Origin of the sequence: Pseudomonas sp. MWU13-2517, assembly GCF_023242545.1 — a bacterium.
Taxonomy (GTDB): Bacteria; Pseudomonadota; Gammaproteobacteria; order Pseudomonadales; family Pseudomonadaceae; genus Aquipseudomonas.
Map to the genome: position 1 here is coordinate 1 of NZ_JALMFA010000006.1, position 115,343 is coordinate 115,343.

Sequence of the window (115,343 nt, forward strand, 5' to 3'; positions counted from 1 at the left end):
CAAGCTTCCCACGCGTGTGACCGCATACGTTTACTAGACCAGCACCTGTCGGGTGCTCGCCATGTAGGCGTGGATCTGCTTCTCCACCCGCGGGTGAATCAGCTCTTCCGGGCGCCGCCCATTCGGGCATGGCAAGGTCTTGGTGGTGCCGAACAACCGGCAGATCAACGGGCGCTCGTCATACACCGTGCAGCCGTTGGGGCCAAGGTGCACGCAGTTCAGTTCGTCCATGGCCGCCGCCTGCTCGGCGGCGGTCTTGCGTGGCAGGCGCGACATTTCTTCGGGTGATGTCGTCACTGGCCCACAGCAGTCGTGGCAACCAGGAACGCATTCGAACGAAGGAATCTGTCGGCGCAGCGCGCTGATTTTCTGACTGTTGCAACTCATCAAGACACATACCGAACGGCGAATAGGCAGGGATTCTGACGCAAAACGCCCTGCGCAGACAGCTTCATCCGACCGCTGTATCCTGCGTCAAATTTTCCAAACAGGGATGCTCCCCATGACTGCCAGCGCCCAGCACACCTCCTCTTACTACGCAGCCAGCAGCGTGCCGCAGCCCGACTACCCTGCGCTGGCCGGTGAAATACACGCGGATGTGTGCGTGATTGGCGGCGGTTATTCCGGGCTGAATACCGCGCTGGAGCTGGCCGAGCGAGGCTTCAGCGTGGTGCTGCTGGAAGCACGCAAGGTCGGCTGGGGCGCCAGCGGGCGTAACGGCGGCCAGTTGATTCGTGGCGTCGGCCACGGCCTGGACCAGTTCGCCAACGTTATCGGCACCGACGGTGTGCGTCAGATGAAAATGATGGGGCTGGAGGCGGTGGAAATCGTGCGCGAACGCATCGAGCGCTATCAGATCCCGTGCGACCTGACGTGGGGTTATTGCGACCTGGCGAACAAACCCCACCATCTGCAGGGTCTGGCTGAAGACGCCGAAGAGCTGCGCAGCCTCGGCTACCGTCATGAAGTACGCCTGCTGCAAGCCAACGAAATGAGTAGCGTGATCGGCTCGGAACGCTATGTGGGCGGCATGATCGACATGGGCTCCGGCCACCTGCACCCGTTGAACCTGGCACTCGGCGAAGCCTCCGTCGCGCAGCGATTGGGGGTGAGGCTGTTTGAACAATCCGCAGTCATACGCATCGACTATGGCTCTGAGGTCAACGTACACACCGCTCAAGGCAACGTACGCGCCAAGACGCTGGTGCTGGCCTGCAATGCTTATCTCAATGGCCTGAACCCGCAGTTGAGCGGCAAAGTGCTGCCCGCCGGCAGCTACATCATCGCCACCGAGCCGTTGAGCGAAGCCCAGGCCGCCAACCTGCTGCCGCAGAACATGGCCGTGTGTGACCAGCGGGTGGCGGTGGACTACTTCCGCCTGTCCGCCGATCGCCGTCTGTTATTCGGCGGCGCCTGCCATTACTCGGGCCGGGATCCCCAGGACATCGCTGCCTATATGCGGCCGAAAATGCTCAAGGTGTTCCCACAACTGGCCAACGCTAAGATCGACTACCAGTGGGGGGGCATGATCGGCATCGGCGCGAACCGCCTGCCGCAGATCGGCCGGTTGGCGGACCACCCCAATGTGTATTACGCCCAAGCCTATGCAGGTCACGGCCTCAATGCCACGCACCTGGCCGGCAAACTGCTGGCCGAAGCCATCAGCGGCCAGCAGCAGGGACGCTTCGACCTGTTCGCCCGGGTACCGCATATCACCTTCCCCGGCGGCAAGCATTTGCGCTCGCCGCTGTTAGCGCTGGGCATGCTCTGGCATCGCTTCAAAGAGCTGATCTGATTCAGCCGCGCCAGAAGGGTTTCAAACCTTCCTGGCGCGCCTGTTCTGCCGTCAGCCCTACATCGCGCAATTGCTCCGGGGTGAGGTCCAGCAGCGCCTTGCGGGTGTGAAGACGGCGCCGGAACAGGCTCCAGCGGCAGAACGTCGACACTGCCCGCTCCTGCCCCGCCTCTAATTCCTGACCGTGTAATGCCAACCGCACATCGCTCATGCCGCTCATTTTGCCGCCCCTCATTTGCCTGTTGCCATGAGTGACTAGGATCAACGAGCAGGCACAACCATTACAGATTCAACACAACTTTATTAAAACCATACAGAGCCTGTCTTAAGGCGCTTGAATCCTGTATTTTCCGTGCATCTGTACTGGTCTCTCAGGAGTGGCCGCATGACCCTTTACGTCAACCTTGCCGAATTGCTGGGCACGCGCATTGAACAAGGCTTCTATCGCCCCGGTGATCGCCTGCCTTCCGTGCGGGCACTGAGCGTGGAACACGGGGTCAGCCTGAGCACCGTACAACAGGCTTATCGCGTGCTGGAAGATAACGGCCTGGCAATGCCCAAACCCAAGTCCGGTTACTTCGTGCCCGTGGGCCGGGAGCTGCCGGCGCTCCCCGAAGTAGGCCGCCCGGCCCAACGGCCGGTAGAGATTTCCCAATGGGACCAGGTACTGGAGCTGATTCGCGCGGTGCCACGCAAAGATGTCATACAGCTGGGTCGCGGCATGCCGGATGTATTGTCGCCCACCCTCAAACCTCTGCTGCGCAGCCTTGCCCGTGTAAGTCGTCGCCAGGACCTGCCTGGGCTGTATTACGACAACATCCTCGGCTGTATGGAGTTGCGTGAACAAATTGCTCGGCTGTCGCTGGATTCCGGCTGCCAACTCACCGCCGAAGATATCGTCGTCACCACCGGTTGCCATGAGGCACTGTCTGCCAGCATCCACGCTATCTGCGAGCCCGGCGACATCGTCGCCGTGGACTCGCCGAGCTTCCACGGCGCCATGCAAACCCTCAAGGGCCTGGGCATGAAGGCCCTGGAAATCCCCACCGACCCCATCACCGGTATCAGCCTGGAAGCTCTGGAGCTGGCGCTGGAACAGTGGCCGATCAAGGTCATCCAACTGACCCCCAACTGCAATAACCCACTGGGCTACATCATGCCCGAGGCACGCAAGCGAGCGTTGCTGACCCTGGCCCAACGCTTTGATGTGGCGATCATCGAAGATGACGTGTATGGCGACTTGGCCTACAGCTACCCACGCCCGCGCACCATCAAATCCTTTGACGAGGATGGTCGTGTATTGCTCTGCAGTTCCTTTTCGAAAACCCTGGCGCCGGGCCTGCGTATTGGCTGGGTGGCTCCGGGCCGGTATCTGGAACGGGTACTGCACATGAAATACATCAGCACTGGCTCTACGGCGACACAGCCGCAGATCGCCATTGCCGAATTTCTCAAGAACGGCCATTTCGAACCGCATTTACGGCGGATGCGCACCCAATACCAGCGCAATCGCGACATGATTCTCGACTGGGTCAGCCGTTACTTCCCCGTCGGTACCCGCGCCAGCCGACCTCAGGGCAGCTTCATGCTGTGGGTAGAACTGCCGGAAGGCTTCGACACCCTCAAGCTCAACCGCGCCCTGATGGAACAAGGCGTACAGGTGGCCGTAGGCAGCATCTTTTCTGCATCGGGCAAATACCGGAACTGCCTGCGCATGAACTACTCCGCCAAGCCAACCCCGCAAATTGAAGAAGCGGTGCGCAAGATCGGCGCAGCCGTGATCAAGATACTCGCCGAGGCTGACGACTGACCTTTCCTCGGAATTAACCGTCATATGCCCACAACCGCCCTGATCCGGATGCAGCGCCTTTGATGACTCGACGGCTTTTACCATTTTTCCTGCTGGGCGCCGCGGCCCTGGGCGGCTGCGCCACGGTGGACGCCCCGCGCATTCCCAGCGACGCGCTGCCCGCCACAAAATCGTCGTTCGGCCGCTCGATCCAGGCCCAGGCCGCGCCCTATCAAGGCCGCTCCGGCTTTCGCCTGCTCCCCAACAGCAGCGAAGCGTTCATGGCGCGCGCCGAGCTGATCCGCAATGCCCAGACCAGCCTCGACCTGCAGTACTACATCGTCCACGACGGCATCAGCACGCGCATGCTGGTGGATGAACTGCTCAAGGCCGCAGATCGTGGCGTACGCATCCGCATTTTGCTGGACGACACCACCAGTGACGGTCTCGACCAGATCATCGCTACCCTTGCCGCCCACCCACAGATCCAGATTCGCCTGTTCAACCCGCTGCACCTTGGACGCAGCACTGGCGTGACGCGAGCCATGGGCCGCTTGTTCAACCTGTCGCTGCAACACCGGCGCATGCACAACAAACTGTGGCTGGCGGATAACAGCGTGGCCATCGTCGGCGGACGCAACCTGGGGGATGAGTACTTCGACGCCGAGCCTAATCTGAACTTCACCGATATCGATATGCTCAGCGTGGGGCCGGTGGCCGAGCAGCTCGGGCACAGCTTTGATCAGTACTGGAACAGTGCCCTGAGCAAACCCATCGACGACTTTGTTTCCAACAGCCCGTCCAAGGGCGACCTGGCCGCGGCTCGCGTACGCCTGCAGGACTCGCTGGCCGAATCACGCCAGCAGAATCACGTGCTGTATAACCGCTTGCGCACCTACCAGACCCAGCCGCGCATGGATATCTGGCGTCGCGAGCTGATCTGGGCCTGGAACCAGGCACTCTGGGACGCGCCGAGCAAGGTGCTGGCCAAAGCCGACCCGGACCCGCACCTGCTGCTCACCACCCAACTGGCGCCGGAACTGAGAGGCGTCAATCATGAGCTGATGATGATCTCGGCGTATTTCGTCCCGGGCCAGCCCGGGCTGGTTTACCTGACTGGCCGCGCCGATGCCGGCGTGTCGGTAAGCCTGCTTACCAATTCTCTCGAGGCCACCGATGTACCGGCGGTCCATGGCGGCTACGCGCCGTATCGCAAGGCGCTGTTGGAACACGGTGTAAAACTCTACGAATTACGCCGCCAGCCGGACGCAGGCGGCAAAGGCAGCGGCAGTGGCCCGCACCTGTTTCGCCGGGGTGCGTTCCACGGTTCAGACTCCAGCCTGCACAGCAAGGCGATGATTTTTGACCGGGAAAAATCGTTTATCGGCTCGTTCAACTTCGACCCACGCTCGGTGCTGTGGAACACCGAAGTCGGCGTATTGGTGGACAGCCCTGAGCTGGCGGAACATGTGCGCAACCTGGCACTGGAAGGCATGTCGCCGGCCCTGAGCTACCAGGCGAAATTGCAGGAGGGCCAGGTGGTATGGGTCACCGAGGACAATGGCCAGTTGCACACCCTGAGCCGCGAGCCGGGCAGTTGGTGGCGGCGATTCAATGCCTGGTTCGCCACGCGTGTAGGGCTGGAGCGCATGCTCTAAGCCGGTTGCGCGACGCCGAATGCGCCCTGGCGCAACAACAGCAGCACCAGGCCCAACGCGCCGGCCGCCATCAGCAACGGCAAGGCATGCCCGCTGATCCACTGGCTGCCGGCGCCGGCCACCAGCGGGCCGATCAGGCAACCGATGCCCCACAGCTGCGCCACGTGGGCATTGGCCCGCACCAGCGCATCATCGCGGTAGCGCTCGCCGATCAGGATCAACGACAGCGTGAACAACCCACCGGCACTTGCGCCGAAGACCACCCACACCGGCCAGATCAGCAGTGTGTGCATCAACAACGGAATCGCCAGGCTTGAAGCCAGCAACAGCACCGCACAGCTCAAGAACAACGTACGCCGCGGCAAATAGTCGGCCAAGGCGCCGATCGGCAATTGCAGCAAGGCATCGCCGACTACCACTGTGCTGACCATCGCCAGGGCGATCTCGGCAGTGAAGCCTTGTTGCAGGCAATACACCGGCAGCAACGTCAGAATCATCGCTTCGAACGCAGCGAATAACGCCACCGCCCACGCTATCGCCGGCAAGCTCCGACAGAAGCGCCACAGGTCGCCGAAAGTCACGCTGAACGATTCGGCAGTGGGCGCGCCGGAACGCCCCAACAGCAGCAGCGGCGCAACCATCAACAGACCCACGCCAACCCAAAAGCCATAATCCTGATCGGTGCCGAGTACACCCAGCAGCAGCGGCCCCGAAAGCTGGCTCAAGGCATAACTGCAGCCATACAGCGCGACCAGACGGCCACGCCATTGCTCCACCACCAATTGGTTGATCCAACTTTCACCGAGGATAAATACGATAGTCAGGATCACCCCGATCATCAGGCGCAGCACCAACCAGACCGGGTAACTCGGCAGGATCGCCAGCAAGCCTATGGAAAACGCCCCGGCCCACAGGCATAGGCGCATCAGATTGGCAGTGCCCAACCAGGAGGCCATGCGGCTGGAAACCTTGGCGCCCAGCAACACACCAAAGGCCGGCATCGCGGCCATCACCCCGATGGCGAAACTGCCGTAGCCCCAGCCCTCAAGGCGCAGCGACACCAGCGGCATGCTGACGCCCAAGGCCAGGCCGACACTCAGAACCGAGGCCAGGACGGCGAAATAAGTCGCCCAACGCATTCCACGCTCCTGTGGATAATGATGAGAACACACAAAACGAAGGTAGAAGGGGGCTTGCTTCCGATAGCAGGGTATCGTCGCCACATTGAGCGACTGATCCACCACATCGGGAGCAAGCCCCCTCCTACGTTTTTTACAGCGGTAAATCCTGAAAGTTACAGCTTGATCCAGGTCGACTTCAGTTCGGTGTACTTGTCGAATGCATGCAGCGACTTGTCGCGACCATTGCCCGACTGCTTGAAGCCACCAAACGGTGCGGTCATGTCGCCACCGTCGTACTGATTGACCCACACGCTACCGGCACGCAAGGCCTTGGCAGTCAGGTGTGCCTTGGAGATATCGGCAGTCCACACGGCTGCGGCCAGCCCATAGACGGTGTCGTTGGCGATCTTGATCGCTTCCTCGGCACTGTCGAAGGTAATCACCGACAGAACCGGGCCAAAGATCTCTTCCTGGGCAATCTTCATGGCATTGGTCACGCCGTCGAAAATCGTCGGCTCGACGTAAGTGCCACCGGTTTCTTCCAACGTACGCTTGCCACCGACTACCAGCTTGGCGCCGTCGTCGTGGCCGGCCTGGATGTACGAGAGCACATTGTTCATCTGCTGGGTGTCTACCAGCGCGCCGACGTTGGTCGCCGGGTCCAGCGGGTTGCCTGGCTTCCAGCCTTTGAGGGCCTCGATCACCAGCGGCAGGAATTTATCCTTGATGGAGCGTTCCACCAGCAGGCGTGAACCGGCGGTGCAGACTTCGCCCTGGTTGAAGGCGATGGCACTGGCAGCGGATTCGGCGGCGGCCTGCAGATCCGGGGCATCGGCGAACACGATGTTCGGGCTCTTGCCACCGGCTTCCAGCCACACGCGCTTCATGTTCGACTCGCCGGAGCGGATCAACAGTTGCTTGGCGATCTTGGTGGAGCCGGTGAACACCAGGGTATCGACATCCATGTGCAGCGCCAGGGCGTTGCCGACGGTGTGGCCATAACCCGGCAGCACGTTGAACACGCCCTTCGGTATACCGGCCTCAACGGCCAGGGCCGCGATGCGGATGGCGGTCAGCGGGGATTTTTCGGAAGGCTTGAGGATCACCGAGTTACCCGTGGACAGTGCCGGGCCGAGCTTCCAGCAGGCCATCATCAATGGGAAGTTCCACGGCACGATGGCAGCTACCACACCCACCGGCTCGCGGGTTACCAGACCCAACTGATCGTGTGGGGTGGCCGCCACCTCGTCATAAATCTTGTCGATAGCTTCACCGCTCCAGCTCAGCGCACTCGCCGCACCGGGTACGTCGATGTTCAGGGAGTCGCTGATCGGCTTGCCCATGTCCAGGGTTTCAAGCAGTGCCAGCTCTTCGGCATTCGCCTTGAGCAACGCGGCGAAACGGATCATGGTGGCTTTGCGTTTGGCCGGCGCCAGGCGCGACCAGACACCGGAATTGAAGGTGGCGCGAGCATTGTCCACGGCACGCTGGGCATCAGCGGCGTCGCAGCTGGCGATGGTGGCCAGCAGGCGACCATCGACCGGGCTGATGCATTCGAAAGTGTCACCGGAAACAGCGGCGGTGTACTCGCCATTGATATAGGCGCGGCCTTCGATTTTCAGATCCTTGGCACGTTGTTCCCAGTCGGCACGGGTCAGGGTGGTCATTCGAGTGTCCTCCTCTTATTGAATACGAGGGCCGGGTGATATCCCACGGCAGCCTCAAAGAATGCTTGCCCGACCAGCCTGCTGTTCGGCTCAAGGCAGCTGCCACCCTAAACCAGCGGCTGGGGATGTTTCAATATATTTGACATAACGCCGGTAAACGCCCTTGCGATGTTCATTTTAATAAACATAGACTTTGGTCTCTCCAACCCCAGGCCAGACGGGACACGCACATGAGCATCCAGGACATCGTCGACTTCAGCCAAGCCAACACCGCCCCCGACCGCTATCGCCCTGCCGCCGAAAAAATCCTCAAGGGCAATCCCGAACAAACGCTCTACAACCACTACAACAGTCCGTGCGGCCAGATGAGTGCAGGCGTGTGGGAAGGTGAGGTCGGGCACTGGAAGGTCAATTACACCGAGCATGAGTACTGCGAGATTGTTCAGGGTGTTTCTGTATTGCGGGATGCCGAAGGCAATGCCAAGACCTTACGTGCCGGTGACCGCTTCGTGATTCCCGCTGGTTTCAGCGGCACCTGGGAAGTGCTGGAGCCGTGCCGCAAAATCTACGTGGTGTTCGAACAGAAAACCTGAGCAGCAAATTTCAGGCAAAAAAAAGCCCGGATCGTGAGATACGGGCTTTTTTTCACAAGAAAGGAAATCAATTACTTGATTTTGCCTTCTTTGTAGATCACGTGCTTGCGAACGCGCGGGTCGAACATTTTCTTTTCGAGCTTGTCCGGGGTAGTACGCTTGTTCTTGTCGGTAGTGTAGAAGTGACCAGTACCGGCGCTAGAGATCATTCGAATCAATTCACGCATGATATAGCTCCTTAGATTGTGCCAGCGCGGCGCAATTCAGCCAGCACGACAGTGATGCCACGCTTGTCGATGATGCGCATGCCTTTAGCAGATACGCGCAGACGGACGAAACGTTTCTCTTCTTCAACCCAGAAGCGGTGATGCTGCAGGTTCGGCAGGAAACGACGACGGGTTTTGTTATTTGCGTGGGAAATGTTATTCCCAGTCACCGGACCCTTACCGGTAACTTGACAGACTCTCGACATGCCTCAGCCCTCTAAAACCACATGCCCAACCCGGCATGGGTTGGCCGCTTAATCTCTCAGTCATTTGGCGCCAGGCGCCGCGTTTCTTTAGGGTCTTACCGGCTACACCTACAAGCGAAGGAACCGGGCCCCTAGAAAAGAGCGCTGCTTTATACCAGAAAGACCCCCATGCAACAACAGCCCGTGCGTTTTTACCGACTTAAATCTTGCCGTCGAACGCCTGAACCGCTGCCAGTAAGGGCCGCTGCCACAGCTGACCGCTCGTCGCACAGAATGATTTGCGACGCCTGCGTGCCGATGAGGCGCGCAGCGAAATGCGCTGAGGCACCATCAAAACAGCATTTGAGGCAAAAGCACAGGCGAAAATGAACTAGTCATTTATCCAGCAGACCACTACGGTAGGCTTTTTCCAGACTGCACTCGCAGATGGGCCTTCGATCTGCACAGGAAACCGAATATGCGCCTCGCTGCCCTACCGCTATTGCTTGCCCCGCTTTTTATCGCACCGCTGGCCGTTGCCGCCACCAGCTTGAGTGTTTGCACCGAAGCCAGCCCCGAGGGGTTCGATGTGGTGCAATACAACTCGCTGACTACCACCAACGCCTCAGCCGACGTACTGATGAATCGCCTGGTGGACTACGACGCAGTCAGCGGCAAGCTGGTACCCAGCCTGGCAGACAGTTGGGACGTGTCCGCGGACGGCCTGACGTATACCTTCAAGCTGCGCCCGAATGTGAAGTTTCATCGCACCGAATATTTCACGCCAAGCCGCACCTTGACGGCTGAAGATGTGCGTTTCAGCTTCGAGCGCATGCTCGATCCGGCCAACCCATGGCACCAGGTCGCCCAAAGCGGCTTCCCCCATGCGCAGTCGCTGCAATTGCCCACGCTGGTCAAAAAAATTGACGCCCTTGACCCGCTGACTGTGCGCTTCACCCTCGATCACGCCGACTCCACTTTCCTCGCGGCGTTGAGCATGGGGTTCGCGTCGATCTATCCGGCGGAATATGCCGACAAACTGCTCAAGGCCGGCACACCGGAGAAACTCAACAGCCAACCGATAGGCACTGGCCCGTTCGTGTTTGTGCGTTTTCAAAAAGATGCCGTGGTTCGCTACAAGGCCAACCCGGACTACTTCGGCGGCAAACCGGCTGTGGATAACTTGATCTTCGCCATCACCCCGGATGCCAACGTACGTTTGCAGAAACTGCATCGCGACGAATGCCAGATCGCCCTGTCGCCCAAGCCACTGGACGTCGGCGAAGCCGAAAAGGACCCGGCGCTCAAGGTGGAGAAAACTGCCGCCTTCATGACCGCCTTCGTGGCCATCAATAGCCAACACCCACCTCTGGACAAGCCCGAAGTGCGCCAGGCGATCAACCTCGCCTTCGACAAGGACAGCTACCTCAAGGCCGTATTTGAAGGGACTGCCGAAGCCGCCAATGGGCCTTATCCGGCCAACACCTGGAGCTACGCCAAGGACTTGCCGGGCTACCCGCAGGACCTCGCCAAGGCCAAGGCGCTTCTGGACCGAGCCGGGCTCAAGGACGGTTTCAAGACCACCATTTGGACACGCCCCACGGGCAGCGTGCTGAACCCCAACCCGAACCTCGGCGCACAGTTGCTGCAGGCGGACCTGGCCAAGGCAGGCATCCAGGCTGAGATCCGTGTAATCGAGTGGGGCGAGTTGATTCGCCGCGCCAAGGCGGGCGAGCATGACCTGTTGTTCATGGGCTGGGCTGGCGACAACGGCGACCCGGATAACTTCCTGACCCCGCAATTCTCGTGTGCGGCGGTGAAATCCGGGACGAACTTCGCCCGCTACTGCGACCCCGCGCTGGACAAGCTGATCAGCGCCGGCAAGACCACCAGCGAGCAAGGGGTACGCAGCAAGTTGTATCAACAGGCCCAGGCGCTTATCCAGCAACAGGCGCTGTGGCTGCCGCTGGCGCATCCGACGGCATTTGCCCTGACGCGCAAGAATATCGAGGGGTATCAGGTGAGTCCGTTTGGACGCCAGGATTTCTCCAAGGTCGATGTTAGGCCTTAAGCGACAAGCGGCAAACCTTAAGCTGCAAGCTCACTTGAAGCTTGCAGCTTCAGACTTACAACTGCCCCCCTCCTACATCCACCCGTATTCAGCCATCGATAACGGGTCACCCTCGCCTACGATGATGTGATCCAGCACGCGCACATCCACCAACTCCAACGCCTTCTGCAATAACTTGGTCAATTTTCGATCAGCTGCGCTCGGCTCAAGACTTCCGGAGGGGTGGTTGTGGCACAAGATCAAGGCTGCTGCGTTGTACGACAGTGCGCGCCTGACCACTTGCCGAGGGTAGACCATCGCCGCATCGATGGTGCCCTGGGATAACACCTCAAACCCCAGCACTTGGTGTTTTGAATCGAGAAACAGGCAGCCGAAGGTTTCGTGGGGCTCCTGGCGCAACAATGCCTTGAGGTAGTCGCGGACCGCTACCGGGCTTTCCAGTACGGAACCTGTACGCAGCCGTTCGGCCAGGTGGCGCCTGGACATTTCCAGCACTGCCTGCAACTGGGCGAACTTTGCCGGCCCCAGCCCCAGATGCTGGCTGAACAGGACCTGGCTGGCCTCCAGAAGCGGGCGCAGCCCACCAAATTGCTCCAAAAGATGGCGTGCCAGGTCGACCGCACTTCTGCCGGACACCCCAGTACGCAGGAAAATTGCCAACAGCTCGGCATCGGACAGGCTTGCCGCGCCCCACTCCAAAAGTTTCTCCCGCGGACGCTCCTCTACGGGCCAATCACGAATACTCATCCCATCTCCCTGCGCATGTGCGTCGCTGTTGCCTGGCGGACGCTGTGTTATCGTAGGCCCTCTTTTTGCGTGCGATTTCACCTGGGGAGGGGGCATCGCAGGCGTCACTGAACTGGCATCACTGAACTGGAAAGGCAAACCAATGCAGCGTCTGTATCGGAAACGCATCGTTCTCGGCGTCGGCGGCGGCATTGCCGCCTACAAGAGCGCAGAGTTGGTTCGCAGGCTCCTGGACCAAGGCGCAGAAGTGCGCGTGGTCATGACCCGCGGCGGCAGTGAGTTCATCACCCCGCTGACCATGCAGGCCCTGTCCGGCCACCCGGTTCACCTGGACTTGCTGGACCCGGCGGCAGAAGCCGCCATGGGCCATATCGAACTGGCCAAGTGGGCAGACCTGGTGCTGATCGCCCCGGCGACCGCCGACCTGATCGCCCGCCTGGCCCAAGGTATTGCCGATGACCTGCTGACTACGCTGGTACTGGCCACCGACGCCACCGTTGCCATCGCACCAGCCATGAACCAGGCCATGTGGCGCGACCCGGCCACCCAGGCCAACACCCAGCTCTTGCAAAGCCGTGGCCTCAAGGTATTCGGCCCGGCATCCGGCAGTCAGGCCTGCGGCGACGTGGGCATGGGCCGCATGCTCGAAGCCACGGATCTGGCACTGTGTGCCGCCGAGTGCTTCCAGCACCTGGCCCTGACCGGCAAGCACGTACTGATCACTGCCGGCCCCACCCAGGAAAACATCGATCCGGTGCGCTACATCACCAACCATAGCTCAGGAAAAATGGGCTTTGCCTTGGCAGAGGCCGCGGTTGAAGCAGGCGCACGCGTCACCCTGATCACCGGCCCGGTCCATTTGCCGACCCCTGATCGTGTCACGCGAATCGACGTAGTGAGCGCCCGCGACATGTTGGCGGCTTGCGAAGCAGCCATTCCATGCGACCTGTTTATAGCCTCAGCAGCGGTTGCGGATTACCGCCCGGAGGTTGTGGCCCCGCAAAAGCTCAAGAAAGACCCTACAAACGGTGACGGCCTGCTCCTGCAAATGGTGCGCAACCCGGACATTCTCGCCAGCATCGCGACGCGTCCGGATCGCCCGTTCAGCGTCGGCTTTGCGGCCGAGACCGAGCACCTGCTGGACTATGCCGCGCGTAAATTGAAAGACAAAAACCTCGACCTGATCGTTGCCAACGATGTCGCCAACCCGAGCATCGGCTTCAACAGCGAGGAAAACGCCTGCAGCGTGATTGACCGCGACCTGCACGCGACCCTTTTCGCCCAGACCAGCAAGGGCAAGATTGCCCGCCAACTGATCTCCTTTATCGCCCAACGGCTGAACCAGGTTTAATTTTCATGCACGCTTTGCAAGCCAAAATCCTCGACCCACGCATCGGCAACGAATTCCCACTGCCGGCCTACGCCACACCGGGCTCCGCCGGGCTGGACCTGCGCGCCATGCTCAAGGAAGACACTGTCCTGGAACCGGGCCAGACCATCCTCATCCCTACGGGCCTGTCGATCTACGTGGGCGACCCAGGCCTGGCGGCACTGATCCTGCCGCGCTCCGGCCTGGGCCACAAACACGGCATTGTGCTGGGTAACCTCGTGGGCTTGATCGACTCCGACTATCAGGGCGAATTGATGGTGTCGTGCTGGAACCGTGGCCAGACGGCCTTCAACATTGCCGTCGGTGAACGCATTGCCCAGTTGGTGCTGGTGCCGGTGGTACAGGCGCACTTCGAACTGGTGCAGGAATTCGACGAAACCCAACGCGGTGCAGGTGGTTTTGGGCATTCCGGCAGCCACTGACTAAGCTGAATCAGGCCGGACGCTCCTGTCCGGCCCGATACCACCGCACGGCTTACTAGGTTGAAGAATGCGCGGACCTAATCAGCGAGTTTTTCTAAACAAAATCAATGTATTACGCGAACGCCATAACGAAGCCAGTATTCCGATGGCATTTTTGCACCACGAACTCTCTGCCGAAAACGTCGTCATACCCTTCAGTTTGAGCCTGCCGGTCAGCCACTTTAAGGCCAGCCTTGCCCCCTTCAGATGGAGTTTCCCCCGCGATGAGTACCGCAGCCCGAGTAGCCCCGACCTTTCCCGACAGCATCTTCCGCGCCTACGACATTCGTGGCGTCGTGCCCAAGACCCTGACCGCCGAAACCGCCTACTGGATCGGCCGCGCCATCGGCTCCCAGAGCCTGGCTCAGGGCGAGCCTAATGTTTCGGTCGGACGTGACGGTCGCCTGTCCGGCCCGACGCTGGTGGAACAACTGATCCAGGGGCTGGCCGACAGTGGTTGCCACGTCAGCGACGTGGGCCTGGTACCGACACCCGCGTTGTACTACGCCGCCAACGTGCTGGCCGGCAAATCCGGGGTGATGCTCACCGGCAGCCATAACCCGTCGGACTACAACGGCTTCAAGATCGTCATTGCCGGCGATACCCTGGCCAATGAGCAGATCCAGGCCCTGCATGACCGCCTGAAAAACAACGACCTGACCAGCGGCCAGGGCACCATCACCAAAGTCGACATCCTGCAACGCTACTCTGATGAAATCACCCGTGACGTCAAACTCGCGCGCCGCCTCAAAGTGGTGGTGGACTGCGGCAACGGCGCGGCCGGCGTGATCGCCCCGCAGCTGCTCGAAGCCCTGAACTGCGAAGTGATCCCCTTGTTCTGCGAGGTCGACGGTAACTTCCCCAACCACCACCCGGATCCAGGCAAGCCGGAAAACCTGGTAGACCTGATCGCCAAGGTCAAGGAAACCGGGGCTGACGTCGGCTTGGCCTTCGACGGCGACGGCGACCGTGTGGGGGTGGTGACGGAAACCGGCGAAATCGTGTTCCCGGATCGCCTGCTGATGCTGTTTGCCCGCGACGTGGTGGCACGCAATGCCAACGCCGAGATCATCTTCGACGTGAAGTGCACCCGTCGCCTGACGCCGCTGATCAAGGAATATGGCGGTCGCCCGCTAATGTGGAAGACCGGTCACTCGTTGATCAAAAAGAAAATGAAGGAAACCGGCGCGCTGCTGGCCGGCGAAATGAGCGGCCACGTGTTCTTCAAGGAGCGCTGGTTCGGCTTTGACGACGGTATTTACAGCGCTGCGCGCCTGCTGGAAATCCTCAGCAAGGAAAAATCCACCGCCGAAGAGCTGTTCCAGACCTTCCCGAACGATATTTCTACGCCTGAGATCAATATCCATGTGACCGAGGAGAGCAAATTCAGCATCATTGACGCACTGCACGATGCGCAATGGGGCGAAGGTGCCAACCTGACCACCATTGATGGTGTGCGAGTCGATTACGCCAAAGGCTGGGGCCTGGTTCGCGCGTCCAACACCACACCGGTGCTGGTGCTGCGTTTCGAGGCGGATACCGAGGCTGAGTTGCAGCGCATCAAGGACGTGTTCCACGCCCAGTTGAAACGTGTTGCCCCTGATCTCCAATTACCGTTCTGATTTTTTACCGGAGCCCTGAATGACCCTCGAACGCGAAGCCGCCGCCAACACTGCCAAGGTACTGTCCGAAGCGTTGCCTTATATCCGACGCTACGTCGGCAAGACGCTGGTGATCAAGTATGGCGGCAATGCCATGGAAAGCGATGAGCTCAAAACCGGCTTTGCCCGCGATATCGTGATGATGAAGGCGGTGGGCATCAACCCGGTGGTGGTGCACGGCGGCGGCCCGCAAATCGGCGACCTGCTCAAGCGCTTGTCGATCGAGAGTCACTTCATCGATGGCATGCGCGTTACTGACGCGCAGACCATGGACGTAGTGGAGATGGTCCTCGGCGGCCAGGTGAACAAAGACATCGTCAACCTGATCAACCGCCATGGCGGCAGCGCCATCGGCCTGACCGGCAAGGACGCAGAACTGATTCGCGCGAAAAAACTGACGGTGACCCGCCAGACGCCGGAAATGACCCAGCCGGAAATCATCGATATCGGCCAGGTGGGCGAAGTAATCGGCATCAACACCGATCTGCTGAACCTGCTGGTCAAAGGCGACTTCATTCCCGTGATCGCGCCGATCGGCGTAGGTGCCAATGGTGAGTCCTATAACATCAATGCCGACCTGGTAGCCGGCAAAGTGGCTGAAGCACTGAAGGCTGAAAAGCTGATGCTGCTGACCAACATCGCCGGCCTGATGGATAAACAGGGCAAGGTGCTCACCGGCCTGACCACCCAGCAAGTAGACGACCTGATCGCCGACGGCACCATCTACGGCGGCATGCTGCCGAAGATCCGTTGCGCGCTGGAGGCGGTGCAAGGCGGCGTGGGCAGCTCGCTGATCCTGGACGGCCGGGTACCGAATGCGATCCTGCTGGAAATCTTCACCGATACCGGTGTGGGTACGCTGATCAGCAACCGCAAGCGTCCTTAAGCACCAGAAAACAAAAGGCCCCGCTCAATCCGATTGAGCGGGGCCTTTTTATGCATGCTGATTCCGCTGGAGAAATGGAGACCCCCTGCGGGAGCGGGCTCTCTCTCACAGAGCAATCGGTGTCAGACGCCGAACTGCTCGCGGTATGCACGCACCGCCGGCAGGTGCTGCTTGAGCTGCGGATCATCTTCCAGGAACTGCAACACCTGGTTCAACGACACGATGCTCACGACCGGAATGCCAAAATCGCGCTCCACTTCCTGGATCGCCGACAACTCACCGTTGCCACGCTCCTGGCGGTTCAGCGCAATCAATACGCCGGCGGCCTTGGCGCCGTCCTGAGAAGCGATGATCTGCATCACCTCACGGATGGCGGTGCCGGCAGTGATGACGTCATCGATGATCAGCACTTCACCCTTGAGTGGCGCACCCACCAGGCTGCCGCCCTCACCATGAGCCTTGGCCTCTTTACGGTTGAAACACCATGGCAGATCCTGCCCGTGATGTTCAGCCAAAGCCACGGCGGTCGCAGCCGCCAGGGGGATGCCCTTGTAGGCCGGGCCGAACAGCACGTCGAATGAAATACCGCTTTCAACGATGGCCGCCGCATAGAAACGACCCAGCTGAGCCAGGGCCGAACCGGAGTTGAACAAGCCCGCATTGAAGAAGTACGGGCTGGTGCGCCCGGACTTGAGGGTGAACTCACCGAAGCGCAAAACGCCGCGATCGATGGCAAAACGAATGAAATCGCGTTGATACGCCTGCATGAAAAAAAGCCTCAGATACCACGGATTTAGCTAATTAGGTAGACGCCGTGTATCATACACGCACGCGATTTTTGGGGCCATTTATGCGGATCATCAGTGTGAACGTTAATGGTATTCAGGCTGCAGTCGAGCGTGGTTTGCTCAGTTGGCTGCAAGCACAGAATGCCGACGTCATCTGCCTGCAGGACACCCGCGCCTCCGCCTTTGAACTGGACGACCCAGCCTTCCAACTGGATGGCTACTTCCTTTATGCCTGCGATGCCGAAGTGCCCACCCAAGGTGGCGTGGCTTTGTACTCGCGGTTGCAACCCAAGGCGGTCATCAGCGGCCTCGGCTTCGAGACAGCCGACCGCTACGGGCGCTACCTGCAAGCCGATTTCGACAAGGTCAGCATCGCGACCTTGCTGCTCCCTTCGGGGCAGAACGGCGATGAAGACTTGAACCAGAAGTTCAAGCTAATGGACGACTTCGCCCGTTACCTGGATAAACAGCGGCGCAAACGTCGCGAGTACATTTATTGTGGCTCGCTGTACGTGGCGCAACAGAAGCTGGATATCAAGAACTGGCGCGACAGCCAGCAATCCCCGGGCTTCCTGGCGCCGGAACGAGCCTGGATGGACGAGATTGTCGGCAACATGGGCTATGTCGATGCCCTGCGCGAAGTCAGCCGCGAAGGCGACCAGTACAGCTGGTGGCCGGATAACGAACAGGCTGAGATGCTCAACCTGGGCTGGCGTTTCGACTACCAGTTGCTGACCCCTGGTCTGCGCCGGTTTGTACGCAGTGCACGCCTGCCACGCCAGCCACGCTTCTCGCAGCACGCGCCGCTGATCGTGGACTACGACTGGACACTGACCATCTGAGGTCTTTTTCCAGGCACAAAAAAACCGACATCGCTGTCGGTTTTTTTGTGCCTGTCTGTCAGTTGAACACCGGTTATCTGATCACACGCCAGGTCAAGGGATAGCGGTAGGCGATTCCCTTGTTGGCCTTGATGCTGCCAATGATGGTCAGCACCACCGTGGCAATCGCCAGGGCGAACATCAGGAAAAAGCCAATCACCGCGAAGGCCAGCACAATGCAAGCGATCCAGGCGATCGCCACGGTGATCTGGAAGTTCAAGGCTTCCTTGCCCTGGTCATCAATGAACGGGTCCATTTCCTTCTTCATCTGCCACAGGATCAGCGGCCCCACGACGCTGCCGAAGGGAAACACGAACCCCAGAAACGCCGCGAGATGGCACAACATTGCTCCCTGGCGCACTTCGTAGGAAGGCGTAGGTACAGGCATTTGGCTGTTGTCATTCATGGCGTTTCTCCTTGAGACGAGCTCAGTCAGCCAGTGCGGCGTTCTGCAGTTCGAAGATCTCGGTCATGCCCTTCTGGGCCAGAGCCAGCATGGCATTCAGCTCGGCCGGCTGGAACGGTGCGCCTTCAGCGGTGCCCTGCACTTCGATGAAGCCACCGGTACTGGTCATCACCACGTTCAGGTCGGTCTCGGCAGCCGAGTCTTCCAGGTAGTCCAGGTCCAGCACAGGCTCGCCCTGGTACATGCCCACCGAGACGGCGGCGATCATCTGCTTGAGCGGGTCACCGCCCTTCAGGCCGCCACGCTTCTTGATCACTTTCAGCGCATCGACCAAGGCCACCATGGCGCCGGTAATGGACGCCGTGCGGGTGCCACCGTCAGCCTGGATCACGTCGCAGTCGACATACAGGGTCACGTCCCCCAACTTGGACATATCCAGCGCGGCGCGCAGGGAACGGCCAATCAGGCGCTGGATTTCCAGGGTACGACCACCTTGCTTGCCACGGCTGGCTTCACGCTGGTTACGCTCGCCGGTGGCGCGCGGCAGCATGCCGTATTCGGCGGTCAACCAGCCCTGGCCCTGGCCTTTGAGGAAACGCGGCACGCCGTTTTCGACGCTGACGGTGCAGATGACCTTGGTATCGCCAAACTCGACCAGTACAGATCCCTCGGCGTGTTTGGTGTAGTTGCGGGTGATGCGGATCGAGCGGAGCTGATCGGCAGCGCGACCACTTGGACGTTTCATAGGGAGACACCTGTACTAAGGACGAAAAACTGCCGAGCATTATAGAGCCGCGAACCGATTCGGGGCACTGCTAAAAAATCCGGTTACCAATGGCAAGCCTGTCGCCCATTGTTTGGGCGCATTCACCCCACTGCGCTACAATCCTGCGCCTTCGCAGCCTGTCGGCTTCAATTTACCCATCAGCCCGTATTTGCGGGACTGCATCGCGAGGTACCTCCATGGTGCACAGCATGACCGCCTTCGCCCGCGTCGAAAAAGCCGGCGCCCAAGGCACCCTGAGCTGGGAACTGCGCTCGGTCAACAGCCGCTACCTGGAGCCGCACCTGCGCCTGCCGGAGTCTTTCCGCGACCTCGAAGGCGCCGTGCGTGAAGCGCTGCGCCAGGGCATCTCCCGCGGCAAGCTGGAATGTACCCTGCGTTTTACCGAAGAAACCACCGGCAAGCCCCTGCAGGTCGACCGCGACCGCGCCGCGCAACTGGTCGCCGCGGCGGAAACCATCGCCAGCCTGATCAAGCAGCCCGCCGCGCTCAACCCACTCGAAGTGCTCGCCTGGCCCGGCGTACTGGTGGCCGACGCCACCGATCCGCAAGCGCTGAACGCCGAGGCCCTGGCCCTGTTCAATCAAGGCTTGAAGGAGCTCAAGGCCGGCCGCGAACGCGAAGGCGCCGAACTGGCCCGCCTGATCAACGAACGCCTGACTTCAATCGAAGAAGACGTGGTCATCCTGCGTGAGCTGGTGCCGCAGATGCTCGCCACACAGCGCCAAAAGGTCCTTGACCGCTTTGCCGACATGAAGGCCGACCTGGACCCGACGCGCCTGGAGCAGGAAATGGTCCTGCTGGCCCAGAAAAGCGACGTTGCTGAGGAACTCGATCGTCTCAGCACCCACATCCTCGAAGTGCGTCGTGTACTCAAGTCCGCCGGTGCCGCCGGTCGGCGCCTGGACTTCCTGATGCAGGAACTAAACCGCGAAGCCAATACACTGGGCTCCAAGGCGTTTGATCCACGCAGCACACAAGCGGCGGTCAACCTCAAAGTGTTGATCGAGCAGATGCGCGAACAAGTACAGAATATTGAGTAAGGCAACTTCCATGACCCACAGTACCGGCACCCTTTACATCATTTCCGCCCCTTCGGGCGCGGGCAAGAGCAGCCTGGTCAAGGCCCTGACCGACGCTGACGAGCAGATCCGCATCTCGATCTCGCACACCACCCGCGCCATGCGCCCGGGCGAGGTAAACGGCGTGCACTACCATTTCGTCGAGCGCACCGAGTTCGTCAAGATGATCGAGCACGGCGACTTCCTGGAACGTGCCGAAGTATTCGGCAACCTCTACGGCACCTCGCAAAGCCACCTGCAGCAGACCCTGGACGAAGGTCACGACCTGATCCTGGAAATCGACTGGCAGGGCGCCGAACAAGTACGCAAGCTGATGCCCCAGGCGCGCTCGATCTTTATCCTGCCGCCGTCCCTGGAAGCCTTGCACCAGCGCCTGACCAACCGCGGCCAGGACAGCGATGAGATCATCGCAGGCCGTATGCGCGAGGCCGTCAGCGAAATGAGCCACTACGTCGACTACGACTACCTGATCATCAATGACGATTTTGCCCACGCACTGGATGATCTGAAGGCAATTTTCCGCACCAATCAGCTCCAGCAGAAGCGCCAACAGCAGCGTTTCGGCAAATTGCTCGCCGAACTGCTCGGTTGATTAGCCCTTCCCAAAACCGCCGCAAGGGCTTTACATTGGCACCTGTAGCGGTTTTGCGAGGGCCTGCGAAAAATCAGCGCTTCCCTAAACGCTGGTGATTTTTTAAACTGTTTAGTCCGCTTGCCCAGCCGGGCAGCGCGCATCTTGCATTCGCTCCGAGGAATACCATGGCCCGCGTAACCGTTGAAGACTGCCTAGAACACGTGGATAACCGCTTTGAGCTGGTCATGCTCTCTACCAAGCGTGCCCGTCAATTGGCCACTGGCGGCAAAGAGCCTCTGGTCCAGTGGGAAAACGACAAGCCTACCGTTGTGGCTCTGCGTGAAATCGCTGAAGGCCTGATGAGCTACGAGTTCATCGCCGAGCAGGAAATCGTTCAGGACGAACCGCTGTTTGCAGCGTTCGAGGACGAGTCCAACGAGGCCGTCTAAGCCTATGCCTGGTCGACGTAGCACGGCGCGGGGTCACAGCCTACGGCAGGAGTTCACACTTTGCCGAGCATAGACGCCCTCGCCGATCGCTTATCGGCCTACCTCGGCCCAGACCAGGTCAACCTGGTCCGCCGAGCGTATTTCTACGCCGAACAAGCCCACGACGGCCAACGCCGCCGCAGTGGCGAGGCGTATGTCACCCATCCTCTTGCGGTGGCAAATATTCTCGCCGACATGCACATGGACCATCAGAGCCTGATGGCCGCGATGCTGCATGACGTGATCGAAGACACCGGCATTGCCAAGGAAGCGCTGAGCGCGCAATTTGGCGAGACCGTGGCCGAATTGGTCGATGGGGTCAGTAAACTGACCCAGATGAACTTCGAGACCAAGGCCGAAGCCCAGGCGGAAAACTTCCAGAAGATGGCCATGGCCATGGCCCGCGATATCCGGGTGATTCTGGTCAAGCTGGCCGACCGGCTGCACAACATGCGCACGCTGGAAGTACTGTCCGGCGAAAAACGCCGACGCATTGCCAAGGAAACCCTGGAAATCTATGCGCCCATCGCCAACCGGCTGGGCATGCATGCCATTCGTATCGAATTCGAAGACCTCGGCTTCAAAGCCATGCACCCCATGCGCTCGGCGCGCATCTACCAGGCGGTCAAGCGCGCCCGGGGCAACCGCAAGGAAATCGTCAACAAGATCGAAGAATCCTTGAGCCATTGCCTGGCGATCGACGAGATCGAAGGCGAAGTCAGTGGCCGGCAGAAACACATCTACGGCATCTACAAAAAGATGCGCGGCAAGCGGCGGGCCTTCAACGAGATCATGGACGTGTACGCGTTCCGGATCATCGTCGACAAAGTCGACACCTGCTACCGCGTGCTGGGCGCCGTACATAATTTGTACAAACCCCTGCCGGGTCGCTTCAAGGACTACATCGCCATTCCCAAGGCCAACGGCTATCAGTCGCTGCATACCACGCTGTTCGGTATGCACGGGGTACCGATCGAGATCCAGATCCGCACTCGGGAAATGGAGGAGATGGCCAACAACGGTATTGCCGCCCACTGGCTCTACAAGTCCAGCGGCGACGAGCAACCCAAAGGCACCCATGCCCGTGCCCGCCAGTGGGTAAAAGGCGTGCTGGAAATGCAGCAACGTGCCGGCAACTCCCTGGAATTCATCGAAAGCGTGAAGATCGACCTGTTCCCGGACGAGGTCTATGTGTTCACGCCCAAAGGCCGCATCATGGAGCTGCCCAAAGGCTCCACGGCGGTCGATTTTGCCTACGCAGTGCACACCGACGTGGGCAACAGCTGCATCGCCTGCCGGATCAATCGTCGTCTCGCGCCGCTGTCCGAGCCCCTGCAAAGCGGCTCCACGGTCGAGATCGTCAGTGCTCCGGGTGCCCGCCCGAACCCGGCGTGGCTCAATTTCGTCGTCACCGGCAAGGCGCGTACGCACATCCGTCACGCACTGAAACTGCAGCGCCGCTCCGAGTCCATCAGCCTGGGCGAACGCCTGCTGAACAAGGTGCTCAACGGTTTCGACAGCGCCCTCGACAAAGTCCCGCAAGAGCGCGTGCAAGCGATACTCAGCGAGTATCGCCAGGAAACCATCGAAGACCTGCTGGAAGATATCGGCCTGGGAAATCGCATGGCCTACGTGGTCGCCCGACGCCTGCTGGGCGAAGGCGAACAGCTGCCAAGCCCCGAAGGCCCGCTGGCGATTCGCGGCACCGAAGGCCTGGTGCTCAGCTACGCCAAGTGCTGCACGCCGATCCCGGGCGATCCGATTGTCGGCCACCTGTCCGCCGGCAAAGGCATGGTGGTGCACCTGGACAACTGCCGCAACATCACCGAAATCCGCCACAACCCGGAAAAATGCATCCAGCTCTCGTGGGCCAAGGATGTCACCGGCGAATTCAACGTCGAGTTGCGGGTAGAGCTGGAGCACCAGCGCGGCTTGATCGCGCTGCTCGCCAGCAGCGTCAATGCGGCCGATGGCAATATCGAAAAAATCAGCATGGATGAGCGCGACGGCCGCATCAGCGTGGTCCAGTTGGTGGTCAGCGTCCACGACCGCGTGCACCTGGCCCGCGTGATCAAGAAGCTGCGCGCCCTGACCGGGGTCATCCGCATCACCCGCATGCGTGCTTAGCACTTCAAATAAGTCATCTTCTCTTACAAGGAGTCACAAATGACCAAGACTGTTATTACCAGCGACAAGGCCCCGGCCGCCATCGGTACTTATTCCCAGGCGATCAAGGCAGGCAACACCGTCTATATGTCCGGCCAGATCCCACTGGATCCAAAGACCATGGAACTGGTTGAAGGCTTCGAGGCACAGACCGTACAAGTCTTCGAAAACCTCAAGTCCGTCGCCGAAGCGGCTGGCGGTTCGTTCAAGGACATCGTCAAACTGAACATCTTCCTCACCGACCTCAGCCACTTCGCCAAGGTCAACGAGATCATGGGCAAGTACTTCGAACAGCCCTACCCTGCCCGCGCCGCCATCGGCGTGGCCGCCCTGCCAAAGGGCGCACAGGTTGAGATGGACGCGATTCTGGTCATCGAGTAAAGCACCCGGCGCAGCCTCCACAGGCCGCGCCGACTTTGTTTTAAAAGGATTTCTTAATGCGCAAAGCGCTTGTAGCCTCTTCGTTGCTCGCCCTGTTGTTGGGCGGCTGCGCCAGCAACCCTGCCGACCTGGACGCGGGTGGCACCTGGATCAACCAGGCCGCCATTGACGCAGCTGCCAAGGGTGGCCCTTTGCGTGAAGCCCTGCAGAGCAACGGACCGAACCTGGAGTGGGAGGTCAACACCAAAGCGTTGCAGGCTCGCTACTACAATGGCTTTGAAGTGGCTGAAGGCAAGTTGCTCGACGAGAAACCCGGCGCCTGGAGCGTCGAGTTCTATGGCAGCTCCGCCACTGAACTCAAGCGCAAAGGCAAACAACTGCTGCAAGTGGCCAACGACAACGAACCTGAACAAGTGTTCGCCCGCGCCAAAGACCCAGCCCCGGAAGGCGCGCCCCTGGGCGCCAACTTCGAACGGGCACTGTATGCAGCCTATATGGGCGGCGACTGGAAGATCACCGACGGCAACGGTGACGGTTCCACGGTGCAGTTCCTGGCCAATGGCAAGGTCGCCGGCCTGCCTGGGGTCGATCAATACTCGCTGTGCCTGGCAGGTGATTGCGCCTCGATGAGCGGCGGTTACGACAGCATCTGGCTGCAACTGAACGGCAAAGGCAATCCGTGGATCTTTTCCCGTAAAGGCAAGCAACTGGAAATCTTCCAGGCGGTGAACACTGCGCAGGCGGATGAAGTGCCTTCGTTTACGCCAGGCCCGCGCCAGTGGTTGCTGGAAAAACAATGATGAAAAAAAGGAGCCCAAGGGCTCCTTTCTTCATTCAGCACTTACCTTCAAGAATCGCCGCATACCCCTCGCGGTAACTTGGATAGGTCGGCACCCAGCCCAACCCTTTCGCTCGGGCATTGCTGCATTGCTTGCTGCCGGCGCGCCGCACACTCGCATCATCCGCCCATTCGGTCACGCCCAGGTATCCACGCAGCCAGTCCACTACCTCGGCCAACGGCGCAGGCGCGTCATCGACGCCGATATAGACCGTCTCCAACGCTCCACCCTGCTCCACATGCCGCAGCAAGAAGGCCAGCAAGCCCGCCGCATCATCCGCGTGAATCCGGTTGCCATATAAAGGTGGATCGATTGCCACACGGTAACCTTGGCGCACCTGGGTCAACAGCCACTCCCGACCTGGGCCGTAAATACCAGTCAACCGCACGATGGTCGCGGGGATACCGCTATTGAGGGCGACCTGCTCCGCTTCCAGCATCACTTGGCCGGAATAGCCTTTGGCCTGAGTGTCGGAAGTTTCATCGACCCATTCGCCATTCTGCTGCCCGTACACGCTGCTGCTGGAGACAAACAGTAGATGTTTCGGCTCTTGCCCGTAGTCCTGCAGCCACTCCAGCACATGCTGCAAGCCTTGCACATAAGCGGCGCGGTAGCCGGCTTCATCGTGGTCCGTTGCGGCAGCGCAATACACCAAGTAATCCACCCCGCCGATTGGCCAGGTGTCGGGGCAGTCCTTCTTGAACAGGTCACCGGCGATGCCTATCACACCGTCGGGCAGGCGCGAAACATCGCGACGCAGACCATGAACCTCCCATTCCGAGGCCAGCAATTGGCTAGCCAGCCGACTACCCACATCGCCGCAACCGGCAATCACAACAGAAGGCGCAGACATCTCAAAACTCCGTTCTTAAAGGCGCAGATTAGCCGCCGAAGATGACCAGCGGCCAGCAAAAGGACAAATAAAGTAACTGTATTACTTTAGTTAACAAGAATTACTTGCAATAATGACCACCCATTTGTCCTCGGCCCAAAGGGTCTGGAAGGACGATCACCCATTTTCTTCTCTCAGGTCCGGCCAGCATGACACGTAATACCAACCCCGCTTCGCCAACCATGCTTCACAGCCCGTCCCGCGCCCGGCGCATGATGGCTGCGATGCTGTTCAGCGTACTGCTGGCACCGACCGCCGCGTTCGCTGACGCCACTGCTCCGGCCGCTCCGGCTGCCGCCGAGCACAGTGCCGCAACCCCGACGGCGCCTGCCGCCGCTCCGGTGGCCACCGATCCGACCCAGGCTGCAACGCCAGCGCCTGCCGACGAGACCGGGGTTGTGCTGGAAGAAGACAACACCCTGGGCATGGCCCATGACCTGTCGCCGTGGGGCATGTACCAGAACGCTGACGTGGTGGTGAAAGCCGTGATGATCGGCCTGGCGATCGCCTCGATCATTACCTGGACCATCTGGATCGCCAAAGGCTTCGAGCTGCTGGGCGCCAAACGCCGCCTGCGCACAGAAATCGTCCACCTGAAAAAAGCCACCACCCTCAAGGAAGCGAGCGACACCGCCACCAAGAAGGGCACCCTGGCCAACCTGCTGGTGCATGATGCGCTGGAAGAAATGCGCCTGTCGGCCAACACGCGCGAAAAAGAAGGCATCAAGGAACGCGTCAGCTTCCGCCTTGAGCGCCTGGTTGCCGCCTGCGGTCGCAACATGAGCAGCGGCACCGGCGTCCTCGCGACCATCGGTTCCACCGCGCCGTTCGTCGGTCTGTTCGGCACCGTATGGGGCATCATGAACAGCTTCATCGGTATCGCCAAAACCCAGACCACCAACCTGGCCGTCGTTGCCCCCGGTATCGCCGAAGCCTTGCTGGCGACCGCCCTGGGCCTGGTTGCCGCGATTCCTGCGGTGGTGATCTACAACGTGTTCGCCCGTTCGATTGCCGGCTACAAGGCCCAGGTATCGGACGCGTCGGCAGAAGTCCTGCTGCTGGTCAGCCGCGACCTCGATCACCTGCCTACCGAGCGCAGCTCGCAACCGCACATGGTGAAAGTGGGGTAATAAGCCATGGGCCTGCATTTGAATCAAGGCGACGACGAGCTCGTCGAGAACCACGAGATCAACGTCACGCCGTTTATCGACGTGATGCTGGTGCTGCTGATCATCTTCATGGTGGCGGCGCCTCTGGCGACCGTAGACATCAAGGTCGACCTGCCCGCATCAAGCGCCAAGCCTGCGCCGCGGCCGGAGAAACCGATTTTCCTCAGTGTGAAGGCAGACCAACGCCTGTTCCTGGGCGAGGAAGAAGTCAAAGCTGAAACCCTGGGCCCTGTGCTCGATGCCAAGACCCAAGGCAAGAAAGACACGACGATCTTCTTCCAGGCCGACAAGGGCGTGGACTATGGCGACCTGATGAGCGTGATGGATGCCCTGCGGGCCGCCGGCTACCTCAAAGTGGGCCTGGTCGGACTTGAGACGGCAGCCAAGAAATGATCACGACGCGCCACAAACTGACGCGTTATGGCACCAGCCTTGCCGTCGTGCTGGGCGTGCATGCCGTCGCGATCATCATCGCGCTCCAATGGTCCGCGCCGCATCCGGTGCAGTTGCCGCCGGCCGCCATGGTCATCGACCTGGCCCCGATGCCCGCGCCACCACCACCGGCACCGCCCAAGGTGATCACGCCACCGCAACCGCCTGCTCCGGTGGAAGAGCCGCCTCTGCCGAAACTGGCCGAGGCGCCCAAGCCAACGATCCAGGTGCCCAAGCCGGTCAAACCAAAGCCCAAGCCTGCGCCGCCCAAGCCGGTGGAGAAAAAGCCCGAGCCGCCGAAGGAAAAACCTTCCGAAGAGCCGCCGAGCGAAACACCACCGACCAATACGCCGGCCGAGAAATCGGCCCAGCCGGCGCCTGGCCCGTCGCCCCAACAGGTCGCAGCCAAAGCGTCCTGGGAAGGCGCCTTGCTGGCGCATTTGCAGAAGTACAAGAAGTATCCGCCCAGCGCTCAACGCAGCGGCAAGGAAGGCCTGAACCGTTTACGCTTCGTGGTCGACGGTGAAGGCAATGTATTGTCCTATGAGTTGGTAGGCCGTTCCGGTAACGCCGACCTGGACCGTGCGACCCTGGACATGATCCGTCGTGCCCAGCCACTGCCCAAGCCACCGGCTGACATGTTGAAAAGCGGCAGCGTCGAAATCGTTGCGCCATTCGTCTACAACATCGAGAAACGTCGTCGGTAACTCCGAACGTGGTGAGGCCCCCCTCACCACGCTCAGCAAAATCCCCGCTCAATCCCCACCAAACTTCTGATAACGTGCGTCTATCGATTGCAGCCGGTATGCTTGGCCTGCAACCTCATGGACGCCCGCTATGACTCTTACAGAATTACGCTACATCGTGACCCTCGCCCAAGAGCAGCACTTCGGCCATGCGGCCGAGCGTTGCCATGTCAGCCAACCGACGCTGTCGGTGGGCGTGAAAAAGCTTGAAGACGAACTCGGTGTGCTGATCTTCGAGCGCAGCAAAAGCGCCGTGCGCCTCACCCCGGTCGGCGAAGGCATTGTTGCCCAGGCCCAGAAGGTCCTGGAGCAAGCCCAAAGCATTCGCGAACTGGCACAGGCCGGCAAAAACCAACTGACGGCACCGCTCAAAGTCGGCGCCATCTACACCGTCGGCCCGTACCTTTTCCCGCACCTGATCCCGCAACTGCACCGCGTCGCGCCGCAGATGCCGCTGTATATCGAAGAAAACTTCACCCACGTGCTGCGCGACAAGCTGCGTAACGGCGAGCTGGACGCGATCATCATCGCCCTGCCGTTCAACGAAGCGGACGTGCTGACCCTGCAGCTCTACGATGAGCCGTTCCAGGTACTGATGCCGGCCTCGCACCCCTGGACCCAGAAAGAAACCATCGATGCCGCCTCGCTCAACGACAAGAGCCTGCTGCTGCTCGGCGAAGGCCACTGCTTCCGCGATCAAGTACTCGAAGCCTGCCCGACCCTCACCAAGGGCAACGATGGCGCCAAGCACACCACTGTAGAGTCCAGCTCCCTGGAGACGATTCGCCACATGGTCGCTTCCGGCCTGGGCATTTCGATCCTGCCGCTGTCGGCGGTGGACAGCCATCACTACGCCCCCGGCGTGATCGAAGTGCGCCCGCTCACACCACCGGTGCCCTTCCGGACCGTGGCCATTGCATGGCGCGCCAGTTTCCCGCGACCGAAAGCCATTGAGATCCTCGCCGACTCGATCCGCCTCTGCTCGGTGGCCAAGCCGCCTGTTGCGAGCTGACCCGTCGTATGACTGAACTGTCCCAGGTGTCGGTGACGGCGCTCAAGGGTGTCGGCGAAGCCATGGCCGAGAAGTTGGCCAAGGTCGGCCTGGAGAACCTCCAGGACGTGCTGTTCCACCTGCCGCTGCGCTACCAGGACCGTACCCGCGTGGTACCCATCGGCCAGTTGCGGCCTGGGCAGGATGCAGTGATCGAAGGCACTGTCAGCGGCGCCGACGTGGTGATGGGCAGGCGCCGCAGCCTGGTGGTACGCCTGCAGGACGGCACCGGCGGGCTGAGCCTGCGTTTCTACCACTTCAGCAATGCGCAGAAAGAGGGCCTCAAGCGGGGCACCCGCGTGCGCTGCTACGGCGAAGCACGACCCGGCGCTTCGGGCCTGGAGATCTACCATCCCGAATACCGCGCCATCACCGGCGACGAGCCACCGCCGGTAGACACCACCCTCACACCGATCTACCCGCTCACCGAAGGTCTGACTCAACAACGCCTGCGCCAGCTGTGCATGCAGACCCTGACGATGCTCGGCCCGAAAAGCCTGCCCGACTGGCTGCCCATGGAGCTTGCCCGCGACTACCAACTGGCCCCGCTGGACGATGCGATCCGCTATCTGCACCACCCGCCCGCCGACGCCGATGTCGACGAACTGGCCCTGGGTCATCACTGGGCCCAGCACCGCCTGGCCTTCGAAGAACTGCTGACCCACCAACTGTCCCAGCAACGCCTGCGCGAAAGTATGCGTTCGCTGCGCGCGCCGGCGATGCCCAAGGCCACGCGTCTGCCCGCACAATACCTGGCCAACCTCGGCTTCACCCCGACCGGGGCACAACAACGCGTCGGTAATGAAATTGCCTACGACCTGAGCCAGCAAGAACCGATGCTGCGCCTGATCCAGGGCGACGTGGGCGCAGGCAAGACCGTGGTCGCCGCCCTCGCCGCCCTGCAGGCACTGGAGGCCGGTTATCAGGTAGCACTGATGGCGCCTACGGAGATTCTCGCCGAACAACATTTCATTACCTTCAAACGCTGGCTCGAACCCTTGGGCCTGCAAGTGGCGTGGCTGGCCGGCAAACTCAAGGGCAAGAACCGCGCAGCGGCCCTGGAACAGATCGCCACAGGCGCACCCATGGTGGTCGGCACCCACGCATTGTTCCAGGACGAAGTGCAATTCAAGAACCTGGCACTGGTGATCATCGACGAGCAACATCGCTTCGGCGTACAGCAGCGCCTGGCCCTGCGCCAGAAAGGTGTGGACGGGCGCATGAACCCGCATCAGTTGATCATGACCGCCACGCCGATCCCGCGCACCCTGGCCATGAGCGCCTACGCCGACCTCGACACCTCGATTCTCGACGAACTGCCCCCCGGTCGTACGCCGGTCAACACCGTGCTGGTCACCGACACCCGCCGCGTGGAAGTGATCGAGCGGGTGCGCGGTGCCTGCGCCGAAGGCCGTCAGGCCTACTGGGTGTGCACGCTGATCGAAGAGTCCGAAGAACTGACCTGCCAGGCCGCCGAAACCACCTATGAAGATCTCAGCAGTGCCTTGGGCGAACTGAAGGTCGGGTTGATCCATGGCCGCATGAAGCCCGCGGAAAAAGCCGCGGTGATGGCCGAATTCAAGGCTGGCAATCTCCAACTGCTGGTGGCCACGACGGTGATCGAGGTGGGTGTGGACGTACCCAACGCCAGCCTGATGATCATCGAAAACCCCGAGCGCCTCGGCCTGGCGCAACTGCACCAGTTGCGCGGCCGCGTCGGCCGGGGCAGCGCGGCCAGCCATTGCGTGCTGCTCTACCACCCGCCGCTTTCACAGATCGGTCGCCAGCGCCTGGGCATCATGCGGGAAACCAACGATGGTTTTGTCATCGCCGAAAAAGACCTCGAACTTCGCGGCCCCGGTGAAATGCTCGGCACACGCCAGACCGGCCTGCTGCAATTCAAGGTCGCCGACCTGATGCGCGACGCCGATCTGTTGCCCGCCGTGCGCGACGCGGCACAAGCGCTGCTGGAACGCTGGCCGGAGCATGTCAGCCCACTACTGAATCGTTGGCTGCGACACGGGCAGCAATACGGCCAAGTGTGACGCTTGACTCACTTATCCGACCAACACCTGTATCAAGCTGGTTATACTTCTTGGACTGTACGAATTTGGATCAGGCCATGTCAGAAGTAGCCCTCGCCACAGCCTCACTGACCGCCCCGCCGGTCATTCGGGCTCTGCTCGCAAAGCTCGCCATCCCCTACACGGAAGTTGCCGAACAACCTGGCCTGAATCCCGCGCGAAAGGTCCAGGCGGTGCTGCTGGAAGATGCCGTTGGCGTCCTCATGGTGCTGTTTCCCCAGAACCAGTTGCTCGACCTCAATCGCTTGGCCGAGCTGACCGGGCGCCGCCTGACGGCCGTGGCGCCAGAGCGTATCGAACGCATGCTGGGCAAGCATGAACTGAGCCTGCTGCCGGGCCTGCCCGCGCTGACCAGTTCGCCCTGCCTGTACGAAGGCAGCCTGCTGAACGAGCCGAGCCTGCTGGTGCATTCCGGTGAAGCCGGGCTGCTGCTGGAAATCGCCAGCGACGTATTCAAAACTATGCTCACCAAGGCCAGCGCCGGACACTTCGGCGAGCCGCTGAGCAATATCCGCCCCAACCTCGATCGCCCCAATGACGACCGCGAGGAAATTACCCAGGCGATGCAGGCGTTCACCGCCCGCCGCATCCAGCAACGCCTGGAAGCGACCATCGAGATTCCGCCGCTGGCCGATACCGCGCAAAAAATCATCAAGCTGCGCGTCGATCCCAACGCCACCATCGATGACATCACCAGCGTGGTGGAAACCGACCCGGCCCTTGCCGCCCAGGTGGTGAGCTGGGCGGCGTCGCCGTACTACGCGTCGCCGGGCAAGATTCGTTCAGTGGAAGACGCCATCGTGCGCGTGCTGGGCTTTGACCTGGTGATCAACCTGGCGCTGGGCCTGGCCCTGGGCAAAACCCTGAGCCTGCCTAAAGATCATCCACACCAGGCTACCCCGTACTGGCACCAATCGATCTACACCGCCGCCGTGATCGAGGGCCTGACCCGCGCCATGCCGCGCGCCCAGCGCCCGGAAGCCGGCCTGACCTACCTGGCCGGCTTGCTGCACAACTTCGGTTACCTGTTGCTGGCGCACGTATTCCCGCCGCACTTCTCGCTGATCTGCCGCCACCTGGAGGTCAACCCGCACCTGTGCCACAGCTATGTCGAGCAACACCTGCTGGGCATCAGTCGCGAGCAGATCGGCGCCTGGCTGATGCGCTACTGGGACATGCCGGACGAACTGTCCACCGCCCTGCGCTTCCAGCACGACCCGACCTACGACGGCCAATACGCCGAGTACCCGAACCTGGTGTGTCTGGCCGTACGTTTGCTGCGCAGCCGTGGCATCGGTTCCGGACCGGACGAGGCGATTCCGGACGCGCTGCTGGCGCGCTTGGGCCTGAGCCGGGAGAAGGCTGAGGATGTGGTGGCCAAGGTGTTGGACGCCGAGGTGTTGTTGCGCGAGTTGGCATCGCAGTTCAGCCAAGGCTGAATCTGTGGCCTGTCCGGCCGCTATCGGGAGCAAGCGCCTTCCCACATTCGACCGCATTCCAGAACTGGAGCTCGATCAAATGCGCGAGGAGGCTTGCTCCCAAGGCATTCAACTGGTTTTCACCGAAAAGTCTCAGCCCTTCTTTTTCTTCGGCTTCAAATATTTGGTCAGACCCTGGAACCAGATTACCAGCGCCGGGTTGCCCTTGATCTGGATCGACTTGTCCTGAATCCCCGTCATGAACGCCAGTTGCTTGTTCTTCGCCTGCATCGTGGCGAAGCCATAGGCAGCGTCTTTGAAGGCAATGGCAAATGCCGGTGACGGGTGAACACCCGAACGGCTGGTGATGCGCTGGTCTTTGACGATGAAGTGACGGGCAATCTTGCCGTCGAGGGTCTGCAACTGGAACGCCAGGTCTTTATCACCCAACTGTTGCTGGAAGGCAGGATTGGTGCGGCTGGCTTTGCCCATCATCAGGCCCAGCACCCACAGCAGAAGACGAAATTTCATGCACACGGCCTCGGTGTATTTATTTAGTGGCCGCAGCAGTGTAACGATTTGCAGGCAGAACGCCACCGATCTCGCGCTTTAGCGGGAGATCGGCAGGCGTTTAACGCTTATAGCAACATCTTACTCAAACGTTAGGGCAAGGCACCGGCGCCCAGTCGGCCAGGTTCGGATCGCGGCAAGTGCCTTCGATCTGCGCCTTACCGGCGCTGGCGACCTGCTTGCTTTCGGCTTGCTTGGCCTGCACGGTCTGGATGCTCTTCTCGGTGGTCACCGCTTCTTTAGGCACGGTCGGCAGCACTGGCTTTTTCGCCGGTTTTACCGCCTTCTTGCCCTTGGTCGGCGTTACCACAGGTGTGGTATCGGCAGTGGCCACGGTGACGACGTCGTTACGTTGCACGCCAACCTGTTGCAGGTCTTTCTCGTAAGCCTGGGTGTAGTTGTTCAGGTCTTCGCTGGCTTTGCCGTTGACCGCGACGATCAGGTCATTGGACTCTTTCAGGCCGGCGACGATTTCCGCCAGGCGCTTGCGGCCTTCGGTGTCGTTGACGGTCTTGGCCTTGCGATCATTCACCAGCTTGGTGAATGCGCTCTGGTAGCACTGCTGGGACGCTTTGGCGTAAGCGGTGCTGCGGTCGATGTCGGACGCGCTTTTGTTGAAGTCGTTGGAGTAGGACGCGATGCGCTGCTTGTCATCGGCGATCTGCTTTTGACGCTCGGTGTAGTAACCCGCCGCACCGCCAGCCAGAGCGCCGCCCGCGGCACCGATGGCCGCGTTGCGACCGCGCTTGTCGGCGTCGCCGGTCAGGGCGCCGAGCAATGCACCACCGGCCGCGCCAATGGCCGCACCGGTCACCACCGACTTGGTCATGTTCGAATCGGTGGCGCGCAGGTGTTGCACCGGCTCGTAGCAGTTCGGGTAGTACTCGACCTTGGTGCTCGACGCGACCTTGGAGGCCGGCGACGTCGCGCAACCAGTCAATACGGTGCTGAAACCAGCTGCGATCAGCAGCAGATGACGCTTGGAAACCGCCTTACGGGAAAAAAGCATAGGTGTGATCTCTGTTTAGTTTGACTTGCCCAGCACGGCCCACCGCCGCCTGAGTCCCTTCCAAGCTCGCCGCACAACCAACGGTCAAGACCGCTGACCGCTCGCTGCGAGCAGTTCCTTCAAGATCGTTGCCGGGTCGGCCCGCTGTTGCTTGCGGTAGTTGCCGACATGGCGAACGAACAGTGTCGCGCGCGTCACCAGGCTCTTGCCGAGCACGGGTTTGCGATCCAACTCTTCCTTGATCCGTTGAAACTGGGCCTGGATCACCGCATCGGTATAGCGGGTGCCGGTGGCCAGGTTGTCGATGTAGATCGCCACCGCGCCATCGAGGGCGCTGCGGCCATTGTCGATGGCAGTGGCGAACAGCGTCGCACTGGCGTCGTCCTTGTTGGCGACAGCCTGATCGCGGCTCTTCTGCAGATTCATCAGCCGGATGTTGTAGTTGCTGATGGTCTCGGCCACCAACGCGGCTGACTGAATCAGGTTGCCCGCCGCCTCTTCGCGTTGCTGGGCGATCAGCGAGACGTTGCGCTTGAGTTCTTCGTTGACCAGCCCCAGTTCGGCTTGCAGCTTGGGATCGACGCTGGCGGCAATGATGGTGTCCAGGCGCTTGGTCGGGTCCTGGGCATCGTCGATGGCGTCGGTCAGCGAGGCCAGGCGCCCTTCTTTCTGCCACTGGGCAAACAACTCTTTGTAGCGCGAACGCGGCGCCGATAACGCGCCAATCGCCACGCGGAAACCGGTGGTCTCGTTACTTTGCTCGGTGCCATCGGCGGCGAACAGCGGGTACTCGCGGCGCATGCCGGTAAACAGCGTGCCCTCACCTTCAAGGTAATTGCCGCCCTTGACCACAAAGCCGCCGTAGGTGCCCTGGCGACGCCCGGCGTGCACCAACTGGAAAGACTCCTGGACCATCTCCGCCGCATTGCCGATCACATCGAACAGGCCTATCGGGTTGGGCAACTTGGTGCCGATGGGCATCAGGCGTGCAGCCTGGCCGGTGCCACCGGCCACCTGGTTGAACACCGCGTAATCGGCCAACGGGCCGTCGCCTTCGCTGCCTTCGACGCGCCGAGGAAACAACCGCCCCTCAAGCTCCTGACGGCTCACCGCCTGGCCGCCGCGTGCCGCGTATTCCCATTCCACTTCAGTGGGCAGGCGCACAAAACCCAGGCCGCCATCTTCGGCCGACGAACCGCGACCGCTGACCGGCAGCAAATCCCGGTGGTATTTCATCAACCAGGCGCTGTACACCGCCGAGAAGCGTTCGGCTTCAAAACGCGACAGCTTGACCTTGGGCAACCGTGCCGCCACACCGGTGGGAATGTCGCAGGCCGGCGCCGGCTCGCCGCTGGCCAGGGACTGCGCCTGGGCCATCACCGCAGCGTATTGGCGGGCGGTCACTTCATACTTGCCGATGAAGTACAGCATGGGCTTGAGCGGGGTCTTGGCGTCGGTCTTCGGCATCAAGGGCGCGATGACTTTATTCCAGTCATTGGGCAGATCCTTGAGGGTGAACTGGCCGTTGATGAAATCGCGACGGTACCCGGAAATAAACGATTGCTGGTAACCCGCCTCGCCTTCGGCGAAGGGGTAGCCGAGGCTGATTTCGCGATCGTCCAGGGTGCCCTGGGCCAGTACGTAGGCGTAGCGGAACACCATGTTGCCTTCGCACGGCAGCGGCAGGCTCACATCGTCCGGCAACGGTTTTGGATTATCGAGCTTGTCGCTCGCCTCATCAGCCCAGGCCATCGAGGCCAGGCTCAGCACCACACAGGCACCCAGTAACTTATACATCTCTGATTCCTTCAGAAGCCTGGATACGCGCCACACGCCAACCACCACAAGCCGCCGCCACGGCACTGACGCCGAGGACTGCAACCAGGGCCAGGCCGTAATGACGCGCCAGCAGGTGGCTGGCGTACTCGCCCGGCACCTGCGCGAATAACTTATTCAAACCCGCCTCGGCCAGCCCATACAAGCCGGCACTGAGCACGGCAGCTGCGCTTGCGCTGTACAGCGCCTGCACCACCACAAACAGTAGCAACCCTGCAGTGGAAAAGCCCAGCAGGCGCAACACCGACAGTTCCCGGCGCTTGCGCGCCACGGCCGCCAAGGCCCCGGCGAAGATCGCCGCAAATGCGCCCGCCAAGGCCAACCCGGCGATGATCCAGAACACGATCGACAGGTTGCGGCTCAACGACTGCACCTGGGCGATGGTGTTCGCCTGGGTCGACACCAACAGGTTCTGCCCGGCGAAATACACACGCAACGGTTCCACATCGGTGAGTTGGCGGGCGTACAGACGAAATGCCGGGTACACCCGCTGCTCCTTCCCATCGACCGCTTCACCTGCCCACCCCAACGCCGGCACCGCACGGCCGTCGCGATAATCTTCCGCCGCTTCCAGCAGGCCCAAGCCGGCAAACAAACCGTCACGGGCGAAAGCGTCCAACGGCAACACTGCCAACACCTGCAAACGCGTGCTCTGTGCCTCGACACGCCCGGCTACTTGCCGCGCAAAACGGGTTTCCAGCCAATCGCCGGGGCGTGCCGCGAGTTTTTCCGCGGCGGTGTGACTCAGAACGATCTGGTCCAGGCCCCTGGGCATCGGCAAACCCGCGAGTAGCGGATCACCGGGCGCGGTTGGCAGCATCTCCAAGGTCAGTGCACCGACTTGCGCCGTCGCCGCAATCTGTCGCGTACGCGGCACGGCAAACGCCACGTCGCGGCGCTGCGCCAGTTGCTCGACAAACGCGCTGCTGAATCGACCACCGCCCAACGGAATAATTTCACGGGCTGCGGGGTCGGTCTCCAAGCGTTCAGTCAAACTGCCAACCAGTCCAAATTTCAGGCCGAATAACACCAGCAACGGCGCGATTACCGCCACCAACGCCAACACCGAACAGGCCGACAACCAGGCATCGTTGCGGTAATCCTGCCAGGCCAGGGACGCTACCAAGCCGATACGCATCAGCATGCCTCCCCGAGGGTGGCTGTGACGCCGCCGTCAGTGTCGCGGCGGCAACTGATGCGCCGCACCTGCAAGCCACTGGCCCGGGCCAAGGGCTCGTCATGGGTGGCGATTACACAGGCAGCACGGTGTTCGCGCGCCTGGGCCAGCAACGCCTGCATCACCCGTTCGGCATTCAGCGGGTCCAGGGACGCGGTCGGTTCATCCGCCAGCACCAGGCGCGGCCCATGGGCCAGGGCGCGGGCACAACTGACACGCTGACGTTGGCCCACCGACAGCGCAGCGGGCTTCTTGGCCAACTGATCACTGATCTCCAGCTGCTCGGCCAGCCGCGTCACGCTGCCGTCATCCGGCAAGCCCAGCAGTTGTCGGGACAAGGCGATATTGCTGCGCACATCGAGAAAACCCAGTAGCCCGCCGGTTTGCAGCACATAGCCCAGATGCCGGCTGCGCAACTCGGCCAACGTGGATTGCCGATCCGCTCGCCACAACCCACCGATGTCCTGCTGATTGAACTCGAACTGCCCGACCTGATCCGGCGCCAGTACCAACGCCAACACATCCAGCAAGGTGCTCTTGCCACAACCGCTGGGCCCAACGATCGCCAGTTGCTCACCCGCGCGCAGGTGCAGCGCCGGGATCACCAGGCTATAACGCTGGCTACCGACACCCCGACTCTTGTGCATCGCGCTCAGGTTCAGCATTACGGCAATGTCGACAACGGCACGCGGTACAAGGCATCGCCCGGCTCGGCATCGCCGAAACGAACCCAGTTGGCCACGTCATTGTGGAAGGTTTCGTAGAGGCGGATTTTCGAATCCAGCTCATCGATAAAGTCTTCCTGCTCGGCCACGCTCAACGACAACCACAAATCCTGGGTCATGTTCAGCGACTTGCTGCGGTACGGCAGGCCTTCCAGGTATTCGCCGAGGAGGCCGCCATCGGCCAGGTTGCCGCCCTTGCGCAACGCTTGCGGGTCGCGGCTCATATAGGCCGAGGCGCTGGCGATTTCCTGGAAGAAGTCCTTGGGCGAGCTTTGGGTTTTGCGCGCCGCGTCGACGATCAATTTCAGCGACTGCTGCAAATCGTTGAGCTGCAATTTGGTCAGCATCACGCACACCTGGAACGCCGGCAACGCCGGGTTGGTCAGGTCGCGGTCGGCGGTCCAGGCGCTGACCAGCTGCGGTGCCTGGCTCGCGGTTTTGCGACCGAGGAAATCCATGTGCATGGCGTAGCCGACGGCTGCGGATTTGTCCGCCAGGCTCGGCGCGCTACTCAGCAACGGCACCGGCTGCGGCGTGTTGCTGCGCACTTGGTGGACGAGGTTGGCGAACACCGTGCCGATCTCATCCACGCGTTCGCCCAGTTTGTGCACGTCGCCGCCCGGCACCGGCGTGTACAGATCGCCGATCTGCGGGTTGGCGTCAGCCGTGAGGATGCGGTACTGGCTCTCGGCGCCAGCGTGGGTTTTCTTGCCGGCATCGGTGCGCAGGTGTAACGCGTAGATCTTGATCTGTTTACCCAACGCGGCCTGGCGCACTTCGGCTTCGTTCATCTGGGTGGTGGCGAACGGGTCGTTCTTGCGCAACGCACCGGCATCGGTGACTAGCAGGATAATGCGCCCGCCGTAGCCGGACCAATCCATACCATCCACCGCCTGCATCACCCCGGCGAAAGCGTCTTCGTTGAACGAGTGGCTGGACACGGTGGATGCCTTGACCTGCCGCGCCATGTCGAGAAAACGCTGCGGGTCGCGGCCTTGATCCAGGGTGATCAGGGTCTTGGCTACGTATTCCAGGCCCGGGGTCTTCTTGATGCTGTTACGAAAGCCCACCAGGCCGAAGCTCACGCTGTCCAGTTCGCCGCGTTCGGCGATGCGGGTTTGCAACTCATGCACCACGTCACGGACCTGGTCGATGTAGGGCTGCATCGACACGGTGGTATCGACCACCAACACCACGGCGGTACGGAACGCATCGGCGTTGACGGCAGGTGCAGCCGACTTGGCGACACTGCTGCCAGGGTCGATGGATGCCACGTTGAGCAACTGCACCGGCTGGCCGTTTTCGTCGAAGCTCTCTTTGGCGTCGAAGATCGGCAACAGGTAGAACTGGTTCTGCGGGACAGCGCTGGCCGTCGGTTCGAGCGCCAGCACCTGCTGATTGTCTTCGCTGTTTTTCTGCGCCTTGGCCAATACGGTTCTGGCTGCCGCTGGGTCAGCCAGCAGCTTTTCCACTTCGCCGGGTTGGCGCAGGAACATCACCGGCGCCCGGCCCGAGCGCTCGGTAAACTTGAGCACCAGGCTCTGCTTCCAGTCGCTGACCTGGGCAGCAGGCAACCAGCCGTCACTGCGGCCATCGGTGGCGGCGCCGACGCGTACCCACGGGCTGCCATCCACATCTTTGCGTTGGTACACATACAGCACGGAGAACGCCGGCAAGGCTTTGCCGGGCGCCGCACCGACATCGCTGGAAAGCTTGGCGCCGGGCTTGCTGAGCACCCGCTGGAACAAGGTCTTTTTGCCCGCCATCAGCAAGGGGCGCTGACCGCCATCCGCGTCGGAAGCAACAGCAGGTTTCAACTCAGGTGGCGGCGTTTTCGGTACGACGGCAGCGGGCCGCTCAACAGGCTTGTCGCCGCCGCTCAACCACCAGTAACCGCCCCCGCCGATGGCCAGCGCAACCGCCACGGCGACCGCGGCCAACGCCAGCACCGGCCCTCGACGTTGTTCGCTGTGCGAGGTCGAGGCAGGCGTCACCACCGGTTGGCGGACGGGCTGAGGCGCTGCTGTCGGGATCTCAATGGACTCCGGGGTGATGCCGCCCAGATCGAAGCTCATCGGGATCGGCAAAGGCCGCACCAGCGTGGCTTCCAGCGAGTCCGCCGGCAGTTGGTCGAGCGCCAGCAGCAAGGCCGCCGCATCAGGGAAACGATCAGCCGGGTCCTTGGCCAACAACTTGCGCAGCACGCCTTGATAACGGCCATGGTGCACCGGCAGTTCCGGCAACGGTTCGGTCAGGTGCGCCAGCGCTGTGGAAAGCGCATCGGTGCCGTTATAAGGCAGTTTGCCGACAAGGATTTCATAGAGCACCACGCCCAGGGCGTACAGGTCGGCGCGGCCATCAATTTCCTGGCCCCGCGCCTGTTCCGGGCTCATGTAGCTGGGTGTGCCCACGGCAAAACCAGCCTGGGTGAACTGGGTACGATCATCCAGGGACTTGGCGATGCCGAAGTCCGACAGCACCGCCGTGCCATCAGCGCGGAACAGAATGTTGGCGGGTTTGACGTCGCGGTGAACCAAGCCTTGGGCATGCGCATAGCCCAGCGCCGAGGCGATCTGGCGGATCAGCGTCACACCTTGCTCCGGCGTCAGGCCAGCGGCAATGCGCTCCTTGAGCGTGCCATTGGGCAGGTATTCCATGGCCATGTAATACAGCTCACCGACGTTGCCGATGTCATGGATGGTCACCGTATGCGGGTGCGACAGCCGCGCCAGGGTCTTGCCCTCGCGCAGGAAACGCTCGCAAAAAGTCGGGTCGGCCGCCAGTGCCGCCGCCATCACCTTCAACGCAACCTTGCGCTCCAGCGAGCGTTGGGTCGCCAGGTACACGCTGGCCATGGCGCCTTCACCGATCTCGCCTTCGATGTCATAGCCCGGGATCAGGATGTTCATGGCGACACCTTAACGACGATGGTGGTGATGTTGTCCGGCGCACCCCGGTTAAGCCCCAGGTGCACCAGGCTGCGCACGATTTCGTCCGGCGCGTCATGCCCCAGCACTTCGCGGATTTCATGGTCTTCGACGGTTTTGTTCAGACCGTCGCTGCACAGCAGGTAACTGTCGCCGGGGGCGATCAACAGATCGACAATGGCCACCTCCAACTGGGCTTCCACGCCCACCGCACGGGTGACGATATTGGCGCGTGGGTGCACACGGGCGTCGGCTTCGCTGAGCAGGCCGCTGTCTTGCAGGTCCTGCACATAGCTGTGGTCGCGGGAGATGCTTTCCAGCACGCCGTCGCGCAGGCGGTACAGGCGACTGTCACCGGCCCACAAACACACGCCGCGCAAGCCGCGCGCGGCCAGCACCACCACGGTGCTGCCCATCATGGTCACGCCACGGTTGGCGGTTTCTTCGCGCACGGCGGTGTTGATGCGAATCAGGTCATTGCGCAATGCCGCCGAGTATTCATCGAGGGAGCGCCCCACCGGCACATGACGCAGGCTGTCGACAATCAGGCTGCTGACGTAGTCACCCGCCGCATGCCCACCCATGCCGTCGGCCACCACCCAGAGGCGATTTTCCGGCAGATCCAGGCATGCATCTTCATTGACCTGGCGCACCATGCCTACATGGCTTTTACTCGCGGATTTGAACGTCGACCCCATCTACACCACACCTTCTTGTCCGAGCAAAAACTGCGCAAAATCGTCGGCGGCAGGCAAGCCCTGACACCGCAATAATCCAGGGGAAATACGTTGCGAACCGCGGCCCCACCAGAGGCTGGAACCGGCGCAGGCGTGTTCGGCGAGCGCGGTCATCCGGTCGTGAGGCTGCGTGGCGTTGATCCGCTGCAAACCGGCGAAACGACTGCCTACCGCTCGCGGCTCGCTGGGCGGGAGGCCCAGGGTGTCGACGCCATCGTTGAAGCTCTCGAACGTGGCCTCGGCATCCAGGGTGCTGAGCAACAGCTCTTCGGCCTGCTCAAACCAGGTATCCGGCCCGCCGACAAGGGACGCAAAGTTAGTGTCGTGATCCAGCAAGGCCACCACCGCCAACGGAAAATAACGCCCGACCCGATCGATACTCGGCATCACCACACCCGCCGCCGCATCCGGCCCGCACACGCCCGGTGCGAGCACAAAGCGCCACAACGGGCTGACCAGGTAGACGTTGAGCCAGTCGCCGCCCAGGCTGTTCTGGCTGGCGAGCAGACCTGCCGCCAGCCAACCGTCCCACGGGCCGATAAAACTCTGGGGCAAGGCGCGGCTGACGAAGTCACCGCGGCTGGCCAACTTGCCGTAGAAACCCAGCGTGGTCATAACCGCTCCGGCAGGCTGAACCCGCTGAGCACGCGGCTCTTGAACGGGTTGAAAGCGCTGTTGGCACGCAACTCGTAGGCAATGCTCGCGCCATCGACCCGCAGGCGCAGGTTGAAGCGGTCCGGCGAGTTGCCGGCCGTCAGGTCCGACTGCTCCAGCAAGCGGAACCAGGCCCACGGCCCATCCAAGGTCACACCGGAACGCCCAGTGGCCGACGGCGGCATGATGGAAATACGCACCACACCGATACTGCCGGGGTTAGGCCATTGCATCGCAACCGGGCGGCTGGGGCCATGGTCGTAGCTCAATTGCTGGCCGTCGAGGTCAAGCAGGAACTGGGTGATGGTCGGGTCCATCGACACCGGCTTGAGTTCGAAACGCACGATAGGCTGGGTGCCCCCCGCGCGGAAGAACGCATCCCGGATCGCCGCCGCGCGTTGGAAGGTTTGCAGTACACCCGGCGCAATCCCCAGCTTTTGTGCCGCGCCCGGCTGCCAGCGCCAGGTCTGGGTAGACGTGTCGACGTACGGCTGCAGGTACTTGCGGAAGTAGTTGTCCATCACCCCGCCCACGCCGAAGAACTGACCGAAGTCATCCAGGGTCGCATCACGCGCACTGCCCGGCGACATCGGGTACCGCCCGGCCAGAGACTGGCGATACACGTTGACCACCTCGCTGACCCAGGCTGCGTTCAGTTGGTTGCGCACCCCGCCCATCATGCTGTTGGTGGTGGAGTTGACCACCGACTTGACCATGCCCTGCACCAACGGCGGCTGGCGTTCGGCATTCAGGCTGACCCGCGTGGCCGCCGCAGCCGCCTGGTTCTTCGCCTCACCGAGCAAGGCGTCGCCACTGGCGCCGACCATGGCGCTGACTTGCACATACAGCGCGTTCATGTCCGCGAGCAGACCGTCGATGGCCGCCGGTTCGCCTTCGTTCTTGCTGACGATGCCGTTGAGTTCGGCAAAGTGGGCAGTCACCGGATCGTCCGCCACTTGCGGCTGGCTGGCCGTCTGTTGCTCCTGGCCGAGCAGGCTGCCCAGGCGCTCCTTGAGCTTGTCGACGCCACCTTCCACCGGCACACCTTTGGCCGCCAGCTGGCGCTCTTCGGCTTGCAGGTCGGTTTCCTTGGCCACCGCCACCAGCAACTTCTTCAATGGCGAGGTCGGCCCGGAAATCACCCGCAGTACATCAGCCGCCTGGGCCACGCTGGTGATCGGTACAAAGTCGATGTCCGCCAACAGCGCGTCCCACTGGCGCTGGTAATCCTGGAAATACAAGCGGCGCACGTCAGCGGCCAGGCTCACCACGTTCTGCTGATCGGCCTGCTCATGGCCCAACACCCATTGCTCTTCGGCGAGTGTGCCGGTCTGGTTCAGGCTGCTCAGCAAAAACGCCTGGCGATAACCCTTGGCGGTGAAGAAACCACTCAGCGGCTCGCCCAGCGGCTTGCCGCTCTTGCGGCTGAATACCAGCGCCGCATCGCGACCGGCGGCTTCATTGATGCGGAAATCCGGGATACCGTCCGGCAGTTTCTGGCGTTTGACCCGGTCGTAGACACGCTGGGCCACCGGCAACTGTTGCAACTGGCGACGCAGGTCGTCGATCAGCCGCGGGTCGAGGCGCGCGCTCGGCGGATGGCGGTCAAACAATGCCTGCAAATGCCCGCTCAGTGCCTGGCGCTGATCGGCCGGCAAGTCACGTGGCAGGTTGCGATCCCAGTCCAGGGCGATCCAGGCCTTGATGAAGTCCGGGTCGTAGTGCTCGCTGTCGGCAAGCATCAGGTAAGCCTTGAGGCCTTCGTACAGGAAGTCGGAGTTACCACCACCGTGCAGTTGCTCTTCGATGCGCGTCACCAGACGCGGTGCGAACACCGCGATCAGCAGTTTGCGGTACACGCTGCTGGATTCGGCTTCGAGCATATCGCCCTGGTACAGGCCCAGGCCTTCGGCCCAACTGGGCGAATCACCGGCAAGGTTTTTCGTCGCGTTGAGCAACGGCAGTACGGCGAGCACTTCGCGCTGGGCCGGGCTCAGGTTTTGTACCGCCTGGCCCAGTGGCGCAACCTTCTGGTCGACCTGGGCGATATAGGCCTGGTTGGCGCGATAACTCACCCACCACAAGCTGCTGACCACCACCACCAGGGCCACGGTGGCCGCCAGTACGCCGCGTGCAACCCACTTGCGCCGGCGCTCGACCTTCGGGTTCACCCCCACCAGCCCACGCTCGGCAAAAGCCACGGCGCTGAAGAGTTTTTCGATGAAGTAACTGCGCCCGGTACCGCTCTGGCGTGCCAACTGCTGTCGGTCCAGGTTCATGCTCTGGGCCATGGCACCGATCAGGCGATCAATCGGGCTGCCTTCCTGAGTACCGCTGGTGAAGTACACACCGCGCAGCAGCACGCGTTCTTCGAAGGCGTTGGGTTTGAACACACCTTCGAGGAAGCTTTGCAGGCAGTCCTTCAGGGCACCGAACTGCTGCGGGAAGCCGTAGATCAAGTCGCGCCGCGCCGGGTCGCGTTCTTGTTGCAGGCGCTCTACCAGGCGTTCGTTGAGGCGTTGTTCCAGACCTGCGAATTCGCTTTGCAGGTGCGCCAGCGGGCTGTCGCTGTTCTTGCCGTCGTCCAGGGCGAAGGTCATGCCCCACACCTGGGCGCGGTCTTCCTTGCTCAGGCTGTCGAAGAACTCCATGAAGCCGGGCACCAAATCGAGCTTGGTCAGCATCAGGTAGACCGGGAAACGCACGCCCAGCTGGGTGTACAGCTCCTGGATACGCAGACGGATCGCCGCCGCATGGGCGGCGCGCTCGGCCTCAGTACCGAGCAGTAAATCCGACAGGCTGATCGCAATGAACGCACCGTCGATTGGACGACGTGAGCGTTGTTTTTTCAGCAGGTCGAGGAAACCCAGCCACGCGGCTTTATCCACCGTGGAGTTGCTGTCCTGAGTGGTGTAGCGGCCAGCGGTATCGAGCAGCACGGCTTGATCGGTAAACCACCAGTCACAGTTACGCGTCCCCCCAACGCCACGCACGGCACCGGCGCCCAACTGGGCCGCCAGCGGGAAATGCAGCCCGGAATTGACCAACGCAGTGGTCTTGCCCGAACCCGGCGGGCCGATGATCACGTACCACGGCAGCTCGTAGAGGTTGCGCCGCTCATCGCCACCCAGCTTGGCTTTTTTCAGCAGTGCCAGGGCCTCGTCCATGCGCTGGCGCAGGGTGCTGAGTTCTTCGGCAGTGGCGACACTGTTGGGGTCGACCGGGGTTTGCGCCGCCAGGCTGCGCATCACTTCGGCGGCCTGCCGCCGCGCCTGGATAATGCGGAACACGCGGTAGGCGATCCACACCGCAAACAGCAGGATGATCAGTGCCCAGCGACGTCCTTCCGGCATCAACACATTGAGCAACGGCCCGACAAACCAGATGATCAGGCTCAGGGCGATCAGGCCCAGCACCGGGATCACCCAGCGAATCATGAAACTGAAAAACGCCTTCACTCGACGCCCTCCGCCAATACGGTGATTTCAACCCGACGATTACGGGCACGGCCTTCGGCGGTGGCGTTGGTAGCCACCGGCTCGGTGTCGCTTCTACCCTCGGCGCTGAAGCGCTCGGCCTGGCCGGTCTTGGCGGCCAGGATCTCCAGCACCGACTTGGCCCGCGCTTCGGACAGCGCCCAGTTGGACGGGAAACGCAGCGTGGCAATCGGGCGGTTGTCACTGTGCCCGGTCACGCGCACCTGGCCTTTGACTTTGCGGATGGCGTCGGCGATGCGCAGCATCAGCGGCTGGTAGTCATCAACGATGCTGGAACTGGCCGATGCGAACAGCTCGTCACCGCGAATGGTCACTACGGAACGGTCGACCGCATCCTCCACCGCGACACGACCGGCCTTGATGTCTTCCACCAGGAAGCCGGCCAGGCGTGGGCGTTCGATGACTTTGGGCTGTGCCACCGGACGGTCGATCGCTTGCACCGGGATCTCTCCCAACGCATGGATATTCTTGAACACCGGCTCGGCATCCGACGCCAGCTTCAGGCGCAAGCCGAACAACAACGCCAGCAGCAGCGCCAGGCCGATGGCCACGGCAATCCACGGCGGCATGAATTGCGCCAGGCGATCCCGCGCCACGGTCACACCGCGCCAATGCGGTGACAGCTCGCGTTCGTGTTCGCCACGGGCGCTGCGAATGGCTGCCGCGGTGCGCTCCCGCAAGGCGTCCAACTGGCTGCGCCCGTCGTTCATCACCCGGTAACGGCCTTCGAAACCCAGGCACATGCACAGGTACAGAAGCTCCAGCAGGTACAGGCGTTCCCGTGGGCTTTGCAGGCAGTGGTCGAGCAGCTGGAAGACTTTTTCGCCGCCCCAGGCTTCGTTATGCACGGTGATCAACAGGCTTTGCTTGCCCCAGTCGCTGGTGCTGCCCCATGGCGTGCTCAGCACCGCTTCATCCAGGGCGGTGCACAGCGCGTAACGCGCCAGCAGCACTTCGTTGCGTGGAATGCCGGCGGCTTCGGCACGCTCTTCGAACTGGCGCAGGTAAGCCAGCAACTGCGCGCGCAGGCTGGCCGGCGCCGGGTGAGCGATGGTGTTGCGCAGGCGCGTCAGCAGCGCCAACAGGGGGCCGGCGGCACTTTCCAGCGGGTTGAGGCCCTGGCTTTTGCCCGTGAGCATCGGCGCAGCCGGCATCGACAACGGTGCAGGTTCGGCACGCACAGGTTCCGGCGCCCGGCCACCCGGGCGCGGCATGAACTGGGTGCGGTCATCATCATTGGGATGCATCGCGGATTATCCTCGGATCGCCCAGAAGGCCAGGTTCAAGCCTGGGAACTGCCCGGCGATATGGAAGGCAAATCCACCGGAGTTGTTCAGTTGCTGCCAGTGCTCGCTGCCCCGGTCCAACTCGTAGTACGTACTGCCTGCGTGATACGGAATCTGCCGTGGCGCCACCGGCAACGGCAGCAGGCCGATGCCCGGCAGCTGCAGGTTGACCATGTCGCGGATGTGCTCCACCGAACCGACCTTGCTCTGCTGGCCGAAGCGCGCACGCAGGGTTTCGCCGGGTACGTCGGCGCGCACCACCAGGATGAAGCTCGCGCTGTCGAGCAGGGTTTTGTCGGCAAGCATGGCCACGTGGATGCCATAGGCTTTTTCCACAATCGGGATCGGCGTGGCCTTGCTGTCGATCAACATCGACAGCGCTTCACGCAACGCCTGCATCACCGGGGCAAAGCTCAGAGCCAGGTCGTCATGCTGGTATTGCGGGTATTCCTGGGGGCGACGGCCCGAGGTCGAAAAGGTCGAGAACTCGCCGGCCAGGCTCACCAGTTCGCTGAAGAAGCGCTCCGGGTGCAACGGGCTCAACTGGCTGAAATGCTGGAGCAGCGGCTGGGCGCGGTTGACCAGTTGCAACAGCATGAAGTCGGCGATCTCCGACGCACCACCCGCACCCGAGGCGACCACGCGGCCGGCCAGGGCCTCGCCACGCTGGTGCAGCAGGCCCAGCAGCTCACTGCGAAAGGCCGTCAGCGGTTTGCTCGCGGCAACGTCGAGTACCGGCGGGATGTAAGTGTCATCCAGCACCAGGGCGCGGTCGGCGCGTTTTTCCTTGATGCGTACAAGGCCCACGGCGGCGTAATCACTGATGCCGTCCTGGGCGGTGAGCAGGCGCAGGGCGCGAGAGCCGACAGCCACTGGCGCACGGTTCTCGAACGGGGCGTTGTCATCCCGCACTTCGCGCACCTGGCTTACATAACGCGCGGCTTCCAGGGCTTCACCTGCCTCCACGGTATCGCGGGCACCGGCGCGCTTGAGCGGCAAGGCCAGGTACACCAGACCGTCGCGCAGGTTGTCGTCGATATTCAACGGGCTCGGCGCGAGGTCGTCCTGGGGGATATTGAATGGTGTGCCATCAGGCAACAGGCCGCGCGCCGAAACGATCGCCAGCTTGCCCTGGGCCAGCAGCCCCTGGTCGATCAGCAACTCGGAAAAGCCCCAGGCACCGGCATTCAACGGGCGGCTGCGGGCGTCGATCAGGTTTTCCAGGTAACGGTCATGCTGCTGGAAGTGCTGCGTTCCGATGAACATGCCTTCCGACCAGACCACGCGATTGTTCCAGGACATGGGGGCTCCGAGGGTTTCTTATTGGGCAGGGCTGGATGGGGGAACCACGACGTCGGCACGTACGGCGCGCACATCGAGGCTGATCTGATATTCGGTGTATTGGCGCGGTGGCACGTTGATCACCGTGCGCCATTGCGCACGGTCCAGCTCGCGATAGCCCACCAGCAAGCCGATCTGGCGCGTGGCAGGGTCGAGGTCGCGCTGGATGCTCAGTTGCTGGCCGGGTTGCACCATCACTTCGTCCTGGTCCAGCAGGTCGAGGCCGAGGGTCGATTGCGCACGATCCGCCAGGGCGAAGTAGTCGGAGCGCCCGAAGGTAGCGGCATTTTTCAGCTCGAAGATGCGCACCCGTACCGGTGCGGCCTGGCCGTTGGCGCCCGGGTTGAGCCCGGCAATGGCATGAAAGTGCAACTCGACGGCGGCGGTGTCCGCCTCCGTTTCGCCCGCTACTTCGGGTTTGACCGCGTCCTTGGCACACGCCGTCAACAGCAACGCGGTAGCGGCTGCGAGTAAAAACCTGGGAATCATCCTGCGTCCTCAATGACGTACTTAGCTATCCGTTAAATCCATGTACTGCGTGATCAGCGACGCTGTCGTGCGCTGTGTTCTTCGTAGGCTCGGCTGAATTCGCGGCCGAACAGGTCCTGGAAATCTTCCTGGGCCTCGCGGGAAATATTGCTGTAGAGCTCAGTGAACTGCTGCCAGTACTGGGCCTGGCGCGAGCCGTTGAACAGGCTCGATAACCCGGCGGGTTTGCCCATGCGCTCCTCCAGTTGCGAGGGTTCGAAGCGGGTCAGCAGGTGCTTGATCGCGGCCTCCACGCCTGCCATCACGGCCAGCTGGTGAGCGCGCAGATCGTCGAAACTGTCGCGCACGGCGGCGTCCGGTGCCATAAACGCCTGGTTGCCGTGGCGAAGCAGCAACAGTAAGGCTTCGTCGGCATTCGGCGCGAATTTCAACGGATTGTTTTCGGCCGGGCGGATCATGGTCTGCTGCATGCGGAACTCGCCTTTGAGGCTGGCGCGAGCACGTAATACGTCGATCAGGCCCTCGACCATCAAGCGGTAGCTGCGGCCGATGTTTTCCATCTGGGCGCAGGCGTCGGCTTTGTCGAGACGCAACTGCTCCAGGCCGGCGCCGCGCAGGAACGCTTGCAGCAGGTCGGGCGATTGCAGGGGTTCGGCCACCGGGGGCGTCGGCTCCAGCACAGGCGGCGGCTGAATCACCGGCGGTGCTGGCGGTGCTGGCGGCGGCGGTGCGACCGGTGCCGGTGTGTCGGCAAACAGGTCCCAATCATCGGGAATCAGCCCGCCGGATACCACGGGTTTTTCCACGGCCACCGGCGTCGGCGGCCGGAAATCGTGCTGCTCGGACGGCACATGATCCGCCACGGTCGGTGGTGGAACGGCCGTGGGGCTGAGGAAGTCGAACAGATCCGGCAGGGTGTCCATTGCCGAGGCGCCCTGGAACTGCGGCGCGATCACAGGCGCAGGCACAGGTGCGGGCGGGCTGGCGACGGCGCCCATCAGGGCTTCGAAGCTGTTGGATGAGTCGCCGGCAAACGGTCGGCTATCCACGGCTTGCACATTGAAATCGATGCGCGCCTGGATCTCGTAGTCGCCGATGCGGATCAACTCACCATCCTGCAACGGCTCGCTGTTACCGCGGCGCAAGCGGATACCGGCGTGAACCAACTCCACCCCGTTCGTACTGTTATCGGTTAAATAATAACGGCCATCTTTGTATTGAATAACGCAATGCTGCGAAGAGACGAGACGCTCCGGATCAGGCAATACCCAGTCATTATCCGAGCTGCGGCCAATAGCCATCACGCCCTGGCCCATGGACTTTTCCGAGCACTGCCCAGGGGTAATCTTGTGATAACTAGTGATAGTCAAACACAGCGACATCTTGCCTCCTTGCTGATACATCGCGCGCGGTCGTTTTCCCTGGGCTACGCTTCCCGAGAGATACCCGCCAGGTCATGCACATGACCCTGAATCTACCAAAGCCCAGCATGATCGCTGATCTTAGCTGGCTTCCATGACAAAAATCCTGCTTGGCGGGCGTCGTTCGACCCGCCAGTCGCGCAGGTTGTTAAACACCGCACATCTGTCACAGAGGACGAATAGCTTACCTTGACAAGGCATAAGTACTACACCAAAAATGCACAACTTCTTGAACATCAGTGATGGCACATTAGTGGCACTCTGAATATATGACCAAGAAAACATGCAAAGTTCCTCACGCAACTAATGCATGCATTGCCCGCCATCTATCGGGCTGATAAGGAGATCAAATTCAGTGGATGTGCCGTTGCTGCTCGCCGCCGTTTCCCCGAATTCGCCGTGTGGCGAAGACATGGAGTATGACGCGCAATTTCTCCAACTGGAGCGTGACGCCAAGGGCCAACCCGAGCGCAGCATGGGCGATTCAATCCTGCCCGCCGAACCGCCGGAATGGCGCAGCATCCAGCAGCAGAGCCTCGACTTGCTGCAACGCAGCAAAGACCTGCGCATCACCCATTTTCTGCTGCAAAGCACCCTTGCCCTGCAAGGCGTGGCCGGGCTGGCTGAAGTCCTTTCGTTGATCAACGCCCTGCTGCGCGACTATTGGGCCGACCTGCATCCACGCCTGGATGCAGACGACGATAACGACCCTACCGTGCGCATCAACGCCCTGTCCGGCTTGACCAGTGACACGACCATTCGCCTGCTGCGCGAAAGCATCCTCACGCGCTCGCGCACCTTCGGCCCCGTTACCCTGCGTGCGGCGCTCAACGCCAGCGGCCTGCAGATTTTTGCCGACGAGCAGCTCGGAGCCCAGCAACTCCACGCCGCGTTCCTAGACAGCGACCCCGAGCACCTGCAAGCCACCCGCGACGCCTTGAGCGCAGCGCGTGCTGCCTGCGAGGCCATCGAACAGCAGGTCAATGACCAGGTCGGTTCAGCCCGGGGCGTGGATTTGAGTGCCTTGAAGCAACCGCTCAAGCAGGCGCTGCAGATACTCAATCAAGCGGTGCCAGGCACCGACAGCAGTGGCGAACCCGAGGCCGTCAGTGACGACAATGCCCCCTCGGTCGATTTCGCCGCTGCGCCCGCAGCACCACGCCCGGCCGGCGACATCGCCAGCCGCGATGACGTGTTGCGCAGCCTCGACAAAATCCTTGCGTACTACACCCGGCACGAGCCTTCGAGCCCGCTGCCGGTGCTGTTGAACCGCGCCAAGAATCTGGTGCACGCCGATTTCGCGGCCATCGTGCGCAATCTGATTCCCGACGGCATGTCCCAATTTGAAAACCTGCGCGGCCCGGACAGCGAGTAAGCCACCGGGCTATGCAGTAACAACACCGTCGCTCAAGCGACCAGGAGCAGCAACGTGGCGAAGCAAAGTTCTCAGAAATTCATTGCGCGCAACCGTGCGCCTCGAGTGCAGATCGAGTACGACGTCGAGCTTTACGGCGCCGAGAAGAAAGTCCAGCTGCCCTTCGTGATGGGCGTGATGGCCGACCTCGCCGGCAAACCTGCCGAGCCGCTCGCCCCCGTGGCCGACCGCAAGTTCCTTGAAGTGGATGTCGACAACTTCGACTCGCGCCTCAAGGCCATGCAGCCGCGCGTGGCCTTCCACGTACCCAACGAGCTGACCGGCGAAGGCAACCTGAGCCTGGACATCACCTTCGAGAGCATGGACGACTTCAGCCCGGCCGCCGTGGCGCGCAAGGTCGACTCGCTGAACCAATTGCTCGAAGCCCGTACCCAGCTGGCCAACCTGCTGACCTACATGGACGGCAAGACCGGCGCTGAAGAAATCATCATGAAGGCGATCAAGGACCCGGCACTGCTTCAGGCACTTGCCAGCGCGCCCAAGCCTGCAGGGGACCAATAATCATGACCGACAATACCGCCCGCGAAGGCAGCCAGATCCTGGGTGCCACCGAAGAAGCCAGCGAGTTTGCGAACCTGCTGCTGCAAGAGTTCAAACCCAAGACCGAGCGTGCCCGCGAAGCCGTGGAAACGGCGGTGCGCACCTTGGCCGAACAGGCCCTGGCGCAAACCGACTTGGTGTCCAACGACGCGATCAAGTCGATCGAGTCGATCATCGCGGCCATCGACGCCAAGCTCACCGCCCAGGTCAACCAGATCATCCACCACCAGGATTTCCAGCAGTTGGAAAGCGCCTGGCGTGGCCTGCACTACCTCGTCAACAACACCGAGAGCGATGAGCAGCTCAAGATCCGCGTGCTCAACATCTCCAAGCCGGACTTGCACAAGACCCTGAAGAAGTTCAAGGGCACCGCGTGGGATCAGAGCCCGATCTTCAAGAAGATGTACGAAGAAGAATACGGCCAGTTCGGCGGTGAACCGTACGGCTGCCTGGTGGGCGACTACTACTTCGACCAGTCACCACCCGACGTGGAACTGCTGGGCGAACTGTCGAAAGTCTGCGCCGCCATGCACGCCCCGTTCATCGCTGCGGCCTCGCCGACCGTGATGGGCATGGGCTCGTGGCAGGAACTGTCGAACCCGCGCGACCTGACCAAGATCTTCACCACCCCGGAATACGCCGGCTGGCGCTCGCTGCGTGAATCGGAAGACTCACGCTACATCGGCCTGACCATGCCGCGCTTCCTGGCGCGCCTGCCGTATGGCGCCAAGACCGACCCGGTGGAAGCCTTCGCCTTCGAAGAAAACACCGACGGCGCCGACAGCTCCAAGTACACCTGGGCCAACGCCGCCTACGCCATGGCCGTGAACATCAACCGCTCGTTCAAACACTACGGCTGGTGCTCGCGCATCCGTGGCGTGGAGTCCGGCGGTGAAGTGGAGAACCTGCCGGCCCACACGTTCCCTACCGATGACGGTGGCGTGGACATGAAGTGCCCGACCGAAATCGCCATCAGCGACCGCCGTGAAGCGGAACTGGCGAAGAACGGCTTCATGCCACTGCTGCACAAGAAAAACACCGACTTCGCCGCCTTCATCGGTGCCCAGTCGTTGCAGAAACCGGCCGAATACGACGACCCGGACGCCACCGCCAACGCCAACCTGGCCGCGCGCTTGCCGTACCTGTTCGCCACCTGCCGTTTCGCTCACTACTTGAAGTGCATCGTGCGCGACAAGATCGGTTCCTTCAAAGAGAAGGACGAAATGCAGCGTTGGTTGCAGGACTGGATCCTGAACTACGTCGACGGCGACCCGGCCCACTCCACCGAAACCACCAAGGCCCAGCACCCATTGGCTGCCGCTGAAGTGATCGTGGAAGAAGTGGAAGGCAACCCTGGTTACTACAACTCCAAGTTCTACCTGCGCCCGCACTACCAGCTCGAAGGGCTGACCGTGTCGTTGCGCCTGGTATCGAAGCTGCCTTCGGCGAAAAGCGCTTAAACATTCGGGACCGGCTCGCTCCTGCAGGAGCGGGCTTGCTCGCGAAAAACTTAAAGGCGCCGCGTTCATTCAGGATGCCAGCGTCAGCGTCAACGACCTTCGCGAGCAAGCTCGCTCCTACAGGGGTCGGGGACGTCAACACATTCTGTGGCTGAGTCCACACAGGGAGAAAACATGGCTGTTGATATTTTCATCAAGATCGGCGACATCAAGGGCGAGTCCATGGACAAGGCCCACAAGGACGAAATCGACGTACTGAACTGGAGCTGGGGCATGTCCCAGTCCGGCAACATGCACGTCGGCGGTGGCGGCGGCGCGGGCAAGGTGAATATCCAGGACCTGTCGCTGACCAAGTACGTCGACAAGGCATCGCCTAACCTGATGATGCACTGCGCCAGCGGCAAGCACATCGACAAGGTCAAGCTGACCGTGCGCAAGGCCGGTGGTGAAAGCCAGGTCGAGTACATGGTGATCAACCTGGAAGAAGTGCTGGTGACCTCCTTGAGCACCGGCGGTTCGGGCAGCGATGATCGCCTGACCGAGAACGTCACCCTGAACTTTGCCCAAGTGATGGTCGACTACCAGCCGCAGAAAGCCGACGGCACCAAAGACGGCGGCGCGATCAAGTTTGGCTGGAACATCCGTTCCAACACCAAGCGCTGATAGCCCTCGGGCCGTGGCCTCACGCCACGGCCCCCGGCACCCTGCCCCTCACGAAGCCCGTCCTTCTCACAACCCGTCCGTGGAGCTGCTTTGGTGGTAACTGAAATCGCTTCCCGCGACCGTCTGCAACCGTCCCTGCTGGACCGGTTGACCGACGACGACCCGACCAATCCCAAGGAAAGCGCCGACAAACGCGTGCTGTCCCTGACCCAATTGAAAGCCTCGGTGCTGCGCGACCTGGCGTGGCTGCTCAACACCACGTCGTTGCTGGACGCCGATGCCACGCTGCATACCCCAGCCGGTACGTCGGTGGTCAATTACGGCCTGCCGGCACTGGCCGGGAACAGCGCTTCCAGCGTCGATATCAAAGCGCTGGAAGCCCTGATCTACCAGGCCATCGCCACCTTCGAGCCGCGAATCCTGCGCCACACCCTGCGTGTCAAAGCCCGTGTCAGCCACGGCGAGATGAACCACAACGCGCTGAGTTTCGAGATCGAAGGCGACCTGTGGGCCCAGCCGGTGCCTTTGCGTCTGTTATTGCAAACCGACCTCGACCTGGAATCCGGCCATGTCCGTGTGATTAACGCCGACCAGCGGAGACGGACATGAACCCGCGCCTGCTGGAGCTGTATAACCAGGAACTGCACCATGTGCGCGAAAGCGCCGCAGAGTTCGCCAAGGAATACCCGAAGATCGCCAGTCGGCTGACCCTGTCCGGTATGGACTGCGCCGACCCGTACGTCGAACGCCTGCTTGAAGGCTTTGCCTACCTGACTGCCCGCGTGCAGCTCAAGCTCGACGCCGAGTACCCGACCTTCACCCACAACCTGCTGGAAATCGCGTACCCGCACTACCTCGCGCCAACGCCGTCGATGACGGTGGTGCAACTGCAGACCGACCCCGATGAAGGCTCCCTGGCCAGCGGTTTTTCACTGCCCCGCGATACGGTATTGCGTGCGGCATTGGGCCGTGAAACCCAGACCTGCTGCGAGTACCGCACCGCTCACCCGGTGACGCTGTGGCCGTTGCAGGTGACCAACGCCGAGTACTTCGGCAACCCCGCCGCCGTGCTCGGCCGCCTGGCCGCCAGTGAGCCGAAGGCCAAGGCTGGTTTGCGCCTGACCCTGCGTACCGGCGCCGAATTGCCGTTCAACAGCCTCGACCTGAACAGCCTGCCGCTGTACCTCAGTGGTGCCGACGAACAACCGTTCCGCCTTTACGAGCAACTGCTGGGTAACGCCTGCGCCGTGTTTGCACGCAAGCCGGGTGGTGACTGGGTCGAGCGCCTGCCGCAAGACGCGCTGCGCTCGCGAGGTTTTGATGACGCCGACGCCGCCATGCCGGTCGTGGCGCGTGCGTTCCAGGGCTATCGCCTGCTGCAGGAATACTTCGCCCTGCCCCACCGCTTCCTGTTCGTCGAGTTCGCCGAGCTGAGCCGTGCGGTCAAACGCTGCGACGGCCAGGAGCTGGAGTTGATCGTATTGTTCGATCGCCATGAGCCCAGCCTGGAAGGCAGCGTCGGCGCCGCACAATTCCTGCCGTTCTGCACCCCGGCCATCAACCTGTTCCCGAAACGCCTGGATCGCATTCACTTGTCCGACCGGGTCCACGAACACCATGTGATCGCCGACCGCACCCGACCGATGGATTTCGAGGTGCACTCGCTGAGCGGCCTCACCGGCCACGGCACGGGGCCAGAGCAGCCGTTCCTGCCGTTCTACGCTGTACGCGATCCGTCGCGCTACGGCCGCGACCAGGCCTATTACACCGTGCGCCGCGAGCCGCGGGTGCTGTCCAGCGACCAGCGCCGCAACGGCCCGCGCTCCACGTATGTGGGCAGCGAAACCTTTGTCAGCCTGGTGGACAGCAAGCAAGCGCCCTACCGCCACGACCTGCGCCAACTCGGCGTGACCGCGCTGTGCACCAACCGTGATTTGCCGTTGTTCATGAGCGTGGGCAACGGCAAGACCGACTTCACCCTGGCCGACAGCGCGCCGGTGCTGGCCGTGCGTTGCGTGGCCGGCCCGAGCCGCCCGCGTGCCAGCCACGCGCATGACGCCAAGGCCTGGCGTCTGATCAGTCAGCTGTCGCTCAACTACCTGTCGCTCAGCGAACAGGGCCAGGGCGCGGGCGCCTTGCGTGAACTGCTGCGCCTGTATGGCGACAGCAACGACGCTGCCCTGCAATTGCAGATCGAGGGCCTGCGCGAAGTCAGCAGCAAAGCCGTGACCCGGCGCCTGCCGATGCCCGGGCCGATCGTGTTTGGCCGTGGCCTGGAGATCACCCTGGAATTCGATGAAAACGCGTTTCGCGGCACCGGTGTGTTCCTGCTCGGTGCGGTGCTGGAGCGCTTCCTGGCACGCTATGTGTCGATCAACAGTTTTACCGAGACGGTGATCCGTACCACCGAACGCGGCGAGATCATGCGATGGAAAGCCAAGCCCGGGCGTCGTCCGACCCTTTGAGCACACTGGATGCGATGCATCAGGAACCCTGGGAATACGATTTCTTCCAGGCGCTGCGGCGTATCGAGTGCGAATCGCCCGACCTGCCGCGCCTGGGCCACTCCCTGCGCCTGGCGGATGATCCGCTGCGCCTGGGCCAACAAGCCGATTGCACTTTCGCCCCGGCCACCTTGGCCTCGGTCGATCCCGGTGGTGACGGCAAGCCGGCGCGCCTGGAGCAGTTTTTCTTCGGCCTCGGTGGCCCCAATGGCCCCCTGCCGCTGCATATCACCGAGTACGTACGCGAGCGCCAGCGCAACAACGCCGACAGCACCAGCAAGCAGTTCCTGGATGTGTTCCACCACCGCTTGCTCAGCCTGTTCTACCGGGCCTGGGCCGAGGCGCGGCCTACCGTCAGCCATGACCGCCCGGACGACGACTACTGGTCCGCCCGTCTCGCCGCCCTGAGTGGCCGTGGCATGCCAAGCCTGCTCAACCAGGGGCTGATTGCCGACGCCGCAAAGCTGCATTACAGCGGTCACTTGTCGGCGCAGACCCGCTACCCGGACGGTTTAAAGGCGATCCTCAGCGAGTATTTCGGCTTGCCGGTAGAGATCGAAGAGTACGTCGGCCAATGGCTGGAGCTGCCCGAACGCAGCCGCGTGGGCGTCAGCGCCAACCAACTGGGCGTGGACTTTTGCCTGGGTAGCCACGTCTGGGACCGCCAGCACAAATTCCGCATTCGCCTGGGCCCGCTCAAGCTCGATGACTACATGGGCATGCTGCCCGGCCACCCGCCATTCAATGAGCTGGTGGCGTGGGTGGCCGAGTACCTTGGCCACGAATTGGACTGGGACTTGAACCTGGTTCTGCAACAACCTGAAGTACCGGCGCTGCAACTCAATGGCCAGTTCCGCCTGGGCTTCAATACTTGGCTCGGCCAACCCGCGCACGACGCCAACGACCTAATCCTGGCCCGGCATTACGCCGATCAGGCCACCACCTCAAGGAATCCAGAGCATGGGTGAAATCAGTCGCGCCGCACTGTTCGGCAAACTCAACAGCGTGGCCTACAAGGCCATCGAAGCTGCCACCGTATTCTGCAAGCTGCGGGGTAACCCGTATGTGGAGCTGGCCCACTGGTTTCACCAACTGCTGCAACTGCAGGACTCGGACCTGCACCGCATCATTCGCCAGTTCAACGTCGAACCGGCGCGCCTGGCCCGCGACCTGACTGAAGCCCTGGACCGCCTGCCCCGTGGCTCGACCTCGATCACCGACCTGTCCTCCCATGTGGAAGAGGCCGTGGAACGCGGTTGGGTCTACGGCAGCCTGATGTTCGGCGAAAGCCAGGTGCGCACCGGTTACCTGGTGTTGGGCATCCTGAAGACTCCGAGCCTGCGCCATGCGCTGCTGGCCCTGTCTGCCGAGTTCGACAAAATCAAGGCCGAGGCCCTGAGCGAACGTTTTGATGAATATGTCGGTGACTCGCCCGAAAACGCATTGAGCGCCAGTGACGGTTTCAACGCCGGTGCCGTGCCCGGCGAGGCCAGCGGTGCCATGGCTCCAAGTGCGATGGGCAAGCAGGAAGCCCTCAAGCGCTTTACCGTCGACCTGACCGAGCAGGCCCGCAACGGCAAGCTCGATCCCATCGTTGGGCGTGACGAAGAGATCCGCCAACTGGTCGACATCCTGATGCGCCGCCGCCAGAACAACCCAATTCTCACCGGTGAAGCCGGAGTGGGCAAAACCGCCGTGGTCGAAGGTTTCGCCCTGCGCATCGTCGCCGGTGACGTGCCGCCTGCGCTCAAGGATGTGGAACTGCGCAGCCTCGATGTGGGCCTGCTGCAAGCCGGCGCCAGCATGAAAGGCGAGTTCGAGCAACGCCTGCGCCAAGTGATCGAAGACGTCCAGGCATCGCCCAAACCGATCATCCTGTTTATCGACGAAGCTCACACACTGGTCGGGGCCGGTGGGGCCGCTGGCACGGGCGACGCCGCCAACCTGCTGAAACCTGCGCTGGCCCGTGGCACCTTGCGTACCGTGGCCGCGACCACTTGGGCCGAATACAAGAAGCACATCGAAAAAGACCCGGCCCTGACCCGCCGCTTCCAGGTGGTGCAAGTGGCCGAGCCGTCGGAAGACAAGGCGCTGCTGATGATGCGCGGCGTGGCTTCGACCATGGAACAGCACCACCAGGTGCAGATCCTCGATGAAGCCCTGGAAGCCTCGGTGAAGCTGTCCCACCGCTACATCCCGGCGCGCCAGTTGCCGGATAAATCCGTGAGCCTGCTGGACACCGCCTGCGCCCGCGTGGCCATCAGCCTGCACGCGGTGCCGGCCGAAGTGGACGACAGCCGCCGTCGTATCGAAGCCCTGGAAACCGAGCTGCAAATCATCGCCCGCGAGCATGCCATCGGCATTGCGATTGGGGCCCGTCAAAGCAACACCGAAGCGCTATTGAGTGCCGAGCGTGAACGTCTTGCGACGTTGGAGAGCCGTTGGGCCGAAGAGAAAGCGCTGGTTGATGAGTTGCTCGCCACCCGTGCAACCCTGCGTGAAAAGGCTGGCGTGGTAGACAGTGGCAACGATGAATTGCGCGCCCGACTGGTCGACCTACAACAGCGCCTCAGCGTATTGCAAGGCGAGACCCCGCTGATCCTGCCTACCGTGGATTACCAGGCCGTGGCCTCGGTGGTCGCCGACTGGACCGGGATTCCGGTGGGCCGCATGGCCCGCAACGAGCTGGAGACCGTGCTCAATCTCGATCAGCACCTGAAGAAGCGCATCATCGGCCAGGACCATGCCCTGCAGATGATCGCCAAACGCATCCAGACGTCCCGCGCCGGTCTCGACAATCCGAGCAAGCCAATTGGTGTGTTCATGCTGGCCGGCACCTCCGGCGTAGGCAAGACCGAAACGGCCCTGGCCCTGGCCGAAGCCATGTACGGCGGCGAGCAGAACGTCATCACCATCAACATGAGCGAGTTCCAGGAAGCTCACACAGTGTCCACGCTCAAGGGCGCGCCACCGGGTTATATCGGCTACGGCGAGGGCGGCGTGCTGACCGAGGCGGTGCGGCGCAAACCCTACAGCGTGGTGCTGTTGGACGAGGTGGAAAAAGCCCACCCCGACGTGCACGAGATCTTCTTCCAGGTGTTCGACAAGGGCGTGATGGAAGACGGCGAAGGCCGGGTGATCGACTTCAAGAACACCCTGATCCTGCTGACCACCAATGCCGGCACCGAGCTGATTTCCCACGTGTGCAAAGACCCGGCGAACATCCCCGAGCCGGAAGACATCGCCAAGGCGCTGCGCCAGCCGCTGCTGGAGATTTTCCCGCCGGCGTTGCTGGGCCGCCTGGTGACCATTCCGTATTACCCGCTCAGCGACGAGATGCTCAAGGCGATCACCCGCCTGCAGCTCAACCGCATCAAGAAGCGCGTGGAAAGTACCCACAAGGTGGCTTTCGACTACGACGACGCGGTGGTCGACCTGATCGTCTCGCGCTGCACCGAGACCGAGAGCGGTGGCCGCATGATCGACACCATCCTCACCAACAGCCTGCTGCCGGACATGAGCCGTGAGTTTCTCACCCGCATGCTCGAAGGCAAGGCGTTGGCCGGTGTGCGGATCAGTAGCCGGGATAACGAATTGCACTACGACTTCAGCGACGCCAGCTGACGGAACGCCATTCAACTGTAGGAGCCGGCTTGCCGGCGATAGCGGCCTGACATTCAACATTGAGGTTGACCGGGCCACCACTATCGCTGGCAAGCCAGCTCATACAGGGGGTTCGGTTCGTCAGGTACAACGACATTTACGGGTTAACCGATGCTATTCAACCAAGCCTCACGCCTGGCCAAGATCACCAGCCCCCTCGGGCCGGATGTACTGCTGCTCAATGAAATGGGCGGCGGCGAAGAGCTGGGCAGGCTGTTCAACTACGAGCTGCAACTGACGTCCCTGGACGCCAACATCGACCTTAACCAACTGCTCGGCAAGCCGATGAGCGTGAGCCTGCAACTGGCGGACGGTGGCGAGCGATACTTCCACGGCATCGTTGCCCGTTGCAGCCAGAACATCGACCAGGGCCAGTTCGCCAGTTACCAGGTGACGCTGCGCCCATGGTTGTGGTTGCTCAGCCGTACTTCGGACTGCCGGATTTTCCAGAACCTGAGCATCCCGCAGATCATCAAGCAGGTGTTTCGCGACCTGGGCTTTTCCGACTTCGAGGACGCCCTGAGCCAGCCGTACCGCGAGTGGGAATACTGCGTGCAGTACCGCGAGACCAGTTTCGATTTCGTCAGCCGCTTGATGGAACAGGAAGGCATCTACTACTTCTTCCGCCACGAACAGGACCGCCATGTGCTGGTGCTGGCCGATGCCTACGGCGCGCACACCACCGTGCCGGGCTACGCGTCGGTCCCGTACTACCCCAAGGACGAGCAGCAGCGCGAACGCGACCACATGCACAACTGGCACCTGGCGCACGAAGTGCAGCCGGGTTCGCTGGAACTCAACGATTACGACTTCCAGCGCCCCAGCGCCCGTATCGACGTGCGCTCGGCCATGCCGCGCCCGCATACCGCCGGCGACTACCCGCTCTACGACTACCCCGGCACCTACGTGCAAAGCGAAGATGGCGAACACTATGCACGCACCCGCATCGAAGCCCTGCAAACCCTGCACGAGCAGATCGAGTTTGCCGGCAATGCGCGGGGCCTGGGTTCGGGCCATCTGTTCAGCCTCACCGGCTTCAGCCGTCAGGACCAGAACCGCGAATACCTGATCGTGGGTTGCCGCTATTACATCGTCCAGGAAAGTCTGGAAAGCGGCGGGGGTTCGGGTTCGGCGCAGTTCGAAAGCAGCCTCACCTGCATCGACGCCCAGCAAAGTTTCCGCCCAATGGCCAACACCCATCGGCCCATCGTCAAAGGCCCGCAGACCGCACTGGTGGTCGGCCCCAAAGGCGAGGAGATCTGGACCGACCAGTACGGCCGCGTGAAGGTGCACTTCTACTGGGACCGTCATGACCAATCCAACGAAAACAGCTCGTGCTGGATCCGTGTATCGCAATCCTGGGCGGGGAAAAACTGGGGCTCGATGCAGATTCCGCGCATCGGCCAGGAAGTGATCGTCAGCTTCCTGGAAGGCGACCCGGACCGGCCGATCATTACCGGCCGCGTCTACAACGCCGAGCAGACCGTGCCCTACGACCTGCCGGAAAACGCGACCCAGAGCGGCATGAAAAGCCGCTCCAGCAAAGGCGGCACGCCGGCCAACTTCAATGAAATCCGCATGGAGGACAAGAAGGGACTGGAGCAGTTGTACATCCATGCCGAAAGGAATCAGGACATCGTAGTGGAGGTGGATGAAAGCCACTCCGTCGGGCATGACCGCAACAAGAGCATCGGCCATAACGAGACGGTGACCATCGGCAACAACCGCCTGCGCATCGTCAAGCAGGAAGACATCCTCTCGGTGGGCCAGAGGAAGACCGACAGCATCAGCCAGAGCTACGTTATCGAAGTGGGCGAAAACCTGCGCCTGGTCTGCGGCGAAAGCATCCTGGAGTTGAACGCCAGCGGGCAAATCAACCTGAGCGGCGTGCAAATCAGCTTCTACGCCAGCGGCGATGCCGAGTTCAACACTGGCGGCGTGCTGCACCTGAACAACGGCGGCGGCCCCGGCGCCACGCCCGATGGCCAAGGCGTGAAAGCCAGCATCGACGCGAATATCAAAGCCGCGTTCCCCGCGCCCAAAGGCTCCTGACGAGATCTGTTTGCCATGACGTACCGAATCAACGAATTCCAGTTCCAACTGCCGGCCGCCGAGCTGCAGGACGCGACGATCAATATCCTCAAGTTCCCTGAATTGGGCACGTCCCTGATTGTCAGCCGCAGCCTGCTCGCCGAGGGTGAGACCCTGCACAGCAACTTCAATGACCAACTCCAGCGCCTGGAAAAACAGGTGCAGGACTTGCGCTATCAACCCGGTGTCGACGTGCGCCTGGGCGCAGCGCAAGAGGTAGAAGGGATCGAGTTGCGCAGCCAGTTCAACAAGGGCAATGACAAGGTGTTCCAGTACCAACTGGCACTGGTAATTCCGGGCACGCGCAAGATGCTCGCCTTGAGTTACGTGAAAGCCGACAAGCTAGGGGATGCCGAAGCGGCGCACTGGGCGTTGATCAAAAACTCGCTGTCGTTCGACGCTATTTCCTGATGAGCAAATTGAATGTCTGACGCGTTATGGGCGGCCCGGATGGGCGATGCGCTGTCCCACACCTCGATGATGGCGGACATCCTTGGCGGTGTGCTGGAGGTGGCGGCCAATATCGCGATCACCGCTGTGGCGACCGCTGCCGTGGTGGCCGCCACCGGCATTACCGTGGTCACCGGCGGGCTCGGCTGCTTCCTGCTTGGCGCGGTGGTGGGCACGATTGTCGGCCTGGCCATGAGCAAGAGTGGGGCCGATAAGGGCCTGACGAAGTTATGCGATGCCTTTAGCAACGCATTGTTTCCGCCCACGGTACAGGCAAACATTCTCACCGGATCCACCAACACCCTCACCAACAATATCCCCGCTGCCCGCGCCGCCGGGGCTATCAGCTCCCATGTCGCGCCGGCTGGCACCGAGCTGGAAGAAACCAAGCCTGAACCCGACCCCAGTTACCTGGATATGGCCGAGAGTTTCTTCTCGCAGATGTGGCGCCCTACGGTCGCGACGCCCGCGCCGGGCGCCGTGCCCAAGCCGCTGGACATGGTCGTGTGCATGAAGCATCCGCCGATGCCGCCACAGTTTCTGGCCGAGGGCTCGGAAAAGGTCACGGTCAACGGTCAACCGGCTGTGCGCAGTGGTGACCGTAGTACCTGCGATGCGACGGTGGTGTCATCGGGGCTGATTTCCTCCAACGTGACCATTGGTGGCGGCTCGGTGGTGGTGCGAGAAATTCGCAGCGGCAAGACCCCGGGCGTCGGGCTGGCGGTGACGGCGCTGCTGATGCTCAAGGGTGGCAAGGGCAAATTCTTCAGCAAGTTGCCGTGCATGTTGATTGGCGGGGCGACCTCGATGGCCGTCAGCAGTGCGATGGGCGCGCTGGCCAACGCGGCGCTGGGCTCGTCGAACCCGGTGCATGCGGCGACAGGCGCGAAGGTGCTGGGCGGTGTCGAGGAGCTGGATTTCGTGCTGCCCGGCATTCTGCCAATCGACTGGCAGCGCTTCTACAACAGCCGCGATGAACGCCCGGGCACACTGCTCGGGAAAGGCTGGAGCGTGGCCTATGAAGTGTGCGTCGAGATCCAGCCCCATCCGGAGGGCGGTGAGACGCTGATTTATACCGATGAGCAAGGCCGGCCCATCGACATGGGCTCCATTCCTTTGGGCGGCGCAGTGTTCAGTGCCGGTGAAGGGCTCGCGGTGCGACGCCACCTCAATGGGCAGTTGTTGATCGAAAGCGATGACGGGCTGTATCGCTTATTTGAACCCTCTGCCAACCCATCATTACTGCGTCTTAGCCAACTCGGCGACCGCAATGACAACCGCATCCATATTGACTACGACGAAGCCGGCCATCTGGTACGGCTGCGCGATACGTTCGATCTGGTGCAGGTTGAGTTGATCCGCGATCAAGGCCACCTGGTACGGATCGAACGCCTGTACCCCGATCAGCGCCGCGAAACGCTCGTCAGCTATGGCTTCGACGCGCAGGGAAACCTCGCCGAAGTGCGTGATGCCACTGGCCAGGTTCAACGGCGTTTCGCTTACGACAGTGGCCGCCGAATGGTGGAACATCAACTGCCCACCGGATTGCGCTGCTTCTATGAGTGGGCTTTGGTTGAAGGTCTGGAATGGCGTGTGGTACGGCATTGGACCGATGAGGGCGACGCTTACCAGTTCGAGTATGACTTGCAGGCCGGTATCACCCGCATCACCGATGGCTTACAACGCGTCAGTACCCGGCACTGGAACAGTCAACACCAGATCATTCTGTACAGCGACAACCTCAACCACACCTGGTTGTTCGAGTGGAATGATGAACGCCAGTTGCTCAGCGCCACTGACCCTCAGGGTGGGCGCTTCGAATACAGCTACGATGAGGCCGGCAACCTGATCGGCGAAACCGACCCATTGGGCCGCAGCGATTCGACCCTGTGGCTGGAACACTGGGCGTTGCCGCTGGTGGAGACCGATGCCGCCGACAACAGTTGGCAGTACCGCTACGATCCGCGCGGTAACTGTATCGCCGAGACCGACCCACTGGGCAACATCACTCGCTACCGGTACGACGCCCACGGCCAGGTCGTGGAAATCATCGATGCCACCGGCAAAAGCAAAAAGCTGCGCTGGAACCCGTTCGGACAACTGGTCGAGCATATTGATTGTTCGGGTTATCCGACGCGGTTCAGCTATGACGAGCGCGGTTATCTGCAGGTCATTATCGATGCGCTCGGTGAGCGCACTCAATTCAGCTACGACGCCCAGGGGCGTTTGCTCACCACTCAATTGCCGGACGGCCGTACCGAGCAGTACCAACGCGATGCAAGTGGGCAACTGGTCGGTTACACCGACCCGGCCGGGCACACCACGCTGTATCAGCACAACCGTCGCGGGCAGGTACGCCAGCGCACCGACGCCCATGGCCGGCAGGTGCAGTTCGGCTATGACAGTTATGGGCGGCTGCAAGCGTTGATCAACGAGAACGGCGAGCGTTATCGCTTCGCGTGGGATGCCGGCGACCGTTTGGTCGAGCAGCAAGACCTCGATGGCAGCGCCAAGCGCTACGACTACGACGTCTTGGATAACATCACAGCAGTGACGGCTTTCCCGGCCCCCTATGGCAGTGGCTTGGCTCTGGTCCCCGAGACGCCGCCCGCGCCTATCGTTCACCGACTGGAACGCGATGCGGTCGGTCGACTGGTGGCCAAAACCACTGACGATGGTCGCACCGATTACAGCTACGACGCGGTGGATCAGCTCACCGCTGTAACCTTCACCGACCTGCAAGGCAATACCCAGGCGCTGGGCTTCGCCTACGACGCCCTTGGCCAGTTGATTGCTGAACACAGCGCTGCAGGTGCCCTGCAACACCACTACGACGAACTGGGCAACCTGATCCAGACTCAGCTGCCGGACGGCCGCTGGCTCAACCGCCTGTACTACGGCAGCGGCCACCTGCACCAGATCAACCTCGACGGCCAGGTCATCAGCGACTTCGAACGCGACCGCCTGCACCGCGAAGTGCTGCGTACCCAAGGCCAGCTCAGTACCCGCAGCGAATACGACCGCAGCGGCCGCCTGCGTTCACGCCAACGCCGCTTGGCAAGTCAGCCATCGTTGATGCCGGCGGCCGCGCAAAAACAGTTCGAATACGACCCCGCCGACAACCTGATCGGCAAACTCGACCAACAACCCGCCTCGCAACATCGCCAACTGCTGCACTACGACGCCACCGGCCGCATCATCGCCAGCCAGGACAGCCTGCACGGCCAACGCGAAACCTTCGCCTACGACGCCGCCGCCAACCTGCTGGACGGCCCGCAGTCCGGCGCCGGGCTGGTGGTGCACAACAAGCTGCTGACTTATCAGGACAAGCGTTATCGCTACGACGCCTTTGGCCGCACGATTGAAAAACGCAGCGCCAAACGGGGCATACAGCGATTTGCCTACGATGCCGAAAGTCGGTTGGTTGAAGTGCGTAACGACGACGGCAGCGTAGTGCGAATGACCTACGATCCACTGGGCCGACGCATCGGAAAAACTGAGCATGGCAGTGATGGATATCCACTGGGCGAGTCTCGGTTCACATGGGACGGCCTGCGATTGTTGCAGGAGCATAAACACAGCCAGACCAGCGTCTATGTTTATGACGATGAAGGCTATGAACCCATTGCCCGCGTCGACGGCATGGGTCCGTTGCAGAAGATTCGCTATTACCACAACGACCTGAACGGATTGCCCGAGCAACTGACCGAGGCCGACGGGCATAACGTCTGGCGCGCCACGTATCAGGTGTGGGGCAATACCGTTGAGGAAGTGCGTGAGCCGTATTACATCGAAGAGCAGAACCTGCGGTTTCAGGGGCAGTATCTGGATCGGGAGACGGGGCTGCATTTCAATACGTTCAGGTTTTATGATCCGGATGTGGGGCGGTTCACGACGCCGGATCCGATTGGGTTGCTGGGCGGATTGAACCTCTATCAATACGCACCAAATCCTCTGACCTGGATTGACCCATGGGGCTGGGCTTGCAAAAGTGCAGTCAGTGGTAATAAAGGCCGAACCAAGGCAATCCATGACCTGAAGAGGAATGGGTTCAAAGTCGTCTCCGAAGAAGTCACCATGAAGGTAAACGGAAAACGTATCCGCGCGGACTTCGTAGCCAAGGACCGCAACGGAAAATTACATGTATTTGAAGTGAAGCACGGTACCGGGAAGCTGACCCCGAACCAAACTGGCTCCGGGGTCTTCGACATGACTAAGCCGGCCAACACCACTCAACACTTAGGCGGAGGCACAATCAAGCCCTCCGCCGGGACGAAAGGATCGTTCAAGGTTGATACCAAAGGAAAACCGGGGGTACCGTTAGGTGGAAAAGGCGCGCAGCACAACGCAACCTTCAATCTTCTGATCTACAAGTGAATAACATGAGCCTAGAAATTCGTAAAAATGTAGAAGTGGAGTTACTGACGGCGCTGAAGCAAATTGCGTCTCCCCACCTCGACATGAAGGTGAGCAAAAATAAACTTAGCCTATTTTCAGCGAAGGAGAAACTTGCAGAAATCTACCTTCAACATTTGACCAAAGCCGATGGTTACTATGCGGGAATGGAAATTTATACATGTGAGGCATTCAGCTTCTGTCTAAACCAATCCCCCCCCTATCAGAGCCGGCTGTTGAACGCGTCATTTTGTTCGAAGAGCTCCTTATCGGAAGAGACAAAACAGTTTGGCGACGAGGTGGGCGGCATCATTAGAACGCCGTCGCCGCAAGAAATAAGCCAGACTGTAAAAAAAATAACTGACCGTTTGAAAATTTTTTATCTGTCAAAGGCGGAGAACTGCATTCTTGGCACAACTGCATTGATTGATGATGTATTGGCTGAGCCTGACAATTATGCATTCCCGTTTCTCACCATCGTCTTTGCTGCCTATAAAAACAATCTTGGCCTGGATTCGGATGTACTCAAAAAAACTCTCGCAACCAAATCTATTTTTGGAAACAAGCAGTTCGACCTGGCATTAGCAAATAAGATTTTGAGCTAACAATACAAATACTCGTATCAGAAAAGGACGGATTTATTTAGTGCTCAATATTTAAATAGATCTGTCTCCTTTTCCATAACCTGCACACTAAAAACTCAAGGAAGTTTTTGATTTTTACCAGAGTAAGAATGCTTTTACCCAGGTAGTTTGAATATCACCGACATAGATCCCGCCTGACGCCGAAGGAAAAGTCCAAGAACGCTGGGCTGCCCCATTCATAACGTATGCGTCACTTTCAGTTGATGGACGTCACAAGATTACCAGGCATTAAAAATGGGCACCCGACCCAGTAGGCGTGCCCATTTTCTTACCAACCCGCCTCCCTTCAGACGGCCCCGCGATTAAGGGTTGACGCTGTCTTTGAGCGACTTGCCCGGCTTGAACGCAACGGTGTTGCTCGCCTTGATTTTCACCGGTTCGCCGGTTTGTGGGTTTTTGCCGGTGCGGGCGCCGCGGTGGCGTTGCAGGAAGGTGCCGAAACCAACCAGGGTGACGCTGTCCTTGCGGTGCAGGGCGCCGGTGATTTCTTCGAGAACGGCGTTGAGGACGCGGTTGGCCTGTTCTTTGGTGAGATCCGCTTTTTCAGCGATGGCGGCTGCGAGTTCTGGTTTACGCATATGTGAAGCCTCTTTGACGGTTTTTTGTTGTTATGTCCGTGCTGCTCTCTTACGGAGCAGCGCCCAAGGCGCCGCAGGCTCTACTCTGCGGCAGACGGGAGTGAGGATGGCATGCCCTCGAACGCCGCGCCAGCCTCGCAGCGACCTTTCTGAGGGTAGGAATGTGCTGATTCCGACAGAACGACCGCCATTTACGCCAACAAAGGCGGAAGTTCTTTGTTGAGGGCCAGTTTTTCCATGACTGCGCTGCCGGTCAGCGCGTAACCCAGCAGGCGACCGTCGGCATCGCGGCACAACGCCTTGATGTCGGCGCCTTCGCCTTCGACGCTCCAGGCACCCTCGCTGCCCCGAGGCGGTGGCGACACCACCAGCGGGCAGATCGGGGTTTTCACGGTAATCGGCATCGGCCCGTAGCTGACGGCGGTGGCGTTGCCGGCCAGGGTCTGAGCCAGGGCGCGGGCGCAGCTCATCAGCGGCATCACGTACAACAGGTTCAGCCCATCGACCTCGGCGCAGTCGCCCAGGGCGTAGATGTTGGCGTGAGAGGTCTTGAGATAGCGATCCACCATGATCCCGCGGTTGGTCTGCAAGCCGGCGGCGGCGGCCAGGTCGACCCGCGGGCGCAGACCGACGGCCGAGACCACCAGGTCGCAGTTGATCACTTCACCATCCGACAGATGGGCTTCCAGGCCATCTGCCGTGCGCTGCAGGCGGGTGAGCACCGGGCCCAGGTGGAAACGCGCGCCGAGACCTTCCAGCCCAGCCTGCACGGCGGCGGCCGCCGCCGGGTGCAGCAGGGTAGGCATGACTTGTTCACACGGCGCCACCAGGTCGATTTCATAGCCGCCAAGGATCAGGTCGTTGGCGAATTCACAGCCGATCAGGCCGGCACCCAACAGCAGCACGCGGCGCTTGCCGGCGGCGGCGGCGCGAAAGCGTGCGTAGTCTTCAAGGTCGTTGATCGGAAAAATCATATCGGCCGCATCGCCTTCGACAGGCACACGCACAGTCTCTGCGCCCCAGGCCAGGATCAAGTCGCGATAAGCCACCGCTTCCTCGCCGATCCACAGGCGCTTGTGGCCGGGGTCGATGCCGCTGATGCGAGTGTGAGTACGCACCTCGGCCTTGAGTTGCTCGGCCATGGCGCCGGGTTCAGCCATGCTCAGGCCATCAGCTTCCTTGTTCTTGCCAAAGCCGGTGGAGAGCATGGGCTTGGAGTAGGAGCGCCCGTCATCCGCGGTGATCAGCAGCAATGGGGTCTCGCTGTCGAGCTTGCGAAACTCTCGGGCCACGTTGTAACCGGCCAATCCTGTGCCGATGATCACGACAGGTGCGTTCATTCCTTTCTCCTAAGTCATACATTGCTTAAAAATTCAGATCAGCCGATTTCGATCATCTCGAAATCCATCTTGCCCACGCCGCAGTCCGGGCACAGCCAATCTTCCGGGACGTCTTCCCAGCGGGTACCCGGCAGGATTCCATCATCCGGCCAACCGTCTTTTTCGTCATAGATCAGGCCGCAGACTACACATTGCCACTTCTTCATTACTTACTTCCTCAGGGTCCAGGCATCTTGGCCGACGGTCGATAGACCAACGTTGCCGTGCGGCTCACGGCGTTTTGTACTGATCGGGGCCGGCAGATGCAAGCATGATCGACGCACAAGGCCGGTTCACCCCGGCAAAAGTTCAGGACGCCATGGTAAGCTCGCCGCCTCTTTTGCTGCCAATACTGACTCACCGTGCCGCACTCAATCGCCCTTCCCGATGCTTGCCAATGGCTGCCCCAGAGCCTTCTGAGCCCGTTGCCCGAGCCCCTGATCCTCAATTGGCTGTTCAATGAAGACTCGCTGACACGCCGGCTGACGCGACTGTCCAACGACGGCTTCAGCGTTACACCGTTGTTCGAGGGCTGGCAGCCGTTGCGCGATGATGAATGCGTGGCGCTGGGCTTGCCTGCAGCCACCGTCGGCTGGGTGCGCGAGGTGTATCTGCGCGGTGATGGCCAGCCGTGGGTGTTTGCCCGCAGCGTGGCGGCCCGCAGTGCCCTGCAAGGCGATGGCCTGCATATGGATGAGCTGGGTAGCCGTTCCCTGGGGGAATTACTGTTCTGCGACCACGCTTTCGTCCGTCAGGCCATCGAAGTGTGCCACTACCCCAGACAGTGGCTGCCTACTACGGATCAGGCCGATGGCCTCTGGGGCCGTCGCTCGCGCTTTGATCGCGGGCCATTGAGCGTGCTGGTCGCGGAAATTTTCCTGCCCAGCTTCTGGCATGCGCTGCATGATCATCCGGAGAACCGCTGATGTATCAACGTTTGCTCAAATCCTTGAACCACCTGAACCCCAGAGCCTGGGACTTCATTCAGTTGACCCGCATGGACAAGCCCATCGGCATTTACCTGTTGCTGTGGCCGACGTTATGGGCGCTGTGGATCGCCGGCAAGGGCTCGCCGTCCTTTATCAATATTGTGATCTTCGTGCTGGGCGTGGTGCTGACTCGCGCCGGCGGCTGCGTGATCAACGACTGGGCCGACCGCAAGGTTGACGGCCATGTGAAACGCACCGAGCAACGCCCGCTGGTGAGCGGAAAGATCAGCTCCAGGGAAGCGTTGGTGTTTTTTGCCGTCCTGATGGGGATCAGCTTTCTGCTGGTACTGCTGACCAATGCCACCACCATCCTGCTGTCCCTCGGTGGCCTGGCACTGGCGGCCAGCTATCCGTTCATGAAGCGCTACACCTATTACCCGCAAGTCGTGCTGGGCGCGGCGTTTTCGTGGGGTATGCCGATGGCGTTCACTGCTGAAACCGGCCACCTGCCTGCCACCGCGTGGTTGCTGTACATCGCCAACCTGCTGTGGACGGTGGGTTACGACACTTATTACGCCATGACCGACCGCGACGATGACCTGAAGATCGGCGTGAAGTCCACGGCCATCCTGTTCGGCGATGCCGACCGCGTGATCATCCTCACGCTGCAGGGCCTGTCGCTGGCCTGCCTGCTGCTGGCGGGTGCCAGGTTCGAACTGGGGGGCTGGTTTCACTTGGGATTGCTGGCCGCGGCGGGCTGTTTTGCATGGGAATTCTGGTATACCCGGGACAAGGATCGGCTGAAGTGCTTCAAGGCGTTCCTGCACAACCACTGGGCAGGGTTGGCGATTTTTGTGGGCATTGTCGCGGACTATGCGTTGCGCTGAGGTTGTTGTGGCGGCTGCCCCGACGCCATCGGGGACAAGCCCGCTCCCACAGTTGCAATGTGTTCCCCTGTGGGAGCGGGCGATTTCAGCGGCACCGCGTCATCAAGGCTTGATCACGTGCCACGCGCCGCCCTTGCCATCCCCGGCCTTGTCACCCGCCTTTTTGTCGTCCTTGTAGGTGTACACCGGCTTGCCTTTGTAGGCCCATTGGCTGCTCTGGTCATCACGGGTGATCACCGTCCAGTCACCCATCGACTTATCGGTGGACTCAGCCTTCAACGGTGGCCAATTGGTCGCGCACTGGTCCTTGCACACTGACTTGCCGTCGGCATCCTTGTCGAAGGTGTAGAGCGTCATGCCCTTGTGGTCGACCAGCATCCCGTCTTTGGTCATCGCCGGTTCCGCCGCGAATGCCAGCGTCGGCAGCGTCAGCGCAGCCGTGACCAGCAGGGCTTTCCAGGAAAACGTACTTTGAGTCATCGGAACCTTCCTTTTGTGGTTGTCAGGATTCGGTCCCAAAGCGTAGCCCAGAGCGACGCAAATTGCCCAAACGACTAAATTACTGTCACACGACTGCAATAATTCCGTTATCTAATGCGGCGCAAGACAGTTAAATGACAAGAGGATTTAGGCATGGTTGGCAGGAGCATTCTGATCGTCGACGACGAAGCGCCCATCCGCGAGATGATCGCCGTTGCGTTGGAAATGGCCGGCTATGACTGCCTGGAGGCGGAAAATTCCCAGCAGGCCCATGCCATTATCGTCGACCGCAAGCCGGACCTGATCCTGCTGGACTGGATGCTGCCCGGCACCTCCGGTATTGAACTGGCCCGCCGTCTCAAGCGTGATGAGCTGACCGGGGATATCCCGATCATCATGCTCACCGCCAAGGGCGAAGAAGACAACAAGATCCAGGGCCTGGAAGTGGGCGCTGATGACTACATCACCAAACCCTTTTCCCCACGGGAACTGGTAGCGCGCCTGAAGGCCGTACTGCGCCGCGCCGGCCCCACCGATGGCGAAGCCCCGATTGAAGTCGGCGGCCTGCTGCTGGACCCGATCAGCCACCGCGTGACCATTGACGGCAAGCCTGCCGAAATGGGCCCGACCGAATACCGCCTGCTGCAGTTTTTCATGACCCACCAGGAGCGCGCCTACACTCGCGGCCAATTGCTGGACCAGGTGTGGGGCGGCAACGTGTATGTGGAAGAGCGCACCGTGGACGTGCATATCCGCCGCCTGCGCAAAGCCTTGGGCGATGCCTACGAGAATCTGGTACAAACCGTGCGCGGCACTGGCTATCGGTTTTCAACCAAAGGTTGAGCTGCAAGCCCTCAGCCAGGAGCGGCAAGATAACAGCCGCACCGCTCTAACTTGAAGCTTGCAGCTTGAAACTTGCTGCTTTGAAGGATTCAAAGTGAACCAAAACTGGCATGGCACCCTGATCCGTCACATGCTTTTGCTGATCACCGGCTGCCTGCTGGTAGGCTTGATCAGCGGTTATTACGGCTGGAGCCTGGCTGTCGGTCTGGGCCTGTATCTGGGCTGGACCCTCAAACAATTGCTGCGTCTGCATGAGTGGCTGCGCCAACACAAACCCGACGAAGCACCACCCGACGGCTATGGCCTGTGGGGCGAGGTGTTCGACAGCATCTACCACCTGCAACGCCGCGACCAACGGGTGCGCGGGCGACTGCAAGCGGTGATCGACCGGGTGCAGGAATCCACCGCGGCGCTCAAAGACGCGGTGATCATGCTCGACAGCGATGGCAACCTGGAATGGTGGAACCGCGCCGCCGAGACTCTGCTGGGCCTCAAGACACCTCAGGACAGTGGCCAGCCGGTGACCAACCTGGTGCGTCATCCCCGCTTCAAGGAATACTTTGAGCAGGACAATTACGAAGAAGCCCTGGAAATTCCCTCGCCCACCAATGACCGTGTGCGCATCCAACTGTACTTGACCCGCTACGGCAACAACGAACACTTGATGCTGGTGCGCGACGTGACCCGCATCCACCAGTTGGAACAGATGCGCAAAGACTTCGTCGCCAACGTCTCCCACGAGCTGCGCACGCCGTTGACGGTGATCTGCGGTTATCTGGAGACGCTGCTGGACAATGTCGACGAGATCAACCCGCGCTGGAACCGCGCCCTGCAGCAGATGCAGCAGCAAGGCTCACGCATGCAGACCCTGCTCAACGACCTGTTGCTGCTGGCCAAGCTTGAGGCGACCGATTACCCCTCGGACAACCACCCGGTGACCGTGCAGAGCCTGTTGCAGACCATCAAGAATGATGCCCAGGCTCTCTCCGGCGAGCGCGGCCAGCACATCACCCTGGAAGCCGACCCGTTGCTGCTGCTCAAAGGCAGCGAAGGCGAACTGCGCAGTGCGTTCTCCAACCTGGTGTTCAACGCCGTCAAGTACACCCAGGACAATGGCAATATCCGCATCCGCTGGTGGGCCGACGAACACGGCGCGCACCTGAGCGTGCAGGACTCCGGCATCGGTATCGACGCCAAGCACCTGCCACGCCTGACGGAGCGCTTCTACCGTGTCGACTCCAGCCGCAACTCCAACACTGGCGGCACGGGGCTGGGCCTGGCCATCGTCAAACATGTGCTGCTGCGCCACCGCGCACGACTGGAAATCAGCAGCGTACTGGGCCACGGCAGCACCTTTACCTGCCATTTCCCGCCGGCCCAGGTGACCCGCTCGCGAGCGATCGGCGCAGATGAATAACCTGAAAACGATGCTGGACTGAATGTGGGAGCAAGCCCGCCCCCCTACTGAGTCTGCATCGTCCAGGATTGCCTTCCTTGTCCCGCCCGGCAGCGGGTACTAGGCAAGCGCCCCGTCAGCCGCTACATTGGCCGACTTGCGCCGACCTTTGCGGCTCACCTTTCACCCCTTATTGAACACACGGAACCTGCAAAACTCCATCATGGACCCTTCCCCTGGTATCACCCTCGCTTCACTCTTCGCCGACTTCGGCATGATTCTTTTCGCACTGGTCCTGGTACTGCTCAACGGTTTCTTCGTTGCGGCGGAATTTGCCATGGTCAAACTGCGCGCCACCCGGGTCGAGGCCATCGCCCACAAGAACGGCTGGCGCGGGCAAATCCTGCGCACCGTGCACAGCCAGCTCGACGCTTACCTGTCGGCCTGCCAGCTGGGTATCACCCTCGCCTCCCTGGGCCTGGGTTGGGTAGGTGAGCCGGCCTTTGCGCATATCCTTGAGCCGTTGCTGGATGCCGTGGGCGTGCAGTCGCCAGAAGTGATCAGGGGCGTGTCGTTCTTTGCGGCCTTCTTCGTGATTTCCTACCTGCACATCGTGGTCGGCGAATTGGCCCCCAAATCCTGGGCCATCCGCAAACCCGAGCTGCTGTCGCTGTGGACAGCGGTGCCTCTGTACCTCTTCTACTGGGCCATGTACCCGGCGATCTACCTGCTTAACGCCAGTGCCAACGCCATCCTGCGCATCGCCGGCCAAGGCGAGCCCGGCCCGCACCATGAGCACCATTACAGCCGCGAAGAGCTCAAACTGATCCTGCACTCCAGCCGCGGCCAGGACCCGAGCGACCAAGGCATGCGCGTACTGGCCTCCGCCGTGGAAATGGGCGAGCTGGAAGTGGTGGACTGGGCCAACTCCAGGGAAGACATGGTCACCCTGGACTTCAACGCCCCGCTCAAGGAAATCCTCGCACTGTTCCGCCGCCACAAATTCAGCCGCTACCCGGTGTACGACGCGGTGCGCAACGAGTTTGTCGGCCTGCTGCACATCAAGGACCTGCTGCTGGAATTGGCGGCCCTGGACCACATCCCCGAGTCGTTCAACCTCGCCGAGCTGACTCGACCATTGGAACGCGTGTCGCGGCATATGCCGCTGTCGCAGTTGCTGGAGCAGTTCCGCAAAGGCGGCGCGCACTTTGCCCTGGTGGAAGAAGCCGACGGCAAAGTCATCGGCTACCTGACCATGGAAGACGTGCTCGAAGTGCTGGTGGGCGATATCCAGGACGAACACCGTAAGGCTGAGCGCGGCATCCTCGCCTACCAGCCCGGCAAACTGCTGGTGCGCGGCGATACCCCGCTGTTCAAGGTGGAACGCCTGCTGGGTGTGGACCTGGACCACATCGAAGCCGAAACCCTGGCCGGCCTGATCTACGACACCTTGAAACGGGTGCCCGAAGAGGAAGAAGTGTTGGAAGTGGAAGGCTTGCGGATCATCATCAAGAAAATGAAGGGGCCGAAGATCGTGTTGGCCAAGGTCCTGCTGCTGGATTGATCCCTCAATTGCCCAACGCAAAGTTGGGCAATGTGTCTACCGGCTGGTTGAACTCATAGGGGATCGACACCAGCCCCGCCTCGGTAGCGCGCTGCACCACGAAATGCAGATGCGGCCCGCTGCTGTTGCCGGTATTGCCCGACAACGCCAGCGGGGTGCCCAGACCGACACGCTGCCCGACCCTGACACTCACCGAGCCTTGCTTGAGGTGCAGGTACACGCCCTCGGTACCGTCATCGTGGCGCACCCGCACGAAATTGCCGGACGCGTCGTTGCCGCGTCCAACCTGGTTGTTTTCGGTCTTCACCACGACTCCGCTACGCGCTGCAATGATGGACGTGCCTTCGGGCATGGCAATGTCCATGGCGTAGCGACTCTTGGCGTCGGTGTGGCTGAAGCTGCCGTTGGGGCCCTGCGACAGGCGAAACGGACCACCACGCCAGGGAAAAGGGTAACGGTAGGCCTGCTGTGGATAACTCGACGAGGGCAGTTCCGGTACCCGCCGCTTGACCCGCTCGATCCGGCGTTCCTGGATTACGAACGCCTGGGCGCCGGGGGTGTGCCGATCACTGAAAAACACCTCGCCATTGGCATCGGTGGATTTGTAGAGGGTCATGGCCTGGGTCGACAGGGCGACCGTTGCCAGCCCGCAGCAAAGCAGAAAGCGCATGATCATTGCGTGAACCTGCCGGAATGACTGATCGGCAGGCTAACAAGGGATCATGACAATGCTGTGTGCCGCGATGAAAATCGAATGCCTCGGGTTGCTCTCGATGCGGGGCGTCAGGCACTGGATGAGTTGACGGGTACACCCTCATCCAGCAAGCCCTTCCACACAGGCAGGTGTAGCCCGGTCAGCTACGCACCTGGCACAAAGTGCTTCTGCGCCGTGCCCCGGGCGATCAGGCGCGAGATGTAGTCGAGCTTCTGCGCATCCTGGTCGATAAACCGAAAGGTCAGTTGCAGCCAGTCACTGTCGGGCTTGGGCTCGTAAGCGACGATCGCGTGCAGGTAGCCGTTCAAGCGGGCGACCTCGGCGTTTTCGCCTTGTTCAAGGTCGAGTACCGCGCTTTCCAGTACCTGAGGCAGGATCTCGCCGCGACGCACCACCAACAGCGCTTCCTTGATGCTCAGCGCCTTGATCACGCACTGCTGGCTGCCACTGGACAGTCGTAGTTGGCCCTGGCCGCGGCTGCCTGTCGGCGCGGCTGCAGGCGCCTGTACAGGCGGGTTGTTGAGCAAGCCTTTGCTCGGGGCGGCGACGGCGGCGACAGGAGAGGCACGCGTGGCCTCAGGTTTACCGCCGGTCAGGGCGCTCAGGGAGTCGTTGCCGAACGCCGAGCTCACTTTGGTCGGTGCGCTGGCGATCAACGCGTCGAGACGGCCGACCTTGTGCAAAGCCTGCTTGACCTTGTTCAGCAGTTGCTCGTTGGTGAAGGGTTTGCTGACGTAGCCGGAAACCCCCGCCTGGATCGCCTGAACCACGTTCTCCTTGTCGCCACGGCTGGTCACCATCACGAACGGCATAGCCTTGAGGTGGGCCTGTTCACGGCACCAGGTCAGCAGCTCCAGGCCGGACATCTCGGGCATTTCCCAGTCGCACAGCACCAGGTCGAAGGTCTCGCGCATCAGGATGGATTGCGCCTTTTTACCGTTTACCGCGTCTTCGATCTTGATCCCGGGGAAGTAGTTGCGCAGGCACTTCTTCACTAGGTCGCGGATAAACGAGGCGTCGTCCACCACCAATACACTGACTTTACTCATCGACCCTTCATCCTATAAAAACTTCGGCACGCAAAACGCCTGACTGGTGGCATTTTGCCAAAACTCGCGGGTCACAGAAGGACTTTATTACTCCAGCTGTGCAAAAAATTCGAGGCCACAAACAAAAACGCCCGACCAAAGGCCGGGCGTTAATTTCTCGGGCAACCTTACTTATCGTCAGTTTCGCCTGGAACATTAGGGATTTGATCAACAGTACCTTCAACTTCGGCTTTCATGCGCTTGAGGCCCATGTGCCGTACGTCGGTGCCGCGTACCAGGTAAATCACCAGTTCCGAGATATTGCGCGCGTGGTCGCCGATACGCTCCAGGGAGCGTAGCACCCAAATGATGTTCAAGACCCGCGAGATAGAGCGAGGGTCTTCCATCATGTAGGTCGCCAGCTCGCGCAGCGCCGTCTTGTACTCACGGTCGATGACCTTGTCGTACTGGGCCACCGACAACGCCAACTCGGCATCGAAGCGCGCAAATGCGTCGAGTGCATCGCGCACCATGTTGCGCACCTGGTCGCCGATGTGGCGCACTTCCACGTAACCGCGTGGCGCTTCACCCTCTTCACACAACTGAATGGCGCGACGGGCGATCTTGGTGGATTCGTCTCCGATGCGCTCCAGGTCAATCACCGACTTGGAGATGCTGATGATCAAACGCAGGTCGGACGCCGCCGGCTGGCGACGTGCCAGGATCCGCAGGCATTCTTCGTCGATATTGCGTTCCATCTGGTTGATCTGTTCATCGATCTCGCGCACTTGCTGGGCCAGGCCCGAGTCGGCCTCGATCAGCGCGGTGACGGCGTCGTTGACTTGTTTCTCCACCAACCCGCCCATCGCCAGCAGGTGGCTGCGCACTTCCTCAAGCTCGGCGTTGAACTGCGCAGAGATGTGGTGGGTTAAGCCTTCCTTTGAAATCATGGTTTTGCTCCGCAAACGCTGTAAGCCGCAAGCTACAAGCTGCAAGCTGATGTGTGTCGTTGATCAAACTGCTTTGACTTGCCGCTTGAAGCTTGCGGCTTGCGGCCAGGGCTAGCCGTAACGGCCAGTAATATAGTCTTCGGTCTGCTTCTTCGCCGGGTTGGTGAACAGGGTATCGGTGTCGCCGAACTCCACCAGCTTGCCCATGTACATGAACGCGGTGTAGTCGGAAACCCGTGCCGCCTGCTGCATGTTGTGAGTCACGATGACGATGGTGAACTTGGACTTGAGCTCGTAGATCAGCTCTTCGACCTTCAAGGTCGAGATCGGGTCGAGAGCCGAGCACGGTTCGTCGAGCAGCAACACTTCCGGCTCCACGGCGATGGTACGGGCAATCACCAGACGCTGCTGCTGGCCGCCGGACAGGCCGAGCGCCGAGTCGTGCAGGCGGTCCTTGACCTCGTCCCACAGGGCTGCGCCTTTCAAGGCCCACTCAACCGCTTCGTCGAGGATGCGCTTTTTGTTGATGCCCTGGATGCGCAGGCCGTAGACCACGTTTTCGTAGATGGTCTTGGGGAACGGGTTCGGCTTCTGGAACACCATGCCCACGCGACGGCGCAACTCGGCCACATCTTCGCCCTTGCGGTAGATGTTGCTGCCGTAAAGGTTGATGGCGCCCTCCACACGGCAGCCGTCCACCAGGTCGTTCATGCGGTTGAACGTACGCAGCAGCGTGGACTTGCCGCAACCGGACGGGCCGATAAAGGCAGTCACGCGTTGCTTGGGAATGTTCATGCTGACGTCGAACAGCGCCTGCTTCTCGCCGTAGTACAGGCTCAGGCCCGGCACTTCGATGGCTACGGTCTCCTGGGCCAGGCTCAGGCTCTGCTTGTCGCGACCCAGGGCCGACATGTTGATGCCGTGGGTGTGGGTTTCGTGTTGCATGGTCTCACTCCGTTCGTAGCTGCCAGCTTCTAGCTGCAAGCTGCAAGATTTGGGCAAAAGCGGCTTGTAGCTTGCCGCTCGTGGCTAACAGCTTTAGCTATCCAACGCTTTGTATTTTTCGCGCAGATGGTTACGAATCCACACCGCCGACAGGTTGAGCGTGGCGATCACCAGCACCAGCAGCAAGGCAGTGGCATACACCAGCGGCCGCGCGGCCTCGACGTTCGGGCTCTGGAAGCCGACGTCGTAGATATGGAAGCCCAAGTGCATGATCTTCTGGTCCAGGTGAAGGTACGGGTAGTTGCCATCCAGCGGCAGCGACGGTGCCAGTTTCACCACACCGACCAGCATCAGCGGCGCCACTTCACCAGCGGCACGGGCCACGGCGAGGATCATGCCGGTCATCATTGCCGGGCTGGCCATCGGCAGCACGATCTTCCACAGCGTTTCCGCCTTGGTCGCGCCCAGCGCCAGCGAGCCTTCACGCACGGTGCGGGGAATCCGCGCCAAGCCTTCTTCGGTGGCCACGATCACCACCGGCACCGCCAGCAGTGCCAGGGTCAGCGAGGCCCAGAGCAGGCCTGGCGTACCGAAGGTCGGAGCTGGAAGGGCTTCGGCGAAGAACAAACGGTCGACCGAGCCACCCAATACATACACGAAGAAACCGAGGCCGAACACGCCGTAAACGATGGCCGGTACGCCCGCCAGGTTGTTCACGGCGATGCGGATCACGCGAGTCAGAGCGTTTTGCTTGGCGTATTCACGCAGGTACACCGCCGCCAGCACGCCGAACGGCGTCACGATCATCGCCATGATCAGGGTCATCATCACGGTGCCGAAGATCGCCGGGAAAATCCCGCCTTCGGTGTTGGCTTCCCGTGGGTCATCGCTGAGGAATTCCCAGACCTTGCTGAAGTAGAAGCCGATCTTGGTCAGGGTGCCCATGGCGTTCGGCTGGTAGGCATGTACCACTTTACCAATGCCGATTTCGACTTCCTTGCCGTTGGCGTCGCGAGCGGTCAGGCTGTCGCGGTTGAACTGGGTGTGCAGGTCGGCCAGGCGTGCTTCGACTTCTTTATAGCGATTGTTCAGCTCGGCACGACCAGACTCCATATCAGCCTGGGCCGTGGCGTCGAGCTTGCCTTCCAGCTCCAGCTTGCGGCCGTGCAGGCGGATGCGCTCCAAGCCTGCGTTGATCGCGCCGATATCAGACTTCTCCAGCGTCTTGAGCTGGGCAGCCAGCTTGTTGACGCGCTCCACACGGGCTTGCAGCTCAGGCCACGCCGCCTCGCCTTCGGCAACAACTTTGCCATCCTCCTTGACGTTGACCAGAGTGCCGTAGAAGTTGCCCCATTCACGACGCTCGATGGCCATCAGGTCGACCGGTTTGGTCTGGTCCTTCAACCAATCGCCGACGATCCAGGTGAAATCGTTGCCGTTCAGGTCACGGTTGCCGACCTTGATCAGCTCGCGGGTCATGAACTCCGGGCCCTGGTCGGGCACCGGCAAGCCAGCGCTTTTCAGACGCTCGCGGGGCACTTCTTCCTTCTGCACCACTTCGCCGACGACGATATGGTTTTCCTGGCCGGGCACGCTGTAGTTGGCCTGGATCAGGTCCGCCGGCCAGAAGTGGCCCAGGCCGCGCACCGCAATCACGGCCAGCAAGCCAATAGTCATGATGACCGCGATGGACACCGCGCCACCGCTGATCCAGACGCCGGGGGCGCCGCTCTTGAACCATCCATTCAGGGAGTTCTGTTTCACAGACTTCTACCTTTCTTAAAGCGACGAGTATTTCTTGCGCAGACGCTGACGGATCAGCTCGGCGAGGGTGTTCATGATGAAGGTGAACAGCAGCAGCACCAGCGCCGAGAGGAACAGCACGCGGTAGTGACTGCCGCCCACTTCCGACTCCGGCATTTCCACTGCGACGTTGGCTGCCAGGGTGCGCAGGCCTTCGAACAGGTTCATTTCCATCACCGGGGTATTACCGGTGGCCATCAGCACGATCATGGTCTCGCCTACGGCACGGCCCATGCCGATCATCAGCGCCGAGAAGATACCCGGGCTGGCGGTCAGGATGACCACGCGAGTCATGGTCTGCCATGGCGTGGCGCCCAGGGCCAGCGAACCCAGGGTCAGGCCGCGCGGCACGCTGAACACCGCGTCTTCGGCGATGGAGTAGATGTTCGGGATCACGGCAAAGCCCATGGCCAGGCCGACGACCAGAGCATTACGCTGGTCGTAGGTGATGCCCAGGTCGTGGGAGATCCACATGCGCATGTCGCCGCCGAAGAACCAGGTCTCCAGGTAGGGGCTCATGTACAGCGAGAGCCAGCCCACGAACAGGATCACCGGGATCAGGATCGCGCTTTCCCAGCCATCCGGCACCCGCAGGCGCAGCGATTCAGGCAACCGGCTGAAGATGAAACCGGCGACCAGGATGCCAATCGGCAACAGCATCAGCAGGCTGAAAATACCCGGCAGATGCCCTTCAACATACGGCGCCAGGAACAGGCCGGCGAAGAAGCCGAGGATCACCGTCGGCATCGCTTCCATCAACTCGATCACCGGCTTGACCTTGCGACGCAGGCTCGGCGCCATGAAGTAGGCGGTGTAGATCGCAGCGGCCACGGCCAGCGGTGCGGCCAGCAACATGGCGTAGAACGCCGCTTTCAGCGTACCGAAAGTCAGCGGCGCCAGGCTCATCTTGGGTTCGAAATCGGTGTTGGCGGCGGTCGATTGCCAGACGTATTTAGGCTCGTCGTAGTTTTCGTACCAGACCTTGCTCCACAACGCGCTCCACGACACTTCCGGGTGCGGGTTGTCCAGCAACAGCGGTTGCAGTTTGCCGCCGGCTTCGACGATCACATGGTTGGCGCGCGGCGACAGGCCGAACAAGCCTTGGCCATCAACCACCGGGTCCACCAGCAGGGTGCGGTGCGCGGTGCTGTGGAACACGCCGAACTTGCCGGAGGCGTCGAGGGCGGTGAAGCCTTTGCGGCGCTCTTCAGCAGTGATTTCCACGATCGGCGCGGTGCCCATCTGGAAGGTGCGGATCTGTTTCAGGCGCTGTTCGCCATCCGGGTCGCGGGCCATGAACCACTGGGCCAGGCCACCCTTGGAGTCACCGACGATCAGCGAGATGCCACCCACCAACTGCGTGCTGGCCGTGATTTCGGCGGTGCCGTCTTCAAGCAGCTTGTAGCGACCGTTGAGGCTCTTGTCGCGCAGGCTGAACACATCGGCCAGGGCACGACCGTTGACCACATACAGCCACTGCTGACGCGGGTCGATGAAGATCGCCTTCACCGGCTCAGTCATTTGCGGCAGCTCGATGCGCTTCTGCTCGCTGGTCACTTCGCCGGTCATCATGTTTTCTTCGCGGCTCAGGCTCAGCACGTTCAAGAAGGAACCCGCGGAACCGGCAACCACCAGCGTAGAGTCGGTAGCGTTGAGCGCGACGTGCTCCAGCGGGCGGCCTTGATCGTCGAGGACAATCGATGTTTCACCGTAAGGGTATTCCACAGCCGGGTTGATGGTTTTCTTGCCGTCCGGGTAAGACACCTTATAGGTGTGGCGGAATACCAGGGCCTGGCCATTGGACAAACCGAGGATCACCAACGGGTTGCCTGGCTGGTCTCGACCGATAGACACCACTTGGCTGCCGGCCGGCAGCGGCAGGTCGACACGCTTGAGCTCGGCGCCGGTCTGTACATCGAAGAACAGCGCCTGGCCCTTGTCGGAGACCCGCATGGCGACCTGGTTCTGTTCTTCGATGGCGAACATCAGCGGCTTGCCGGCGTCCTGCATCCATGCAGGCGTCAACGCAGCTTCCTTGGTCAGCGAAGCACCTTGGAACAGCGGCGCAACAACGTAGGCCAGGAAGAAGAAAATCAGGGTAATGGCGCCGAGGACGGCGAGACCGCCGACCAGTACGTACCAACGGGTCAGGCGATCTTTGAGCGCGCGAATGCGGCGCTTGCGTTGCAGCTCAGGCGTATTGAAATCAATGCGCTTGGGGGGGGAAGTCGTCGTCATGGTGGAATTGGCCAGATCATTCATGCGCACACCCTAGCGATCCTGTATGACAGAAAGATGACAATGCAGTGACGCAAGAAATCCGCCGCGTAGCAGGGCTTGCAGCGGATTAAAAATTGGAAGGCGAGGTCCAGGTCTTACAGACCTCGCCTGGGCCTTGAACCGTGGAGCGAGCCCGGTTCAAGGCAGCTTTACCGAAGGCTTACTTGGCGCCTTCTTTCAGACCCAGGTCAGCCAGGGCCTTGGCGGCAACTTTGGCTGGCAGTGGGATGTAGCCGTCTTTCACTACAACTTCCTGGCCTTGCTTGGACAGCACCAGCTTCACGAACTCAGCTTCCAGCGGAGCCAGAGGCTTGTTCGGGGCTTTGTTGACGTAGACGTAGAGGAAGCGCGACAGCGGGTATTTGCCGTTCAGGGCGTTTTCTTCACTGTCTTCGATGAAGTCGGTGCTGCCTTTCTTGGCCAGCGCAACGGTCTTCACGCTTGCAGTCTTGTAGCCGATGCCCGAGTAACCGATGCCGTTCAGCGAGGAGCTGATCGACTGCACGACCGAAGCCGAACCTGGTTGTTCGTTCACGTTTGGCTTGTAGTCGCCTTTGCACAGGGCTTCTTCTTTGAAGTAACCGTAAGTGCCGGACACCGAGTTACGACCGAACAGTTGCACTGGCTTGTTGGCCAGATCGCCGGTCACGCCCAGGTCGCCCCAGGTTTTCACGTCGGTTTTAGCGCCGCACAGACGAGTCGAGGAGAAGATCGCGTCGACTTGTTCCATGGTCAGGTGCTGGATCGGGTTGTCCTTGTGTACGAAGACAGCCAGGGCATCCACCGCAACCGGGATAGCGGTTGGTTTGTAGCCGTACTTCTGCTCGAAGGCAGCCAGTTCGGTGTCCTTCATCTTGCGGCTCATCGGGCCCAGGTTGGAGGTGCCTTCAGTCAGCGCAGGTGGCGCGGTAGCAGAACCAGCGGCTTGAATCTGGATGTTGACGTTCGGGTATTCCTTTTTGTAACCCTCAGCCCACAGGGTCATCAGGTTAGCCAAGGTATCGGAACCGACGCTGGACAAGTTGCCCGACACACCAGTGGTCTTGACGTACGCCGGAATTGCCGGATCAACACCAGCGGCCACCGCGTTGGCGGTCGCAACGCCAGCAGCGACAAAAGTCATTGCCGCCATCAAACGTTTCAGTTTCATGCCTTGCTCCTAGCAGATAGGGATAGTTGGATCGGGGCCAAGTATCAGTAGGCCGTGTGAACACTCTATGTCTGTAATATGACAATTAGATGAAAGGCCAGCATTTATGGAAAACCTGACAGGAGGGATAAAGCTCAATGAATGCGGGAGTCGCGAGGAATTTACAGCGCATGAAGCGAGATTGCAGAAACACCCTGTAATCTATGACCCTCCCTACGCGACTACGTAGGAAGGATCTTCAAATGCCGATCAGCGTGCACGTCTCCAGAGATACCCGCCTACGGCCATCCCCATCACGCACAGAACCGCAACGTAATAAGCCGGGCCCATTGGACTTTCCTTCATCAGCAGCGACACCGCCAATGGGGTCAGGCCACCGAACACGGCGTAGGCGACGTTGTAGGAAAATGACAGACCACTGAAGCGCACCACGGGTGGGAAGGCTTTCACCATCACGTAAGGCACTACACCGATGGTGCCGACAAACAGACCGGTCAAGGCATACAGCGGGAACAGCCAGTCGGGATGGGCAAGCAGGCTGTGATACAGCGTCCACGAAGTCGCCAGCAACAGTGCGCAACCGCTGACCAGCACACGGCCGGCACCGAAGCGGTCGGCCAGCGCGCCGGAGGCAATGCAGCCCAGGCTCAAGGTGACGATGGCCAGGCTGTTGGCTTGCAGGGCCACGGTCGGGCTGAAGTGGTAGATGGTCTGGAGCACGGTCGGGGTCATCAGGATCACCACCACGACACCCGCCGACAGCAACCAGGTCAACAGCATCGACAGCACGATGGCGCCACGGTGATCGCGCAGTACCGCACGTAAAGGCAACTCGGCAGCCAGGGTCTTGCGCTGCTGCATCTCGGCGAAGATCGGCGTTTCATGCAGCCAACGACGCAGGTACACCGACAGCAGGCCAAACACACCGCCGAGCAGGAACGGAATACGCCAGGCGTAATCCGAGACCTGCTCCGGGCTGTAGATTGTGTTGATGGCCGTGGCCACCAGCGAGCCCAGCAGAATACCGGCGGTGAGGCCGCTGGTCAGGGTACCGCAGGCGTAGCCGATATGCCGGGACGGAACGTGCTCGGAGACGAACACCCAGGCGCCCGGAACTTCGCCACCAATTGCCGCGCCCTGGATGACCCGCATCAGCAGTAACAGAAGCGGCGCCCACAGGCCGATCTGCGCGTAGGTCGGCAGCAACCCCATGATCAGGGTCGGCACGGCCATCATGAAGATACTCAAGGTGAACATTTTCTTGCGACCCAGCAGGTCGCCGAAGTGCGCCATGATGATGCCGCCCAGCGGACGTGCCAGGTAGCCCGCGGCGAAGATGCCGAAAGTCTGCATCATGCGCAGCCATTCAGGCATGTCGACAGGGAAAAACAGTTTTCCCACCACGGTGGCGAAAAACACGAAAATGATGAAGTCGTAGAACTCCAGCGCCCCGCCCAAGGCAGACAGCGACAGGGTTTTATAGTCGTTGCGGGTCAGCGGGCGCGAAGGTTGCGCACTGCTTGCGGGCACGGAGGACATGGCAAGGCTTCTCTTATAGTAATCAGAACGGCAAGCCCGGGACTTGCATCGGGCCTGGCAAGATAGCAAATCGCCTGGAAAAGCACAGCGCCCGTCGAATAACACTTCGGCTGGGCAAAATACGCCTGGTTCATACGCTCTAACCGCAATAAGAAGCACAGTTACCGGAAAAAGCCGCATTACAGACGCTAATTGCCGACCAAATGAGTGTCGGGAGGTCGTCGCGACGCAATCGTCTCGATATACTCGGCCCTTGCAAGCGCCAGACCCGCTGTCTTGAGGGGCTGCTGTGCCAAAACGTCGTTGGGTGCCATCCAGCCGATTTGGCAGAGTTTCCCTTTAGTACGCCTTACGAGAAATGCATTGAGCGGTGTATGTTGGTGCTGAAACGTTTTTTTCGAAGACGGCTATCCACTTGAAATACCCATGAAGCGTCACGGGTCAGAGGCACCCTCGGCATGATCGAACTCGAACAAGAAGATCCTATCCCGCAAGGCGATCTCGCTCTGCAAATCACTGCGCTCCCGCGTGAAACCAACGGCTTTGGCGACATCTTCGGCGGCTGGCTGGTCGCGCAGATGGACTTGGCCGGCACCGCCATGGCCAGCAAGGTCGCAGGTGGGCGCGTAGCCACCGTAGCGATCGATCGCATGGCGTTCCTGGTACCCGTGGCCGTGGGCGCGCAGCTGTCCTTCTATACCCAGGCCCTGGAAATCGGCCGCAGCTCGATCCAGATGATGGTCGAAGTGTGGAGCGACGACCCGCTGTCCAGCGAATGGCGCAAGGTTACCGAGGCGGTGTTTGTATTCGTCGCCATCGATGGCAGCGGCCGTACACGCTCGGTGCCGCCGCGCGCGCGTTAAACCTCAGCGGTTTTTGACGGTCAATTGCCCCATTGCCTGCCTTTTGAGAGTGTTGCCATGCCTACGCCCCACGTTGAAGCCGTGAAACTGGACGAGCTGGATTGCTGGCGCATCCGCCATAACGATGCCGAACTGATGGTTGCCCAGCAGGGCGCACATATCGTCAGTTATCAGCGCCGGGGCGAGCAGCCGTTGATCTGGCAGAACCCTGAGGCGATGTTCAAGACAGGCAAAGGCATCCGTACCGGTGTACCGGTGTGCTGGCCGTGGTTTGGCATATTCGACCGCAACCCGCAAAGCGTGAAGGCGATGCGTCAAAGCGAGCAGCCGGCTGGTGCCCATGGTTTTGTGCGCACAGCACTCTGGACACTGGGTGAGGTGACCCCAATTGCCGATGCCTTGCAGCTGGATTTCTTACTCCCAGTGCCTGCAGGCGGCTTTCCCGGCTGGCCCCATCAGGTCGACCTGAAGCTGAGCCTGCTGCTGGACGATCAACTGCATATCCGCCTGACCAGCCACAACCGTGGCACCGACACTGTCACCCTCAGCCAGGCGCTGCACACCTACTTCGCCGTGAGCGATGTGCGCAACGTGCAGGTTGAAGGCCTGGATGAGCATTCATACATCGATACGGCTGACGGTTGGACGAAGAAACACCAAGCCGGGCCGCTGCACTTCACCGCCGAGACCGACCGCATCTACCTCGATACGCCTGCGCAGCTGAACCTTGTCGATAAAGATTGGCAGCGCCGCATCCAGCTTACCAGCCAGGGCTCGAAGTCAACCGTGGTGTGGAATCCCTGGACCGAGCGCGCCAAGGCATTAGATGACATGGCCGACGATGGCTGGCAGGGCATGTTGTGCATCGAGACCGCGAACGTACTGGACGATACAGTGGCGTTGGCTCCGGGCGAAAGCCACACCCTGGGTTTGAGCATCGCCGCTATCGCCTTGTAGGCCCGACCGACTATGTGAGAGGGGGCTTGCTCCCTACCACATACGGTTATGTGTCATGCCTCAGAGATCGGACTCCTTCACCACCCGCACCTTCGCCGCATCCAGCGCATACGCGGCGTCGGCCAAGTCGTTATTCACTTTCTCCACCTTCAGCGTGCCCGTGACCCACAGCGGCGTGTAGATATCATCCAGCTTCAGCCCCTTGGGATAACGCACCAGCACCAACTGGTTAGGCGGTGGAGGCGGCACGTGGATGCAGGCGCCCGGGTACGGCACCAGGAAGAACAACGTGCTACGGCCCTTCGCATCCGTTTCCAACGGCACGGGGTAGCCGCCGATACGGATGTTCTTGCCGTTCATGGCCGCCACGGTCTTGGTGGAATACATCACCGCAGGCAAGCCTTTGCTCTGCTTCAAGCCGCCTTTGTCGGTGAAGGTGCCTTGCGCTTCAGGAGAGTTGTGATCGATTTCGGGCATGGCTTCGAGCGCTTTCTGGTCCGAAAGCGGCATCAGGTCGAGCCAGTCGGTTTCCGGCAGTTCGCCAGCGTGCGCCAGGCCAGAGCCCAGCAAGAGAAGCGTTAACAGAAGTCGGCGCATAGGGAAGCTCGGCAATTACGAAGTGGCGAGCATTCTAACCCTCTGCACCTGCGCAGCGCAGAGGGTTCAAAGCTTGGATTATTTCTTTTTCAGCAGGCCGTAGATCACCAGCAGCACGATCGCGCCGATCAACGCACCCAAGAAGCCCGCACCTTGACCTGCCTGGTAAATGCCCAGAGCCTGACCACCGTAGGTGGCGACCAGCGAGCCTGCAATACCCAGCAGGATGGTCATGATCCAACCCATGCTGTCGTCGCCGGGCTTGAGGAAGCGCGCCAGCAGGCCGACGATCAGGCCGATAAAGATGGTTCCGATGATACCCATGGCATTTCCCTCTGAATGTAGGTGAGCTATGCCAAAGCCTAGCTAGGCTTTGGCATCCTGCAATCAGAGGATGGCGGCCCCCAAATGGTTCCCGACGATCCCAGGCTTATTGTTCGGCGATCAGCGCTTCAACCTTGAGGATCTGCGCTTGCAACGTTGCGCGATCCTTGCAGCGCAGGTTGGCGTGACCGACCTTGCGCCCGGCCTTGAAGGCCTTGCCATAGTGATGCAGATGGCAGTCGTCGATAGCGATGACGCGTTCGACCGCAGGTACCGTGCCGATGAAGTTCAGCATGGCGCTCTCGCCGACCTTGGCCGTAGACCCCAGCGGCAAGCCCGCGACCGCCCGCAGGTGGTTTTCGAACTGGCTGCACTCAGCGCCTTCGGTGGTCCAGTGCCCGGAGTTGTGCACACGCGGGGCGATTTCGTTGGCCTTGAGGCCGCCGTCGACTTCAAAGAACTCGAACGCCATTACGCCGACGTAGTCCAGTTGCTTGAGCACGCGGCTGGAATAGTCTTCGGCCAGGGCCTGCAGCGGGTGGTCAGTGCTGGCCACTGACAACTTGAGGATGCCGCTGTCGTGGGTGTTGTGCACCAACGGGTAGAAGCGGGTTTCGCCATCACGGGCACGCACGGCGATCAGCGAGACTTCACCGGTGAACGGCACGAAGCCTTCCAGCAGGCAGGCGACGCTGCCCAGCTCGGCAAAGGTGCCGACCACATCGGCTTCGGTACGCAGGACCTTCTGGCCCTTGCCGTCGTAACCCAGGGTGCGGGTTTTCAACACGGCCGGCAGGCCGATGCTGGCGACGGCAGCGTCCAGGTCCGCCTGGGACTGGATGTCGGCGAAGGCCGGGGTCGGAATGCCCAGGTCCTTGAACATGCTTTTTTCGAACCAGCGGTCACGGGCGATGCGCAGCGCTTCGGCACTCGGGTACACCGGTACGAACTGCGACAGGAACGCCACGGTTTCGGCCGGCACGCTTTCGAATTCGAAGGTCACCAGATCGACTTCGTCGGCCAGTTGGCGCAGGTGTTCCGGGTCGCTGTAGTCTGCACGCAAGTGTTCGCCAAGCGCTGCCGCGCAAGCGTCAGGCGCCGGGTCCAGGAAAGCGAAGTTCATCCCCAGCGGCGTTCCCGCCAGGGCCAGCATGCGGCCCAATTGGCCGCCACCGATTACACCGATCTTCATCGTCAACAAACCTCAGGCGATACGTGGGTCTGGATTGTCCAGCACGCTGTCTGTCTGCTCAGCGCGGAATTTTTTCAGCACCGTGTGGAATTGCGGGTGCTTGGCGCCCAGGATGCTGGCGGACAGCAAGGCTGCGTTGATCGCACCGGCCTTGCCGATCGCCAGGGTCGCCACCGGAATGCCAGCCGGCATTTGTACGATGGACAGCAGCGAATCCACGCCCGAGAGCATCGACGACTGCACCGGCACACCGAGCACCGGCAGGTGGGTCTTGGCCGCACACATGCCCGGCAGGTGTGCTGCACCGCCGGCACCGGCGATGATCACTTCGATGCCACGGGATTCTGCTTCATCGGCATACTGGAACAGCAAGTCCGGAGTGCGGTGGGCGGAGACCACTTTCACTTCGTAGGGAATGCCGAGTTTTTCCAGCATATCGGCGGTGTGGCTAAGGGTGGACCAATCGGACTTGGAGCCCATGATCACGCCAACCAATGCACTCATCGTCGTGCCTCTTCTCTCTGGGCGCCCGCAGGCGCGTCAAAAAACAACAAGCCACGCGGGAGACCGGCGTGGCTTGTTGTACGAAATTCAGGCCGGTTGGACCGGCCGAAGGCCGCGCAGTATACCGTAATAATCCAGATAAACAGCCCCTGGAATGACCATCTGTCTTACCGGCCAAACCGGCGGTTTTATTGACTTAAAAGTCAGTCCAGGACGCCGCGGCACCCACCTTTGCTCTGTGTACGGTTCAGGTACTTTGCGCCGCCCCACCTTCCAGCTTGCGCCACAACAACCTTACATTCGCCTTGCGCACCAGAGCGCAGCGATACAGGCGGATTTCCAGCGGAACGTGCCATTGCGGGCCGCCGCATACCACCAGTTCGCCCCGGGCCAGCTCCGCCCGCACGCTCAATTGCGGCACCCAGGCGATGCCCAAGCCTTCCAGGGCCATGCTCTTGAGGCTATCGGCCATGGCGGTTTCATAAATGGTGGTGAAACGCAGGGCCCGCTGGCGCAGCAGCAAATTCACCGAACGCCCGAGGAACGCCCCGGCACTGTAGGCGAGCAGCGGCACACTGCCCTCGCCTTCCAAATCGAACAGCGGCTTACCGTCAGTATCGGCGGCGCACACCGGGAGCATTTCGGTGTTGCCCAGGTGCAGGGACGGGAAGATCTCTGCGTCCATCTGCATCGCCGCGTCCGGATCGTAGAACGCCAGCATCAGATCGCAGCCCCCCTCGCGCAGGGCATGCACCGCGTCGCCGACGTTGGTGGCAACCAGCCGTGTGGCGATGTTCAAACCTTCATTGCGCAGTTGCGCGATCCAGCGTGGAAAGAAGCCCAATGCCAGGGAGTGGGCGGCCGCCACTTGCATGACTTCGCCCTGCCCGCCTTCCAGGTGATGCAAATGGCGCAGCACTTCACCAAGCTGCTCGACCACCGTACGCGCGGTAACCAGGAACAACTGCCCCGCCGCCGTCAGTTCCACCGGCGTACGCGAGCGGTTGACCAGGGTCAGGCCCAGCGCGGCTTCCAGGCTACGGATACGGCGACTGAATGCCGGCTGGGTTACAAAGCGTCGCTCCGCCGCCTGGGAAAAACTGCGGGTCGCCGCCAGGGCGCTGAAGTCTTCCAGCCATTTGCTCTCAAGGTTCATCACTTCCTCCCACGGACATGCACCATTTTGGCACACACGCCCGCCATCATAGCTGGGTCACATCCACATTATGCCGTTTGTGCATGGGCCAGCGATGAACAGCATTGGCCCAAAAATTTACAGAAGCCTAGCATTCGCAGCGTTCCGGCCAGTTCCGGGTCCATATCGAGATGATTTCCGTCATGTCCTCCGCTGCATCTTTCCGTACCGAAAAAGACCTGCTTGGCGTACTCGAAGTACCCGCTCAAGCGTATTACGGCATCCAGACCCTGCGAGCGGTGAATAACTTCCGCCTCTCGGGCGTTCCGATTTCGCATTACCCGAAATTGGTGGTCGGTCTGGCAATGGTCAAGCAAGCGGCGGCTGACGCCAACCGCGAGCTGGGTCAGCTCAGCGAAGCCAAGCACGCTGCCATCAGCGAAGCCTGTGCCCGCCTGATCCGCGGCGATTTCCACGAAGAGTTCGTGGTGGACATGATTCAAGGCGGCGCCGGCACTTCAACCAACATGAATGCCAACGAAGTCATCGCCAACATCGCGTTGGAGGCCATGGGCCACAACAAGGGCGAATATCAATACCTGCACCCCAACAACGACGTGAACATGGCGCAGTCGACCAACGACGCCTACCCGACCGCGATCCGCCTGGGTCTGCTGTTGGGCCATGACGCGCTGCTGGCCAGCCTCGACAGCCTGATCCAGGCATTCGCCGCCAAGGGCGTCGAATTCAGCCACGTGCTGAAAATGGGCCGCACCCAATTGCAAGACGCCGTGCCGATGACCCTCGGTCAGGAATTCCGCGCCTTCGCCACCACCCTCGGTGAAGACCTGGCCCGCCTGAAAACCCTGGCACCGGAACTGTTGACCGAAGTGAACCTGGGCGGCACCGCGATCGGCACCGGCATCAACGCCGACCCGCGCTACCAGGCCCTGGCTGTACAACGCCTGGCCGTAATCAGCGGCCAGCCGGTCGTACCGGCCGCCGACCTGATCGAAGCCACTTCCGACATGGGCGCCTTCGTACTGTTCTCCGGCATGCTCAAGCGTACCGCGGTGAAGCTGTCGAAGATCTGCAATGACCTGCGCCTGCTGTCCAGCGGCCCGCGTACCGGCATCAACGAAATCAACCTGCCGGCACGTCAGCCAGGCAGTTCGATCATGCCCGGCAAGGTCAACCCGGTGATCCCGGAGGCTGTGAACCAGGTAGCGTTCCAGGTGATCGGTAATGACCTGGCACTGACCATGGCAGCCGAAGGCGGTCAACTGCAGTTGAACGTGATGGAGCCGCTGATCGCCTTCAAGATCTTCGACTCGATCCGCCTGCTGCAACGCGCCATGGACATGCTGCGCGAACACTGCATCACCGGCATCACCGCCAACGAGGCCCGTTGCCGTGAGTTGGTAGAGCACTCTATCGGTCTGGTCACCGCGCTGAACCCGTACATCGGCTACGAGAACGCCACCCGCATCGCGCGCATCGCCCTTGAAAGCGGCCGCGGCGTGCTGGAACTGGTGCGCGAGGAAGGCTTGCTCGACGACGCCATGCTCGATGACATCCTGCGCCCCGAAAACATGATTGCCCCACGTCTGGTCCCACTGAAGGCCTGATGTTTGTTGCACCGCTCACCAGGTTGAGAGATTAGACACCTCTCACCTTTTGAGGGCTTGGAGAACCATTCTCCAGGCCCTTTTTTTTACCTGCCGTAAAGTCCCGACAGGTACAAAAGCAAGCGCCCTCCTTTTAGTGTGTGAAGCCCTGCGCGGACTTCGCAGACAATGAAAAATTCTTAATTTCTACCCATTGTTAAACATGCGATGTTCGGCCATAAACACTGTGCACGTGTGCCGAAGGGAACCTGCAACGAAAACGTCATCATGCCTGGCCAAACGGTACGCAACGTGCATGACAATCGAAAAGGGATTTCCACTTTCGTAATAAAAAGGGTCAAGGAGGACACCACCGTGAAAAAAGCCAGGATTGAACTCGATTCGGTTGATATGAAAATTTTAAGCCTCATACAGGCCGACTGCCGGATCACCACCTCCAAACTTGCTGAAGTCATGTCGATGAGCGAAACCCCCTGCTGGCGCAGAGTCAAACGCCTTGAAGCAGAAGGCTTTATTTCAGCTTATCAAGCAGTTCTGAATAAAGAGGCGTTAGGCTTTCAAATTACCGCTTTCCTGCATGTTTCCGTCGACACTCATACCGAAGAAGTGACACGCCAACTGGAGCGCAAGATTACATCGTGCCCCGAAGTAATGGGTTTATATAACGTCACTGGCGACTATGATTTCTTAATACAACTGGTCTGCAGAAACATTCAGGAGTGTACGTTTTTTATAGAGAACACACTGCGCGATATCGAATGTGTGAAGCAAATAAAAACCTCCATTACATTGCGCGAAGTGCATAAAAGCAACTTACTGCCATTGGCCGAGTGCGTGTAGCTGCAGCCGTGTAAACATACTGAACAGGGCTGCTTTTCGTCAGGAGGAGCAGCCGGATGCAGCACCTTTCGTAACTCATTGTTACAATTAGAAAAAAACAAAAAGCAGGAAGAACATTTCAGATATTGCACCAGAATGAAATGCTTTTGCTGATTTCCAGTTTTTTATGCCGAATTTAGCAATTTTATTTTTTTCAGCGTGTGGAAGTATTTCGAGTGAGCCGGGGTCAGGTATTGCGTAGCGAACCTGTGTATGTGAGCTACGCAGATAGCGCCCGTTGAAGGTGGCTCGCCCATAATCTATCTGATGAGGAATACTCAATGTCCAAGACTACAGAAATTCAGCGCCCTCAAGAGCCCGTTGTTGCCACGCCGAAAAAGATTGTGATCAAAGCCAAAAGCGATCGTCCGATCCTGATGGCCGCCCACCTGTAACGTAGCGCCGTGCCGGGCAACTTATGTTGCCCGGTTTATCCAAGGAAAATAGGATGGACCGTCATGGGCGATAGGTATGTAACTTACGGTCGTTTCTCAAAAAGCAACGACGACGCAGTAAAGCTTTATGTGGCTTCTGGCATCGAGCATGAAATACACAACCTGCAGGGCGACTACCTAGAATGGAACAGGGCACTCTCCATGTTTGATGGCGAGCACGCGACTTCAACAGTGTGCGAGCAAAACAAGCAACTCGACCCCCATGAAATCCATGATTTGATCACGGCTCTGGGCGACGCCAATCTGGCGTTCAAACAAGCGTCCGGGGCGCAGTTTGTCAGTGGTGATGAAGCGATTCTCGAGATCGAAGATCTGCAAGCACAACTGCTTCATGATCATCTGTATAAGAATAAGTTCTGGTTGGCCATGCAGCAACCCGAGACGGTCCCCCAGAATGTCTACTATGGCATGGCCATAGAGAACTTTCATTTTCTCTTTCGAGAAAGCTGGTTTGATTCTCCTGTTCTAAACTTCGTAGCGTCCACAAAAGCACGTTTAATAATGAACGCGTTTTACGCCGAAGAATACGGCCACGACGAGCTGATATTTAAAGCCTTGCAAACCCTCGGCGTGTCGCGCGAAAGTATCAAAGAAACGATCCCTCTGCCTGAAACCCTTGCACTTTGTAATGCGCTGGCTTACTGGGCGGCAAACGACCCGCTGTTTTTTTTCACCACGATGGGTGTGCTCGAAGGCAAGGATATTGAGGTTGATAGTTTTATCCTTGCCATGCAGAACAGCAAAAAAATAAGCCCCGAATTCATCAAGCCCATCCTCGACCATGCCAACATCAACATTGGTGCCGAGCATGGCGTCCTGACCCGAGAACTGTTCAGGGAAATCCCCGTGGTCACCCTCGAGCAGCTACGACAAATGCGCGCCAACACTCATATTTTTGTAGAGCTGTACGACAATTTCCATACAGCCGTCTGGAATCATTACTCCACCTCACATGAGCTATTAAGAACGCTGTCAGGCTTGACACTCGGGGGACCCGCGCATGCAAACCAGCGCTAAACGCTTCAACTACCCAAAACTCCGCCAGGGTGTTGTTTACACCCAAATAGCCAATGAACATCATTTGGACTATCGAAACCAAAGTCTTATTTTAGAGCAAACCGATGCGACGTCACTTACCTTGGTCATTCAGGATCTCCAGCAAGGTACACTGACGACCGAAGCATTTTATGCCAAGCACGCAGAGCACTACCCTGACGAGCAGTTGGAAGTCTTGATTGCCGACCTCGACAAAAATTATTTGCTCACCGAAGGTCAATACCCGCTGATAGAAGGCGTACTGTCAGGCGTGGAGTTTTCGAAAAAACTCAAACTGCTGACCTCCGCGCTTCATGGAAGGCTTGGCAACTCGGCACTCTATGAAAAGATGCGTGATGGCTCAGCCACTCGCTCCCAGTTAATCGGGTTTGCCATTGAGTATTATCATATTGTCAAAAGTGCTCCCAAAGTGATTTCCCCGGCACTGGCACACAACAGCCCGCCCGAAGTTTATCAGGGTATCAAACAATTATTCCTTGAGGAACATGACCATGAATCGTTGTTGGCCAACGCCTTGAGCCATGTGGGCGTTGAACGCGCACAGTTAGCCCAGACGTCGCCGTTGGACACAACGTTCGCCATTTACTCAACGCTGGGGGTGTATGCCCGCCAGCACATCATCAGCTTCATCAGCGCTTTGTTCTTATTTGAAGAGCCGTACCCCGAGTTCAATAAACTGTTTATTGAATCCTGTTCACGACTGGGGCTACCAGAAGCTTTCTGGAAACCTATTATCGGGCATTCCGAAGTGAACAGTGATGCCGACCACGGGGCCATTACTGACTCGCTGCTGGTTCATTATTCGGCAATTTCCGAAGAGGAATGCAGAGTCACACTGATCCATACCTGTGCGCTCTTAGAGTTGATGTCGGCCTGGGACAGGCAAATTTGTACGCATTATGACAATGCCGTCACTCTTAGACTCTTCAACTAATGCGAGGATAGGCTATGGACTCCTGGTCTCTGGAAGCATTTAGAAAGCCTTATTTAAAAGTCGGTCATATTGAGAAGACCGGCGCCGGGATTTTTGAACTAGGGGAGTCCGGCTCCGAATTCGTCATAGAGAGCCAGGCGTGCGATGAACTTATTGCCACCGTTCATGGCCTCAAAAGCCCTGACAACGCACAGTGGCGCTCATTGAGCGAGCGCCATGAACACGATGAAGTTCGCGCGCTGATCAATCACCTGAATGAAGCCGGTTTAGTGCGCGAGTCCAGCCCTGAACATACGCTGCAGGGCAAACGAAACATTACTCAGGACAGTTTGGCGGAAGCCCTGGATGCGCTGCACACAACGCACTTTGATGACCCCGCCCTGTGCCACCAATTGCTCGATTTTATCGATAACCTGCACAACACCTCCGTCAGGCAGGTGCTGGCCGAAAGCGGGCATGTGTATATCAAGTACGCCAAGCTGACGCTTTTATGTTGGACGGTTACCTGCCCGCCCGCCGTCATGGCGGCGAAAAAGTTGCTGAACGCCCTCACAGGCCACGGCGACAGCGAGTCCTCGATCGAGTACTCCGCTTTCTGGGCCGGTGAGCTAAGAAAGTGCCTCAGTGTCCTGGTGTGGTTATTGAACAGGAGCCAGAAAGTCGATACGCGCAAGGTGGATTTTCCGGCACTGCATATCGAGGAAGTAGACTCCGGGGTTAACCTGGCTGTTCGTCTGGAGCGCTGGGGTCTGGATTTCATGGAGCACGTCGCCCCCAGCCAGTATCAGCAAGCACTGGCCAAGACCGGCCCTGGTCGTGATGCCTTGATTGCCGCCAGCTACGCGCAGGAATACTACATCACAGATCGATTTGTAGATCTCATCTCACCGGCCATCGCGCAACGCCTGCCCCGCCCGTTGAAGAAACTGGCGCGCCGTTATTACATGGAAGAAGCGGGCCACGAGCTCTATGAATTGAAGACCTGTAAGGCATTGGGAATGACGGAAGCACAGCTGCACTCGTCGCTACCGACCCCCTTTGGCCAATTGGTTTGCGATCTCTACACCTGCCTGGCTTCCAAAGAACTGGTGGCTTATTTTGCGGCGGCAACCATTACCGAAGGCTTGCCTGGCCAGGTTAACTTGCTCAATGAGTTGTCCGCGGCGAACAACGCTACGCCGTTGTTCAACAAAACATCACGCAAGCACGAGTCGCTCAACGACAAGCTGGGCCATCAGTACATTTCGAGAATCATGCTGGCCGAAGTCGGTGAGTTGAGCATCGAAGAACAACAAACGGCGGCCAATGCGTATGCCTTGCTCTTGGACCTGAATATTCGCGCGTGGGAGCAGCTCCATGACTTCCACATCACCTTGCAAATGCCAGCCATCAATCACCGCATGCTTGATTACATTGCATGAGCGCCTTGATTGCGCGCTATGAGGCGTTCATCAATCCTCATTGGAGTGAGGTGCTGCACCAACTTGGGGAACAGCCGGTATTCGTGCGGGCCAAGGACGAGTATTTATACGACGACGCAATGACCCCTTGGCTGGATCTGGTAGGTCATTACGGCGCGGCGATATTCGGCCATAACCGCCAGGAGCTCAAGGAAGCGTTATATACCGCCCTGGAGGCGGATATTCCTTGCGTCACACCGCTGGGGCTCAATGACCTCTCGGCCCAGTTGGCAATCGCATTGATTGAACGCCTGAACCTGAGCGGCCCCTGGCGGCTATCCACACTGACGACCGGAACCGAGGCCGTGGAAGGCGCAATCAAGGCGGCGCTGATACACACAGGCCGCTCTCGCCTTTTAGTCCGCCGTGGGTGCTTTCACGGCAGCAGCAGCCTGGCGATGCACCTCACCGATAATGCGTTGTGGCGCCAGGGCTTTGAAGCAATGCCTTGCCCGCTGGACGTGGTGTATTTCGACGACATCCATCAGGCAACGCGCGAACTGGCCAGCGGAACGTTTGCTGCCATGTTGATCGAGCCTTTTCAGGCCATCGGTGGCGGCGTCAGGTGTTCGGCGCAGGAGGCTGAACAGTTGCTGGACGCCTGCACGGCTTCGGGAACGGTGAGTATTTGTGACGAGATTTTTTCCGGACTCGGACGCTGCGGTCACTACAGTGCAATGCAAGCACTGGGTTGGACAGTGCGGCCGGACATCTTATTGCTCTCGAAGTCGTTGACGGGGGCTTTCTTCCCCAGTGCCCACGTACTCATGAGGGCGCCTATTGCCGATTCGATTTTCGGTCGGCCAGGCTGTCAGAAAATACTGGGATCAACCTTCGCCAACAATGCGCTGGGTTTCAGTGTGGCCCTCACTGCACTGGGGTTACTCGACAGATGCCTGGCTGACAGTCTTGCCGGCCAGCTTCGCAGCGACTTTGTGCAGGCACTGCATGGGGTGGCGGAGACCGTTGACCCGCCGCTTCAGGTTCAGGCACTGGGCGCCTGCATCATCGTGGAGTTTTGCGATGCCCAGACGTGTTTTTTTGTTTGGCATTCGCTGTTCGCCAATCAAATACTGACCACCGTCTGCAGCAACAAACCCAGTTGTTTGAAAGTGCTTCCATCGCTGACGATGCACGCAGACAGCTACAGCAGATTTATCGATGTATTCACCGCAGTAGTGGCGGAGTGTTGAGCCATGGATAGCAAACCGACTGTTTTGTTACTCGGGCCTACCGATGATTACCTGAAGAAAGTCGAAGCCAAGGCTAACGTGGTGCTGATCACTGAGCCTGCCCGCGTCACACCCTACCAACGTGGGTTGATCGATCCGGTCAATCTCCTGGACTTCAACGACGTCAATGCCCTGGTCAGACGCGCGCTGGAATTACAGCGTCAATTCGCGATTGACGGGGTTTACTCGTTTACCGAGTTGGGCATGGAATGCGCGTCGATACTTGCATCGACACTGGGTGTCCCTGGGCCCGACCTGCATTGCTCCTTTACCTGCCGGGACAAGTTAATGACGCGACAGGCGTTGGAGCGCAAGGGCCTGAACACGGTAGCGTTCGAAGGGATAAGGCCTGGCGATATCGACGAACCGCTGATTGCGCGTGGCAAGAAAGTGCTCAAGCCAGTCGATGGCACCGGAAGTGTGGGCGTTCGCATTATTGAGGAGGGCGAACTGATTGGCTCGCCCTCCAATCTGTGCATCCTCGAGGACTATGTCGAGGGCCGCGAATTCAGCTGTGAGACTTTCAGCATTGATGGCCAGCATTTCAAACTGGCAGTGACCGAGAAACGCTTGTCGCAGCCTTGCGGGGTGGTGGAAGTCGGCCATGTTATTGATCCCGCACAGACGTTTATCAGTCCCGCTCAGTGGGACTATCTACAACACGTGCTGGACGCGATCGGGCTACGAAACGGCCCGGGCCATATCGAGTTCAAGTTGCACGATGAGGCGCTCCATATCATCGAATGCCATAACCGGCCTGGCGGGGACAGAATCTGGAACCTGGTGGAACTCGCTACCGGCTTCGACATGATTACGGCCTCGATTGACAGGCTACTGGGCGCGCCCGTCGAGGTACGCCTGCTTAATCATCGCTGCGCCGCCATCCATTACTTTGAATACTCACCGGGCCTTGTCCGGCACTGTAAAGCCTGGCAAGGGAGCCTGCCGGCGGATATTCACTGGCTGGACTGGAAGCTTTCCCCTGGGATGGTGATAGCGCCAATGACCAGTTCCTCGGACCGTTACGGCAGCTTCATTGTCTCGGCCGATTCAAGATCCGAACTGCTCAGACGTATCACTGACGTCGAGCGCCAGTTCGAGGTTGAAATATCGTGAATATCCTGACGATGATAAAAGCGCTGCCGGTGTCGGCCATGCGCGTACTGTTGATTCAATGGCTGACGGCAATCGGGTATTTCTCGGTTATCCCGTTCTTCATGGTCTACCTGGTGCGGTACCTGCATTTTTCTCCGGCCTTCGCAGCCACTCAGCTGACACTTTTCCTGGTCGGCCAATATGGTGCCTCTTTCCTGGGTGGCTATATTGGCCACACCAAAGGCCCACTGTTGGCGATGCGGCTGGGGCTCGGGCTGCAAATTATCTGCTACCTGGTCTTTGCCTGCGGGATCGACGATGCGCTGTACCTGAGTTGCTTCAGCCTGCTGCTAGGCGTAAGCAAAGCGTTTTTTACACCCGCCTCCAAAGCTTTGCTCTCTACGCTAACGCCTGGGCAAGATCAGCTATTGCTGTTTTCCCTGCGTAGCACCATCAACAATCTGGGGGTTGCCATTGGCAGCGCCATCGGCGCGTCCATGCTGGATTTCAATGTTGTCGGTTTTTTTATCGCCGCCGCCGCCGTACAGATAGTTGCCCTGTTTCTGTTATTGACCCTGCGATTACCCGCCATCGCCATCGAAGCCAACCTTAAAAAGGCGAGCTTTATCAGCGGCGTGAAGCGCTTGATGGTTAAACCTTTTTTTCTCTTATTGCTGATTTTGTACGCGCTCTACAGCTTTTTATATATCCAGCTCGAATACTCATTTCCACTGCATGCCGCACAGGGCTGGGGCAATGAAATGGTGACCTATATCTTTTGGGTCAACGCCTTGGTGGTGATGGGTCTTCAAGTGCCGCTCAATATGTATTTATCGCGCTTCATTTCTCACTGGGCTGCCATTTTTATTGGCTTTCTATTCATGGTGCTGGCGTTTCTGATCATCGGCACGTCCAGTTTCAGTACGCCTTTTTTGCTGGCCATCGCGTTCTTCACACTGGGCGAGTTAATCATTGACCCAGCGATTGATACCGTGGCCGGAAGTCGAAGCGAAAAGCACTACCTGGCAATCGCTTTCTCCTTGCTCGGGCTGGCAGGCCTGGTAGGCAGTGTCAGCGGCAACCTGATAGCAGGAGCACTCAGTACGGAGGAAGGAGCCTTTCAGCGCAATCTATGGTTTTTGAATGTGCTGTTGGCTATGGTGGGCGCAGGGCTTGTCGCACTCACGGCGAGGGTCAGATTCTTTAGTAAAATGGAACTTTATAATGAAAAAGAATGATGATTTTTTTACTGCTGAGGGCTACAGCCTGAGCGCAGACAAGCGCCTGTTGGACCTGGATTTTATCCACGGCTTTCTCGTCCAGTCGACGTGGGCCAAGGGCATTACCCGTGACCGTGTGCAGTTAAGCATTGATAACAGTTTGTGCATGGGCGTCTATCACCATGGGCGGCAAGTCGGTTTTGCCCGGCTGGTGACGGATTTCGCAACGTTCGGCTATTTGTGCGATGTCTTTGTCGACGAACGCTATCAAGGTAAAGGCCTGGGCCGCTGGGTGTCCGAAGGCATATTGGCGGGCCCCGAGGCTGAACAACTGCGCCGCATCATACTGGCCACTACGACGGCTCCGTGGCTGTATGAAAAGATGGGCTTCGTGCCGGTCAACCAACCGAACTACATCTGGCAAGTCTTCCGCTCCGATATCTACCAGCGCTGAAACCTCGACAAACCCGCCTGGGGAACGACCCCAGGCGTGAGCGTTCATCGGTCCATAAGCCGGCGGTCACAGACCGCTGCATCTTCCTTTAATCGCCTCATGCAGACGTATGCCGTTCGGCTAGGTATAGTGCGGCCCCTCTTCGCGTCTGCGGCCGTCGGTAACGAGGCCCGGATACAACGCGAAAGCGCATGAATAACAACACCCGCAAAAGGATTGGGGCGAAGCGTCGTGCACTGCCTGGTGCTGAGCGACGCGTCGGACCGTCCTGCGTTTGCCATTAAAAAATCAGCGAGGAACACTCCATGCTCGAAGTCATCAACGACTTCCTCTCAGGGAAAGTACTGATCGTGCTCATTGTCGGGCTCGGCGGTTATTTCACGATCCGCTCGCGTTTCGTTCAACTGCGTCACTTTTTCCACATGTTTTCGGTGTTTCGCGACAGCCTGAAAAGCAGCTCCGGCCAACTCAGCTCGTTCCAGGCGCTGATGCTCAGCCTCGCCGGCCGTGTGGGTGCCGGTAACATCGCCGGTGTCGGCATTGCCGTAACCCTGGGCGGCCCGGGTGCCGTGTTCTGGATGTGGGTCACCGCGCTGGTGGGCATGTCTTCGAGCTTTATCGAGTGCTCCCTCGGCCAGCTGTATAAGCGCACCGACGCTGAAGGCACTTACCGTGGCGGCCCGGCCTACTACATCCAGCACGGCTTGCATAAGCGCTGGTTGGGGATGGTCATGGCGTTCCTGCTACTGGTGACCTTCGGCTTTGCCTTCAACGGCCTGCAAGCCCACGCCGTGACCCACTCGCTGAACAACGCCTTCGGCCTGGACACCACCTACACCGGCCTGGCCCTGGCGGTACTGCTGGGCCTGGTGTTCATCGGCGGGATCAAGCGCATCGCCTCGATTGCCGACCTGCTGGTACCGGTCAAGACCCTGGTCTACATCGCCGTGACCCTTTACGTGATCGTGCTGCAATTCGACCACGTGCCGGCCATGCTCGCGACCATCGTCAAGAGCGCCTTCGGCCTCGACCAAGCCTTCGGTGGCCTGGTGGGCAGCGCAATCATCATGGGTGTAAAACGCGGCGTATTCGCCAACGAAGCCGGTTTGGGCAGTGCGCCTAACGTGGCAGCGGTGGCTTCGGTAGAACACCCGATCGCCCAGGGCGTAGTCCAGGCGTTCAGCGTGTTCCTCGACACCTTCGTGATCTGCACCTGCACCGCCTTGCTGATCCTGCTCTCCGGTTTCTACACCCCGGGCTTTGAAGGCGACGGCATTGCCCTGACCCAGAACTCCCTGGCCGCTGTAGTCGGTGACTGGGGTCGCATGTTCATCTCGGTGGCCCTGGCGTTGTTCGTGTTTACTTCGATCATGTACAACTACTACCTCGGTGAGAGCAACCTGCGCTTCCTGGTAGGCAACAACCGCAAGGTGTTGATGGGCTACCGTGCACTGGTGCTGGCGCTGATCTTCTGGGGCTCGATCGAGAACCTGAGCACCGTGTTCGCCTTCGCCGACATCACCATGACCCTGCTGGCGTTCGTCAACCTGTTCGCCCTGGCGTTCCTGTTCAAGATCGCCATGCGCATCCTGAACGACTACGACAACCAGCGTGCAGCGGGGATCAAGACGCCGGTGTTCGATTCCAGCCAATTCCCTGACCTGGATCTGGACCGCCAGGCCTGGCCAGCAAATCCGGTAAAACCGGACAGTGCGCCGCTGGCTGAACTGCATGCTCAAGCGCAACGCTGAGTCTGCCAAAACCAGATAGATGACACGCCGCCCGGCCTTGGGCATGCTCTGGGCCCGGCGGCGTTTTTCGTTCAGGAGATTTCTTGATGCACTCAGCTAACAACGTGATGGTGCTTTATACCGGCGGCACCATCGGCATGCAGGCCAGCGCCAACGGCCTGGCGCCCGCATCCGGTTTCGAGGCGCGCATGCGCGAACAGCTTTGCAACCAGCCATTGCCCACCTGGCGCTTCCGGGAAATGTCCCCGCTGATCGACAGCGCAAACATGACGCCCGCCTACTGGCAGCGCCTGCGCACTGCCGTGGTTGAGGCGGTGGACGACGGCTGCGACGCGGTGCTGATCCTGCACGGTACCGACACCCTGGCCTACAGCGCGGCCGCGATGAGCTTCCAACTGCTGGGGCTGCCGGCGCCAGTGGTGTTCACAGGCTCCATGCTGCCGGCGGGTGTGCCAGACAGTGATGCCTGGGAAAACGTCAGCGGTGCGCTGGCAGCCTTGGGCGAAGGCCTGGCACCCGGCGTTCAGCTGTATTTCCACGGCGCGCTGATGGCGCCGACCCGTTGCGCGAAGATCCGCAGCTTTGGTCGCCACCCGTTTGCCGCGTTGCAGCGCAATGGCGGCGGGGCCCTGGCCAGTGAAATTCCGGCTGCCCTGGATTTTCGTCAGCCCAAGGCCCTGGCCAACGTCGGGGTATTGCCGCTGGTACCGGGCATCGCGGCCGTGCAACTGGATGCGCTGATCGACAGTGGCATCCAGGCGCTGATCCTCGAATGCTTCGGCAGCGGTACCGGACCGAGCGATAACCCTGCGTTCCTGGCCAGCCTGCAACGGGCACAGGACAAAGGGGTGGTGGTCGTGGCTATCACCCAATGCCATGAGGGCGGCGTGGAGCTGGATGTCTACGAAGCCGGCAGTCGCCTGCGCGGCGTCGGCGTGCTGTCCGGCGGCGGCATGACCCGCGAAGCGGCATTCGGCAAGCTCAACGCACTGGTCGGTGCCGGTCTCGATAGCCTGGAAGTCCGCCGCCTGGTGGAGCTGGACCTGTGCGGCGAGTTGCGCTGAGAGGCCGCTCACCTACATAAGCACCACCGTTCCTGACACGACGCTTTCTAGCATGGCAACGCCCCGGGTTTCTTCCAGGGACGTTGCCATTCTTTTGCTTGTCAGGACACGCCATGACGTCACCTCCCGCTCTCGAGCCCCATCAAAACCCCACTGACACGCTGATCGCGCAGATGTCTATCGGCCCAGCGTTCCGAGAAGTAGCTGCGACACGGCTGCGTGAACATTTGCAGTTGCTTTACCCGAGCCTGGACATCGACCCGAACGCAGTCGTTGTAGGCACGCCGCTGTGGGACCTTAAAGACGATGAGGTCGTCCTGGTCGGCTGCGATTATCAGGCGCTCACCGATATTCTCGCCGTGCAGACCTTGTTCGCAACGACAGCGCTGTACATCGAAGGGCAGCATTTTCTGAGCCAGCTGCCGATCGTCGAGCCTGCGGTACACCTGCCGGTACGCATTCTCGACATTGCCAGCCTCCTGAACGCGGTGGCGCCGCTGATGGTGCGGGCGTACCAACAGGCGCAACTGGATTATTGGAACAGCGCCGAGGACGGCAACCCGCGCTGGCGTGCGCTGTCGACGGTGCTGCGCAACGTCTGGAACGTCAACAAGGTACCCGGCTGGACCGACGACGACTGCCTCATGGCGCGCCAACTTTTTCTTGCGCCTGATGCCGCGACACGCAAGGCCGATACCTCTCATGCGCTGCGCGCCTATGTGGTGGATATCGACCAGGTCGACGATTACCTGATCAGTGTCCTGATCGGCAAACAACAAGGCAGAGAGGTGGTCCTCACCCACTCATTGTTCTCGGGCCTCAAGAAATACACCTCCCTGGACCAACTGGGCCTTGAACTGCCGCTGTCAGCGACACAACAGTGGCGCCTGATAGAGCCCGAAGGTGACTTTTTCGATTACCTGGCCAGCGCCTTTATCGGTATCCAGATAAAGGACATCGGCACCATGGAGTGCTCTGACATACGCGAGCCGGAGGTCGCTCAGCACAATCTGGCGCAACCACCGACGCCCCGGTCCACGCGTGAAGCAGCGTTCCTGCAGGACTACCTGGAGGCGCTCCCCGATTGGCTGACCAACGCCTCGGCTCCGGACCAGGACGCCTACGCCCGCCACCTCAAGGATCTGGCGGCCTTGCACAGCGCCAATGAAGGCCGCAGCTATGACCAAGGCCTCAGCTCGATCCGTGCCTACACCCTTGAGCAACTGAAAGCCGAACTGCTCAAGGACCACCCCGACGCCGACGCACAGTTGCTGGATGACCTCGACATCGTGGTACGCAGCCCGGTGGTCTGGGGCTTGTTCGCGGTACCGGGGCAAATCGAGACCACAGTGTTCAGCCTGACGGAGCTGGCCCTGCAAAACCTGATCGCCCTGCCTCTGGGAAGCAAGTCCCTGCGCCGCCACAAGGCCCGCGCGTCGCCAGAATGGCTGAGCGTCGATTACCTGGAGAGCCTGATCACCCGCGTGGATATCGGCACCACCTACCCGGCGTTGATCAAAGAAACCTTGCTGGATAACCCGACAGAGTCCGCACGCCGCCAGCAACTGTATGCCGAGCACTTGCGTATTCAACTGCCGCTGCTGGCGCTGCAATGCAAGATGCGCGGCGAAGGTGCGATTGATGAACACGGCTATGCCTACGTGAAGGCGGTCATGCAGGCCAAGCCGGCCGAACGGCAAGTCCAGGGCCAGTTGATCGTCATGCGCCCACTGGCGTTTGTGCCGACCCGGCGACAGGACGCCACGCCGGATGAGGTCGCCAACATGTATGTGATCGGCCCCGAGGACCCGGCTGCCGGCCCGTGCCTGCTGTACCGACCGTTGCTCGACAAGTCGCTGCTGCAGTTCCCTTCGCCAAGCAATTTGCTCTACGCCCTGCAGCAATCGATCAGCCTGCGCGAATCCGTACTGGCCTGGCTGCCCGATAACGTACGCACCGATTACGCCCGCTATGTATTCCCCGGCGACCTGCCCTCGCCTTGGGCCATGGTCGACTTCATCGTCGATCCCTACAAGGTATGGATCATGGGCGGCTCGCTGCTGCTCAGCCAAACCGCGATCACCGGCGAGCTGTTCAGCGCGCTCTACAACGCCAATGCCAATGCACTGGTCACCCTGGCCGACCAGCAATCGATGTCCAACGTCGAAGCACGCTGGGCCACGTTCAAGCGTACCGGCTGGCTGATCTTCAACCTGGCGTTGCCGTTCCTGGGGGGTACGGTCGGTGCCGCAGCCTGGATCTGGCAGATCATGGACCAGTTGCAACACCTGGCCGACACCCGCCGTCACCCTGAGCAGGACTCAACCTGGGCCGCACTCGCCGACTTGCTGTTAAACATTGGAATGGCCATCACGCTGCACAGCGTCAGTCGCAGCGCACCGCGCCGGACACTGCGGAGCAAACCACTGCCTCCCCCGTCACTGTCGGCCCCTGCCGGGCCCGTGAAGCCCAGCAGACTGGCGACGATTTCTGCGGACGCGCTGGACACGCCTGACCAACCCTTACACGTCAGCGGCGCAATCAACCGCACACCGCTGCGCCTGGCGACCGTGCTGGATAGCTTCAAGGTGAGCAAGCCAGACACCGTGGGGGACGCCAACGGCGAAGTCGGCCCGTGGCAAGACCTGTATCGGGGTGGCGAACACTGGTACGCGCCGGTGGGCGATCGCTGGTTTCAGGTGGTCGTGGATGAAAACGAAAACGTGTTGATCGTCGACTCTGAACGTCCCTCGCGCACCGGCCCGCCGTTGGTTCATAACCGCCAGGGCCAATGGTTTGTCGATACACGCCTGCGCCTGCGCGGGGGCGGGCCTAAGATCATGACCGCAAAAGGACGGGCGCAAGCCAAGCAAAAAGCCGAGGAGCTGCGCAGGCGCCTTGAAGTGTTCGAAAGCCAGAAAAAAACCAGCCAGGAGACCTTGCAACAGGCACGCCAGGCAATGGACACCGGACCTTCCAGTTCGGCGCAAGCCACGCGACAGGCTTACCTTCAGACCCTGCAGACCCAACGCACGGACTACGAGTCGGCGCTGCAGATGCTTAAGGAAATGAATGTGCACGAGCCAAGCGTGGAGTACGCGCCAAAGGCACTGGGCTACATCAAGGCCCAAGCCAAATTGACCCAGGCGGCGCTGAGCGAAATCCTTGCCCGCTTCACACCAAAATGGCGCGCCGTGCACGAACAGATGCTCCGCCAGGCCGAAGCGCCGCAAGAGCGTTCGATTGAAGACTTCCGAGAAATGCGCGAGCTGGCCGGGGCATTGCTCGTACAACTGGAGTACATGCACGGGCGCTTTAACGAGCTCAAGGGGCTGGCCAGGGATGGTGCGCTGCTGTTGAGCACTCTCAAGGGCTCGATGCCGGTTTACAGCAGTGATGACCTCAAGGCGATTCGCGTGTCGCTCAACCGAAACCTGTGCCTGCCGCCTGACAGCCTAAAGACAGCGCCCGCCGCCTGGTCGGCGATTGACCAGATTATCGACAGCGCGGACATTACGATCCAGTGCCTGCGCGACACCCTGAAAGAGCGCAGTGACCGCCGCCTGGACGAACGTATCGATACCTTGAGCAACCTGGTGGAGCAGTTTCAATTACTCGACGAGCGCTTGCAGGATTTTCCCGTGGAGTTCTCCGAGCATGCCATCCCCGACCAGATAAAGGAGTTACGCGAGGAGCTGAGGGGGTTCCACCGACGCGCAATCACTCATCTCGGCCTCTTGAGCAATGAGCGCGAGGTGTTCAGGAGCCGCCCCACGCCACCGTCGACCCCGCCACGCCCTCTCAGGCAGTTTATCCGCACCCGCTACAGCGGCCTGCTGATAGGCGAACCGCGCTTGAACGAGCTTGGCCTGGAAACCGGCCTGGTGGATATCCGCTCGCCAATGACCGAGCAAATTCTCGCCACCTACCGTGAGAAAACCAAGGGCGTGTGGGTGGTCCACGACACCGTCGCGCGCCCTTCTGCCGAACCGGTCGAGGTGGATGTGCAAGCGACCATCAATCAGGGCCAGGCCCTGCTCGATGAGTTGCCGGCATTTCTGGCGCGAGCCCGTACCCATGCCAACCTCGCCGACCGCGTCCCCTTTGGTATCGAGTACTTTTACCAACAATATGCACAGCGCCTCGAGCAGGCCAGCAACGCGATCGAAGAGGCCCTGACGCAGCGCAACATTACTGAAAGCGATGCCATGTCCGTGCCCGCCAGTACCGTGACCAAGGCCATTGACAGCGCCCTGGCCCAACTTCACCAACAGAGTAATCAGTTGGTGCACAGGGCGCTCAAACTGGCACCCCCGACCATGTCGGGGGTGGAATGGCTTCAACGCCACAACGCGATCACCATCAAGAAAACCATCACCCGCCGTCGAATAAAGTCCTCGACACCTGACTACCTGGATGAATACACCATCAGCGACCGCGCCACGCACGAAGTGCTCTGGTATGCCCATTTTCACTACAGCGCCAGCTGGACGCCGGACAAAGCCATCCTGTCTGCCCGCCTGAAAACCCCGGCAGAACATCGCCTGGGCGCCGCGGCCGACTCATCCAAAGGCCTCAATCGCACGCAAACTGTTGCGTTTTACCGCAGTGAGATCAGCCTGCAGCAGGCGCGCGAGCTGTTTTTCGAGCGCCCCAAATCCGAGTCCGGCGGCTGATCGGCAGCAGGGGACGGCATACAATTTGCTGCGTCACTGCCACATCCTCGCGCCGGTTTCCCCATGCTGCATTCACATCTGACTACCCTCAATGCCGTCTCCCTGGTCCTGGCCACCTTCAAGGACCAGGGCCTGGCAGGCGACGTATTACTGGCCGGCAGCGGCATTGACGTGGCCGATCTGCACCGTGCCGACACCCGTATCACTACCTGCCAGGAGATGCGTGTATGCGCCAACGCCGTGGCCTTGCGCCAGGACATCGGCCTGGAACTGGGCCAGCGCATGCATGTGTCGTGCTATGGGCTGCTCGGCTATGCGCTGCTCACCAGTGCCACCTTAGGTGACGCTTTGCGCCTGGCGCTGCGCTACCCGGCGCTGCTGGGAACACTTTTCGAGCTGAACCTGTTGGAAGACAGCGAGCACGCCTGGCTGACCGCCGGCGATTATCGGGAAAACCCGGCGCTGGCGGCATTCAATGTGGAATTCTGCCTGGTGTCATTGAAGGTCATCTGTGATGACCTGCTCGGCCGTCCGCTGCCGTTGCGTGAGGTGCGCCTGGACTACCCGGCGCCGGAGTACCACGCACGGTATGCCGAGCGCTTCGACTGCCCATTGCAATTTGGCACGCTGACCAACGGGTTTGCCTTCGACCCACAGTGGCTGCAACAGCCCCTGCCGCTGGCGGATCCCATCACCCATCGGGCCATGGCCGAGCGCTGCCGCAAGCAAAACTCCGAATTCACCGGGCGCCAGGCCTGGCTCAACCGTGTGCGCCAGTTACTGGCCGACCAACTGCATGCCGCGCCTGGCCTTGCCGGCTTGGCCGCGCAGATGAACTGCTCTGCGCGCACGCTGCGCCGACACCTGCACGCGCTGGGTTGCAGCTACCAGCAATTGCTCGACGAACTGCGCTTTGAGAGGGCCAAACAATGGCTGGCGCAAGACCAGATGCCAGTTCACCAGATCGCCGAACAGCTGGGCTTCAGCGAGACCGCCAGCTTTCGCCATGCCTTTGTGCGCTGGAGCGGCGTGGCGCCCAGTCTCATGCGCCATTAAGGGGCGCGTTGCGGTCACTTAATCTGGCCACATTTATCCCCTTCTGGCCGCTCTTGCCATTCTCTTGAGCCCCCCGCGCCGCAACACTTGAAGGCACAACAACGAGCCTGCGGAGAGTACCCATGCTGACGATCTACTCCGACGATCACCATCTGCACCATGGACGCTGTGAACTGATGGACGGGCAACTGATGCCCTGCTTCGAAATGCCTTCCCGTGCCGATCATGTATTGCAACGGGTCAAGGACCGCGAGCTCGGCCCGGTGCAGCCTCCGCGGGATTTCGGCCTGGCCCCGCTGCAACGCATCCACAGCCGCGACTACCTCGACTTTTTCAAGGGCGCCTGGGCCCGCTGGAGCGAATTCGGACAGGACGGCGACCTTCTGCCCTACACCTGGCCCGCCCGCACCCTGCGCCGGGTGCTGCCCACCAGCCTGCATGGCCAGCTCGGCTATTACAGCTTCGACGGTGGCGCGCCGATCACCGCCGGCACGTGGCAGGCGGCGTACAGCGCCGCACAGGTGGCGCTCACCGCGCAGCAGGCGATCCAGCAAGGCGCCCACAGTGCCTTCGCGCTGTGCCGCCCGCCCGGGCATCACGCCGCCAGCGACTTGATGGGCGGCTATTGCTACCTCAACAACGCCGCCATCGCTGCCCAGGCCTTTCTGGACCAAGGCCACGGGAAGGTCGCGATCATCGATGTGGATTACCACCATGGCAACGGCACACAGTCGATTTTTTACGCACGCAACGATGTGCTGTTCACGTCTATCCATGGCCACCCGGAGGCGGAGTTTCCGTTCTTTCTGGGCTACGCCGATGAGCTCGGCGAAGGCGCGGGTGAAGGGTTCAACTTCAACTACCCGCTGCCCGCCGGTTCCGGTTGGGACGCGTGGAGCGCAGCACTGGAAGAAGCCTGCCGGGAGACCGAACGCTACAACGCCGACGTCATCGTGGTGTCGTTGGGCGTGGACACGTTCAAGCACGACCCCATCTCCCAATTCAAGCTCGACAGCCCAGATTACCTGGCTATGGGCCAGCGCATTGCACGCCTGGGCAAGCCGACCCTGTTCGTGATGGAAGGCGGCTACGCCGTGGAAGAAATCGGCATCAACGCCGTCAATGTGCTCGAAGGTTTCGAACAAGCAGGAGCCACCCGATGAAGATGCTCACCTCCCTCGCCTTGTGCGCCGCCGTGTTGAGCGGCGCGGTACAGGCCGAAGAAAAAACCCTCAAGGTCTACAACTGGTTCGACTACATCACCCCCAAGGCCCTGGAGGATTTCAAGGCGCAGAACCGTGGGGTCAAGCTGGTGTATGACATCTTCGACACCAACGAAGCGCTGGAAGCCAAGTTGCTCACCGGCAACTCCGGTTACGACGTGGTGGTGCCGTCTAACGTGTTCCTGGCCAAGCAGATCGAAGCCGGCGTGTTTCAGCCCCTGGACCGCAGCCGGTTGCCTAACTGGAACCACCTCGATCCCAAGCTGATGAAGCTGATCGAAGCCAACGACCCCGGCAATAAATTCGCCGTGCCCTACATGTACGGCACCATCCTGATCGGCTTCAACCCGGACAAGGTCAAGGCGGCGCTGGGCCCCGATGCGCCGGTGGACAGCTGGGACCTGATCTTCAAGGAAGAGAACATCAGCAAGCTCAAGCAATGCGGTGTCGCCTTCCTCGACTCGCCCTCGGAGATTCTGCCATTGGCCCTGCAGCACCTGGGCCTGGACCCCAACAGCAGCAACCCCAAGGATTACGTCAAGGCTGAGGCGCTGTTGATGAAGATCCGCCCGTACATCACCTACTTCCACTCCTCCAAGTACATGGCCGATATCGCCAACGGCGACATCTGCGTGGCCGTCGGTTATTCAGGCAGCTTTTCCCAGGCGGCCAACCGCGCCAAGGAAGCCAAGAATGGCGTGACCGTGGACATGCGCCTGCCCAAGGAAGGCGCGCCGATCTGGTTTGACATGCTCGCGATCCCCAAAGGCGCGCAGAACCCGCAGGACGCCTACACCTTTATCAATTACCTGCTGCAACCCCAGGTGATTGCGCCAATCAGTGATTTTGTCGGCTACCCCAACCCGAACAAGGACGCGACCGAACAGGTCGATCCATCGATCCGCAACAACCCCAACCTGTACCCGACCGAGGCCGCAATGGCCACGCTCTACACCCTCAAACCCTTGGGGCGTGAGGCGGAGCGAGCGAGGACTCGGGCCTGGACCAAGATCAAGTCCGGCACCTGATTCAGCCCTGCCAGGCCTGGCGCAACCGCGCCAGCGCCTGCGCAATACCTGCTTCGGGCACCGCGGCAAACCCCAGGACCAGGCCGGCGCGCTGGTCCTCCGGGGTGGTCGATTGCGCCAGCCAATACGCACTCAACCCATTGATTTCGACATCCACCGCATGGGCCTGCGCCAGCAATTGCCGCTCACGCGCCAGGCTGTCGACACGCACCGTGACGTGCAGCCCGGCCGCGACGCTGGGCAGTTCACCGACGCCCGGCAACCCGACCGGCCAACCGGCCAGCAAGGCATTGCGTCGGCTCAACGCGGCCCTGCGCATGCGGCGAATGTGCCGCTGAAAATGCCCGGCCGCCATGAACTCGGCCATCACCGCCTGGGTGCTGACTTCAGAATGGCGCATGTCCACGGCGCGGCGCCGAGCGAACGCATCGACCAGACCGGGCGGCAACACCAGATAACCCAGGCGCAACGCGGGAAAAGCCACTTTGCCGAAGGTGCCGACGTACAGCACGCGCCCGCTGCGGTCCAACGCCGCCAAGGGCGACAACGGCGCGCCGCTGTAGCGGTACTCGCCGTCGTAGTCATCCTCGATGATCCAGCCGCCCGTACGCTCGGCCCAGGCGAGTAACTCCAGGCGCCGTGCCAGGCTCATGACCACGCCCAACGGGTATTGATGCGAAGGGGTGACATAGGCCACACGGCAGTCAGCCAGGGTGCCGAGCACCTGGCAATCAATGCCCTCGCCATCCACCGGCACGCCCTGCAATTGCGCACCGGCCAAGGCGAACGCATGCCCGGCCGCGCGATAACCCGGGTTTTCCACAGCCACGCCGTCTCCCGGCTCTACCAGCAACTGTGCACAAAGGCTGATTGCCTGTTGTGCTCCGCAGGTGATCACAATTTGCTCAGCCGCGCACTGCATGCCCCGTGAGCTGCGCAAGTAGGCGGCGATCAGACCGCGCAGGCGACCATCCCCTGCCGGGTCGCCGTAACACAGCTGTTCCAGGTCCGGCTTGCGCCAGAATGCCCCATTCAGCTTGGCCCATACCTCAAATGGAAACAGATCGAAGGCCGGTACACCCACGCGAAATGCCCGCGGCGGCCCCGAAGGCGGCTGAGACAAGTGGTTGTTTTTTACCCGCATCACGCCCGCGCTGTGGATAACTTCGCTGTCCAGATCTTCCGGTAAATCCGTCCACTTTGTGGATAAGGCTGGGGATAAGCCTGTTGGTAACCCTGTGGATGGTTTTGTGGATAATTTTTTTGCCATGGGCAATTGGGCCACATAAGTGCCATCGCCCACTCGGCTCTCAATAAATCCTTCGGCATACAGCTGATCGTAGGCGCGCACCACACTGTTACGGGAAATCGCCAGCGCCGTTGCCAGGTCCCGGGTGGCGGGTAATCGCGTGCCGCTGACCAGGCGCCCATCCAGCACCCGTTGGCGCAAGGCATCGTACAGCTGGCGAGTCAGGCCCTGGCGGCGATCCAGTTCGATTCCCGCAGGGTTGAATGACAGAGGTGGCGTGAGGGGCGACATATTGGACCTATGAAATTGGTGCCAGATGGCTCTTACAACGAACCATTAGCCTGCCTAGGATGCAGGCATTCGCCAAGGAAAATCTCCATGTACACACCTCGCGCTTTTGCCCTCGATGATTTGCCTGAAATCCAGCAACTGATCCAGCACACCCGCCTGGCGCAGTTGGTGACCTTTGGTGAGCAGGGGCTGCAAGCCAGCCACTTGCCCCTGTTACTCAACCCTGATGAAGGCCCCAACGGCACACTCTATGGGCATATGGCGAAGGCCAACCGGCAGTGGCAAGACCTGCAAAACGGCAGCGAAGCTCTGGTGATCTTTGCCGGCGCCGACGCCTACATCAGCCCGGCGTTTTACCCGGCCAAGACCGAACACGGCAAAGTGGTGCCCACTTGGAACTACATCGCCGTGCACGCTTATGGCAAAGCCGAGGTGTTCACCGATGCCGAGCGTTTACTCAAGTTGGTCAGTGCCCTCACCGACCGCCATGAAGGCAATCGCAACCAGCCGTGGAAAGTCAGCGACGCACCCGCCGACTACATCGACGGCATGCTCAAGGCCATCGTCGG

At 60.7% G+C, this 115,343-nt stretch carries 98 protein-coding genes and 1 pseudogene (1 of these 99 running past the window's edge); 57 read left to right on the plus strand and 42 right to left on the minus strand.

Annotation, left to right across the window (positions count from 1 at the left end; translation table 11 throughout):
• Positions 1 to 33: 33 nt before the first annotated feature.
• Positions 34 to 387 (minus strand): YkgJ family cysteine cluster protein, encoded by a 354-nt coding sequence (locus M5B97_RS10040; RefSeq protein WP_248731393.1) that lies wholly within the window; start codon positions 385 to 387, stop codon positions 34 to 36.
• Positions 388 to 502: 115 nt separating this feature from the next.
• Here M5B97_RS10040 and M5B97_RS10045 point away from each other — a divergent pair, with 115 nt between their 5' ends.
• Positions 503 to 1,795 (plus strand): FAD-binding oxidoreductase, encoded by a 1,293-nt coding sequence (locus M5B97_RS10045; protein ID WP_248731394.1) that lies wholly within the window; start codon positions 503 to 505, stop codon positions 1,793 to 1,795.
• A gap of 1 nt (position 1,796) precedes the next feature.
• Here the strand turns inward: M5B97_RS10045 and M5B97_RS10050 are convergent, their stop codons facing one another.
• Complete coding sequence (locus tag M5B97_RS10050) at positions 1,797 to 2,015, minus strand: DUF1127 domain-containing protein (protein WP_123716537.1); 219 nt, start codon at positions 2,013 to 2,015, stop codon at positions 1,797 to 1,799.
• Between the two features lie 165 nt (positions 2,016 to 2,180).
• Between M5B97_RS10050 and M5B97_RS10055 the strand changes: the two genes are divergently transcribed.
• The gene (locus M5B97_RS10055; protein ID WP_248731395.1) at positions 2,181 to 3,605 is read left to right on the plus strand and encodes a PLP-dependent aminotransferase family protein; all 1,425 of its coding nucleotides are present in this window, start codon (positions 2,181 to 2,183) and stop codon (positions 3,603 to 3,605) included.
• A gap of 62 nt (positions 3,606 to 3,667) precedes the next feature.
• Positions 3,668 to 5,242, plus strand: coding sequence for a phospholipase D family protein (locus M5B97_RS10060; protein WP_248731396.1), 1,575 nt, complete (start codon positions 3,668 to 3,670; stop codon positions 5,240 to 5,242).
• Here M5B97_RS10060 and M5B97_RS10065 read toward each other — a convergent pair.
• Both M5B97_RS10065 and M5B97_RS10070 read right to left on the minus strand, forming a co-directional pair.
• Positions 5,239 to 6,381, minus strand: a complete 1,143-nt coding sequence (locus M5B97_RS10065) for an MFS transporter (RefSeq protein ID WP_248731397.1) — start codon at positions 6,379 to 6,381, stop codon at positions 5,239 to 5,241. The genes M5B97_RS10060 and M5B97_RS10065 overlap by 4 nt on opposite strands.
• A gap of 155 nt (positions 6,382 to 6,536) precedes the next feature.
• Positions 6,537 to 8,030 carry an aldehyde dehydrogenase gene (locus M5B97_RS10070; RefSeq protein ID WP_123716541.1) on the minus strand — a complete coding sequence of 498 codons (1,494 nt, stop codon included), beginning with the start codon at positions 8,028 to 8,030 and terminating at the stop codon, positions 6,537 to 6,539.
• 230 nt (positions 8,031 to 8,260) lie between these two features.
• Here M5B97_RS10070 and M5B97_RS10075 point away from each other — a divergent pair, with 230 nt between their 5' ends.
• Positions 8,261 to 8,623, plus strand: coding sequence for a cupin domain-containing protein (locus M5B97_RS10075; RefSeq protein ID WP_248731398.1), 363 nt, complete (start codon positions 8,261 to 8,263; stop codon positions 8,621 to 8,623).
• Positions 8,624 to 8,694: 71 nt separating this feature from the next.
• Here M5B97_RS10075 and rpmG read toward each other — a convergent pair whose 3' ends face one another.
• Together rpmG and rpmB are read right to left on the minus strand one after the other, a co-directional pair.
• Positions 8,695 to 8,850 carry a 50S ribosomal protein L33 gene (rpmG, locus tag M5B97_RS10080; protein ID WP_003176906.1) on the minus strand — a complete coding sequence of 52 codons (156 nt, stop codon included), beginning with the start codon at positions 8,848 to 8,850 and terminating at the stop codon, positions 8,695 to 8,697.
• A gap of 11 nt (positions 8,851 to 8,861) precedes the next feature.
• The gene (gene rpmB / locus M5B97_RS10085) at positions 8,862 to 9,095 is read right to left on the minus strand and encodes a 50S ribosomal protein L28 (RefSeq protein ID WP_010207494.1); all 234 of its coding nucleotides are present in this window, start codon (positions 9,093 to 9,095) and stop codon (positions 8,862 to 8,864) included.
• A 457-nt stretch (positions 9,096 to 9,552) separates the two neighbouring features.
• Between rpmB and M5B97_RS10090 the strand changes: the two genes are divergently transcribed.
• Complete coding sequence (locus tag M5B97_RS10090; protein WP_248731399.1) at positions 9,553 to 11,145, plus strand: ABC transporter substrate-binding protein; 1,593 nt, start codon at positions 9,553 to 9,555, stop codon at positions 11,143 to 11,145.
• A gap of 72 nt (positions 11,146 to 11,217) precedes the next feature.
• Here M5B97_RS10090 and radC read toward each other — a convergent pair whose 3' ends face one another.
• Positions 11,218 to 11,892, minus strand: coding sequence for a DNA repair protein RadC (gene radC, locus M5B97_RS10095; RefSeq protein ID WP_134659433.1), 675 nt, complete (start codon positions 11,890 to 11,892; stop codon positions 11,218 to 11,220).
• A gap of 142 nt (positions 11,893 to 12,034) precedes the next feature.
• On the opposite strand from radC, the gene coaBC reads away from it, so the two are divergent.
• The 4 genes and pseudogenes from coaBC to argB all read left to right on the plus strand — a co-directional run bounded on the left by coaBC (position 12,035) and on the right by argB (position 16,290).
• Entirely contained in the window at positions 12,035 to 13,243 is a 1,209-nt protein-coding gene (gene coaBC, locus M5B97_RS10100) for a bifunctional phosphopantothenoylcysteine decarboxylase/phosphopantothenate--cysteine ligase CoaBC (RefSeq protein ID WP_123716545.1), read from the plus strand.
• A 5-nt stretch (positions 13,244 to 13,248) separates the two neighbouring features.
• Positions 13,249 to 13,704 (plus strand): dUTP diphosphatase, encoded by a 456-nt coding sequence (gene dut, locus M5B97_RS10105; protein WP_016975923.1) that lies wholly within the window; start codon positions 13,249 to 13,251, stop codon positions 13,702 to 13,704.
• A 248-nt stretch (positions 13,705 to 13,952) separates the two neighbouring features.
• Positions 13,953 to 15,365: pseudogene (locus M5B97_RS10110) on the plus strand (phosphomannomutase/phosphoglucomutase); the annotation flags it as partial.
• 19 nt (positions 15,366 to 15,384) lie between these two features.
• Positions 15,385 to 16,290, plus strand: a complete 906-nt coding sequence (gene argB, locus M5B97_RS10115) for an acetylglutamate kinase (protein WP_123716548.1) — start codon at positions 15,385 to 15,387, stop codon at positions 16,288 to 16,290.
• Between the two features lie 122 nt (positions 16,291 to 16,412).
• On the opposite strand, the gene pyrE is transcribed toward argB, so the two are convergent.
• A complete protein-coding gene (gene pyrE, locus M5B97_RS10120) occupies positions 16,413 to 17,057 on the minus strand; it encodes an orotate phosphoribosyltransferase (protein ID WP_123716549.1) in 645 nt (214 codons plus the stop codon).
• 83 nt (positions 17,058 to 17,140) lie between these two features.
• Between pyrE and M5B97_RS10125 the strand changes: the two genes are divergently transcribed.
• Positions 17,141 to 17,920, plus strand: coding sequence for an exodeoxyribonuclease III (locus M5B97_RS10125; RefSeq protein WP_003195493.1), 780 nt, complete (start codon positions 17,141 to 17,143; stop codon positions 17,918 to 17,920).
• A gap of 73 nt (positions 17,921 to 17,993) precedes the next feature.
• Here the strand turns inward: M5B97_RS10125 and M5B97_RS10130 are convergent, their stop codons facing one another.
• Positions 17,994 to 18,365, minus strand: a complete 372-nt coding sequence (locus M5B97_RS10130) for a DUF4870 domain-containing protein (RefSeq protein WP_123716550.1) — start codon at positions 18,363 to 18,365, stop codon at positions 17,994 to 17,996.
• A gap of 22 nt (positions 18,366 to 18,387) precedes the next feature.
• Positions 18,388 to 19,110: a ribonuclease PH gene (gene rph, locus M5B97_RS10135; RefSeq protein WP_016975928.1), complete on the minus strand. Its 723-nt coding sequence runs from the start codon at positions 19,108 to 19,110 to the stop codon at positions 18,388 to 18,390.
• Between the two features lie 218 nt (positions 19,111 to 19,328).
• Here rph and M5B97_RS10140 point away from each other — a divergent pair, with 218 nt between their 5' ends.
• The 6 genes from M5B97_RS10140 (at position 19,329) to M5B97_RS10165 (ending at position 24,640) form a co-directional block, all read left to right on the plus strand.
• On the plus strand, positions 19,329 to 20,192 hold the full coding sequence (locus M5B97_RS10140) for a YicC/YloC family endoribonuclease (protein ID WP_123716551.1): 864 nt from the start codon (positions 19,329 to 19,331) through the stop codon (positions 20,190 to 20,192).
• 10 nt (positions 20,193 to 20,202) lie between these two features.
• Positions 20,203 to 20,823: a guanylate kinase gene (gene gmk / locus M5B97_RS10145; RefSeq protein WP_123716552.1), complete on the plus strand. Its 621-nt coding sequence runs from the start codon at positions 20,203 to 20,205 to the stop codon at positions 20,821 to 20,823.
• Between the two features lie 167 nt (positions 20,824 to 20,990).
• Complete coding sequence (rpoZ, locus tag M5B97_RS10150) at positions 20,991 to 21,254, plus strand: DNA-directed RNA polymerase subunit omega (protein WP_060753671.1); 264 nt, start codon at positions 20,991 to 20,993, stop codon at positions 21,252 to 21,254.
• Positions 21,255 to 21,314: 60 nt separating this feature from the next.
• Positions 21,315 to 23,420, plus strand: a complete 2,106-nt coding sequence (gene spoT, locus M5B97_RS10155) for a bifunctional GTP diphosphokinase/guanosine-3',5'-bis pyrophosphate 3'-pyrophosphohydrolase (protein WP_123716553.1) — start codon at positions 21,315 to 21,317, stop codon at positions 23,418 to 23,420.
• A gap of 39 nt (positions 23,421 to 23,459) precedes the next feature.
• Complete coding sequence (locus tag M5B97_RS10160; RefSeq protein ID WP_003176922.1) at positions 23,460 to 23,840, plus strand: RidA family protein; 381 nt, start codon at positions 23,460 to 23,462, stop codon at positions 23,838 to 23,840.
• Between the two features lie 56 nt (positions 23,841 to 23,896).
• Positions 23,897 to 24,640 (plus strand): hypothetical protein, encoded by a 744-nt coding sequence (locus M5B97_RS10165; protein ID WP_248731400.1) that lies wholly within the window; start codon positions 23,897 to 23,899, stop codon positions 24,638 to 24,640.
• A 34-nt stretch (positions 24,641 to 24,674) separates the two neighbouring features.
• Here the strand turns inward: M5B97_RS10165 and M5B97_RS10170 are convergent, their stop codons facing one another.
• Positions 24,675 to 25,532, minus strand: a complete 858-nt coding sequence (locus tag M5B97_RS10170) for an SDR family oxidoreductase (protein ID WP_134659440.1) — start codon at positions 25,530 to 25,532, stop codon at positions 24,675 to 24,677.
• Between the two features lie 188 nt (positions 25,533 to 25,720).
• Between M5B97_RS10170 and exbB the strand changes: the two genes are divergently transcribed.
• The 6 genes from exbB to M5B97_RS10200 all read left to right on the plus strand — a co-directional run bounded on the left by exbB (position 25,721) and on the right by M5B97_RS10200 (position 32,492).
• Positions 25,721 to 26,701, plus strand: a complete 981-nt coding sequence (gene exbB / locus M5B97_RS10175) for a tonB-system energizer ExbB (RefSeq protein WP_248731401.1) — start codon at positions 25,721 to 25,723, stop codon at positions 26,699 to 26,701.
• Positions 26,702 to 26,707: 6 nt separating this feature from the next.
• A complete protein-coding gene (gene exbD / locus M5B97_RS10180; protein ID WP_003195519.1) occupies positions 26,708 to 27,133 on the plus strand; it encodes a TonB system transport protein ExbD in 426 nt (141 codons plus the stop codon).
• Entirely contained in the window at positions 27,130 to 27,879 is a 750-nt protein-coding gene (locus M5B97_RS10185) for an energy transducer TonB (protein WP_123716557.1), read from the plus strand. Before exbD ends, M5B97_RS10185 begins: the two co-directional genes overlap by 4 nt.
• 130 nt (positions 27,880 to 28,009) lie before the next feature.
• Positions 28,010 to 28,930: a hydrogen peroxide-inducible genes activator gene (locus M5B97_RS10190; RefSeq protein WP_123716558.1), complete on the plus strand. Its 921-nt coding sequence runs from the start codon at positions 28,010 to 28,012 to the stop codon at positions 28,928 to 28,930.
• Positions 28,931 to 28,938: 8 nt separating this feature from the next.
• Positions 28,939 to 31,014 carry an ATP-dependent DNA helicase RecG gene (gene recG, locus M5B97_RS10195; RefSeq protein WP_248731402.1) on the plus strand — a complete coding sequence of 692 codons (2,076 nt, stop codon included), beginning with the start codon at positions 28,939 to 28,941 and terminating at the stop codon, positions 31,012 to 31,014.
• A gap of 77 nt (positions 31,015 to 31,091) precedes the next feature.
• Entirely contained in the window at positions 31,092 to 32,492 is a 1,401-nt protein-coding gene (locus tag M5B97_RS10200; protein WP_134659446.1) for an aminoacyl-tRNA deacylase and HDOD domain-containing protein, read from the plus strand.
• Positions 32,493 to 32,624: 132 nt separating this feature from the next.
• Here M5B97_RS10200 and M5B97_RS10205 read toward each other — a convergent pair whose 3' ends face one another.
• The 13 genes from M5B97_RS10205 to tagH form a co-directional block, all read right to left on the minus strand.
• A complete protein-coding gene (locus tag M5B97_RS10205; protein ID WP_248731403.1) occupies positions 32,625 to 33,002 on the minus strand; it encodes a helicase in 378 nt (125 codons plus the stop codon).
• Positions 33,003 to 33,126: 124 nt separating this feature from the next.
• Positions 33,127 to 34,050 carry a type VI secretion system-associated lipoprotein TagQ gene (gene tagQ, locus M5B97_RS10210; RefSeq protein ID WP_248731404.1) on the minus strand — a complete coding sequence of 308 codons (924 nt, stop codon included), beginning with the start codon at positions 34,048 to 34,050 and terminating at the stop codon, positions 33,127 to 33,129.
• 84 nt (positions 34,051 to 34,134) lie between these two features.
• On the minus strand, positions 34,135 to 35,847 hold the full coding sequence (locus M5B97_RS10215) for an SUMF1/EgtB/PvdO family nonheme iron enzyme (RefSeq protein WP_248731405.1): 1,713 nt from the start codon (positions 35,845 to 35,847) through the stop codon (positions 34,135 to 34,137).
• The gene (locus tag M5B97_RS10220; RefSeq protein WP_248731406.1) at positions 35,840 to 37,024 is read right to left on the minus strand and encodes an ABC transporter permease; all 1,185 of its coding nucleotides are present in this window, start codon (positions 37,022 to 37,024) and stop codon (positions 35,840 to 35,842) included. Before M5B97_RS10220 ends, M5B97_RS10215 begins: the two co-directional genes overlap by 8 nt.
• Positions 37,024 to 37,728, minus strand: coding sequence for an ABC transporter ATP-binding protein (locus tag M5B97_RS10225; protein ID WP_123716565.1), 705 nt, complete (start codon positions 37,726 to 37,728; stop codon positions 37,024 to 37,026). The genes M5B97_RS10220 and M5B97_RS10225 overlap by 1 nt, the downstream gene beginning before the upstream one ends.
• Positions 37,728 to 40,697, minus strand: a complete 2,970-nt coding sequence (locus M5B97_RS10230) for a serine/threonine-protein kinase (protein ID WP_248731407.1) — start codon at positions 40,695 to 40,697, stop codon at positions 37,728 to 37,730. The genes M5B97_RS10225 and M5B97_RS10230 overlap by 1 nt, the downstream gene beginning before the upstream one ends.
• Positions 40,694 to 41,413, minus strand: a complete 720-nt coding sequence (locus M5B97_RS10235; protein ID WP_134659454.1) for a protein phosphatase 2C domain-containing protein — start codon at positions 41,411 to 41,413, stop codon at positions 40,694 to 40,696. The genes M5B97_RS10230 and M5B97_RS10235 overlap by 4 nt, the downstream gene beginning before the upstream one ends.
• Positions 41,414 to 42,067, minus strand: coding sequence for a type VI secretion system-associated protein TagF (gene tagF / locus M5B97_RS10240; protein WP_248731408.1), 654 nt, complete (start codon positions 42,065 to 42,067; stop codon positions 41,414 to 41,416).
• Entirely contained in the window at positions 42,064 to 45,564 is a 3,501-nt protein-coding gene (tssM, locus tag M5B97_RS10245; protein WP_248731409.1) for a type VI secretion system membrane subunit TssM, read from the minus strand. The genes tagF and tssM overlap by 4 nt, the downstream gene beginning before the upstream one ends.
• Positions 45,561 to 46,850, minus strand: coding sequence for a DotU family type VI secretion system protein (locus tag M5B97_RS10250; RefSeq protein ID WP_123716570.1), 1,290 nt, complete (start codon positions 46,848 to 46,850; stop codon positions 45,561 to 45,563). The genes tssM and M5B97_RS10250 overlap by 4 nt, the downstream gene beginning before the upstream one ends.
• Before the next feature lie 6 nt (positions 46,851 to 46,856).
• Positions 46,857 to 48,191, minus strand: a complete 1,335-nt coding sequence (gene tssK, locus M5B97_RS10255) for a type VI secretion system baseplate subunit TssK (RefSeq protein WP_123716571.1) — start codon at positions 48,189 to 48,191, stop codon at positions 46,857 to 46,859.
• A gap of 18 nt (positions 48,192 to 48,209) precedes the next feature.
• A complete protein-coding gene (tssJ, locus tag M5B97_RS10260; protein ID WP_123716572.1) occupies positions 48,210 to 48,719 on the minus strand; it encodes a type VI secretion system lipoprotein TssJ in 510 nt (169 codons plus the stop codon).
• Between the two features lie 53 nt (positions 48,720 to 48,772).
• Entirely contained in the window at positions 48,773 to 50,101 is a 1,329-nt protein-coding gene (tagH, locus tag M5B97_RS10265; protein ID WP_248731410.1) for a type VI secretion system-associated FHA domain protein TagH, read from the minus strand.
• Between the two features lie 394 nt (positions 50,102 to 50,495).
• Between tagH and tssA the strand changes: the two genes are divergently transcribed.
• From tssA to M5B97_RS10325, 12 genes are all read left to right on the plus strand, one after another.
• Entirely contained in the window at positions 50,496 to 51,515 is a 1,020-nt protein-coding gene (gene tssA, locus M5B97_RS10270) for a type VI secretion system protein TssA (protein WP_123716574.1), read from the plus strand.
• 54 nt (positions 51,516 to 51,569) lie between these two features.
• Positions 51,570 to 52,076 carry a type VI secretion system contractile sheath small subunit gene (gene tssB, locus M5B97_RS10275; RefSeq protein WP_010207547.1) on the plus strand — a complete coding sequence of 169 codons (507 nt, stop codon included), beginning with the start codon at positions 51,570 to 51,572 and terminating at the stop codon, positions 52,074 to 52,076.
• A gap of 2 nt (positions 52,077 to 52,078) precedes the next feature.
• On the plus strand, positions 52,079 to 53,575 hold the full coding sequence (tssC, locus tag M5B97_RS10280; protein WP_123716575.1) for a type VI secretion system contractile sheath large subunit: 1,497 nt from the start codon (positions 52,079 to 52,081) through the stop codon (positions 53,573 to 53,575).
• Between the two features lie 174 nt (positions 53,576 to 53,749).
• Positions 53,750 to 54,238, plus strand: a complete 489-nt coding sequence (locus M5B97_RS10285; protein ID WP_003195562.1) for a type VI secretion system tube protein Hcp — start codon at positions 53,750 to 53,752, stop codon at positions 54,236 to 54,238.
• Between the two features lie 93 nt (positions 54,239 to 54,331).
• Positions 54,332 to 54,847, plus strand: coding sequence for a type VI secretion system baseplate subunit TssE (gene tssE, locus M5B97_RS10290; RefSeq protein ID WP_123716761.1), 516 nt, complete (start codon positions 54,332 to 54,334; stop codon positions 54,845 to 54,847).
• Positions 54,844 to 56,703, plus strand: coding sequence for a type VI secretion system baseplate subunit TssF (tssF, locus tag M5B97_RS10295; protein WP_248731411.1), 1,860 nt, complete (start codon positions 54,844 to 54,846; stop codon positions 56,701 to 56,703). The genes tssE and tssF overlap by 4 nt, the downstream gene beginning before the upstream one ends.
• Positions 56,667 to 57,710 (plus strand): type VI secretion system baseplate subunit TssG, encoded by a 1,044-nt coding sequence (gene tssG, locus M5B97_RS10300; RefSeq protein WP_248731412.1) that lies wholly within the window; start codon positions 56,667 to 56,669, stop codon positions 57,708 to 57,710. The genes tssF and tssG overlap by 37 nt, the downstream gene beginning before the upstream one ends.
• Positions 57,703 to 60,366: a type VI secretion system ATPase TssH gene (gene tssH, locus M5B97_RS10305; RefSeq protein WP_248731413.1), complete on the plus strand. Its 2,664-nt coding sequence runs from the start codon at positions 57,703 to 57,705 to the stop codon at positions 60,364 to 60,366. Before tssG ends, tssH begins: the two co-directional genes overlap by 8 nt.
• A 150-nt stretch (positions 60,367 to 60,516) precedes the next feature.
• Entirely contained in the window at positions 60,517 to 62,457 is a 1,941-nt protein-coding gene (locus tag M5B97_RS10310) for a type VI secretion system Vgr family protein (RefSeq protein WP_248731414.1), read from the plus strand.
• Between the two features lie 15 nt (positions 62,458 to 62,472).
• A complete protein-coding gene (locus tag M5B97_RS10315; protein ID WP_123716580.1) occupies positions 62,473 to 62,907 on the plus strand; it encodes a DcrB-related protein in 435 nt (144 codons plus the stop codon).
• Between the two features lie 12 nt (positions 62,908 to 62,919).
• Entirely contained in the window at positions 62,920 to 67,323 is a 4,404-nt protein-coding gene (locus M5B97_RS10320; protein ID WP_248731415.1) for an RHS repeat-associated core domain-containing protein, read from the plus strand.
• A 5-nt stretch (positions 67,324 to 67,328) separates the two neighbouring features.
• A complete protein-coding gene (locus tag M5B97_RS10325) occupies positions 67,329 to 67,946 on the plus strand; it encodes a hypothetical protein (RefSeq protein WP_248731416.1) in 618 nt (205 codons plus the stop codon).
• A gap of 341 nt (positions 67,947 to 68,287) precedes the next feature.
• Here the strand turns inward: M5B97_RS10325 and M5B97_RS10330 are convergent, their stop codons facing one another.
• The 3 genes from M5B97_RS10330 to M5B97_RS10340 form a co-directional block, all read right to left on the minus strand.
• On the minus strand, positions 68,288 to 68,563 hold the full coding sequence (locus tag M5B97_RS10330) for an HU family DNA-binding protein (RefSeq protein WP_003213368.1): 276 nt from the start codon (positions 68,561 to 68,563) through the stop codon (positions 68,288 to 68,290).
• 191 nt (positions 68,564 to 68,754) lie between these two features.
• On the minus strand, positions 68,755 to 69,903 hold the full coding sequence (locus M5B97_RS10335; protein ID WP_123716582.1) for an FAD-dependent oxidoreductase: 1,149 nt from the start codon (positions 69,901 to 69,903) through the stop codon (positions 68,755 to 68,757).
• Between the two features lie 38 nt (positions 69,904 to 69,941).
• The gene (locus M5B97_RS10340; protein ID WP_015886569.1) at positions 69,942 to 70,109 is read right to left on the minus strand and encodes a rubredoxin; all 168 of its coding nucleotides are present in this window, start codon (positions 70,107 to 70,109) and stop codon (positions 69,942 to 69,944) included.
• 195 nt (positions 70,110 to 70,304) lie between these two features.
• Here M5B97_RS10340 and M5B97_RS10345 point away from each other — a divergent pair, with 195 nt between their 5' ends.
• Positions 70,305 to 70,868, plus strand: a complete 564-nt coding sequence (locus M5B97_RS10345) for a chorismate lyase (protein ID WP_248731417.1) — start codon at positions 70,305 to 70,307, stop codon at positions 70,866 to 70,868.
• On the plus strand, positions 70,868 to 71,758 hold the full coding sequence (gene ubiA, locus M5B97_RS10350; protein WP_123716584.1) for a 4-hydroxybenzoate octaprenyltransferase: 891 nt from the start codon (positions 70,868 to 70,870) through the stop codon (positions 71,756 to 71,758). The genes M5B97_RS10345 and ubiA overlap by 1 nt, the downstream gene beginning before the upstream one ends.
• A gap of 102 nt (positions 71,759 to 71,860) precedes the next feature.
• Here the strand turns inward: ubiA and M5B97_RS10355 are convergent, their stop codons facing one another.
• Positions 71,861 to 72,238, minus strand: coding sequence for a hypothetical protein (locus M5B97_RS10355; protein WP_123716585.1), 378 nt, complete (start codon positions 72,236 to 72,238; stop codon positions 71,861 to 71,863).
• 153 nt (positions 72,239 to 72,391) lie between these two features.
• On the opposite strand from M5B97_RS10355, the gene phoB reads away from it, so the two are divergent.
• The 3 genes from phoB to M5B97_RS10370 all read left to right on the plus strand — a co-directional run bounded on the left by phoB (position 72,392) and on the right by M5B97_RS10370 (position 76,041).
• Positions 72,392 to 73,081, plus strand: coding sequence for a phosphate regulon transcriptional regulator PhoB (phoB, locus tag M5B97_RS10360; protein ID WP_003176964.1), 690 nt, complete (start codon positions 72,392 to 72,394; stop codon positions 73,079 to 73,081).
• Positions 73,082 to 73,211: 130 nt separating this feature from the next.
• Positions 73,212 to 74,498 (plus strand): phosphate regulon sensor histidine kinase PhoR, encoded by a 1,287-nt coding sequence (gene phoR / locus M5B97_RS10365; RefSeq protein ID WP_248731520.1) that lies wholly within the window; start codon positions 73,212 to 73,214, stop codon positions 74,496 to 74,498.
• A gap of 202 nt (positions 74,499 to 74,700) precedes the next feature.
• The gene (locus tag M5B97_RS10370) at positions 74,701 to 76,041 is read left to right on the plus strand and encodes a hemolysin family protein (RefSeq protein ID WP_134659481.1); all 1,341 of its coding nucleotides are present in this window, start codon (positions 74,701 to 74,703) and stop codon (positions 76,039 to 76,041) included.
• Between the two features lie 4 nt (positions 76,042 to 76,045).
• Here M5B97_RS10370 and M5B97_RS10375 read toward each other — a convergent pair whose 3' ends face one another.
• From M5B97_RS10375 to M5B97_RS10410, 8 genes are all read right to left on the minus strand, one after another.
• On the minus strand, positions 76,046 to 76,717 hold the full coding sequence (locus M5B97_RS10375; RefSeq protein ID WP_248731418.1) for a M23 family metallopeptidase: 672 nt from the start codon (positions 76,715 to 76,717) through the stop codon (positions 76,046 to 76,048).
• Between the two features lie 182 nt (positions 76,718 to 76,899).
• A complete protein-coding gene (locus tag M5B97_RS10380; RefSeq protein ID WP_248731419.1) occupies positions 76,900 to 77,805 on the minus strand; it encodes a response regulator in 906 nt (301 codons plus the stop codon).
• Positions 77,806 to 77,972: 167 nt separating this feature from the next.
• Positions 77,973 to 78,734: a phosphate signaling complex protein PhoU gene (gene phoU, locus M5B97_RS10385; protein WP_123716590.1), complete on the minus strand. Its 762-nt coding sequence runs from the start codon at positions 78,732 to 78,734 to the stop codon at positions 77,973 to 77,975.
• A gap of 111 nt (positions 78,735 to 78,845) precedes the next feature.
• Positions 78,846 to 79,679 carry a phosphate ABC transporter ATP-binding protein PstB gene (gene pstB, locus M5B97_RS10390; RefSeq protein WP_134659483.1) on the minus strand — a complete coding sequence of 278 codons (834 nt, stop codon included), beginning with the start codon at positions 79,677 to 79,679 and terminating at the stop codon, positions 78,846 to 78,848.
• A 93-nt stretch (positions 79,680 to 79,772) separates the two neighbouring features.
• Positions 79,773 to 81,443 (minus strand): phosphate ABC transporter permease PstA, encoded by a 1,671-nt coding sequence (gene pstA, locus M5B97_RS10395; protein ID WP_123716592.1) that lies wholly within the window; start codon positions 81,441 to 81,443, stop codon positions 79,773 to 79,775.
• 15 nt (positions 81,444 to 81,458) lie between these two features.
• Complete coding sequence (locus tag M5B97_RS10400) at positions 81,459 to 83,492, minus strand: ABC transporter permease subunit (protein WP_248731521.1); 2,034 nt, start codon at positions 83,490 to 83,492, stop codon at positions 81,459 to 81,461.
• A gap of 430 nt (positions 83,493 to 83,922) precedes the next feature.
• The gene (locus M5B97_RS10405) at positions 83,923 to 84,912 is read right to left on the minus strand and encodes a phosphate ABC transporter substrate-binding protein PstS (RefSeq protein ID WP_123716594.1); all 990 of its coding nucleotides are present in this window, start codon (positions 84,910 to 84,912) and stop codon (positions 83,923 to 83,925) included.
• Between the two features lie 249 nt (positions 84,913 to 85,161).
• Entirely contained in the window at positions 85,162 to 86,451 is a 1,290-nt protein-coding gene (locus tag M5B97_RS10410; RefSeq protein WP_123716595.1) for an MFS transporter, read from the minus strand.
• 458 nt (positions 86,452 to 86,909) lie between these two features.
• Between M5B97_RS10410 and M5B97_RS10415 the strand changes: the two genes are divergently transcribed.
• Both M5B97_RS10415 and M5B97_RS10420 read left to right on the plus strand, forming a co-directional pair.
• The gene (locus M5B97_RS10415) at positions 86,910 to 87,314 is read left to right on the plus strand and encodes an acyl-CoA thioesterase (RefSeq protein WP_007896491.1); all 405 of its coding nucleotides are present in this window, start codon (positions 86,910 to 86,912) and stop codon (positions 87,312 to 87,314) included.
• Between the two features lie 57 nt (positions 87,315 to 87,371).
• Positions 87,372 to 88,271: a D-hexose-6-phosphate mutarotase gene (locus M5B97_RS10420; RefSeq protein WP_248731420.1), complete on the plus strand. Its 900-nt coding sequence runs from the start codon at positions 87,372 to 87,374 to the stop codon at positions 88,269 to 88,271.
• Between the two features lie 60 nt (positions 88,272 to 88,331).
• Here the strand turns inward: M5B97_RS10420 and M5B97_RS10425 are convergent, their stop codons facing one another.
• The 5 genes from M5B97_RS10425 to M5B97_RS10445 form a co-directional block, all read right to left on the minus strand.
• Positions 88,332 to 88,883 carry a DUF3299 domain-containing protein gene (locus M5B97_RS10425; RefSeq protein WP_177421595.1) on the minus strand — a complete coding sequence of 184 codons (552 nt, stop codon included), beginning with the start codon at positions 88,881 to 88,883 and terminating at the stop codon, positions 88,332 to 88,334.
• Between the two features lie 63 nt (positions 88,884 to 88,946).
• Positions 88,947 to 89,192, minus strand: coding sequence for a GlsB/YeaQ/YmgE family stress response membrane protein (locus M5B97_RS10430; protein ID WP_058424295.1), 246 nt, complete (start codon positions 89,190 to 89,192; stop codon positions 88,947 to 88,949).
• Between the two features lie 106 nt (positions 89,193 to 89,298).
• A complete protein-coding gene (locus M5B97_RS10435; protein WP_123716597.1) occupies positions 89,299 to 90,384 on the minus strand; it encodes a 5-(carboxyamino)imidazole ribonucleotide synthase in 1,086 nt (361 codons plus the stop codon).
• 12 nt (positions 90,385 to 90,396) lie between these two features.
• Entirely contained in the window at positions 90,397 to 90,888 is a 492-nt protein-coding gene (purE, locus tag M5B97_RS10440) for a 5-(carboxyamino)imidazole ribonucleotide mutase (RefSeq protein WP_078827523.1), read from the minus strand.
• Positions 90,889 to 91,135: 247 nt separating this feature from the next.
• The gene (locus M5B97_RS10445; protein ID WP_134659489.1) at positions 91,136 to 92,044 is read right to left on the minus strand and encodes a LysR substrate-binding domain-containing protein; all 909 of its coding nucleotides are present in this window, start codon (positions 92,042 to 92,044) and stop codon (positions 91,136 to 91,138) included.
• A gap of 182 nt (positions 92,045 to 92,226) precedes the next feature.
• Between M5B97_RS10445 and aspA the strand changes: the two genes are divergently transcribed.
• The 15 genes from aspA to M5B97_RS10520 all read left to right on the plus strand — a co-directional run bounded on the left by aspA (position 92,227) and on the right by M5B97_RS10520 (position 113,234).
• A complete protein-coding gene (gene aspA, locus M5B97_RS10450) occupies positions 92,227 to 93,651 on the plus strand; it encodes an aspartate ammonia-lyase (protein WP_123716599.1) in 1,425 nt (474 codons plus the stop codon).
• 267 nt (positions 93,652 to 93,918) lie between these two features.
• The gene (locus tag M5B97_RS10455; protein ID WP_248731421.1) at positions 93,919 to 94,491 is read left to right on the plus strand and encodes an Lrp/AsnC family transcriptional regulator; all 573 of its coding nucleotides are present in this window, start codon (positions 93,919 to 93,921) and stop codon (positions 94,489 to 94,491) included.
• 497 nt (positions 94,492 to 94,988) lie between these two features.
• Positions 94,989 to 96,002, plus strand: a complete 1,014-nt coding sequence (locus M5B97_RS10460) for an iron-containing redox enzyme family protein (RefSeq protein WP_177421591.1) — start codon at positions 94,989 to 94,991, stop codon at positions 96,000 to 96,002.
• Complete coding sequence (locus M5B97_RS10465; protein ID WP_248731422.1) at positions 95,986 to 96,975, plus strand: iron-containing redox enzyme family protein; 990 nt, start codon at positions 95,986 to 95,988, stop codon at positions 96,973 to 96,975. Before M5B97_RS10460 ends, M5B97_RS10465 begins: the two co-directional genes overlap by 17 nt.
• Before the next feature lie 14 nt (positions 96,976 to 96,989).
• Positions 96,990 to 98,396 carry a hypothetical protein gene (locus tag M5B97_RS10470; protein ID WP_248731423.1) on the plus strand — a complete coding sequence of 469 codons (1,407 nt, stop codon included), beginning with the start codon at positions 96,990 to 96,992 and terminating at the stop codon, positions 98,394 to 98,396.
• The gene (locus tag M5B97_RS10475; RefSeq protein WP_248731424.1) at positions 98,393 to 99,628 is read left to right on the plus strand and encodes an aminotransferase class III-fold pyridoxal phosphate-dependent enzyme; all 1,236 of its coding nucleotides are present in this window, start codon (positions 98,393 to 98,395) and stop codon (positions 99,626 to 99,628) included. The genes M5B97_RS10470 and M5B97_RS10475 overlap by 4 nt, the downstream gene beginning before the upstream one ends.
• A 3-nt stretch (positions 99,629 to 99,631) precedes the next feature.
• Positions 99,632 to 100,783: an ATP-grasp domain-containing protein gene (locus M5B97_RS10480; protein ID WP_248731425.1), complete on the plus strand. Its 1,152-nt coding sequence runs from the start codon at positions 99,632 to 99,634 to the stop codon at positions 100,781 to 100,783.
• The gene (locus M5B97_RS10485; protein ID WP_248731426.1) at positions 100,780 to 102,000 is read left to right on the plus strand and encodes an MFS transporter; all 1,221 of its coding nucleotides are present in this window, start codon (positions 100,780 to 100,782) and stop codon (positions 101,998 to 102,000) included. Before M5B97_RS10480 ends, M5B97_RS10485 begins: the two co-directional genes overlap by 4 nt.
• Positions 101,987 to 102,436 (plus strand): GNAT family N-acetyltransferase, encoded by a 450-nt coding sequence (locus M5B97_RS10490; RefSeq protein ID WP_123716601.1) that lies wholly within the window; start codon positions 101,987 to 101,989, stop codon positions 102,434 to 102,436. Before M5B97_RS10485 ends, M5B97_RS10490 begins: the two co-directional genes overlap by 14 nt.
• Before the next feature lie 305 nt (positions 102,437 to 102,741).
• Positions 102,742 to 104,187, plus strand: a complete 1,446-nt coding sequence (locus M5B97_RS10495; protein WP_134659501.1) for an alanine/glycine:cation symporter family protein — start codon at positions 102,742 to 102,744, stop codon at positions 104,185 to 104,187.
• A gap of 86 nt (positions 104,188 to 104,273) precedes the next feature.
• Positions 104,274 to 105,251: an asparaginase gene (locus tag M5B97_RS10500; RefSeq protein WP_248731427.1), complete on the plus strand. Its 978-nt coding sequence runs from the start codon at positions 104,274 to 104,276 to the stop codon at positions 105,249 to 105,251.
• Between the two features lie 113 nt (positions 105,252 to 105,364).
• On the plus strand, positions 105,365 to 109,927 hold the full coding sequence (locus M5B97_RS10505; protein ID WP_248731428.1) for a hypothetical protein: 4,563 nt from the start codon (positions 105,365 to 105,367) through the stop codon (positions 109,925 to 109,927).
• Between the two features lie 63 nt (positions 109,928 to 109,990).
• Positions 109,991 to 110,983 carry an AraC family transcriptional regulator gene (locus tag M5B97_RS10510; protein ID WP_248731429.1) on the plus strand — a complete coding sequence of 331 codons (993 nt, stop codon included), beginning with the start codon at positions 109,991 to 109,993 and terminating at the stop codon, positions 110,981 to 110,983.
• 122 nt (positions 110,984 to 111,105) lie between these two features.
• Complete coding sequence (locus tag M5B97_RS10515; protein WP_248731430.1) at positions 111,106 to 112,146, plus strand: histone deacetylase family protein; 1,041 nt, start codon at positions 111,106 to 111,108, stop codon at positions 112,144 to 112,146.
• Positions 112,143 to 113,234, plus strand: coding sequence for a polyamine ABC transporter substrate-binding protein (locus tag M5B97_RS10520; RefSeq protein ID WP_248731431.1), 1,092 nt, complete (start codon positions 112,143 to 112,145; stop codon positions 113,232 to 113,234). The genes M5B97_RS10515 and M5B97_RS10520 overlap by 4 nt, the downstream gene beginning before the upstream one ends.
• Position 113,235: 1 nt before the next feature.
• On the opposite strand, the gene M5B97_RS10525 is transcribed toward M5B97_RS10520, so the two are convergent.
• Complete coding sequence (locus tag M5B97_RS10525; protein ID WP_248731432.1) at positions 113,236 to 114,774, minus strand: PLP-dependent aminotransferase family protein; 1,539 nt, start codon at positions 114,772 to 114,774, stop codon at positions 113,236 to 113,238.
• Between the two features lie 87 nt (positions 114,775 to 114,861).
• Between M5B97_RS10525 and M5B97_RS10530 the strand changes: the two genes are divergently transcribed.
• Positions 114,862 to 115,343 carry the 5' portion of an FMN-binding negative transcriptional regulator gene (locus tag M5B97_RS10530; RefSeq protein ID WP_248731433.1) on the plus strand. It continues 157 nt past the right edge of the window, so 482 of the gene's 639 nt are visible here — the first part of the coding sequence; its start codon is at positions 114,862 to 114,864; its stop codon lies off the right edge, out of view.

Coding starts and splice junctions, on each gene's coding strand:
- M5B97_RS10040 (WP_248731393.1), bottom strand. CDS start 387: ATGAGTTGCAACAGTCAGAAAATCAGCGCGCTGCGCCGACAGATTCCT.
- M5B97_RS10045 (WP_248731394.1), top strand. CDS start 503: ATGACTGCCAGCGCCCAGCACACCTCCTCTTACTACGCAGCCAGCAGC.
- M5B97_RS10050 (WP_123716537.1), bottom strand. CDS start 2,015: ATGAGCGGCATGAGCGATGTGCGGTTGGCATTACACGGTCAGGAATTA.
- M5B97_RS10055 (WP_248731395.1), top strand. CDS start 2,181: ATGACCCTTTACGTCAACCTTGCCGAATTGCTGGGCACGCGCATTGAA.
- M5B97_RS10060 (WP_248731396.1), top strand. CDS start 3,668: ATGACTCGACGGCTTTTACCATTTTTCCTGCTGGGCGCCGCGGCCCTG.
- M5B97_RS10065 (WP_248731397.1), bottom strand. CDS start 6,381: ATGCGTTGGGCGACTTATTTCGCCGTCCTGGCCTCGGTTCTGAGTGTC.
- M5B97_RS10070 (WP_123716541.1), bottom strand. CDS start 8,030: ATGACCACCCTGACCCGTGCCGACTGGGAACAACGTGCCAAGGATCTG.
- M5B97_RS10075 (WP_248731398.1), top strand. CDS start 8,261: ATGAGCATCCAGGACATCGTCGACTTCAGCCAAGCCAACACCGCCCCC.
- rpmG (WP_003176906.1), bottom strand. CDS start 8,850: ATGCGTGAATTGATTCGAATGATCTCTAGCGCCGGTACTGGTCACTTC.
- rpmB (WP_010207494.1), bottom strand. CDS start 9,095: ATGTCGAGAGTCTGTCAAGTTACCGGTAAGGGTCCGGTGACTGGGAAT.
- M5B97_RS10090 (WP_248731399.1), top strand. CDS start 9,553: ATGCGCCTCGCTGCCCTACCGCTATTGCTTGCCCCGCTTTTTATCGCA.
- radC (WP_134659433.1), bottom strand. CDS start 11,892: ATGAGTATTCGTGATTGGCCCGTAGAGGAGCGTCCGCGGGAGAAACTT.
- coaBC (WP_123716545.1), top strand. CDS start 12,035: ATGCAGCGTCTGTATCGGAAACGCATCGTTCTCGGCGTCGGCGGCGGC.
- dut (WP_016975923.1), top strand. CDS start 13,249: ATGCACGCTTTGCAAGCCAAAATCCTCGACCCACGCATCGGCAACGAA.
- argB (WP_123716548.1), top strand. CDS start 15,385: ATGACCCTCGAACGCGAAGCCGCCGCCAACACTGCCAAGGTACTGTCC.
- pyrE (WP_123716549.1), bottom strand. CDS start 17,057: ATGCAGGCGTATCAACGCGATTTCATTCGTTTTGCCATCGATCGCGGC.
- M5B97_RS10125 (WP_003195493.1), top strand. CDS start 17,141: ATGCGGATCATCAGTGTGAACGTTAATGGTATTCAGGCTGCAGTCGAG.
- M5B97_RS10130 (WP_123716550.1), bottom strand. CDS start 18,365: ATGAATGACAACAGCCAAATGCCTGTACCTACGCCTTCCTACGAAGTG.
- rph (WP_016975928.1), bottom strand. CDS start 19,110: ATGAAACGTCCAAGTGGTCGCGCTGCCGATCAGCTCCGCTCGATCCGC.
- M5B97_RS10140 (WP_123716551.1), top strand. CDS start 19,329: ATGGTGCACAGCATGACCGCCTTCGCCCGCGTCGAAAAAGCCGGCGCC.
- gmk (WP_123716552.1), top strand. CDS start 20,203: ATGACCCACAGTACCGGCACCCTTTACATCATTTCCGCCCCTTCGGGC.
- rpoZ (WP_060753671.1), top strand. CDS start 20,991: ATGGCCCGCGTAACCGTTGAAGACTGCCTAGAACACGTGGATAACCGC.
- M5B97_RS10160 (WP_003176922.1), top strand. CDS start 23,460: ATGACCAAGACTGTTATTACCAGCGACAAGGCCCCGGCCGCCATCGGT.
- M5B97_RS10165 (WP_248731400.1), top strand. CDS start 23,897: ATGCGCAAAGCGCTTGTAGCCTCTTCGTTGCTCGCCCTGTTGTTGGGC.
- M5B97_RS10170 (WP_134659440.1), bottom strand. CDS start 25,532: ATGTCTGCGCCTTCTGTTGTGATTGCCGGTTGCGGCGATGTGGGTAGT.
- exbB (WP_248731401.1), top strand. CDS start 25,721: ATGACACGTAATACCAACCCCGCTTCGCCAACCATGCTTCACAGCCCG.
- exbD (WP_003195519.1), top strand. CDS start 26,708: ATGGGCCTGCATTTGAATCAAGGCGACGACGAGCTCGTCGAGAACCAC.
- M5B97_RS10185 (WP_123716557.1), top strand. CDS start 27,130: ATGATCACGACGCGCCACAAACTGACGCGTTATGGCACCAGCCTTGCC.
- M5B97_RS10190 (WP_123716558.1), top strand. CDS start 28,010: ATGACTCTTACAGAATTACGCTACATCGTGACCCTCGCCCAAGAGCAG.
- recG (WP_248731402.1), top strand. CDS start 28,939: ATGACTGAACTGTCCCAGGTGTCGGTGACGGCGCTCAAGGGTGTCGGC.
- M5B97_RS10200 (WP_134659446.1), top strand. CDS start 31,092: ATGTCAGAAGTAGCCCTCGCCACAGCCTCACTGACCGCCCCGCCGGTC.
- M5B97_RS10205 (WP_248731403.1), bottom strand. CDS start 33,002: ATGAAATTTCGTCTTCTGCTGTGGGTGCTGGGCCTGATGATGGGCAAA.
- tagQ (WP_248731404.1), bottom strand. CDS start 34,050: ATGCTTTTTTCCCGTAAGGCGGTTTCCAAGCGTCATCTGCTGCTGATC.
- M5B97_RS10215 (WP_248731405.1), bottom strand. CDS start 35,847: ATGTATAAGTTACTGGGTGCCTGTGTGGTGCTGAGCCTGGCCTCGATG.
- M5B97_RS10220 (WP_248731406.1), bottom strand. CDS start 37,024: ATGCGTATCGGCTTGGTAGCGTCCCTGGCCTGGCAGGATTACCGCAAC.
- M5B97_RS10225 (WP_123716565.1), bottom strand. CDS start 37,728: ATGCTGAACCTGAGCGCGATGCACAAGAGTCGGGGTGTCGGTAGCCAG.
- M5B97_RS10230 (WP_248731407.1), bottom strand. CDS start 40,697: ATGAACATCCTGATCCCGGGCTATGACATCGAAGGCGAGATCGGTGAA.
- M5B97_RS10235 (WP_134659454.1), bottom strand. CDS start 41,413: ATGGGGTCGACGTTCAAATCCGCGAGTAAAAGCCATGTAGGCATGGTG.
- tagF (WP_248731408.1), bottom strand. CDS start 42,067: ATGACCACGCTGGGTTTCTACGGCAAGTTGGCCAGCCGCGGTGACTTC.
- M5B97_RS10250 (WP_123716570.1), bottom strand. CDS start 46,850: ATGCATCCCAATGATGATGACCGCACCCAGTTCATGCCGCGCCCGGGT.
- tssK (WP_123716571.1), bottom strand. CDS start 48,191: ATGTCCTGGAACAATCGCGTGGTCTGGTCGGAAGGCATGTTCATCGGA.
- tssJ (WP_123716572.1), bottom strand. CDS start 48,719: ATGATTCCCAGGTTTTTACTCGCAGCCGCTACCGCGTTGCTGTTGACG.
- tagH (WP_248731410.1), bottom strand. CDS start 50,101: ATGTCGCTGTGTTTGACTATCACTAGTTATCACAAGATTACCCCTGGG.
- tssC (WP_123716575.1), top strand. CDS start 52,079: ATGACCGACAATACCGCCCGCGAAGGCAGCCAGATCCTGGGTGCCACC.
- M5B97_RS10285 (WP_003195562.1), top strand. CDS start 53,750: ATGGCTGTTGATATTTTCATCAAGATCGGCGACATCAAGGGCGAGTCC.
- tssF (WP_248731411.1), top strand. CDS start 54,844: ATGAACCCGCGCCTGCTGGAGCTGTATAACCAGGAACTGCACCATGTG.
- tssG (WP_248731412.1), top strand. CDS start 56,667: ATGGAAAGCCAAGCCCGGGCGTCGTCCGACCCTTTGAGCACACTGGAT.
- tssH (WP_248731413.1), top strand. CDS start 57,703: ATGGGTGAAATCAGTCGCGCCGCACTGTTCGGCAAACTCAACAGCGTG.
- M5B97_RS10310 (WP_248731414.1), top strand. CDS start 60,517: ATGCTATTCAACCAAGCCTCACGCCTGGCCAAGATCACCAGCCCCCTC.
- M5B97_RS10315 (WP_123716580.1), top strand. CDS start 62,473: ATGACGTACCGAATCAACGAATTCCAGTTCCAACTGCCGGCCGCCGAG.
- M5B97_RS10320 (WP_248731415.1), top strand. CDS start 62,920: ATGTCTGACGCGTTATGGGCGGCCCGGATGGGCGATGCGCTGTCCCAC.
- M5B97_RS10325 (WP_248731416.1), top strand. CDS start 67,329: ATGAGCCTAGAAATTCGTAAAAATGTAGAAGTGGAGTTACTGACGGCG.
- M5B97_RS10330 (WP_003213368.1), bottom strand. CDS start 68,563: ATGCGTAAACCAGAACTCGCAGCCGCCATCGCTGAAAAAGCGGATCTC.
- M5B97_RS10335 (WP_123716582.1), bottom strand. CDS start 69,903: ATGAACGCACCTGTCGTGATCATCGGCACAGGATTGGCCGGTTACAAC.
- M5B97_RS10340 (WP_015886569.1), bottom strand. CDS start 70,109: ATGAAGAAGTGGCAATGTGTAGTCTGCGGCCTGATCTATGACGAAAAA.
- ubiA (WP_123716584.1), top strand. CDS start 70,868: ATGTATCAACGTTTGCTCAAATCCTTGAACCACCTGAACCCCAGAGCC.
- M5B97_RS10355 (WP_123716585.1), bottom strand. CDS start 72,238: ATGACTCAAAGTACGTTTTCCTGGAAAGCCCTGCTGGTCACGGCTGCG.
- phoB (WP_003176964.1), top strand. CDS start 72,392: ATGGTTGGCAGGAGCATTCTGATCGTCGACGACGAAGCGCCCATCCGC.
- phoR (WP_248731520.1), top strand. CDS start 73,212: ATGCTTTTGCTGATCACCGGCTGCCTGCTGGTAGGCTTGATCAGCGGT.
- M5B97_RS10370 (WP_134659481.1), top strand. CDS start 74,701: ATGGACCCTTCCCCTGGTATCACCCTCGCTTCACTCTTCGCCGACTTC.
- M5B97_RS10375 (WP_248731418.1), bottom strand. CDS start 76,717: ATGATCATGCGCTTTCTGCTTTGCTGCGGGCTGGCAACGGTCGCCCTG.
- M5B97_RS10380 (WP_248731419.1), bottom strand. CDS start 77,805: ATGAGTAAAGTCAGTGTATTGGTGGTGGACGACGCCTCGTTTATCCGC.
- phoU (WP_123716590.1), bottom strand. CDS start 78,734: ATGATTTCAAAGGAAGGCTTAACCCACCACATCTCTGCGCAGTTCAAC.
- pstB (WP_134659483.1), bottom strand. CDS start 79,679: ATGCAACACGAAACCCACACCCACGGCATCAACATGTCGGCCCTGGGT.
- M5B97_RS10400 (WP_248731521.1), bottom strand. CDS start 83,492: ATGCAGGACGCCGGCAAGCCGCTGATGTTCGCCATCGAAGAACAGAAC.
- M5B97_RS10405 (WP_123716594.1), bottom strand. CDS start 84,912: ATGAAACTGAAACGTTTGATGGCGGCAATGACTTTTGTCGCTGCTGGC.
- M5B97_RS10410 (WP_123716595.1), bottom strand. CDS start 86,451: ATGTCCTCCGTGCCCGCAAGCAGTGCGCAACCTTCGCGCCCGCTGACC.
- M5B97_RS10415 (WP_007896491.1), top strand. CDS start 86,910: ATGATCGAACTCGAACAAGAAGATCCTATCCCGCAAGGCGATCTCGCT.
- M5B97_RS10420 (WP_248731420.1), top strand. CDS start 87,372: ATGCCTACGCCCCACGTTGAAGCCGTGAAACTGGACGAGCTGGATTGC.
- M5B97_RS10430 (WP_058424295.1), bottom strand. CDS start 89,192: ATGGGTATCATCGGAACCATCTTTATCGGCCTGATCGTCGGCCTGCTG.
- M5B97_RS10435 (WP_123716597.1), bottom strand. CDS start 90,384: ATGAAGATCGGTGTAATCGGTGGCGGCCAATTGGGCCGCATGCTGGCC.
- purE (WP_078827523.1), bottom strand. CDS start 90,888: ATGAGTGCATTGGTTGGCGTGATCATGGGCTCCAAGTCCGATTGGTCC.
- M5B97_RS10445 (WP_134659489.1), bottom strand. CDS start 92,044: ATGAACCTTGAGAGCAAATGGCTGGAAGACTTCAGCGCCCTGGCGGCG.
- aspA (WP_123716599.1), top strand. CDS start 92,227: ATGTCCTCCGCTGCATCTTTCCGTACCGAAAAAGACCTGCTTGGCGTA.
- M5B97_RS10455 (WP_248731421.1), top strand. CDS start 93,919: ATGCCTGGCCAAACGGTACGCAACGTGCATGACAATCGAAAAGGGATT.
- M5B97_RS10460 (WP_177421591.1), top strand. CDS start 94,989: ATGGGCGATAGGTATGTAACTTACGGTCGTTTCTCAAAAAGCAACGAC.
- M5B97_RS10465 (WP_248731422.1), top strand. CDS start 95,986: ATGCAAACCAGCGCTAAACGCTTCAACTACCCAAAACTCCGCCAGGGT.
- M5B97_RS10470 (WP_248731423.1), top strand. CDS start 96,990: ATGGACTCCTGGTCTCTGGAAGCATTTAGAAAGCCTTATTTAAAAGTC.
- M5B97_RS10475 (WP_248731424.1), top strand. CDS start 98,393: ATGAGCGCCTTGATTGCGCGCTATGAGGCGTTCATCAATCCTCATTGG.
- M5B97_RS10480 (WP_248731425.1), top strand. CDS start 99,632: ATGGATAGCAAACCGACTGTTTTGTTACTCGGGCCTACCGATGATTAC.
- M5B97_RS10490 (WP_123716601.1), top strand. CDS start 101,987: ATGAAAAAGAATGATGATTTTTTTACTGCTGAGGGCTACAGCCTGAGC.
- M5B97_RS10495 (WP_134659501.1), top strand. CDS start 102,742: ATGCTCGAAGTCATCAACGACTTCCTCTCAGGGAAAGTACTGATCGTG.
- M5B97_RS10500 (WP_248731427.1), top strand. CDS start 104,274: ATGCACTCAGCTAACAACGTGATGGTGCTTTATACCGGCGGCACCATC.
- M5B97_RS10505 (WP_248731428.1), top strand. CDS start 105,365: ATGACGTCACCTCCCGCTCTCGAGCCCCATCAAAACCCCACTGACACG.
- M5B97_RS10510 (WP_248731429.1), top strand. CDS start 109,991: ATGCTGCATTCACATCTGACTACCCTCAATGCCGTCTCCCTGGTCCTG.
- M5B97_RS10515 (WP_248731430.1), top strand. CDS start 111,106: ATGCTGACGATCTACTCCGACGATCACCATCTGCACCATGGACGCTGT.
- M5B97_RS10520 (WP_248731431.1), top strand. CDS start 112,143: ATGAAGATGCTCACCTCCCTCGCCTTGTGCGCCGCCGTGTTGAGCGGC.
- M5B97_RS10525 (WP_248731432.1), bottom strand. CDS start 114,774: ATGTCGCCCCTCACGCCACCTCTGTCATTCAACCCTGCGGGAATCGAA.